This window comes from Citrobacter sp. Cb080 (assembly GCF_030334745.1).
In the GTDB taxonomy this organism is placed as follows: domain Bacteria; phylum Pseudomonadota; class Gammaproteobacteria; order Enterobacterales; family Enterobacteriaceae; genus Citrobacter; species Citrobacter braakii.
Genome location: NZ_JAOWDG010000030.1, coordinates 173,015 through 288,313, shown reverse-complemented (window position 1 = coordinate 288,313; position 115,299 = coordinate 173,015). Strand labels below are relative to the sequence as shown.

At 52.4% G+C, this 115,299-nt stretch carries 100 protein-coding genes, 1 tRNA gene and 6 pseudogenes (1 of these 107 running past the window's edge); 45 read left to right on the top strand and 62 right to left on the bottom strand.

The genetic code is table 11. The annotated features are described in order from the left end of the window. The 8 genes and pseudogenes from OGV38_RS06420 to OGV38_RS06385 all read right to left on the bottom strand — a co-directional run. A pseudogene (locus OGV38_RS06420) lies at positions 1-335 on the bottom strand (IS1-like element IS1B family transposase); the annotation flags it as partial. 28 nt (positions 336-363) lie between these two features. Further along, a complete protein-coding gene (locus OGV38_RS06415) occupies positions 364-555 on the bottom strand; it encodes a hypothetical protein (protein WP_286473065.1) in 192 nt (63 codons plus the stop codon). 83 nt (positions 556-638) lie between these two features. Continuing rightward, positions 639-1,256 carry a DUF3164 family protein gene (locus OGV38_RS06410; RefSeq protein WP_023293659.1) on the bottom strand — a complete coding sequence of 206 codons (618 nt, stop codon included), beginning with the start codon at positions 1,254-1,256 and terminating at the stop codon, positions 639-641. A gap of 9 nt (positions 1,257-1,265) precedes the next feature. Then, positions 1,266-1,508, bottom strand: a complete 243-nt coding sequence (locus tag OGV38_RS06405; RefSeq protein ID WP_023293660.1) for a hypothetical protein — start codon at positions 1,506-1,508, stop codon at positions 1,266-1,268. A gap of 9 nt (positions 1,509-1,517) precedes the next feature. Beyond that, positions 1,518-1,757 carry a Kil protein family gene (locus OGV38_RS06400; RefSeq protein ID WP_023293661.1) on the bottom strand — a complete coding sequence of 80 codons (240 nt, stop codon included), beginning with the start codon at positions 1,755-1,757 and terminating at the stop codon, positions 1,518-1,520. Positions 1,758-1,761: 4 nt separating this feature from the next. Further along, complete coding sequence (locus OGV38_RS06395; RefSeq protein WP_222665320.1) at positions 1,762-2,700, bottom strand: AAA family ATPase; 939 nt, start codon at positions 2,698-2,700, stop codon at positions 1,762-1,764. A gap of 78 nt (positions 2,701-2,778) precedes the next feature. Further along, positions 2,779-4,761 (bottom strand): transposase domain-containing protein, encoded by a 1,983-nt coding sequence (locus tag OGV38_RS06390; protein WP_023293663.1) that lies wholly within the window; start codon positions 4,759-4,761, stop codon positions 2,779-2,781. 2 nt (positions 4,762-4,763) lie between these two features. Next, positions 4,764-5,009: a helix-turn-helix domain-containing protein gene (locus OGV38_RS06385; RefSeq protein ID WP_023293664.1), complete on the bottom strand. Its 246-nt coding sequence runs from the start codon at positions 5,007-5,009 to the stop codon at positions 4,764-4,766. 141 nt (positions 5,010-5,150) lie between these two features. Between OGV38_RS06385 and OGV38_RS06380 the strand changes: the two genes are divergently transcribed. Beyond that, a complete protein-coding gene (locus OGV38_RS06380) occupies positions 5,151-5,732 on the top strand; it encodes a hypothetical protein (protein ID WP_023293665.1) in 582 nt (193 codons plus the stop codon). Positions 5,733-6,098: 366 nt separating this feature from the next. Here OGV38_RS06380 and OGV38_RS06375 read toward each other — a convergent pair. The 5 genes and pseudogenes from OGV38_RS06375 to mhbT all read right to left on the bottom strand — a co-directional run. Next, positions 6,099-6,794 (bottom strand): annotated as a pseudogene (locus tag OGV38_RS06375) (FAD-dependent oxidoreductase); the annotation flags it as partial. Between the two features lie 14 nt (positions 6,795-6,808). After that, positions 6,809-7,453, bottom strand: a complete 645-nt coding sequence (maiA, locus tag OGV38_RS06370) for a maleylacetoacetate isomerase (RefSeq protein ID WP_075849054.1) — start codon at positions 7,451-7,453, stop codon at positions 6,809-6,811. A gap of 8 nt (positions 7,454-7,461) precedes the next feature. Beyond that, entirely contained in the window at positions 7,462-8,163 is a 702-nt protein-coding gene (locus OGV38_RS06365; protein ID WP_016153707.1) for a fumarylacetoacetate hydrolase family protein, read from the bottom strand. Between the two features lie 15 nt (positions 8,164-8,178). Beyond that, the gene (gene gtdA / locus OGV38_RS06360; RefSeq protein ID WP_019077221.1) at positions 8,179-9,216 is read right to left on the bottom strand and encodes a gentisate 1,2-dioxygenase; all 1,038 of its coding nucleotides are present in this window, start codon (positions 9,214-9,216) and stop codon (positions 8,179-8,181) included. Between the two features lie 11 nt (positions 9,217-9,227). Continuing rightward, entirely contained in the window at positions 9,228-10,586 is a 1,359-nt protein-coding gene (gene mhbT, locus OGV38_RS06355; protein ID WP_016153709.1) for a 3-hydroxybenzoate transporter MhbT, read from the bottom strand. A 126-nt stretch (positions 10,587-10,712) separates the two neighbouring features. Between mhbT and OGV38_RS06350 the strand changes: the two genes are divergently transcribed. From OGV38_RS06350 to cdd, 4 genes are all read left to right on the top strand, one after another. Next, the gene (locus OGV38_RS06350; protein WP_016153710.1) at positions 10,713-11,621 is read left to right on the top strand and encodes a LysR substrate-binding domain-containing protein; all 909 of its coding nucleotides are present in this window, start codon (positions 10,713-10,715) and stop codon (positions 11,619-11,621) included. Between the two features lie 131 nt (positions 11,622-11,752). Further along, complete coding sequence (locus OGV38_RS06345) at positions 11,753-12,151, top strand: CidA/LrgA family protein (protein WP_016153711.1); 399 nt, start codon at positions 11,753-11,755, stop codon at positions 12,149-12,151. Further along, positions 12,148-12,843 (top strand): CidB/LrgB family autolysis modulator, encoded by a 696-nt coding sequence (locus tag OGV38_RS06340; protein WP_016153712.1) that lies wholly within the window; start codon positions 12,148-12,150, stop codon positions 12,841-12,843. The genes OGV38_RS06345 and OGV38_RS06340 overlap by 4 nt, the downstream gene beginning before the upstream one ends. A 148-nt stretch (positions 12,844-12,991) precedes the next feature. Then, entirely contained in the window at positions 12,992-13,876 is an 885-nt protein-coding gene (gene cdd / locus OGV38_RS06335) for a cytidine deaminase (protein ID WP_016153713.1), read from the top strand. On the opposite strand, the gene OGV38_RS06330 is transcribed toward cdd, so the two are convergent. After that, positions 13,873-14,037 (bottom strand): hypothetical protein, encoded by a 165-nt coding sequence (locus OGV38_RS06330; RefSeq protein WP_181627211.1) that lies wholly within the window; start codon positions 14,035-14,037, stop codon positions 13,873-13,875. The genes cdd and OGV38_RS06330 overlap by 4 nt on opposite strands. Before the next feature lie 20 nt (positions 14,038-14,057). On the opposite strand from OGV38_RS06330, the gene sanA reads away from it, so the two are divergent. The 4 genes and pseudogenes from sanA (at position 14,058) to preA (ending at position 17,723) form a co-directional block, all read left to right on the top strand. Then, positions 14,058-14,777 (top strand): outer membrane permeability protein SanA, encoded by a 720-nt coding sequence (gene sanA / locus OGV38_RS06325; RefSeq protein ID WP_016153714.1) that lies wholly within the window; start codon positions 14,058-14,060, stop codon positions 14,775-14,777. A 2-nt stretch (positions 14,778-14,779) separates the two neighbouring features. Beyond that, positions 14,780-15,019, top strand: coding sequence for a DUF2542 family protein (locus OGV38_RS06320; RefSeq protein WP_016153715.1), 240 nt, complete (start codon positions 14,780-14,782; stop codon positions 15,017-15,019). Between the two features lie 232 nt (positions 15,020-15,251). Continuing rightward, positions 15,252-16,494, top strand: a pseudogene (locus OGV38_RS06315) (NAD(P)-dependent oxidoreductase). Then, entirely contained in the window at positions 16,488-17,723 is a 1,236-nt protein-coding gene (preA, locus tag OGV38_RS06310; RefSeq protein WP_016153717.1) for an NAD-dependent dihydropyrimidine dehydrogenase subunit PreA, read from the top strand. Before OGV38_RS06315 ends, preA begins: the two are co-directional and overlap by 7 nt. A 57-nt stretch (positions 17,724-17,780) precedes the next feature. Here the strand turns inward: preA and mglC are convergent, their stop codons facing one another. The 6 genes from mglC to folE form a co-directional block, all read right to left on the bottom strand. Continuing rightward, on the bottom strand, positions 17,781-18,791 hold the full coding sequence (gene mglC, locus OGV38_RS06305) for a galactose/methyl galactoside ABC transporter permease MglC (protein WP_003027393.1): 1,011 nt from the start codon (positions 18,789-18,791) through the stop codon (positions 17,781-17,783). A 15-nt stretch (positions 18,792-18,806) separates the two neighbouring features. Next, on the bottom strand, positions 18,807-20,327 hold the full coding sequence (gene mglA, locus OGV38_RS06300; protein WP_016153718.1) for a galactose/methyl galactoside ABC transporter ATP-binding protein MglA: 1,521 nt from the start codon (positions 20,325-20,327) through the stop codon (positions 18,807-18,809). A 71-nt stretch (positions 20,328-20,398) separates the two neighbouring features. Then, on the bottom strand, positions 20,399-21,397 hold the full coding sequence (gene mglB, locus OGV38_RS06295) for a galactose/glucose ABC transporter substrate-binding protein MglB (RefSeq protein WP_286473063.1): 999 nt from the start codon (positions 21,395-21,397) through the stop codon (positions 20,399-20,401). A 293-nt stretch (positions 21,398-21,690) separates the two neighbouring features. Beyond that, complete coding sequence (gene galS, locus OGV38_RS06290; RefSeq protein WP_269517346.1) at positions 21,691-22,716, bottom strand: HTH-type transcriptional regulator GalS; 1,026 nt, start codon at positions 22,714-22,716, stop codon at positions 21,691-21,693. A gap of 144 nt (positions 22,717-22,860) precedes the next feature. Continuing rightward, on the bottom strand, positions 22,861-24,018 hold the full coding sequence (gene yeiB, locus OGV38_RS06285; RefSeq protein ID WP_047500983.1) for a DUF418 domain-containing protein YeiB: 1,158 nt from the start codon (positions 24,016-24,018) through the stop codon (positions 22,861-22,863). A 14-nt stretch (positions 24,019-24,032) separates the two neighbouring features. Then, positions 24,033-24,701 (bottom strand): GTP cyclohydrolase I FolE, encoded by a 669-nt coding sequence (folE, locus tag OGV38_RS06280; protein WP_286473061.1) that lies wholly within the window; start codon positions 24,699-24,701, stop codon positions 24,033-24,035. 321 nt (positions 24,702-25,022) lie between these two features. On the opposite strand from folE, the gene fghA reads away from it, so the two are divergent. Together fghA and OGV38_RS06270 are read left to right on the top strand one after the other, a co-directional pair. Further along, positions 25,023-25,859: an S-formylglutathione hydrolase gene (gene fghA, locus OGV38_RS06275; RefSeq protein WP_269517347.1), complete on the top strand. Its 837-nt coding sequence runs from the start codon at positions 25,023-25,025 to the stop codon at positions 25,857-25,859. A 348-nt stretch (positions 25,860-26,207) separates the two neighbouring features. Then, positions 26,208-28,193: a ligand-gated channel protein gene (locus OGV38_RS06270; protein ID WP_016156980.1), complete on the top strand. Its 1,986-nt coding sequence runs from the start codon at positions 26,208-26,210 to the stop codon at positions 28,191-28,193. Positions 28,194-28,258: 65 nt separating this feature from the next. Here OGV38_RS06270 and lysP read toward each other — a convergent pair whose 3' ends face one another. Both lysP and yieE read right to left on the bottom strand, forming a co-directional pair. Next, positions 28,259-29,728 carry a lysine-specific permease gene (gene lysP, locus OGV38_RS06265; protein ID WP_016153724.1) on the bottom strand — a complete coding sequence of 490 codons (1,470 nt, stop codon included), beginning with the start codon at positions 29,726-29,728 and terminating at the stop codon, positions 28,259-28,261. Between the two features lie 203 nt (positions 29,729-29,931). After that, a complete protein-coding gene (yieE, locus tag OGV38_RS06260; protein WP_047500977.1) occupies positions 29,932-30,804 on the bottom strand; it encodes a DNA-binding transcriptional regulator YeiE in 873 nt (290 codons plus the stop codon). Positions 30,805-31,048: 244 nt separating this feature from the next. Here yieE and OGV38_RS06255 point away from each other — a divergent pair, with 244 nt between their 5' ends. From OGV38_RS06255 to OGV38_RS06245, 3 genes are all read left to right on the top strand, one after another. Further along, positions 31,049-32,098, top strand: a complete 1,050-nt coding sequence (locus OGV38_RS06255) for a YeiH family protein (RefSeq protein ID WP_016153726.1) — start codon at positions 31,049-31,051, stop codon at positions 32,096-32,098. Between the two features lie 71 nt (positions 32,099-32,169). Further along, positions 32,170-33,027 carry a deoxyribonuclease IV gene (gene nfo, locus OGV38_RS06250; protein ID WP_046275457.1) on the top strand — a complete coding sequence of 286 codons (858 nt, stop codon included), beginning with the start codon at positions 32,170-32,172 and terminating at the stop codon, positions 33,025-33,027. A gap of 2 nt (positions 33,028-33,029) precedes the next feature. Next, positions 33,030-34,118: a sugar kinase gene (locus OGV38_RS06245; protein WP_269517348.1), complete on the top strand. Its 1,089-nt coding sequence runs from the start codon at positions 33,030-33,032 to the stop codon at positions 34,116-34,118. Positions 34,119-34,161: 43 nt separating this feature from the next. On the opposite strand, the gene OGV38_RS06240 is transcribed toward OGV38_RS06245, so the two are convergent. The 4 genes from OGV38_RS06240 to hypT all read right to left on the bottom strand — a co-directional run bounded on the left by OGV38_RS06240 (position 34,162) and on the right by hypT (position 38,588). Further along, positions 34,162-35,412 carry a NupC/NupG family nucleoside CNT transporter gene (locus OGV38_RS06240; RefSeq protein WP_269517349.1) on the bottom strand — a complete coding sequence of 417 codons (1,251 nt, stop codon included), beginning with the start codon at positions 35,410-35,412 and terminating at the stop codon, positions 34,162-34,164. A 96-nt stretch (positions 35,413-35,508) separates the two neighbouring features. Then, positions 35,509-36,444 (bottom strand): pseudouridine-5'-phosphate glycosidase, encoded by a 936-nt coding sequence (locus OGV38_RS06235; protein WP_016156984.1) that lies wholly within the window; start codon positions 36,442-36,444, stop codon positions 35,509-35,511. Continuing rightward, positions 36,432-37,373 carry a pseudouridine kinase gene (locus OGV38_RS06230; RefSeq protein WP_016153731.1) on the bottom strand — a complete coding sequence of 314 codons (942 nt, stop codon included), beginning with the start codon at positions 37,371-37,373 and terminating at the stop codon, positions 36,432-36,434. The genes OGV38_RS06235 and OGV38_RS06230 overlap by 13 nt, the downstream gene beginning before the upstream one ends. Before the next feature lie 303 nt (positions 37,374-37,676). Continuing rightward, a complete protein-coding gene (gene hypT / locus OGV38_RS06225; protein WP_019077233.1) occupies positions 37,677-38,588 on the bottom strand; it encodes a hypochlorite stress DNA-binding transcriptional regulator HypT in 912 nt (303 codons plus the stop codon). A 353-nt stretch (positions 38,589-38,941) separates the two neighbouring features. On the opposite strand from hypT, the gene cuyB reads away from it, so the two are divergent. Further along, positions 38,942-39,661 (top strand): cysteate racemase, encoded by a 720-nt coding sequence (gene cuyB / locus OGV38_RS06220; protein WP_200047695.1) that lies wholly within the window; start codon positions 38,942-38,944, stop codon positions 39,659-39,661. Between the two features lie 76 nt (positions 39,662-39,737). Further along, a complete protein-coding gene (locus tag OGV38_RS06215; RefSeq protein ID WP_141875433.1) occupies positions 39,738-41,036 on the top strand; it encodes an anaerobic C4-dicarboxylate transporter in 1,299 nt (432 codons plus the stop codon). 79 nt (positions 41,037-41,115) lie between these two features. On the opposite strand, the gene fruA is transcribed toward OGV38_RS06215, so the two are convergent. From fruA to fruB, 3 genes are read right to left on the bottom strand one after another with little or no spacing between them, the layout of a single operon-like run. Then, a complete protein-coding gene (fruA, locus tag OGV38_RS06210; RefSeq protein ID WP_286473059.1) occupies positions 41,116-42,804 on the bottom strand; it encodes a PTS fructose transporter subunit IIBC in 1,689 nt (562 codons plus the stop codon). A gap of 16 nt (positions 42,805-42,820) precedes the next feature. Beyond that, the gene (gene fruK, locus OGV38_RS06205) at positions 42,821-43,759 is read right to left on the bottom strand and encodes a 1-phosphofructokinase (protein ID WP_003834544.1); all 939 of its coding nucleotides are present in this window, start codon (positions 43,757-43,759) and stop codon (positions 42,821-42,823) included. Continuing rightward, positions 43,759-44,889, bottom strand: coding sequence for a fused PTS fructose transporter subunit IIA/HPr protein (gene fruB, locus OGV38_RS06200; RefSeq protein ID WP_016156988.1), 1,131 nt, complete (start codon positions 44,887-44,889; stop codon positions 43,759-43,761). Before fruB ends, fruK begins: the two co-directional genes overlap by 1 nt. Before the next feature lie 368 nt (positions 44,890-45,257). Here fruB and setB point away from each other — a divergent pair, with 368 nt between their 5' ends. Beyond that, entirely contained in the window at positions 45,258-46,439 is a 1,182-nt protein-coding gene (gene setB / locus OGV38_RS06195; protein WP_016153738.1) for a sugar efflux transporter SetB, read from the top strand. On the opposite strand, the gene OGV38_RS06190 is transcribed toward setB, so the two are convergent. Beyond that, positions 46,436-46,690, bottom strand: coding sequence for a YkgJ family cysteine cluster protein (locus tag OGV38_RS06190; protein WP_016153739.1), 255 nt, complete (start codon positions 46,688-46,690; stop codon positions 46,436-46,438). The genes setB and OGV38_RS06190 overlap by 4 nt on opposite strands. 157 nt (positions 46,691-46,847) lie before the next feature. Here OGV38_RS06190 and yeiP point away from each other — a divergent pair, with 157 nt between their 5' ends. Beyond that, positions 46,848-47,420, top strand: coding sequence for an elongation factor P-like protein YeiP (gene yeiP / locus OGV38_RS06185; RefSeq protein WP_016153740.1), 573 nt, complete (start codon positions 46,848-46,850; stop codon positions 47,418-47,420). A 56-nt stretch (positions 47,421-47,476) separates the two neighbouring features. Here yeiP and torD read toward each other — a convergent pair whose 3' ends face one another. The 3 genes from torD to torC are packed head-to-tail and all read right to left on the bottom strand — an operon-like array spanning position 47,477 to position 51,740. Next, a complete protein-coding gene (gene torD / locus OGV38_RS06180) occupies positions 47,477-48,109 on the bottom strand; it encodes a molecular chaperone TorD (protein ID WP_016156990.1) in 633 nt (210 codons plus the stop codon). Beyond that, positions 48,099-50,597, bottom strand: a complete 2,499-nt coding sequence (gene torA / locus OGV38_RS06175; RefSeq protein WP_216425850.1) for a trimethylamine-N-oxide reductase TorA — start codon at positions 50,595-50,597, stop codon at positions 48,099-48,101. The genes torD and torA overlap by 11 nt, the downstream gene beginning before the upstream one ends. Before the next feature lie 3 nt (positions 50,598-50,600). Further along, positions 50,601-51,740 carry a pentaheme c-type cytochrome TorC gene (gene torC / locus OGV38_RS06170; RefSeq protein WP_269517352.1) on the bottom strand — a complete coding sequence of 380 codons (1,140 nt, stop codon included), beginning with the start codon at positions 51,738-51,740 and terminating at the stop codon, positions 50,601-50,603. A 165-nt stretch (positions 51,741-51,905) separates the two neighbouring features. On the opposite strand from torC, the gene pdxR reads away from it, so the two are divergent. Then, positions 51,906-53,378, top strand: coding sequence for a MocR-like pyridoxine biosynthesis transcription factor PdxR (gene pdxR, locus OGV38_RS06165; protein WP_046275464.1), 1,473 nt, complete (start codon positions 51,906-51,908; stop codon positions 53,376-53,378). A 45-nt stretch (positions 53,379-53,423) separates the two neighbouring features. On the opposite strand, the gene uxuA is transcribed toward pdxR, so the two are convergent. Continuing rightward, positions 53,424-54,614: a mannonate dehydratase gene (gene uxuA, locus OGV38_RS06160; RefSeq protein ID WP_286473057.1), complete on the bottom strand. Its 1,191-nt coding sequence runs from the start codon at positions 54,612-54,614 to the stop codon at positions 53,424-53,426. 202 nt (positions 54,615-54,816) lie between these two features. Here uxuA and OGV38_RS06155 point away from each other — a divergent pair. The 9 genes and pseudogenes from OGV38_RS06155 (at position 54,817) to yejF (ending at position 66,479) form a co-directional block, all read left to right on the top strand. Further along, positions 54,817-56,283, top strand: a pseudogene (locus tag OGV38_RS06155) (mannitol dehydrogenase family protein). A 119-nt stretch (positions 56,284-56,402) separates the two neighbouring features. Next, complete coding sequence (locus OGV38_RS06150; protein WP_269517354.1) at positions 56,403-57,389, top strand: CobW family GTP-binding protein; 987 nt, start codon at positions 56,403-56,405, stop codon at positions 57,387-57,389. A 35-nt stretch (positions 57,390-57,424) separates the two neighbouring features. Further along, positions 57,425-58,138: a phosphatase PAP2 family protein gene (locus OGV38_RS06145; protein WP_019077242.1), complete on the top strand. Its 714-nt coding sequence runs from the start codon at positions 57,425-57,427 to the stop codon at positions 58,136-58,138. 413 nt (positions 58,139-58,551) lie between these two features. Beyond that, positions 58,552-59,121 (top strand): bifunctional murein DD-endopeptidase/murein LD-carboxypeptidase, encoded by a 570-nt coding sequence (gene mepS, locus OGV38_RS06140; RefSeq protein WP_003027474.1) that lies wholly within the window; start codon positions 58,552-58,554, stop codon positions 59,119-59,121. A 173-nt stretch (positions 59,122-59,294) separates the two neighbouring features. Further along, positions 59,295-60,854, top strand: a complete 1,560-nt coding sequence (locus OGV38_RS06135; RefSeq protein ID WP_286473056.1) for a cyclic di-GMP phosphodiesterase — start codon at positions 59,295-59,297, stop codon at positions 60,852-60,854. 99 nt (positions 60,855-60,953) lie between these two features. Beyond that, on the top strand, positions 60,954-62,768 hold the full coding sequence (locus OGV38_RS06130; RefSeq protein WP_202195414.1) for an extracellular solute-binding protein: 1,815 nt from the start codon (positions 60,954-60,956) through the stop codon (positions 62,766-62,768). After that, positions 62,769-63,863 (top strand): microcin C ABC transporter permease YejB, encoded by a 1,095-nt coding sequence (locus OGV38_RS06125; protein WP_019077246.1) that lies wholly within the window; start codon positions 62,769-62,771, stop codon positions 63,861-63,863. After that, positions 63,863-64,888, top strand: a complete 1,026-nt coding sequence (locus OGV38_RS06120; protein WP_016153752.1) for an ABC transporter permease — start codon at positions 63,863-63,865, stop codon at positions 64,886-64,888. Before OGV38_RS06125 ends, OGV38_RS06120 begins: the two co-directional genes overlap by 1 nt. A 1-nt stretch (position 64,889) precedes the next feature. Beyond that, entirely contained in the window at positions 64,890-66,479 is a 1,590-nt protein-coding gene (gene yejF / locus OGV38_RS06115; protein WP_286473054.1) for a microcin C ABC transporter ATP-binding protein YejF, read from the top strand. 3 nt (positions 66,480-66,482) lie between these two features. On the opposite strand, the gene OGV38_RS06110 is transcribed toward yejF, so the two are convergent. From OGV38_RS06110 to rsuA, 3 genes are all read right to left on the bottom strand, one after another. Continuing rightward, on the bottom strand, positions 66,483-66,827 hold the full coding sequence (locus OGV38_RS06110; RefSeq protein ID WP_029139605.1) for a YejG family protein: 345 nt from the start codon (positions 66,825-66,827) through the stop codon (positions 66,483-66,485). Positions 66,828-67,160: 333 nt separating this feature from the next. Further along, complete coding sequence (locus OGV38_RS06105) at positions 67,161-68,351, bottom strand: Bcr/CflA family multidrug efflux MFS transporter (protein ID WP_269517355.1); 1,191 nt, start codon at positions 68,349-68,351, stop codon at positions 67,161-67,163. A gap of 15 nt (positions 68,352-68,366) precedes the next feature. After that, positions 68,367-69,074 (bottom strand): 16S rRNA pseudouridine(516) synthase RsuA, encoded by a 708-nt coding sequence (gene rsuA, locus OGV38_RS06100; protein WP_016153756.1) that lies wholly within the window; start codon positions 69,072-69,074, stop codon positions 68,367-68,369. A gap of 150 nt (positions 69,075-69,224) precedes the next feature. On the opposite strand from rsuA, the gene radD reads away from it, so the two are divergent. Together radD and rplY are read left to right on the top strand one after the other, a co-directional pair. Further along, positions 69,225-70,985, top strand: a complete 1,761-nt coding sequence (gene radD / locus OGV38_RS06095) for a DNA repair helicase RadD (protein WP_019077249.1) — start codon at positions 69,225-69,227, stop codon at positions 70,983-70,985. A 124-nt stretch (positions 70,986-71,109) separates the two neighbouring features. Further along, complete coding sequence (gene rplY, locus OGV38_RS06090) at positions 71,110-71,394, top strand: 50S ribosomal protein L25 (protein WP_016153758.1); 285 nt, start codon at positions 71,110-71,112, stop codon at positions 71,392-71,394. A 120-nt stretch (positions 71,395-71,514) separates the two neighbouring features. On the opposite strand, the gene yejK is transcribed toward rplY, so the two are convergent. Next, positions 71,515-72,522, bottom strand: a complete 1,008-nt coding sequence (gene yejK / locus OGV38_RS06085; RefSeq protein ID WP_016157002.1) for a nucleoid-associated protein YejK — start codon at positions 72,520-72,522, stop codon at positions 71,515-71,517. 134 nt (positions 72,523-72,656) lie between these two features. Here yejK and OGV38_RS06080 point away from each other — a divergent pair, with 134 nt between their 5' ends. The 4 genes from OGV38_RS06080 to narP all read left to right on the top strand — a co-directional run bounded on the left by OGV38_RS06080 (position 72,657) and on the right by narP (position 75,682). Further along, positions 72,657-72,884: a YejL family protein gene (locus tag OGV38_RS06080; RefSeq protein ID WP_003027506.1), complete on the top strand. Its 228-nt coding sequence runs from the start codon at positions 72,657-72,659 to the stop codon at positions 72,882-72,884. Between the two features lie 31 nt (positions 72,885-72,915). After that, positions 72,916-74,676, top strand: coding sequence for an LPS biosynthesis-modulating metalloenzyme YejM (yejM, locus tag OGV38_RS06075; protein WP_286473052.1), 1,761 nt, complete (start codon positions 72,916-72,918; stop codon positions 74,674-74,676). Between the two features lie 74 nt (positions 74,677-74,750). After that, positions 74,751-74,827, top strand: a tRNA-Pro gene (locus OGV38_RS06070). 207 nt (positions 74,828-75,034) lie between these two features. Then, complete coding sequence (gene narP / locus OGV38_RS06065; RefSeq protein WP_286473050.1) at positions 75,035-75,682, top strand: nitrate/nitrite response regulator protein NarP; 648 nt, start codon at positions 75,035-75,037, stop codon at positions 75,680-75,682. A gap of 59 nt (positions 75,683-75,741) precedes the next feature. Here narP and OGV38_RS06060 read toward each other — a convergent pair whose 3' ends face one another. The 15 genes and pseudogenes from OGV38_RS06060 to napF form a co-directional block, all read right to left on the bottom strand. After that, the gene (locus tag OGV38_RS06060) at positions 75,742-76,791 is read right to left on the bottom strand and encodes a cytochrome c-type biogenesis protein CcmH (RefSeq protein WP_269517356.1); all 1,050 of its coding nucleotides are present in this window, start codon (positions 76,789-76,791) and stop codon (positions 75,742-75,744) included. Further along, on the bottom strand, positions 76,788-77,345 hold the full coding sequence (gene dsbE, locus OGV38_RS06055) for a thiol:disulfide interchange protein DsbE (protein WP_003834613.1): 558 nt from the start codon (positions 77,343-77,345) through the stop codon (positions 76,788-76,790). The genes OGV38_RS06060 and dsbE overlap by 4 nt, the downstream gene beginning before the upstream one ends. Beyond that, positions 77,342-79,253 (bottom strand): annotated as a pseudogene (locus OGV38_RS06050) (heme lyase CcmF/NrfE family subunit). Before OGV38_RS06050 ends, dsbE begins: the two are co-directional and overlap by 4 nt. Then, a complete protein-coding gene (gene ccmE / locus OGV38_RS06045; protein WP_016153767.1) occupies positions 79,250-79,729 on the bottom strand; it encodes a cytochrome c maturation protein CcmE in 480 nt (159 codons plus the stop codon). Before ccmE ends, OGV38_RS06050 begins: the two are co-directional and overlap by 4 nt. Further along, positions 79,726-79,938 carry a heme exporter protein CcmD gene (ccmD, locus tag OGV38_RS06040; protein WP_016153768.1) on the bottom strand — a complete coding sequence of 71 codons (213 nt, stop codon included), beginning with the start codon at positions 79,936-79,938 and terminating at the stop codon, positions 79,726-79,728. Before ccmD ends, ccmE begins: the two co-directional genes overlap by 4 nt. Beyond that, positions 79,935-80,672, bottom strand: coding sequence for a heme ABC transporter permease (locus OGV38_RS06035; protein ID WP_016153769.1), 738 nt, complete (start codon positions 80,670-80,672; stop codon positions 79,935-79,937). Before OGV38_RS06035 ends, ccmD begins: the two co-directional genes overlap by 4 nt. 76 nt (positions 80,673-80,748) lie before the next feature. Continuing rightward, positions 80,749-81,408 (bottom strand): heme exporter protein CcmB, encoded by a 660-nt coding sequence (gene ccmB / locus OGV38_RS06030; protein ID WP_003027542.1) that lies wholly within the window; start codon positions 81,406-81,408, stop codon positions 80,749-80,751. Next, a complete protein-coding gene (gene ccmA / locus OGV38_RS06025; protein WP_016153771.1) occupies positions 81,405-82,025 on the bottom strand; it encodes a cytochrome c biogenesis heme-transporting ATPase CcmA in 621 nt (206 codons plus the stop codon). Before ccmA ends, ccmB begins: the two co-directional genes overlap by 4 nt. Before the next feature lie 20 nt (positions 82,026-82,045). After that, positions 82,046-82,648 carry a cytochrome c-type protein NapC gene (gene napC, locus OGV38_RS06020; protein ID WP_003027548.1) on the bottom strand — a complete coding sequence of 201 codons (603 nt, stop codon included), beginning with the start codon at positions 82,646-82,648 and terminating at the stop codon, positions 82,046-82,048. Positions 82,649-82,657: 9 nt separating this feature from the next. Next, positions 82,658-83,107, bottom strand: coding sequence for a nitrate reductase cytochrome c-type subunit (gene napB, locus OGV38_RS06015; protein WP_286473049.1), 450 nt, complete (start codon positions 83,105-83,107; stop codon positions 82,658-82,660). Beyond that, positions 83,104-83,967: a quinol dehydrogenase ferredoxin subunit NapH gene (gene napH / locus OGV38_RS06010; RefSeq protein WP_016153773.1), complete on the bottom strand. Its 864-nt coding sequence runs from the start codon at positions 83,965-83,967 to the stop codon at positions 83,104-83,106. Before napH ends, napB begins: the two co-directional genes overlap by 4 nt. Next, on the bottom strand, positions 83,954-84,649 hold the full coding sequence (gene napG, locus OGV38_RS06005) for a ferredoxin-type protein NapG (RefSeq protein WP_016153774.1): 696 nt from the start codon (positions 84,647-84,649) through the stop codon (positions 83,954-83,956). Before napG ends, napH begins: the two co-directional genes overlap by 14 nt. Before the next feature lie 6 nt (positions 84,650-84,655). Further along, positions 84,656-87,142: a nitrate reductase catalytic subunit NapA gene (gene napA / locus OGV38_RS06000; protein ID WP_016153775.1), complete on the bottom strand. Its 2,487-nt coding sequence runs from the start codon at positions 87,140-87,142 to the stop codon at positions 84,656-84,658. Next, positions 87,139-87,402 (bottom strand): chaperone NapD, encoded by a 264-nt coding sequence (napD, locus tag OGV38_RS05995; protein ID WP_016153776.1) that lies wholly within the window; start codon positions 87,400-87,402, stop codon positions 87,139-87,141. The genes napA and napD overlap by 4 nt, the downstream gene beginning before the upstream one ends. Further along, positions 87,392-87,883: a ferredoxin-type protein NapF gene (napF, locus tag OGV38_RS05990; RefSeq protein WP_016157008.1), complete on the bottom strand. Its 492-nt coding sequence runs from the start codon at positions 87,881-87,883 to the stop codon at positions 87,392-87,394. Before napF ends, napD begins: the two co-directional genes overlap by 11 nt. Before the next feature lie 413 nt (positions 87,884-88,296). On the opposite strand from napF, the gene eco reads away from it, so the two are divergent. Further along, positions 88,297-88,794 (top strand): serine protease inhibitor ecotin, encoded by a 498-nt coding sequence (gene eco / locus OGV38_RS05985; RefSeq protein WP_029139607.1) that lies wholly within the window; start codon positions 88,297-88,299, stop codon positions 88,792-88,794. 47 nt (positions 88,795-88,841) lie between these two features. On the opposite strand, the pseudogene mqo reads toward eco, so the two are convergent. Continuing rightward, positions 88,842-90,502, bottom strand: a pseudogene (gene mqo / locus OGV38_RS05980) (malate dehydrogenase (quinone)). Positions 90,503-90,779: 277 nt separating this feature from the next. Here mqo and OGV38_RS05975 point away from each other — a divergent pair. Next, positions 90,780-92,027, top strand: a complete 1,248-nt coding sequence (locus OGV38_RS05975) for a SulP family inorganic anion transporter (RefSeq protein ID WP_269517357.1) — start codon at positions 90,780-90,782, stop codon at positions 92,025-92,027. Here OGV38_RS05975 and mgtE read toward each other — a convergent pair. The 6 genes from mgtE to OGV38_RS05945 form a co-directional block, all read right to left on the bottom strand. Beyond that, entirely contained in the window at positions 91,990-93,426 is a 1,437-nt protein-coding gene (gene mgtE, locus OGV38_RS05970; protein ID WP_016153782.1) for a magnesium transporter, read from the bottom strand. The two genes, OGV38_RS05975 and mgtE, sit on opposite strands and share 38 nt — an antisense overlap. Positions 93,427-93,531: 105 nt before the next feature. Continuing rightward, entirely contained in the window at positions 93,532-95,175 is a 1,644-nt protein-coding gene (locus tag OGV38_RS05965; protein ID WP_269517358.1) for a multidrug ABC transporter permease/ATP-binding protein, read from the bottom strand. Between the two features lie 75 nt (positions 95,176-95,250). Next, the gene (alkB, locus tag OGV38_RS05960) at positions 95,251-95,901 is read right to left on the bottom strand and encodes a DNA oxidative demethylase AlkB (protein WP_016153784.1); all 651 of its coding nucleotides are present in this window, start codon (positions 95,899-95,901) and stop codon (positions 95,251-95,253) included. Next, positions 95,901-96,965 carry a bifunctional DNA-binding transcriptional regulator/O6-methylguanine-DNA methyltransferase Ada gene (gene ada / locus OGV38_RS05955; RefSeq protein ID WP_269517359.1) on the bottom strand — a complete coding sequence of 355 codons (1,065 nt, stop codon included), beginning with the start codon at positions 96,963-96,965 and terminating at the stop codon, positions 95,901-95,903. Before ada ends, alkB begins: the two co-directional genes overlap by 1 nt. Before the next feature lie 79 nt (positions 96,966-97,044). Further along, positions 97,045-98,097 carry an FAD:protein FMN transferase ApbE gene (gene apbE, locus OGV38_RS05950; RefSeq protein ID WP_286473048.1) on the bottom strand — a complete coding sequence of 351 codons (1,053 nt, stop codon included), beginning with the start codon at positions 98,095-98,097 and terminating at the stop codon, positions 97,045-97,047. 115 nt (positions 98,098-98,212) lie between these two features. Next, positions 98,213-99,313 (bottom strand): porin OmpC, encoded by a 1,101-nt coding sequence (locus OGV38_RS05945; RefSeq protein ID WP_016153787.1) that lies wholly within the window; start codon positions 99,311-99,313, stop codon positions 98,213-98,215. 738 nt (positions 99,314-100,051) lie between these two features. On the opposite strand from OGV38_RS05945, the gene rcsD reads away from it, so the two are divergent. Both rcsD and rcsB read left to right on the top strand, forming a co-directional pair. After that, on the top strand, positions 100,052-102,721 hold the full coding sequence (gene rcsD, locus OGV38_RS05940) for a phosphotransferase RcsD (RefSeq protein WP_016157016.1): 2,670 nt from the start codon (positions 100,052-100,054) through the stop codon (positions 102,719-102,721). Positions 102,722-102,737: 16 nt separating this feature from the next. After that, on the top strand, positions 102,738-103,388 hold the full coding sequence (gene rcsB, locus OGV38_RS05935) for a response regulator transcription factor RcsB (RefSeq protein WP_003027592.1): 651 nt from the start codon (positions 102,738-102,740) through the stop codon (positions 103,386-103,388). A 111-nt stretch (positions 103,389-103,499) separates the two neighbouring features. Here the strand turns inward: rcsB and rcsC are convergent, their stop codons facing one another. After that, positions 103,500-106,346 (bottom strand): two-component system sensor histidine kinase RcsC, encoded by a 2,847-nt coding sequence (rcsC, locus tag OGV38_RS05930; RefSeq protein WP_103928396.1) that lies wholly within the window; start codon positions 106,344-106,346, stop codon positions 103,500-103,502. Between the two features lie 168 nt (positions 106,347-106,514). On the opposite strand from rcsC, the gene atoS reads away from it, so the two are divergent. The 7 genes from atoS to OGV38_RS05895 all read left to right on the top strand — a co-directional run bounded on the left by atoS (position 106,515) and on the right by OGV38_RS05895 (position 114,840). Then, on the top strand, positions 106,515-108,353 hold the full coding sequence (atoS, locus tag OGV38_RS05925) for a two-component system sensor histidine kinase AtoS (protein WP_137351858.1): 1,839 nt from the start codon (positions 106,515-106,517) through the stop codon (positions 108,351-108,353). Further along, positions 108,350-109,735, top strand: a complete 1,386-nt coding sequence (atoC, locus tag OGV38_RS05920; protein ID WP_286473047.1) for an acetoacetate metabolism transcriptional regulator AtoC — start codon at positions 108,350-108,352, stop codon at positions 109,733-109,735. The genes atoS and atoC overlap by 4 nt, the downstream gene beginning before the upstream one ends. Before the next feature lie 199 nt (positions 109,736-109,934). Next, on the top strand, positions 109,935-110,594 hold the full coding sequence (gene atoD / locus OGV38_RS05915) for an acetate CoA-transferase subunit alpha (RefSeq protein ID WP_016153792.1): 660 nt from the start codon (positions 109,935-109,937) through the stop codon (positions 110,592-110,594). Between the two features lie 2 nt (positions 110,595-110,596). Continuing rightward, positions 110,597-111,247, top strand: coding sequence for a 3-oxoacid CoA-transferase subunit B (locus OGV38_RS05910; protein ID WP_016157021.1), 651 nt, complete (start codon positions 110,597-110,599; stop codon positions 111,245-111,247). Next, the gene (locus tag OGV38_RS05905) at positions 111,244-112,566 is read left to right on the top strand and encodes a TIGR00366 family protein (protein WP_016153794.1); all 1,323 of its coding nucleotides are present in this window, start codon (positions 111,244-111,246) and stop codon (positions 112,564-112,566) included. The genes OGV38_RS05910 and OGV38_RS05905 overlap by 4 nt, the downstream gene beginning before the upstream one ends. A gap of 30 nt (positions 112,567-112,596) precedes the next feature. Beyond that, positions 112,597-113,781, top strand: coding sequence for an acetyl-CoA C-acetyltransferase (locus tag OGV38_RS05900; protein ID WP_286473045.1), 1,185 nt, complete (start codon positions 112,597-112,599; stop codon positions 113,779-113,781). A 303-nt stretch (positions 113,782-114,084) separates the two neighbouring features. Continuing rightward, positions 114,085-114,840, top strand: coding sequence for a MurR/RpiR family transcriptional regulator (locus OGV38_RS05895; RefSeq protein ID WP_019077265.1), 756 nt, complete (start codon positions 114,085-114,087; stop codon positions 114,838-114,840). Positions 114,841-115,059: 219 nt separating this feature from the next. Here the strand turns inward: OGV38_RS05895 and OGV38_RS05890 are convergent, their stop codons facing one another. After that, on the bottom strand, positions 115,060-115,299 hold the final stretch of the coding sequence (locus tag OGV38_RS05890) for a Gfo/Idh/MocA family protein (protein ID WP_049268988.1). It continues 780 nt past the right edge of the window; the window shows 240 of its 1,020 coding nt (coding positions 781-1,020); its start codon lies off the right edge, out of view — the gene reads right to left on this strand; the stop codon is at positions 115,060-115,062.

Below are 115,299 nucleotides of genomic sequence, written 5' to 3'. Positions count from 1 at the left end.
CCACTGTTCGTCCATTTCCGCGCAGACGATGACGTCACTGCCCGGCTGTATGCGCGAGGTTACCGACTGCGGCCTGAGTTTTTTAAATGGCGGAAAATCGTGTTGAGGCCAACGCCCATAATGCGGGCGGTTGCCCGGCATCCAACGCCATTCATGGCCATATCAATGATTTTCTGGTGCGTACCGGGTTGAGAAGCGGTGTAAGTGAACTGCAGTTGCCATGTTTTACGGCAGTGAGAGCAGAGATAGCGCTGATGTCCGGCAGTGCTTTTGCCGTTACGCACCACCCCGTCAGTAGCTGAACAGGAGGGACAGCTGATAGAAACAGAAGCCACTGGAGCACCTCAAAAACACCATCATACACTAAATCAGTAAGTTGGCAGCATCACCGCAAGCCTGAACTGAATGTGCAGGAAAATCTCTAACCTCCCCATTACCCATATCCATGCGAATATCAGCATCCTTGTTATCAATAACCATCTGGCATTTATCAACGCGATTTTGATGCCAGGATTTCAGGTCGATAATCATCGAAATTAATTGTTGTTCGGTCATAAAATATTCCTTTTGCTGAATTCGGCGCGAACGAATCCCTGACGCAAGCGCCGTTTTCAATTCGAAGTTTTATTTAAAAGTATTTAAAGCTTGGCTAAATCCAGCGAAATTTGCTGATAGTTACCATCCGCCTGACGCTCATAAATGCGCAAATACTGACTGGTGCCGGAAACCTGAATTGCATCAGCAACAGCATCCATCGCCTCATTCCATTTCGGATCATTGATATCGAGCTGACGGAGGCCCAGAACCTGGTTGATGTCGATACGACCTTGCTTGTTAACTCGGAAAGCATGATCAACCAGGGCCATAATGCGTTCATCCGCACCGCCAGACCATTCGCTGATGCAGGTATCAATCAGCGCTTTGGCCGCCTGGATACGTTCATCAAATACGCGATGTTCACCGACTGCACGAATGAGCTTGTAACGGCCATCAAAACTGACCAGAGTCACATTGCCTTTTGTGCCGCCGTACTCCACGCCATACTCAGATGCCGAAAGGTCTGTGAAGTCGGCGATTTTCTGCATCGACTCCAGTTTGAACGCAGCCAGCGCCTGACGTTGCTGACGTGCTGCCGCGACGATCATCATTACAACTTCATCACGCAGTTTATCCACTGGCTTAACCTGGGATTCAGGGATCAAATGTCCCTGGGCGTTAGTGCGGTAACCCGCTGGTACAGTATTTGAATTATTCATCTATTCGCCTTAATGAGTAGTATTTGATTCTGTATTCCCGGAACGCGCGTTCCATTCATTCACATAATGGAAATTTGCGGCCTTAATAATTCGTGGTGCCATTTGCTTAATAATCTCGGCTATGCGGTCAGAAGCAGAAGGATGCTCATGATTGACTCCTTCAATCACAGCATTAACATCGACAAGTTCCTTAACTTGACCACTATCGGTGAACACATCCTTAGTGGTTACTGTGAAAATAACTTTTGCCATTTTGACTCCTCAGCGCCAGATAATCCGGCAACCATTGAAACTGGTTACCCACACGGAGCGGGAACCTGAATTGTTACGTTCAACAATACGCACAGCGCTGTTGAGCAGGTCAACCGGAGGGCATGACACCTCCAGAACGGGACGTGAACGGGTCTGGCGAAACTCCGTAACCAGACAGCCTTTTTTGTTCAACAACGCCTCAGTGGCCATCGCTTGCTGAATATGAGAAGAGATCAGTTCACTAATCACGGCGTTATTCCTCCACAATTTCAGCATGCCCCAGTTCAAGCATTGCTGAATGAATATGGCCAGAGTTAACCGGCTCGCTTTTACCGCTGGCGTAAATATGGGCCAGCGGCAGAATGTGGGAGAGAGAGCGCAGAGCACCGGGGCGCTTTGCAATCGCACGTAATAGCTTGCGTTCGTCGCGACCTTCAACCTTCCATGCGTCGCAGAACGCATCAACATCAGCGGCCAGCACGTTGTTAATGACAATTTTCTTTGCCACGCGAGAGAACAGACGAGCAAAGTCTACGGTGCGACTACCACCGGTCAGGCGGTCATAGACTTTATGGTTACCGATAAACGCCAGCCCGATGCCGCATTCCTCCTGGAGGATGCGCAGCTCTTCGATGGCGTCATAGTTCAGCCAGTCAGCTTCATCAATGATGACTAAGGCATTAGTGTCACGCAGCCGGCGTCGCAGCAGGCGGGATAATGCGCCGCGCTGATAAGGCGCATCTGAAATGCCCATATCCAGCGCCAGTTCGTACATGGTTTCCAGCTCGTTCGTGCGGGATTTACTGGCGGTAAGACGCCAGACGTTATTACCGGTACGCGCGTATTGTTTCAGCGCTTCCGTTTTACCTACACCAGGATGGCCATAAATCAGCGCAATGGTGTGAGTCAGCTGCGCATACGTTAGCGCCGCAGTGATTTTTTCAGAGGTCGGCGTCACGACATAGTCAGGGATTTCGGGCAACGCACTCTGGGCCGTTTTACGGGATTCAAGCCACGTGCTGATTGATGCCGCCACGGCATCATTATCGCCCTTGTATTTACCGTTAATAAATTGAGAAAGGGCAGACGAAGACACCCCGGTTTCACGCGACAGAGCAGCACCAGAAATGGTTTTGTCATCAATCAGACCTTTTACGGTATTACGGATTACATCATGGTTAATTTGCGTCATCGTTTTTAATCCTGTATTTTTCCATTGTTAATACGTTTTTAAACACTTCTCAAAAGCGGCGGCTCAAACGTCGCTTTTTTATTTCTTCGATTTACTGACACTTTTCATCAGCGTCTGGAAAATCACATCGTTCTCGTGCTGATGCTCCTGGACTTCCTGAACTTTTTTCAGTGCATTACCCTGGGCAAAGACACGTTCAACAACATGCCGCTGCGGTGGTTCTGGCGGCGCGACTTTTGGCAGCAGATCGTTCACCTCGATTGCTGTCATGCGGCGCTGAGCTTTGGCTGCGCGTTTGGTATGGGTCATCATCTGCTTACGCTGGCGGCTATGTTCGCGGCCTGTTTCGGTATCGCCGAACGCAACAGCTGAGCGGCACTCAGCCATGCAGAGGAAGCGGCCATCAAGGTCATAACACGCCACCTCGCTGTGAAGATCGCGAGGGTCGAAACGCACGGTAATCTTGCGCTGGCGGATATTGGCCAGAACCGGATTCCAGTAACTGTTTTTACGCCCGAACAGAGAGCCGCCACACTGGAGGAAGAATTCTCCGGTGGTTTTCACCGTTACGGCTTCCGCTGGAAGCATGAGCTGGCGGATTTGTTCATCGCTGAGGCGAGTGACAATGGCGTTACTGAAACTACGCTCAAATGCCTGGTCAAATGACAGCTCGCCCTGGCACATTTCGGTTTCACGACCAAGACGGGCGTTGTACATGGCGATCCCCTCATTGACTGCAGAAAGAAACGTCTCAACATCAACGACCCGGTCACCGTAATTATCAGGTTTATTCTGCGTATTTGGCCCGGTATATGCGCCAGCCAGTGAAGGATGCTTATCGATATAATCCCCCAGGCCACCAATACCGAACGCACGTTCAACTGGTTTAGCCTGACCCCATCCCTTACCACCTATCACGCTGGTCCAGTGAACCTGAATCCCCAGCATTGGCAGAATCCCCATCGGGTCATCTGGTTTAACCTTGAAGCGATAGCGATTAGGAACACCACCAGAGAGCCATTTATTCGCTGCTGCACGGGTGTTATCGATGGTGACGTGTTCAGGTTTGCCGAACTCGGAGATAGCATCCATCAATGACAGACGGATGCTGTCGCTGTTTTCAGAGACATCAGTACGCCAGCCAATAACTTTACGACTGTGAACGTCCTGCCAGACCCATGTTTTTGGGCGAAGAACTTCGCCGTTATACCAGCGAACGAAGACGTTATGCTGGTAACCATCACCGTTGATCCATTCCATTGCATGCAGCTGCGCGACAGTACGCTGTTGACTTGGGAACATACGCGCCAGCGCGTTATCACCCTTGCGGGTGGCCACAATGACCCGAGCATCAATTTCACGGTCTACACGACGACGCAGGGTGCGCTCAGATGGGATTTCCCAGCCATATTCCCTCGCTGCAATCTGGAGCAGTTCATACGACTTTGTGAAGCAAGGCTCTTCCGGACGGAGATAATCGCCAAGGAAGAACTGCCAGGCATCCTCACTGATTGGCGCTTCACGGTTGGTTTTGCACTTCTCACGCAGCCGACGATCAAGCAAAACAGGTGCCCAGACATCACGGCTACGGTTCTGCACCCTGTAATACAGGTTACGCAGTGAACCTTCGCTCATATGCAGTTTTATTGCTGCCGTTCTCAGAGCCAGACGCAGCGTTAAACCTGAATCAACCAGTTCAGCGACAAGAGAAACCGCATTAGTACGCTGCTCAGCACGTTGGCGCTGTTCGTTGGTGGCACTTTCCCAGTGTTTCCACAGCTGCTGACGTTCAAAACTGGTGGCTGAGTCAGCGTTAACCTGCGTACGTTCTGGCAGGGAGATGACACCAGAGGATGTTTCTACCAGGCCTTTTGAAGTCAGCAATTCAGCACGTACTTCAGGAGGAAGCACGGAGATGTGGTATTCAAAAGCTTTACCGCCAGCGCGTTTACGGACTTTATCCTCAGCACCAGCCGAATAACGCGATAACGCTTCACGAATCCCTTTTACGGTTTTAGGTAAACCAGGTACACCGACCAATTCCTTAGCAACGACAAACATAGTTAAACCGCCTTATTCATGTAGCTATGAACGCTGTATCGGCTCGGCCAGATGGTTTCAGGGGGAACGCCGAGAGCATCAGCAACAATTTGCTGATACGGGCGGCATGGAGTGCGCAAAACACTCTTTAAAGAGTCTTTTTTATAGCCAGCCTGAACCGATAAAGAACGGAAAGATAAACCACGCTTGTGGATTTCCGCCTTAATCGTCTCAGGGTGCCAATCAGTCAGATCTTCATTTCGGTTCATGATTCATCTATCCTAAAAAGTTATCCGCGCGGATAACTGCGCGGGTATCTGTCTGGATAAATCATAAGACACCGAATTGAACCTTTTCAAGGTGTTTTTTCGGGTTCTTTGGGTTTAATTTTAATGTTTAGGAATTTCAATATGTTAGACAAGAAAGAATTAGAAGAGACAAAAGAAACCGCTGGTGCTTTTGGGGTAACTCGAAAAGAACGCATTATGGAGAGAATTTTTAAGCTAGCTGAACGCTATCCTTCACGTAATGCTGCAGCCCGGGCCTGGAGGATGAACGAGAATACACTGAAGAACTACTATCGCCGCCAAAAGAATCAGTCTATCCCTAGAGAATCCCTATTGAGGCAAATCGCTGAGGCTGAAGGTGTCAGTTTTAAATGGTTGATGACTGGTGACAATGAACCCGAAAATAACACCACAAAAACACCATCGGTTTCACAACTATCTTTTGATGCGAGTGATGACCAGCTACTTAACATGCTCTCGTTCTTAACGGCTCAGGAGCGCCAGCAGCTGACAGAGATACTCGCAAGGAAGGGCGTTGAAACGATTTTATGTTTACTTAATGACATTAACCTTCAGCTCATGAGGTTAGATGCAGCAGATAAAATCAAAGCATTGGAGATGATTACTGGCAAAAAAGGGCCATCTGAGACTGGTGAGCATGTAGCCCAGCCAGACCTTTTGAGTGGTAGCAAAAAGGCCGGTTAAGATATCCATCTGGACAACTTAACCGGCCAACGGTCTGTTACAAGTTGACACGAATCAAACTGTGATTCAACTCGATCAAAGCAGTACTAAACGATTACAAAAAAAGCTTCAGAACGATTTAGAACACGCTATTTAAACGCAATGTAAAAGTATTAAATGCAGTGGAACGCCGTTACAAGTTTATCTGTCAGAAGCATACAAACACCCGGTGGTGATCTAATTTTAACGCTGACCCCATCGCCACTGCCCACGAGCTAGCAGATTGCCGCCAAGCCTTAATCTGCCTGACTTTATCCCATCTGATCCCGCTTTCTTTCACTTGTTCCCGGATTCGTTCCGATGTTCACTACATAACTGTCACCTTACACTGTGGAAGGTCACCACCAGGTTATACTGCTTGCCGCCACGCAATGGATAGTGCACCAGGTGGCAGTGCGGTCCGGCCCACAGCACCGGCGCGTTAATGCGCAAATCTTCCGGCATATCATCGCAATCAATCACCGCGCGATAGACCACGTGCCCGGTCACGCGTGGCGCATCGCCAATCAGAGACTGACGCACAACCGACTTCACACCGTCACAGCCCACCAAAATATCCGCTGTCCAGCTGTTACCGTGCTCATCAAAGACCGTCACATCATCTTCTGTCTGGCGAATATCAACCACGTTAGTTGAAGTGCGATACTCAACGTTGGGATGAACCAGTGCCGCTTCCCAGACAGAAGCATGAATATCAACCCGATGGATAACCGCATAAGGACCGCCAAAGTGATCGCGGAACGCCTGCCCGGTTTCAATGCGTACAACCTCTTTCGCGTTTACCGCATCCATCATGGTGATGTGATCGGTAAAAACGGCGCGCTTGCGAGCGACGTCACCCACACCAAGGCTATCCAGAGCAGAAAACGCGTTCGGCCCGAGCTGAATGCCCGCACCAATCTCACCAATCTCGTGCGCTTTCTCCAGCAACATCACTTTAATGCCTTGACGGGCCAGCGACAGCGCGGTCGCCGCGCCGCCAATCCCGCCACCCACGATAATTGCGCGTGTCACTTTAGCCATTGTCGTTCTCCTTATCAGGCTGGAATTTTGTCTTGTTGATTCTCGGGCGCGGCGGCGATAAACGCCGGAAGCTGGGTACAGGCATCATATACCGCCTTACAGCGCGGATACCCGCTCAGATCACAGCCCATACGTAACGCGTTCGCCCACTGCGGGATCAGACAGCAATCCGCCAGCGTCGGCGCATCCCCCACGCAGAACGTCCCCGACTGACTCTGGCGCAGCATCTGTTCAACCGCGCTTAACCCTTGCTGGATCCAGTGCGCATACCAGCGTTTTTTATCCTCTTCACTGACCTTTAGCTCTTCGCTCAGGTAGCGCAGTACCCGCATGTTATTCACGGGATGGATATCACAAGCGATGGCATAAACAATTTCCAGCACCCGGCTGCGCGCCGGGAAGTCGGCTGGCAGCAGCGGCGACTGCGGAAAGTGACCATCCAGCCAGTCGGTTATCGCCAGCGACTGCCCGAGTGATTCTCCCTCATCAGTGACCAGCGTCGGTACAAGCCCTACCGGGTTCATCCGCCGGTAGGCCAGCTCGTTCTGCTGACCGATGCGAATGTTGACACCCACCGTCTGGTAATCAAGCCCCTTCAGCGCCAGCGCAATGCGTACGCGATATGACGCGGAGCTGTTAAAGAAACTGTACAGCTTCATCATCCACCTCAGACAATCTTCACAGCGATGGGGGTTAAACCGTCTACATTGCCGGTGATCACATCTCCTTTCACCACTGCGCCCACGCCCTCTGGCGTGCCTGTGTAGATCAAATCACCCGGCTGTAGTTCGAAAAAGCCGGACAGATAGCTAATCGTTTCATTAACGGACCAGATGAGGTGGCGAATATCGCTACGCTGATGATCGTCGCCGTTGACCTGCAACCAGATAGGCGCGTTGTTAACATCCGCACTTTCGCTGGCTTTATGCAGTGGCGCGATGGGGGCTGAGAGATCAAATGCTTTGCCGATTTCCCACGGACGCCCCATCTGGCGCATCTCCATCTGCCTGTCGCGGCGGGTCATATCCAGACCAGTGGCATAGCCCCAGATATATTCGTGCGCTTTTTCCAGCGGTATATCGCTGCCCTTTTTACCGATCGCCACCACCAGCTCTATCTCATAGTGATAGTTATCGGTCTGCGACGGGTATGGCAGCTCGAGGGTTTGACCGGCCGCCACCGGAACCACCGCATCGGCAGGTTTACAGAAGAAGAACGGCGGTTCGCGATCCGGATCAAAACCCATTTCACGCGCATGAGCGGCATAGTTGCGGCCCACGCAGTAAACGCGACGCACGGGAAACTGTTCATTACTGCCAACGACCGGAACGGTAACAGGCGCTTGTGGTTCGAATACGTATTGCGTCATTTTCTCTCTCCCAAATTAATAACGTGCTTCACGGAACAACCCCAGCGCTTCCTGAACCGGTCTGTCCGAAAAACTAAATAAGACGGCATCTTCGTGGGCCTGGAATGACACGCCGTGCCAGGTTGGCACCACGAAGATATCTTTTGGCGAAAAATTGAAGATCTCGGTGCCGATGGTGACCTGCCCGCTTCCTTCCACCACGTGATAGATAGTGCTGTCGGTGGTACGCGCCATCCGCGAGGAAAAGCCCTTCGGCAACAGTTGTAAAAAGGTCCCCATTGAAGGCATGGGATAACCACCGGTTACCGGGTTGACGTAACGCATCTTGTAACCGTCCCACTCATCGGCGTCGCCCATGCGGGTCAGGTCATGCAGCGCTTCACGGCTGCGATCGTAGCGATAGTTGAAAATTGGCGATGAGTTACCCTTCTGATGACGCAGCGGCAGCATATTGGCCGCGTAGCGTGGTAAGTAATCCCCTTCCTTGCGCGTGACTGGTTGCTGATCCTCCGGGTAATCTTCCGCAAAGCCGCAACCCAGCAGATTCACCAGTGGCAGATCCAGACCGTCCAGCCACACCACCGGTTCACTGCCTGGGTTGCCGTGGTCGTGCCAGCGCCACTGTGGCGTCAGAATAAAATCGCCTTCATGCATTTGGGTGCGCTCGCCATCCACCGCGGTAAATGCCCCTTTCCCTTCGACAATAAAGCGCAGCGCAGACTGATTATGCCGGTGACTCGGCGCAACCTCGCCCGGCATGATTAACTGCAATCCGGCGTACAGCGTTGGGGTGATTGAAGACTGTCCGCGCAGCATGGGGTTTTCCAGCACCAGTACGCGACGAATCGCCTCTTTCGCGCCAATCAGATCGCCGCTTTCCAGCAGCAACGGGCGGATCTCCTGATAGTTCCAGTACGCAGGAGCACAATGTGCGTTCGGCGTTGGCGGTACCAGGCGGTGCAGAGACTCCCACAGAGGGGTCAGATTCTGCCCGGAAATATGCTGGTAAAACTGCTGACGGCTGTTCTTAACATCCTGATTAAGTTCTGACATAGAGATTCTCCTTATTTGTTCACGATGCCTACGCGTGACAACGCGTCAGGGACAGAGGCCGACTGGCGGATAACAACCGTCAGCAGCATAAGCATCACCGCGCTGATGGCCGCCGGAACGGCAATAATGAAAAACAGGTTATCGAATGAGAAATTCATCGCCATCATCACGCCGCCGGAGAGCGAGCCGACAATCGCGCCGCAGCGGCCAATCGCATTAGACCAGCTGACGCCCGTGGCCCGGCTCTGCGTCGGATAAAGCGTGGCGGTTAAAGCATTCAGGCCCACCTGCGAACCGCTGATGCCGATGCCGGTGCCAAAAATGGCCAGCGCCATCAGCCACAGGCCGTTCTCGCTCAGGCCAATCATGACAATACACACCGCACCCAACGCATAGCTCACTGCCAGCACGCGAAAAGGATTGTATTTATCCATCAGCACTCCCAGCACCAGCGCACCGAGCGTACCGCCAATCTGAAAGGCGGCGGTCACCCATGAGGCATGCTGCAGGTCAATTCCGCGATGGTTAAGCAGCGTTGGCATCCAGCTGGAGAGCAGATAAATAATCAGCAGGCTCATAAAGAACACCACCCATAACATCAGGGTAATGGGCAACTGTTGCCCGACGAACAGCTGGCGAATGCTGCCTTTGGCAATCGCGGCGCCCTCGTTGAGATAAAATTGGGTATTGTCATAACGTTCCCGGGTGATGGCGCTGACGGTTCTGGCAATCACGTTTTGCGGCAACTGACGACGAACCTGCCAGCGCGGGGATTCCGGCAGCGCAAACAGCAGAGCCACAAACAGCATCAGCGGTAGCACGCCTCCCAGCACCAGGATGCCGTGCCAGCCAATAACCGGCACCAGCTGTGCGCTGACAATCCCACCCATCGCCGAGCCCAGGGTAAAACCGCAGAACATCATGGTGACCAGTGCGCCACGCCGACGCGCTGGCAGGTATTCTGAGGTCATAGTGATAGTATTTGGCATCGCGCCGCCCAGGCCTAACCCGGTAAGGAAGCGCAAAAAAACCAGCGTTTGCAGATCGGGGGAAAAAGCCGAAATCAGGCTCAGTGCGCCGAACAGCGCCACGCAGAGTTCAATCACCCGTTTGCGGCCAAAACGATCCGATAGCGGACCGCAGAGCAGTGCGCCAGCGGTCAGACCCAGCAGGCCTGCGCCAAACAGCGGCGCCAGATCTCCGGCCGTCAGTTGCCAGTGGGTGCGAATGTCGGGCGCGATAAAACCAATAGCTGCGGTATCAAAACCGTCGAGCATGACGACCAAAAAACAGCAAATGATAACGCGCCACTGGGTCTTACCGACGGGGGCGGAATCGATCAGTGCTTGTAGATCACGTTGTTGAGTCATAGTGAATGCCTCAGTGCAGGTAGAGTAGATGTCTGTTTTGTTTTAGGTATGTTGCGACTTTGTATGTTTGGAGATGAAATGTACAATGGCTTTTCATGCAGAGGCATAACCTGGAGGTTATAGCAAATGGCTAACTGGGCGCAGAAACTTAAGTTACACCACCTGCAAACGCTTATTGCGCTGGGCGAACAGGGGAATTTGACTCACGTCGCCCGAATGATGAATATCACCCAGCCAGCGTTGTCAAAATGGTTATCACAGCTCGAAGATGAGATGGGTATCACACTCTTTGAACGTCATAGCAAAGGCTTACGCCCTTCAGAAGGCGGCAAGCTGCTACTGCAGCATGCCCAACGCCTGATCAATGATATGGAACGTTCACAGTATGAAATCGCCCGTTTTAAGCAGGGAGGCCTGGTAGGGAGTCTGAAGATTGGCTGCTCGCCGGTGGCGACGGACTGCGTTTCACAGGCGATACTGGGTTTGCTCACAGAGCTGCCGACCTTGCATCTTAATATTGAAGAGAAGGTGATGACCCCGCTGCTGCACGATCTGCTCGCGGGTTCGGTGGATGTGGTGGTCGGACGCGTCGGTGGCCGGGCGCTTCAGTTGCCGCTCAATTACCAGGTGCTGTATACCGAGCCGGTCTGTTTCGTCGCGCGCCCCGACCATCCGCTGGCAAAATATCCCCTGCTCACCTGGCATGATCTGGCTAACTGGCGCTGGATTGTCTGGCCGACGGGAACGCCCATCCGGATAAGCATTGACAACGCGCTGGTAGATAACGGCGTCATGCTACCGGAAAACATCATTGAATCGGCATCGATAAACGTCAGCACCAACCTGCTGCAAAGTAGCGACATGATCTCTATTCTTTCTCTACGCCTGGCGCAGCGTTATGCCGCCCAGGGACAGCTGGCTATTCTGAATCTGCCGAAGATTGAACAAAAAGGCAGCGTAGGCGTGTTCTGGCGCAACAATGAAACGCCCACGACCGCCCTGAATCGTTTTCTGTATTACCTGGCACAGGTTTAACGTGAACAGTTAGGGCCATCGCCCGATGTTCCAGATATCTATTTCTTCTATGCTTAGAATTCATGATGTGATCGGTAGCACGTTTTGAAGTTTAATTGTATGATGAATCAGTCTCGTCAAGGGTTTCAACTATGAGCAAAGCACTGAACATTATCTGGCAATATTTGCGCGCATTCGTCCTGATTTATGCCTGCCTCTATGCAGGTATTTTTCTTGCATCGCTACTCCCCATCACCATTCCGGGCAGCATTATCGGCATGCTGATTCTGTTTGTCTTACTGGCTTTGCAGGTGTTACCAGCAAAATGGGTTAACCCCGGCTGCTATGTGCTGATTCGCTATATGGCCCTGTTGTTTGTCCCGATTGGCGTGGGGATCATGCAGTACTTTGATCTGCTCCGTGCGCAATTTGGTCCGGTGGTGGTGTCCTGTACCATCAGTACGCTGGTCGTTTTCCTGGTGGTGAGCTGGAGTTCTCACATTGTGCACGGTGAGCGCAAAATCGTTGGGCAAAAAGGGTCTAAAGAATGATGTCGTATATCTGGTGGTCGTTACCCCTTACGCTGGCGGTATTTTTTGGCGCACGTAAGCTGGCTGCACGATTTAAAATGCCGCTATTGAACCCGCTACTGGTCGCCATGGTGGTGATCATTCCCATTCTGATGCTGACCGGAATTCCCTACGATCACTATTTCAAAGGCAGTGAGGTGCTGAACGATTTACTCCAACCTGCCGTGGTCGCGCTGGCCTATCCGTTATACGAACAGCTGCACCAGATTCGCGCTCGCTGGAAATCAATTATTGCCATCTGCTTTGCGGGGAGCGTTGTGGCGATGGTTACAGGTACAACAATCGCCTTGTTGATGGGCGCATCGCCGCAAATTGCTGCGTCAATCATGCCGAAATCGGTAACCACGCCTATCGCTATGGCAGTGGGAGGCAGTATTGGTGGTATTCCGGCCATCAGCGCCGTGTGCGTCATTTTTGTTGGTATCCTCGGGGCTGTGTTTGGTCATACTTTGCTCAATGCGATGCGTATTCGCACCAAAGCCGCACGTGGACTGGCCATGGGTACCGCGTCGCACGCCCTGGGTACCGCACGCTGTGCAGAGCTGGACTATCAGGAAGGCGCGTTTAGCTCTCTGGCGCTGGTTATTTGCGGCATTATCACCTCGTTGGTCGCCCCATTCCTGTTCCCGATTATTCTGGCCCTGGTCGGTTAACCTTCAATTTTTGGCTAATTATTTGCGATGCGTTGCACATTTTTAATTTAAGTTTCATAAGTTGCATACACAATGAGATTTGGATCACATATAAAGCCGTAACAGGCCCGTAAACTACGATTCCATTACATTGTTATGAGGCATCGCCATGCATCCACGTTTTCAAACTGCTTTTGCCCAACTCGCGGATAACTTGCAATCAGCCCTGGCGCCTGTTCTGGCGGATGCGCATTTCCCCGCCATGCTGACTGCTGAGCAGGTCTCTTTGCTGAAACGCGAATCGGGACTGGACGAAGACGCGCTGGCATTCGCTCTATTGCCGCTGGCTGCGGCCTGCGCGCGTACTCCGCTGTCCAACTTCAACGTTGGGGCAATTTCTCGCGGTATCAGCGGCACCTGGTACTTCGGTGGCAACATGGAGTTCCTGGGGGCGACCATGCAGCAAACCGTTCATGCCGAGCAAAGCGCCATCAGCCATGCCTGGCTGCGCGGTGAAAAAGGGCTCGCCGCCATCACCGTCAACTACACGCCGTGCGGCCACTGTCGCCAGTTTATGAACGAACTGAACAGTGGACTGGATTTACGTATTCATCTGCCGGGACGTGCGCCACACGTGCTGCGCGATTACCTGCCAGACGCCTTCGGACCGAAAGATCTGGAGATTAAAACGCTGCTGATGGACGATCAGGATCACGGCTTCGCGCTGCAGGGCGATGCGTTGACCCAAGCGGCTATCACCGCCGCCAACAGATGTCATATGCCGTACAGCAACTCCCCAAGCGGCGTGGCGCTGGAATGTAAAGATGGTCGAATTTTTAGCGGTAGCTATGCGGAAAATGCCGCCTTCAACCCGACCCTGCCGCCGCTGCAAGGCGCGTTAAACCTGTTGAACCTTAACGGTTATGACTACCCGGATATCCAGCGTGCTGTGCTGGCTGAAAAAGCCGATGCGCCGTTGATTCAGTGGGATGCGACCTCCGCTACCCTGAAAGCGCTGGGCTGCAATAATATTGAGCGCGTGCTGCTCGGTTAATTGCCTGGCGCTACGCTTATCTGGCCTGCAATCGCTCCAGGTTGTCGGCCAGATTTGCTGTTGCTACCATCCAACAGGGCCGTTTTGCTGAAAATCCCCTCAATCAGATTGCTGTTTCTTGCGCTACGTCTTCCGGTACAGTAGCCTGATTGAAATTCCATCCAAATAACGAGTTTTCTGCATGTTAAAGCGCGTGTTTTACAGCCTGTTAGTCCTGGTAGGCTTGCTGCTTTTGACTGTGCTTGGGCTCGACAGGTGGATGAGCTGGAAGACCGCTCCCTACATCTACGACGAATTGCAGGATTTACCCTACCGCCAGGTCGGTGTGGTCCTGGGCACGGCGAAATACTATCGCACCGGCGTCATCAACCAGTATTACCGCTACCGCATTCAGGGCGCATTGAACGCCTATAACAGTGGAAAGGTAAACTATCTGCTGCTGAGCGGCGACAACGCACAACAAAGCTACAACGAACCCATGACGATGCGTAAGGATCTGATTGCCGCAGGTGTCGATCCCGCTGACATCGTGCTTGATTACGCCGGGTTCCGGACGCTCGATTCGATTGTACGAACCCGCAAGGTGTTCGATACCAACGATTTCATCATTATTACTCAGCGATTCCACTGTGAGCGCGCCTTGTTTATTGCGCTGCATATGGGCATCCAGGCCCAGTGCTATGCGGTGCCCTCACCAAAAGATATGCTCACCGTGCGGGTACGTGAATTTGGCGCCCGCTTTGGCGCACTGGCCGATCTCTATATTTTCAAACGTGAACCCCGCTTTTTAGGCCCGCTGGTGCCCATCCCTACCATGCATCAGGTACCGGACGATGCACAGGGATATCCGGCGGTCACGCCTGAACAACTACTCGAATTACAAAAGAAACAAGGAAAATAAGCATGGATGTACAAACCCTTTTCGTCGTGTTGGCCTTTCTGCTCATTCCCGTATTTTGTTTTCGCGAAGCATGGAAAGGCTGGCGCTCTGGGGCCGTAGATAAAATTAAAAAGAATGCGCGCGAACCGGTTTACGCTTATCGCAATCAAGAGCCCCTGCAATTTTGGTCTTATGTGCTGGTTTATGCCGGGTGCGGATGTTTATCCTTCGGGATGGTTATTTACTTAGTCTTTTATCGCTAAAGAATTTTCCTTTATATTAGCATTTGAGAATAGCTAATATTTTGATAATAGTTACCATTTCAATGTAAGGGATTAATGCTGCCCGCCAGCATTTCCCTCAGACTATCTTCTATTTGTGAATCCTTTCACAGAATACTCTTCCTGCAGTGCTTAGCCTTAAGAATAGCCTTCACTTTTTATATTTTGTTATTAACGGTTTGCCTTAATTTACTCAAGCATTAAGGAAGAAAATATGCCACAACAAAATTATCTGGATGAGCTCACGCCTGCTTTTACCCCATTATTAGCAATAAAAGAGGCTTCCCGCTGTTTATTATGTCACGACGCCCCCCTGTAGTCATGATTGCCCGGCGCAAACAGACCCAGGGAAATTTATTCGTTCTATTTATTTTCGTAATTTTAAAGGCGCGGCCGAAACTATCCGCGAAAATAATGCGCTCGGTGCGGTGTGCGCCCGGGTTTGCCCAACCGAAAAATTATGCCAGCGCGGATGTACGCGCTCAGGAATTGATAAACCTATCGATATTGCACGTCTGCAGCGCTTTATTACCGATTTTGAACAGCAGACCGCAATGAAAATCTATCAGCCAGCAACAAAAACGCTCGGCAAGGTAGCTATCATCGGGGCGGGTCCGGCAGGGTTACAGGCCAGCGTAACGCTAAGTAATCTTGGTTATGATGTGACAATCTTCGAAAAACAGGCCCAGCCAGGTGGCTGGTTGCGTTATGGCATTCCAGAGTTTCGTCTGCCGCAAGCAGTTTTGGATCTTGAAACTGCCCGTATCGTTGAAATGGGCGTGACCATCAAGTGCAATTGTGAAGTCGGCAATGCCCTTTCCGTTGAGCAACTCAAAGCAGAATACCGCGCCGTACTGGTTACCGTAGGGATGTCTTACGGTTCAACGTTATCTCTGTTTGAGAGGGCGAATCACGTCGAAATCGCCGTCGATTTTCTGCAACGAGCCCGGCAATCCAACGGCGATATTACCGTCGCACAAAGTGCATTAATCATCGGCGGTGGCGACGTGGCGATGGATGTCGCCAGTACGTTGAAACTGCTGGGCTGCCCGTCAGTCACCTGTGTCGCGCGTGAAGAACTCGCCGACTTCCCGGCCAGCGACAAAGAATTCAGCAGTACACAGGCTTTAGGGGTGTCGATAATTGACGGCTTCACGCCCGTGGCGGTTAGCGGAAATCGAGTCACCTTTAAGCACGTACGTCAGCCTGGAGAACTCACGCTTGAAGCCGAACAGATTATTCTCGCCGTCGGCCAACATGCTCAGCTTGATAATTTCGCCGCGTTAAAGCCACAGCGCAATCTTATCGATACGCACAATTATCAAACCGCCGATCCGGCTCTGTTTGCTGCGGGCGATATTGTTAAAGGTGATAAAACCGTTGTTTACGCCGTGAAAACGGGAAAAGAAGCCGCTCAGGCCATTCATCACTATTTAGAGGGAGCTTGCTCATGTTAACGAAAGATCTTTCTATTACTTTTTGCGGCGTCAAATTCCCCAACCCGTTCTGCCTCTCTTCCTCTCCGGTGGGCAACTGCTATGAAATGTGCGCCAAAGCCTATGATAGCGGCTGGGGTGGCATTGTTTTTAAAACGATCGGGTTCTTTATTGCTAATGAAGTCTCCCCACGTTTTGACCATCTCACCAAAGAAGATACCGGCTTTATTGGCTTCAAAAACATGGAACAAATTGCCGAGCATCCGCTGGAGGAGAATCTGGCCGCAATTCGTCGACTGAAACAGGACTACCCGGACAAAGTCCTGATTGCGTCGATTATGGGGGAAAATGAGCAGCAATGGCAGGAACTGGCCCGCCTGGTTGAAGACGCGGGTGCCGACATGATCGAGTGTAACTTCTCGTGCCCGCAAATGACCTCACATGCCATGGGTAGCGATGTCGGGCAAAGCCCTGAGCTGGTTGAAAAGTATTGTCGGGCCGTTAAACGCGGCTCGTCCCTGCCGATGCTGGCGAAAATGACACCGAACATTGGTGATATGTGTGAGGTGGCTCTGGCAGCAAAACACGGAGGTGCCGACGGTATCGCGACCATCAATACGGTTAAATCCATCACGAATATCGACCTGAACCGAAAAATCGGGATGCCGGTCGTCAACGGTAAATCCAGTATTTCCGGCTACTCCGGCAAGGCCGTTAAACCTATTGCTTTGCGATTTATCCAACAACTGCGCATGCACCCTGAACTGCGCGATTTCCCGATCAGCGGCATCGGGGGAATTGAGACCTGGGAAGATGCCGCCGAGTTTTTACTGTTAGGCGCGGCCACGCTGCAGGTGACCACCGGGATCATGCAGTATGGCTACCGGATTGTGGAGGACATGACCAGCGGGCTGTCACATTACCTCGCCGATCAAGGGTTTGACTCACTGGAGGAGATGGTTGGTCTTGCCAATGCCAATATCATCCCCGCGGAGGATCTTGACCGTAGCTACATCGTCTACCCGAACATTCATCTTGATAAATGCGTTGGCTGTGGCCGCTGCTACATCTCCTGTTATGACGGCGGACATCAGGCGATGGAATGGAATGAGGAAACCCGCACACCGCATTGCAACACAGAAAAATGTGTGGGATGCCTGTTGTGTGGTCACGTTTGTCCGGTAGCCTGTATTGAGCTGGGTGAAGTGAAATTTAAACCCGGTGAGAAAGAGCATGCGTTAACGTTGTAACGCTGACAAAAAAGCCCGGTACAGATTACGCTGCACCGGGCTTTTTGCGGTATACGATTACTTCTTACGCGCGTACTTCAGTGAGTCCAGCGCGACCGCAAAGATGATAATGCCGCCCTTGATAATGTACTGCCAGTATGGGTTCACGCCAATGTAAGTCAGACCGTAGTTGATGACGGTGAAGATAATCACACCGGTCACCACGCCAAACACGGTCCCGACCCCGCCGCTGAACGACACGCCGCCAACCACGCACGCCGCAATCGCATCCAGCTCATACATAAAGCCGAGGTTGTTAGTCGCCGAGCCGATACGCCCGGCTTCGAGCAAACCACCGAAGGCATAAAACACGCCAGACAACGCATAGATGATCAGCAGGTTCAGCGCAACGTTGACCCCGGACACTTTCGCGGCTTCAGGGTTTCCGCCGATGGCGAAAATGTTTTTACCGAAGCGGGTCTTGTTCCACAGCACCCAGACAAACGCCACCGCAATCAGCGCATAGAAGGTGATGTAGGAGAGGCGGAAACTACCCAGCGCAATAAAGCCCTGCGCGAAGGTGGAGAATCCGCTGTCAAAGCCAGAAATTGGTGATGCGCCGACAAAGTCGTAGTACAGGGAGTTAATCCCGTAAACGATGATCATCGTACCCAGGGTAGTAATAAACGGCGTCACATTCAGATAAGCAATGATAATACCGTTCACCAGACCGATAATGGCGCCAATCACGCAAACAATCAGCACCACTACGATGATTGGCATTGTAGCCATTTCCGGGAACACCTTGTTGGCGTTCTCCATCGACTGTAGCAAGGTTGCCGCCACGACTGCCGCCAGGCCGACCTGACGTCCTGCCGACAGGTCTGTCCCTTGGGTAACAATCAGCCCGGCCACGCCCAATGCGATAATAATACGCACCGAGGATTGCGTCAGAATATTACTCAGGTTCAGTAAGCTTAAGAAAGTGGGATCCTGGAAAATAATAATCGCCAGCAAAACCAAAAGAACAACGTAAATTCCGCCTTCTTTCAGATAAGTAAGAAAACTTTTCTTATTTAACGCACTCATGAGGAGCCCCTAATCTTAAAGGTGCAAAGACGCAAGACGGAGGATTTCGTTTTGCGTTGTTGTTTTAGTGTCAACAATTCCGGCAACGAGACCATTGCTCATCACCAGAATACGATCGGTAATACCTAGCAGCTCCGGCATTTCAGAGGAAATAATAATAATCCCCTTATCCTTTTTCGCGAGTTCGGCAATCAACTGATAAATTTCAAATTTCGCGCCAACATCGATACCACGCGTGGGTTCATCTAACATCAGGATTTCTGGCTGCGTTAATAACCAGCGACCAATAACCACCTTTTGCTGATTACCACCGGACAGTGAACCGATTTGTGTACGATGGCCCGGCGTTTTCACCCTCATTGAGTCAATTACCCACTGGGTATCACTCTTCATGCGGGAATTATCCAGCAGACCAACTTTGTTTTTATAGTTTTGGATATTGGAGATTAACGAGTTAAAACCAATATCCAGATACGCGTAAATACCGGTTGAGCGGCGCTCTTCCGTGACCAGTGCAAAACCATGGTTAATGGCCTCATTTGCGCTGTGGTTATTAATCTTTTTGCCGTGTAGCGTAATCGTACCCGATGATTTCTCACGAATACCAAAAAGCGTTTCAACGATATCAGTACGTTTTGCGCCGACCAGCCCGGCAATCCCGAGAATTTCCCCTTTGTGCAAATCAAACGAGATATCACGAATCGACGGCTGACGCAGCGAGGTCAGGTTACGTACTTGCAGAATGACTTCACCGGGTTTGTTTTCTTTATCCGGAAAACGTTGGTTCAGTGAACGGCCGACCATCATGGAGATGATCTTATCCATATCCAGCCCTTCCAGCGGCTGGGTCGCAATCCACTGGCCATCGCGCAGCACGGTAATTTCATCGCATAGCTGGAAGATTTCTTCCATCTTGTGAGAAATATAAACAATACCGCATCCACGCTCTTTCAGCTTACGGATAATGGTAAACAGATGATTAACTTCTTTCTCGGTTAACGATGACGTTGGCTCATCCATGATGACGATTTTTGCGTCATAGGAGAACGCTTTTGCAATTTCAATCATCTGCATTTGAGAAACGGATAATGTACCAACGCGCGCACGCGGATCGATATCAATATCCAGCTCATCAAATATCGCTTTGGTATCGCGGTACATTTTGTCCTGATCGACAAACATGCCTTTGGTGGGATAGCGTCCCAGCCACATGTTATCCATCACAGAACGTTGTAATACCAGGTTTAATTCCTGGTGTACCATCGAAATACCATTTTCAAGCGCTTCTTTAGCAGAATGAAAATCGATTTCTTTACCCTGAAATAAAATACTACCGGAATCTTTTTGATAGATACCGAAAAGACATTTCAATAATGTTGATTTCCCCGCGCCATTCTCCCCCATTAAGGCATGAATGGAATGTGGGCGGACTTTTAAATTGACATTATCAAGAGCCTTAACGCCGGGGAAGGACTTGTTGATGCCGGTCATTTCCAACAAGTATTCGCCTGACGACTGAGTATGTGTGCTGACCATAATTATACCTTGTTGGCCTTGCAGAGTGCGTTATTAAGGGCGCAATGACATTGCGCCCAAAGACGGAGTATTTACTTATTGGTAAACTCTGCCAGATTATCTTTATCGACACCTACATACGGAACGCGAACAATTTTGTTCTCAATTTTCCAGTTAGTGCCATCTGCCGCACCTTTGCCGTCAGCCAGGTTTTTCGCCAGATCGAAGGTGGCTTTCGCCTGGTTGTTGGCGTCGTTCAGCACGGTACCAGCCATTGCGCCAGATTTCACCAGAGCCAGCGCTTCAGGCAGCGCATCCACACCAAATACCGGTACGCTGGTTTTGTTGTGCGCTTTCAGCGCTTCAACTGCGCCCATTGCCATCGCATCGTTGTTTGCGATAACCACTTCGATTTTGTTGGCGTTCGGACCGGACATCCACGCATCCATTTTATCTTTTGCCTGGGCGGTATCCCACATTGCAGTATCTAACTGCAGTTGCTCAGTTTTAATGCCTTTATCGTTCAGCTCTTTAATCACGTAAGTGGTACGTGCTTCAGCGTCCGGGTGTCCCGGTTCGCCTTTCAGCAGAACAAACTGAATTTTGCCGTCTTTGTTCAGGTCCCAGTTCGGGTTCGCTGCCCAGTGTTTGGCGATCAAATCACCCTGAATAATACCGGACTCTTTAGAGTCGGTACCGACGTAAAACGCTTTGTCATAGCTGTCCAGCGCCTTATGAGAAGGTTCTTTGTTAAAGAACACGATCGGTACGTTCTGCCCGCGTGCCTTTTCAATGACCGTGCCTGCCGCTGCCGGGTCAACCAAGTTAATCGCCAGTGCCTTAACGCCTTTTGCCAGCAGCACGTCGATCTGGTCGTTTTGTTTGGACTGGTCGTTTTGCGAGTCATTCATTAGCAGCTGTACATCTGGCGCCGCTTTGGCATCTTTTTCAATAGCCTTACGTACTACAGACATAAAGTTATCGTCATACTTATAGATAGTCACACCAATGCGGGTATCAGCAGCGTGCGCAGCCGCGCCGAATAACATGCTTGCCATTACAGCAGACAGGGTCAACACCTTCTTATTCATGGTATCTCCGGTTTTATTATGCAGGGTAGTACTTGAGATAAATGCTCGGCAGGCAGAACGTTACTGAAGTGTTACTGAACGCCGAAGCTCACTTTTAAAAAATATTTCTTCCGTGTCTGGCAACGCTCCAAAAACAGGCTTTAATTTTTGTTTAAGGCACCTTTACCTCGGTGAAAGTGATTATTCACCGTTACATAGTAGTTACAGCGCAACAAACAGTGTCATCATAGCTATCGCATTGTTAATATACTGTGAATTTACTCACATATTGAAAGCGGTTACATCGCGCAACGTTATGAGTTAGTGATCGGTGCCGCATTCTGCCGAAGCGCCACTGAATGACGACGCACCAGCGTCGGCATAAAGCAATGCGTCGCCTCCGGGTCTAACGTGCCTGCAGCCCCCTGTAGCGCAAGCTCCGTCGCCATTTTTGCCATGGAGGCAATGGGATAGCGTACGGTGGTCAGTTGCGGATCGGTGTAACGCGCGATAGGAATATCATCAAAGCCAATGATAGAAAGGTGTAATGGAATAGCGATGCCGTTGTCTTTTAGCGCGGTCAGCGCGCCGGCAGCCATATTGTCGTTATAGGCGAAAACTGCCGTCAGTTGTAAGTTACGTCCCAGCAGTTCTACCATCGCAGACTCTCCGCCCTGCATATCGGGCGAACCGGTGCCGACCCAACTTTCTGCCGCAACAATCCCCTGCTCTTTCAGGGCTGTTAACCACCCTTCTTTGCGCATGGTGTCATCTTCAATGCGATGGCTTGACGCCAGATAACCGATGCGTTGATGACCATTATTCAGCAGCATTCGGGTCGCCATTTTGGCACCGCTGATGTTATCCAGACAGACGCAGCGGTGGGCGTAACCCGGCACCAGACGGTTGATCAGCACCATGCCGGGGGTCTGATCCATAAACTCGGCGAGTTCCCGATCGCTCAGTGCTTTAGAGTGTACAATCAGTGCGTTACAGCGCTGACGAATCAACACCTCAATGGCATGACGTTCTTTTTCAGCCTCATGGTAGCTGTTGCCAATCAGGACATATTTCTGATGCTGCTGGGCAACCATATCCACGGCTTTTACCAGCGCGCCAAAAAAGGCGTCTGATACATCCATGACCACAACACCAATCGTGTCGCTCACCTGCGTCGCCAGCGCTTGCGCGTTGGCATTAGGTCGATAGCCCAGCAGAGTAACTGCCTTCATTACCGCTTCACGCGTATCGGGACTCACCAGCGCACTGTTGTTCAGTACGCGGGAAACGGTCGCTACAGAAACGCCAGACTGTCGTGCCACATCACGTATGGTGATCATATTCACTGCCCTGTTTTAGATTGCGGTTGCCCGCAGATACCCCAGGCTGGGTATTTTGTCAGCACAATGAAACGCACTGCGTGAGAGATGTCACAGGAATGAAAGCGCTTACATCCGTTTTGTTAATGAATGTGATCCAGATCGTTATCTGGATGTACGCGGCAATGATGTCCCCGCAGCACGCAGGGTTAATTGACGCCACAGCCATTCCACCGGGCCCTGGCGGTAAAAACGTAGCCATATGACGGAGAAAAGTAGGTTAACGGCCCAAACCGGAATGACGAAATACAGCAGCTCCAGTCGGTCAAATTTCATAAATAAGCCGACCTGGTAAAACAGCGTGGTGCAGATTAAGGTTTGTAACAGATAGTTAGTTAATGCCATGCGCCCCACACAGGCGATGGCAATGACCCATTTTAAGCGGCTAAGCTGCGGCCAGAAGCCGAACATCAGCGCGGCGTAACCGATGGTTTGCAACGGCGCGCCCAGCTCTCGCGGGGCTTGTAGCAAGAAGGCACACCAGCGATATGCCCAGTCCAGATGCCACTGTGCGACGATAGCAGGCAGGTTAATCGCCATCCCGAGAATGACCAGCAGTACACCGGTGCGTCGGTAATGCTGTAAGCTGTACTGCCCTTTTAACCAACCGCTGCGCATCAATGCCGCGCCGAGCAGCATCATCCCCGCCAGTTGCCAGCCGTACTGTGCGCCCAGAGCCAGCAAGCTATTGGACATCATATCCACGCGATTGCTGACGGCTTCCATTCCACCGTTTATTTTCCAGTATTTTTCATACAGCAACGCTGAGGCATCCGGCGTCCAGGCACGACTGGTTTCACTCCCGGAGATTACCCCCAGCAGCAGCAATACGCCAACGCCCACCAGATAAAGCAGTACGCCGGTGTTAAATAAGCTTTTTACCGACGGCGCATCACGGATCAACCGCCAACAAATCAGGCCGATTAAGCCATATGCCAGCAGGATATCGCCATCCCAGAAGAGCAAACCGTGAATAAAACCCAATAGAACCAGCAGCGTAAGCCGCGACTGGATCCAGCGTTTACCGCGCGGGAGCAGCATTTGCAGACCGGCACCGAACAGCAGCGCAAACAGCGTGAGGAATTTTACCTGCGCAAAGAGATCGAGCAGCGCCCAGGTCCAGGCGTCGGATAAGGTGATGTTGCCATACCACGCGGGATTGAGGTATGCCGCCTTTGGCAAGCCAAAGGCGCTAATATTGAGAAGCAGGATACCAAGAATGGCGACGCCACGAATAAAATCCAGCGTGACATTACGCTCCATGGTCCCTGCCCTAATCAGTTGTGATGACGTACTGCGCGCAGGAATTCCTGACGCGTATTCTGGCTGGACTTAAACAATCCGCCAAGAGAAGTGGTCGTCGTCGCACTGGTCGCATCGCGAATGCCACGCGCTTTCACACAGTAATGTACCGCATCAATCGACACCGCCACATTATTCGTCCCGAGCAGCGTTTGCAGCGCGGTGAGAATTTGCTGGGTGAGACGTTCCTGTACCTGCGGACGCTGTGCGAAAAACTGCACAATGCGGTTAATCTTCGACAGACCAATAACCGAATCTTTTGGGATATACGCCACCGTCGCTTTGCCATCGATAGTAACAAAGTGGTGTTCGCAGGTGCTGGTCAGCGTGATATCGCGGACCGTGACCATCTCGTCCACCTTCATTTTGTTTTCAATGACGGTAATTTTCGGGAAGTTGGCGTAGTCGAGGCCGGAGAAAATCTCATCGACATACATTTTCGCAATGCGATGCGGAGTTTCCATCAAACTGTCATCGCTCAAATCGAGATTGAGCAACTGCATAATCTCGGTCATATGGCCCGAGATAAGACGTTTGCGCGTTTCGCTATCCATCTCTTGCACGGGCGGGCGTAGTGGCGTTTCAAGACCACGCGCGACCAGCGCTTCATGAACCAGGGCCGCTTCTTTACTGAGTGATGACATTTCTTCTTCTCCTGCAGGTGGGGCGCCTCTGCCCTGCATGGGGCAAAGTTTTTAGGCTGTATCACAGCCAGAACATTGTGCGTGAGGCGGCGCACATAATCCAGTATTCACCGCGATAATTATTGAAATTGGCACAGCCTTTCAGCGTAGCGATTTCACTTGTCGTTCTACCCGGCGACGTCGAGTGTTAATGTAAAGTTATATAGATGATGAAGTATGTTTGCTCAATGCGGAAGTGAAAGTTGCTCACAGTGCCATGAATAATCTGTATTATGGTGAGTTCGCAAACATATTCAGGTTCAACACAACAAGGAGCCCCGCATGGAAATGCTTGAAGAGCACCGCTGTTTTGAAGGCTGGCAGCAACGCTGGCGTCACGACTCCGCCACGTTAAATTGCACCATGACCTTCAGTATTTTTCTTCCTCCCCCGCGCGATAACACCCCGCCTCCGGTGCTGTACTGGCTGTCGGGTCTGACATGCAATGATGAAAACTTCACGACTAAAGCCGGCGCACAACGCATCGCGGCTGAGCTGGGCATTGTACTGGTGATGCCGGACACCAGTCCGCGCGGCGAACTGGTTGCCAATGATGATGGCTACGATTTAGGCCAGGGGGCGGGATTTTACCTCAATGCCACCCAACAGCCATGGGCAACGCATTTTCGCATGTATGACTATCTGCGTGATGAGCTGCCGGCACTGATTCAATCGCAGTTTAACGTCAGCGATCGCTGCGCCATCAGTGGACACTCCATGGGCGGTCACGGCGCATTGATTATGGCGCTGAAAAATCCCGGGAAATACACCAGCATTTCCGCCTTTGCACCGATCGTAAATCCTTGCCGCGTTCCGTGGGGGGAGAAGGCTTTTAGCGCATATCTGGGTGATGATAAATCACGGTGGGCCGCGTGGGACAGCTGCGAGTTAATGTTGGCCAGCAAGCCCGCAGACGCGATTCCGACGCTTATTGATCAGGGAGACAGCGATCAGTTTCTCGCCGATCAGCTGCAACCCGCGGTGCTGGCCGAAACGGCCCGTCAAACCGCATGGCCAATGACGCTACGCATCCAGCCAGGTTACGACCATAGCTATTACTTTATTGCGTCGTTTATTGAGGATCACCTGCGCTTCCACGCCCAGTATTTGTTGAAGTAACGCCTGAGTGAGGGCGCCAGCCCTCTTCATTTCTCCATCATTCCTTCACTTTTTCTCCTTTTTTCTTTCTCCACTATCCTATTGATTTAAAAAGCATTACCCTCAAAACAAGATCAAACACAAATGATTTCGATTATCATTTGTGTTTACAAACATTCATACTTTTGTACAATCCATTCGCTTCTTTACTGAAAAGAGTCCTTAAAAGACAAATACATACAATTGTCATGGCCTTTCACATGACGCGCTGATCGTTACCCTAAATAATTCGAGTTGTATGAACGCGCGTAGCCACGCATCTGCAACTTGAAGTATGCCGGGTAAATTCATTTAAATGGAATGATACAAATGACTATACCTCACGTTAAGGCTGTAGCTGCCGCAGTATGCGTCGCCAGTCTCCCATCACTCGGGCATGCCGCTGAACAAGACACCGTGGTAGTTACCGCCACCGGCTTCGAACAGAAAATTCAGGACGCTCCCGCTTCGATATCTGTTATTACCAAGCAGCAGATTGAGGACAAAGCCTATCGCGATGTTACCGATGCGCTAAAAGACGTCCCTGGCGTCGTCGTCACCGGCGGGGGTAGCAGCAGCGATATCAGTATTCGTGGTATGGCTTCGCAATACACGCTCTTCCTGGTCAACGGTAAACGCATCAGCACACGCGGCACACGTCCTAACAGCGACAACTCAGGTATTGAGCAAGGTTGGCTGCCGCCGCTGGAATCCATCGAGCGTATCGAGGTAATCCGTGGCCCAATGTCATCTCTGTACGGCTCCGATGCGATGGGCGGCGTCATCAACGTCATCACCAAGAAAGTGTCGAATACCAAAGCCTGGACCGGCTCTCTGCACGGCGATGCCACTTTCCAGGAAGACAGAGACTCCGGCGATATTTATCAGACCAACGCCTATGCGTCTGGGCCACTGATTGACGGATTACTCGGCGCAAAAGTGACCGGATTATTCTCTCATCGGGCAGAGGACAAAATCCTCAATGGCTACAATGAACAGCGTATGCGTAACGGGGGCTTAACCCTGAACTTTACGCCAGATGATAAAAATGACATCGACTTCGATTACGCACGTGAACTGCAGGATCGCGACAGTACGCCAGGCAAATCCATGGCCGAGGAAAGCTGCCGCAACGGAAGCTGCAAGCCCAACAGTAAAAGCGAAAACAAGTATGTGCACACAACGTATTCACTAACCCACAGCGGTTATTACGACGACTTCAACTCCACCAGCTATGTCCAGCAGGAAGAGACCGAAAACCCAGGTCGCCAGATGAAGTCCTACAACACGATTTTCAATAACCAGAACCAGGTCTTCCTTGGGGCGCACACCCTGACGTTGGGCGGGCAATACCGTTATGAAAAACTGAGTGATAACGGCAACCAGCTGCAAGCTGCTGATGGACTGAACAAACTGACCCGCTGGAGCTGGGCGCTGTTTGCTGAAGATGAGTGGGCCGTTACCGATACCTTCACGCTGACTGGCGGTCTGCGTATGGATAAAGATGAAAACTACGGCGACAACTGGACGCCGCGCGGTTATGGCGTATGGCATCTGAGCGATCAATGGACCTTAAAAGGCGGCGTTTCAGCGGGCTATCGCGCACCGGATCTGCGCCAGTCGTCTGCCAGTTGGGGACAGGTCACCGGCGGCGGTAGACTGAACGGAATCATTGTCGGCAACCCGGACCTGAAGCCGGAGAAAAGCCTCAGCGAAGAGATCGGTTTACTGTGGGATAACGGCAACGATCTCAACGCGGGCGTCACGCTGTTCAATACTGACTTCAAAGACAAAATCACCGAAGTGCGCCGCTGTAACAGCAGCTCCGATCCGGCCTGTACCATCGGCAATACCCACTATGACTTCGTCAGCGATCGCGTTAACGTCGATAAAGCCAATATGCGCGGCGTAGAATCCACTTTCGGCTGGAAGATGACTTCCGACATCAACTGGACGGCGAACTACACTTACACGGAATCTGAACAGAAAAGCGGTCAGTTCTCCGGTCAGCCATTGAACAAAATGCCAAAGCATATGTTCAACACCACGCTGGACTGGCAGGCCACGCAGGATCTCGGTTTCTGGAGCCGTCTGAATCTGCGCGGGAAAACGTCTGAATACCTGAGCCGTACCTCCATGGCGCAGGGCACCCCGTCCTATACTCAGGTCGATGTTGGTTTACGCTATTATGCTAACAAAGATCTGCTGATGACCGCTGGCGTGTATAACGTGCTGGATAAGCAAATCGATTACGATACCTACGACACTGTTCTCGATGGTCGTCGTTACACGGTTGGCCTGACTTACAGTTTCTAAGTCTGGCGCAATAAAAAAACCCCGGCACTCATCATGCCGGGGTTTTTGTTATGCTTTTTATACTGTTATTTCTTCACGCGATCCGGGAATTTCATTTCGCTGTAGCGAACAAAATGAGTTCCTTTCGCCAGCTTATAGCCAAACCAGATAATCAGGAACAGCGGGATACCGATATAGGTTGCCATCACGCCGCCCCAGTCAATGCTATCTTTCAGGAACGCTTCGTAGTTCTGGCCCAGAGTGATAATCAGGCACAGCACAAAGGCGAAGATCGGACCCAGTGGGAAGAAGCCAGAACGGTACGGCAGATCCTTCACATCGTGACCCTGCAACACATAACCGCGACGGAAACGATAGTGGCTAATAGCGATCCCCAGCCAGGCGATAAAGCCCGTCATCCCGGAGGTGTTCAGCAGCCAGAGGTACACGGTCTGGTTACCAAACATCGAGGTCAGGAAACACAGCCCCGCCACCACAGTCGTCGCATACAGCGCGTTACGCGGAACACCGCCACGAGACAGTTTGCCGAAAATACGCGGTGCTTTACCGTCGCATGCCAGGGTGTAAAGCATACGCGTGGAGGCATACATCCCGGAGTTACCCGCTGACAGTACCGCCGTCAGGATAACCGCGTTCATTACTGCAGCGGCTGACAGCAGACCCGCATGCTGGAATACCAACGTGAACGGGCTAACGCTGATGTCTTTCACATCGTTGCGCAGCAGGCTCGGATCGGTGTACGGGATAATCAGGCTGATAATCAAAATCGCGAACACATAGAACAGCAGGATTCGCCAAAACACCTGACGCACCGCACGTGGAATGTTCTTTTCAGGATCTTCAGATTCGCCTGCCGCGATACCGATCAGCTCAGTTCCCTGGAAGGAGAAGCCGACGATCATCGCCACGCCAATCATAGCGGCAAAACCCCCGGCAAACGGTGCATCACCGGTCGTCCAGTTGCTCCAGCCCACTGGCTGAGTGCCTTTGAAGATACCGAAAATCATCATCACGCCAACCACGATGAAGATAATTACAGTGGTGACTTTGATCAGCGAGAACCAGTATTCCGCTTCACCAAATCCGCGAACGGAAATGTAGTTCAGCAGGAAGATAACGCCGAGGAACAGTGCGCTCCAGATCCAGCCCGGCGTGTCCGGGAACCACCAACTCATCACCAGCTGTGCGGCCACCAGGTCAACGGCAATCGTTACCGCCCAGTTGTACCAGTAGTTCCAGCCCAGCGCGAAGCCAAAGCCTTCTTCTACGTAGTTTTGACCGTAAGTGGAGAACGAGCCGGAAACCGGCATATAGGCAGCCAGTTCACCGAGGCTGGTCATCAGGAAGTACACCATCAGACCGATCAGTATATAAGAGAACAACGCGCCGCCAGGACCCGCCGCAGAAATAGTTGCACCAGATGCAACGAAAAGACCTGTACCGATGGAACCTCCAATGGCAATCATCGTCAGGTGACGCGCCTTCAGTTCACGACGTAGCGTGGGCGCTTCTGTGGTTTTAGTTTCGGAAACCATGTGAAAATGCTATCCATCCAAAAAATGAGGCGCGATTGTAGCAGACGAAATGGCATTCTTCCGGCACAAATGCGCTGTTATAAGAGACCTTCATGACTGGCCGCGGATTATAAGTAAAGCAGAAAACGGGCGGCACAAGGCGGTTAAGACGTAACAGCCATTATGGATAGGGTGACCTGACGAGAGTTAGCGCGCTATTCGCCCTACTCAACCTGGTCGCTGTAATATAAAAAACGCGTAATGGCATTGGAGATATGTTTTTGCCGGTGATGAACGCGCCAGAGAGTGCGCACTAAACGCGGCAGTGGCACGGTAACTTCGCTCAGCGTCCCTGCCTGTAACTGCTCCGCAATGACCCGACGCGACAAACAGCTGATCCCGAGACCATGGCGCACCGCATGCTTAATGGCCTCGGAGTTCCCCAACTCCATCGCCATCTGAAATCTTGGCAGATGAGACAACAGCAGGTAATCCACCAGTTCACGCGTACCCGATCCTCGCTCACGCAGGATCCACGGCGAAGCAGCCAGCTGTTCCAGCGTAATGGGCCCCTTTGTGAGCGGTGACGACGGTGCGGCAAACACCACCAGTTCGTCCTCCAGCCACGGTTCAGAGATGATTTCCGTACTGTGACACGGCCCTTCTATCAGCCCGATGTCTACCCGAAAATCCAGCACCGCATTGATCACGTCCTGGCTGTTGCCCACGCTAAGCTCCAGCGGTAAATCGGGGAAGTCCTGGCGATAACGGGCGATCATGGCGGGCAGAATATAATTACCGATGGTGCTACTGGCATAGACCCGAATGGCGCCATTATCTTTGCGAAAAAGCTGTTCGATTTCGGTGGTTTGCTCAAGTAACGCCAGCGCGCGCGGATAAAGCAAGCGTCCGTGTTCGTTAACCACCAGCCGTTTGCCGACACGGTCAAACAGTTGCACGCCAAGTTGCCCTTCCAGATCGGTAAGCGCCGCACTCACCGCCGACTGCGACAATGCCAGCATGACAGATGCCTGGGTCGTTGAGCCGCTTTTTAGTACCTCAGCAAACACTTCAAGTTGTCGCAGGGTGATATGCATAGTCGTTTTCCACCGGATAGCCGTTACTTATACCCTAAATAATTCGAGTTGCAGGAAGGCGGCAAGAGAGAGCATCCCCCGGAGCGTACTTAAGTACGTGACTGGGGTGAACGAGCGCAGCCAACGCACATGCAACTTGAAGTATGACGGGTATACCACTTATATAGATTAATTATAAATATATAATCAATTTTATTTTTAAACCACTTCGCCTTACTCTTTTACCCAGATAAAGGAGAAGGATATGACAGAACTCACCTTACAGACTCATCGTCGTACAGCGTGGCATTTTATTCCGGGGCTTGCCCTGAGTGCAGTTATCACTGGGGTCGCCTTATGGGGAGGATCCATTCCCGCCGTCGCAGGTGCCGGGTTCAGCGCCCTCACCTTAGCCATCTTATTGGGGATGATTCTCGGCAACACCGTCTATCCGCACATCTGGAAAAGCTGTGACGGCGGCGTGCTGTTCGCGAAACAACATTTATTACGTCTGGGGATTATCCTCTACGGTTTCCGCCTCACCTTCGCGCAAATTGCTGACGTCGGCGTCAGCGGTATCGTGATTGATGTGTTAACGCTAAGCAGTACCTTTATGATTGCCTGTTTCCTGGGGCAGAAAGTATTTGGTCTGGACCGTCACACCAGCTGGCTGATTGGCGCGGGTAGCAGCATTTGTGGTGCCGCCGCCGTGCTGGCAACCGAACCAGTGGTGAAAGCAGAAGCCAGTAAAGTGACCGTCGCTGTCGCCACCGTGGTTATCTTCGGTACTATCGCTATCTTCCTGTATCCGGCGATGTATCCGTTGCTTTCACACTGGTTTAGCCCAGAAACCTACGGCATTTACATTGGCTCCACCATGCATGAAGTTGCACAGGTTGTGGCTGCCGGGCACGCCATTAGCCCGGATGCGGAAAACGCCGCGGTTATTGCCAAAATGCTGCGCGTCATGATGCTGGCACCGTTCCTTATCCTCCTGGCCGCACGCGTTAAACAACTGTCTCCGGCCACGGGCGGTGAGAAGAGCAAAATAACCATTCCATGGTTTGCCATCCTGTTCATTGTGGTCGCAATTTTTAACTCGTTCCACCTGCTGCCACAGTCAGTAGTGAACATGCTGGTAACGCTGGACACCATTTTGCTGGCAATGGCGATGGCTGCCCTGGGGCTGACCACGCACGTTAGCGCGCTGAAAAAAGCCGGTGCCAAACCGTTACTGATGGCCCTGCTGCTGTTTGTCTGGCTGATTGTGGGTGGCGGTGCGATTAACGTCGCTATCCACGCGCTGATGGCATAAACGATCACGACTCACCTCTATTAACCCGCTATACTCTCCCTTTTTGTATTTGAGTATGGCGGGTTAAATTTATGAAATATATCGGAGCGCACGTAAGCGCCGCTGGCGGTCTGGCTAACGCCGCTATTCGAGCCGCAGAAATCGAAGCGACCGCATTCGCCCTGTTCACCAAAAATCAGCGCCAGTGGCGTGCCGCGCCGCTGACCACCGAAATCATTGATGATTTTAAATCTGCCTGCGAGAAGTATCACTATACCGCCGCCCAGATCCTGCCTCACGACAGTTACCTGATTAACCTCGGTCATCCGGTTAGCGATGCGCTGGAAAAATCACGTGATGCGTTTATAGATGAAATGCAGCGCTGTGAACTGCTGGGCTTATCCTTGCTGAACTTTCACCCGGGCAGCCATTTGATGCAGATCCCGGAAGATGAGTGTCTGGCGCGCATTGCCGAATCCATCAACATCGCCCTTGCTCAGACCCAGGGCGTTACGGCAGTTATCGAAAATACCGCCGGACAAGGCAGCAACCTTGGATTTAAGTTTGAGCACCTTGCCGCCATTATCGACGGCGTTGAAGATAAGTCCCGCGTCGGCGTCTGTATTGATACCTGCCATGCCTTCGCGGCCGGTTACGATTTGCGCTCCGTCGAGGAATGCGAAAAGACGTTTGCGGAATTTGAACGTATTGTCGGCTTCAGGTACCTACGCGGTATGCACCTGAACGACGCCAAGAGCGCATTTGGCAGTCGCGTTGACCGTCACCACAGCTTAGGTGAAGGCAATATTGGCCACGATGCCTTCCGTTGGATCATGCAGGACAATCGTTTTGACGGCATTCCGCTGGTGCTGGAAACGATTAATCCTGATATCTGGGCAGAAGAGATTGCCTGGCTGAAAGCCCAGCAAACAGAAAAAGCGGTGGCATAATCATGAACGACAGGGAAAAGCAGATCCTTAAGATCCTGCGTCGCAATCCGTTGATTCAGCAGAATGAAATCGCCGATATTTTGCAGATCAGCCGTTCACGCGTTGCTGCGCATATTATGGATTTGATGCGTAAAGGCATGATCAAAGGTAAAGGTTATATCCTTACCGAACAGGATTATTGCGTGGTTGTCGGGGCGATCAATATGGATATTCGCGGTGTTGCTGACATCCACTATCCTCAGGCTGCCTCTAACCCTGGTAGCATTCACTGCTCGGCAGGCGGCGTGGGACGCAACATCGCCCACAACCTGGCGCTACTGGGCCGTGACGTCCACTTAATTTCCGCTGTTGGCAGTGATTTCTATGGCGAAACATTGCTGGAACAAACGCGTCAGGCCGGTGTTAACGTTTCCAGTTGCATACGCCTGCATGGACATAACACCTCAACTTACCTGTCGATCGCTAATCAGCAGGAAGAGACCGTACTGGCAATTAACGATACCCATATCCTGCAACAATTGACGCCGCAGTTACTGAACAGTTCGCGAGATTTGATCCGCCATTCCGGTGTCGTACTGGCAGATTGCAATCTGACTGCCGAAGCCATTGAGTGGGTCTTTACTATTGCTGATGATATTCCGGTATTCATTGACACCGTTTCAGAGTTCAAAGCGGCAAAAATGAAGACCTGGTTTACGCGTATTCATACGCTAAAACCAACGCAGAAAGAGCTGGCGATTTTGTGGGGTCAACCTATTCATTCAGATGCCGATCGCGTACTGGCCATCAATAGTCTCCATCAGCAAGGGGTAAAACGAATCTTTGTTTGCCTGGAAGATGAATCCGTTTTTTGCAGCGAAAAGGACGGAGAACAGTTTTTACTGACGCCTCCTGAGCATACGGTTGTAGACAGTTTTGGCGCCGACGATGCTTTTATGGCGGGATTGCTGTACAGCTTTCTGGAAGGTAGTGAATTTCGTGAAAGCGCTCACTTTGCTATGGCCTGCGCGGCATTATCGCGAGCCAGCGTCAGCATCAACAACCCAACCCTCTCAGCAGATAACGCCTTGTATTTGCTGCAAACTGCTTAAATGTAATGCCGGATGGCGCTACGCGTATCCGGCATTATTTTCGCTATGCCAGCCCGATAAAGAAACCGGCTATAGTGGCGCTCATCAGGTTTGACAGCGTTGCTGCTGCCAGCGCGCGCATGCCAAGCTGCGCGATTTCCGGGGCACGCTGTGGCGCTATCGCCGAAAATGCCCCGACGACAACGCCAATCGAACCAAAGTTAGCGAAACCGCACAGCGCAAACGAGATAATCGCAATGGTCTTCACATCCAGCGTGCCGCCCGTCTGTAAATAGGGTGAGAAGTTGAGATAAGCCACAAACTCGTTAATCGCCAGCTTCTGCCCTATCAGGCTGCCTGCCAGCGTTGCATCGCTCCAGTCCACGCCCATAATCCACGCCAGCGGCGCCAGAACCCAGCCAAAGATCCCTTCGAGCGTGGCGTGACCATAGCCAAACCAGCCGCCAATCCCGCCGATAATCCCGTTGATCATTGCGATAATGGCGACAAACGCCATCACCACCGTCGCCACGCCGGCGGCGATTTTCAGGCCAGTCATCGCGCCACTGGCTGCCGCTTCAATGATGCTTTTTGGCGGCGTTTCGGTAAATGACAGGTTCTCGAAAGTGACTTTTGACGCTTCCGTCGCCGGACTCAGCATACGGGCAAACAGAATACCGCCGGGGATCGCCATTAAGGATGCGGCCAGCAGATAATCAATCGGTACCCCCATCCCCGCGTAACCAATCATCATTGAGCCGGCAATAGAAGCCATTCCACTACAGATAGCGGTAAACAGCTCATTGCGATTCAGGCGGTCAATAAACGGCTTCACGATCGCCGGGATCTCGTTTTGCCCGAGGAAAATCGTCGTTACGGCGACAAATGACTCGATCTTACTGATGTTCAGCGCTTTCTGGAAAATACCGCCGAGGATGCGGATCAACAGCCCCATCACGCCAATGTAGTAGAGAAGACTGATCAGTGCGGTCACAAAAATGATGGCCGGAAGCACCCGAAAAGCGAAGATAAACCCGGCTCCGTCAAACAGCACATCCATTTTTGGCCCCACCAGCGAGCCAAAGATAAATGCGCTTCCCGCGTCACTGTATGACATCACCTTGTGGACACCGAGCGCAGCCTGTTCAACCAGCCATTTTCCTGGCGGGAAGTACAGCATAATGCCGCCGATTGCGATTTGCAGTACCAGTGCAGCCCCGACCGTGCGCAGACTTATACGTTTTTTATTTACTGACAGCAGAAACGCGATGGCCAGTAATACCACCATACCCACAACACTTCTCATTATATCCATAATGAAATTCCCTTCATGCCAGGAAACCCGGCGTTATCGCCAGGTTTTGGTAGGTTTGATATTCGCGGGCGACCGCATTCTGCCCGGGAAATTCTGTCAGACGAGGCGCTGATACTCCTTCGCAATTTCACAGGCCAGTACCGCATTGTTGAACACCAGCTGAATATTTGATTTCAGGCTGTCACCACCGGTCAGCTCTGCAACCCGTGCTAACAGGAACGGCGTACTCTCTTTGCCCACAACGCCCTGATCTTCCGCTTCTTTTACCGCCCGATCGATTGCCGCATTAATTTTCTCTTCAGCCATCGCAAACTGCTCTGGGATGGGGTTCGCAACAACCAGACCACCGTCGAGACCCGTTTGCCATTTCACCGCCATGGCACGGGCAATCTCTTGCGCGCTGTCCAGACGGATACTGACCTCAAACGGACTGGTACGGCAGAAAAATGCTGGCAACGCGTTGGTTTGATAACCAATTAACGGCACACCAAAGGTTTCTAAATATTCAGTAGTTAAGCCGAGATCAAGAATAGATTTCGCCCCGGCACAAATTACCGTGACATTGGTATGCGCCAGTTCTTGCAGATCCGCGGAAATATCAAAGGTATGTTCAGCACCACGATGAACCCCACCTATTCCCCCTGTCGCAAATACTTTAATTCCCGCCAGGGCGGCAATAATCATGGTTGAGGCAACCGTCGTTGCACCATTTTTTCCTGCCGCGACCACAAACGGCAAATCACGACGACTTACTTTCGTAACGCTATGACCTTCTCGCCCAAGCAGCTCAATTTCATCTTTGCTTAAACCAACTTTCATTATTCCGCCAATAATGGCAATGGTCGCAGGAACCGCACCGTGTTTACGAATAGTTTCTTCTACTTCAATCGCTGTCTGGGCATTCTGCGGAAATGGCATTCCATGAGAAATAATGGTTGATTCAAGTGCAACAATCGGCTTCTTACTGTTTAATGCTTCCTGTACTTCTGGAGATATTTGTAATAATTCAGAGGAAAGAGTTAATTCAGACATTCTGTGTTCTCCACTAATGAGCTTACATTCGCAACAGACAAATCAGGGTTATTGGTATATTCACAGGCTAACGCCATTGATGAACAACCCTGCGCAAATCGAACCGAATCAATAAAGGGCATGCCGTCTACCCAGCAGGAAGCCAGTCCAGCCATCATCGCATCGCCAGCCCCGGTAACATTAATGACGTGAGTTTTAATCGGCAGCGACCAACCACGACTCCCCGCAATATCACTGTAATAAACACCGTCGCCGCCCATGCTGAGCACCAGCCTATTTAAGCCGCGATCATGAAACCAGGCGGCGACTTTACCCACGTCATCACGCCCGGATAGCGCAATACCGCTTAGCGTTTCGGCTTCAAGCCGGTTGGGTTTAAGAGTGTGAATTTGTCCAAGCCGCTCGCGAATTTTGACGCATTTCCATGCCGATACCGGGTCAACAAACACCGGAACCTCTCCGGCATTTTCCAGCACCCATGCCAGGGCATCTTCGCTGATATTGCAATCGGCGACGATGACTTTCGCCTGCCGAATAAAATCATGATGCTGTGATAAAAAATCTGCTGAAATATGTTCGGTAATGCTCATATCATTAATGGCAACCAACATTTCACCGGTGTTATCAAGCAATGATAAATAACTGGACGTATTCTCTCCGGGAACGATAAGACACTTATCAACATGAACTCCGGATTGATTGGTTTGCGCCAATAACGATTGTCCATAAAAATCATTACCAACCGCCGTCAGTAACCATGAATTTTTCCCCAGCAGCGCGAGATTATGTGCAATGTTACGTCCAACTCCGCCGGGGGTGAATTTTATCTTTCCTGGATTCGAATCCGCATAATTTAGAGAAGCATGCGAATACCCAGCAACATCCATATTGGCCGAGCCAATAGTTACTATGTATTCCTTTTCACGCATAGCACGTCCCCTGGCAATTAACTTGCCACAAATGAGTTCGTTAAAAATAACCAACGCCACACATCAGGTTATTAGAGCACATGTTCACTATCAAACATATGTTCATAGTAAGCGTGTTTTTGACAAAGTAAATCCATATTCAAGATCTAAACTCAATAGATATGAACAGAATCACAATTTTTTATAGATACAGTCTGTAAAGGAAAGAGAAAATGAGAGGTAGTACACAATTCAAGCAGTCTAAAGAGTTTAACTCCGGCATAACCGGAGATTTTTCAGATGCGCCAGACGATCCGGTTCGTATCAACTGAGCGAAACAAGGTCCTCTGGCATATGGTTGTACAAAATCCGCCAGAAGTGCTCAGCCGTTTTATTCAACCGGGTATCCATTCGGTAAATATAAGCCTGAATAGGCACCATCAGTTCCGGCGTCTGCAGACAAACCAGCCGCTTTTCGCGCAGTTCGTTTACGATTGTCCACGCCGGCAGCCAGGCGATACCATGCCCATCCAATGCCATATTTTTTAATAACTCACTCATCGAAGACATAAACAGCGTACGGGCTGAAATGCCGCCTACTTCCGCCAGATGACGGTTTACCAATCTTCCCATGTAGGATGTGCTGGTATAGTTCAGAATTGGTGCCTGCGACTGATAGATATCAAACAACGCCTTACCCTGCGCATCAGCAGCACACACGGGGTACAGTTCAGACTCAAAAACCTTCAAGCCGCAGAAAGGTGACTGCATTAAATCTTCATCCCGAAAGGAGATAATAAAATCGCTTTTCCCCTCGCGCAGAGTATTCACCGCCTGAACAACATCAATAGCTTCAACGTGATAGACAAACTCCTCACCCCAGGCCGCCATTGAGTGCACCAATCTGGGCAACATCGTCAGCGACAGAGAATGTGCCGCCGCTATTTTGATATTGGGTACACCCAGTAAATTGTGGCCGCTTAGCTCATCCAGATTACATTCCAGCTGTTGCAACAAACTACGGGTTTGCGAATGAAATAGCTTGCCCTCCTCCGTGAGTTGCAGTGGGCTCGTTGTGCGATCAAAAAGCAGCACACCCACGGCTGATTCGAGCGCCTTGATCCGCCGACTAAACGCCGGTTGGGATATGTTACGCTCCTCAGCCGCCTGGGAAAAATGACGGCATGCCTCCAACGTCAGAAAGTCATATAACCATTTTGTCTCAATATTTTTCATGCTTATCACGCGGATATTTAAATATGCCTATTAGCCTTAAAGCATCATGCCTGAATAGTTCCGGAGATGACATTCATCATTAGCGCCTGGTGATTCGTTTTTTGCATCAAGGCTTCATTTTTAACATTAACATACTTCTCTCCCTATCGGTTACGACCGCTTGCCCGCCGCGTAACGCGTAGCCTCTGGCCGAATACCGGCCTGCTGAGGTTACACAATAAACAACAGTCATGCGGTTTTTGCATTGAACCATACATTATTGCATTTCTCCTCACGTCTCACTGCTGTTAAACATTATCAGCAGACACAACCCGGCTCTGAATATTAATTATCGGTGAATTGAGGTATATATCGTGAAAGGTTTAATTGGCGTGCTTGGTGGTATGGGACCTGCTGCAACGGTCGATCTGTTTAATAAATTCGTCACTTTTACCGCTGCGCAACGTGACCAGGAACATATCCCCTTAATTATTTCATCTATTCCTGACATTCCTGACCGAACCGACGCGTTAATGCATCATGGTCATTCCCCACTTCCGGCAATGCGCGATTATATGCATAAACTCGAAGATGCTGGCGCCGAGTGTATTGTGATCCCCTGTAACACCGCCCACTTTTGGTTTAATGAATTAAAAGCGTGCTGCCATACAGAGCTGCTCAGTATCGTTGAAACGACCATCAATGAGGTTAAAAACTGCGGGAAATCGCAAATCGGATTACTCGCCACCAACGCCACTTTATACATGGGTCTCTATCAAAAAGGCATAGAATCTCTTGGGTTAACCTGCATCAGCCCTGACTCATCCAGTCAGGAAAAAGTGATGGAAAGTATCTATTGCTTAAAAGCTGGTGAGGCTAAGCGGGCGCAAACGCTGATGAATGAACAGGCTGAAGCACTCTTCTCACGCGGGGCACAAGTCATCGTACTCGGATGTACTGAAGTTCCTGTCATTCTTGCTGAAGCCGTCAAAAAGTCACCTGAAAAATATATTGATTCAACCGGTTCGTTGGTTCGTGCCGGTATTAAATGGTACGAGAAACGCGTGGGTAAAAATCACCTTTTGGCACAATGAATGTCCCTACCTGTTTAATTGTTGCATTAAATAAAAATCCATTTTAATTACAAATTACTCTCTGGCGGAGGCCATTATGATTTGGCTAGAAATTATCGTAGTGTTGGGCGCAATATTTTTCGGTATCCGCCTTGGCGGAATTGGTATTGGTTTATGCGGCGGGCTGGGGCTGGCTATTTTAACGCTAGGATTTGGGCTGCAAATTGGTTCACCACCCGTTGACGTTATTCTTATTATTATGACGGTGGTGGTGGCGGCATCGGCGCTACAGGCCGCCGGAGGCATGGATTATCTGGTTCGTATTGCCGGTAATTTTATGCGCCGTAACCCTAAATATATCAATATTATTGCGCCGATTATCACCTGGTCGATGACGATTATGGCGGGAACAGGGTTCATCGTCTTTTCTACTCTGCCAGTGATTGCCGAAGTTGCCAAAGAGTCAGGTATTCGCCCTTCCCGTACGCTCGCAGGCTCCGTAGTCGCTTCTCAGGTGGCGATATCCGGTTCGCCGATCAGTGCCGCAATGGCCGCTATGTTGACTATTATGGAAGGCAACGGTATCAGCTTTATTCAGGTCATGGCGGTATGTCTGCCTGCCTCATTTGTCGCCGCGATGGTCGCCGCTTTTATCGCCTCACGTCAGGGATGTGAGCTACAGGATGATGAAGTCTATCTGGAACGCCTGCAAAAAGGACTGGTGCGTAAATATGCAGGGCAAAACAGCACAACGCCAGGTGCCAGACTGTCAGTTGCCCTGTTTATGCTGGCAACGGTGGTCATCGTTATTCTTGCCGCATGCCCTCAATTGCGCCCTGGATTCGATGCAGGTAACCCCATGAATACCCGGGATATTATCATTATCTGCATGCTAGCTGCCGCGTGTCTGATGGTGGTGCTATGCAAAACATCAACAGACGCGATTGTCCTGACATCCACGTTTCGGGCGGGTATGAGTTCGTTGGCAGTTATTCTGGGGATTGTTACGCTGGGCACAACTTTCATTGATGCCCACTTAACGGAGATAAAGGATATCGCGGGCGATATTCTACGGGCTTATCCGATGCTGTTGGCGCTGGTGCTGTTTGGTACCTGCGCGCTTCTCTATTCGCAGGGAGCCACCACGCCACTGATTATCCCTCTTGCCGTCGCGCTCGGCGTACCCACATGGGCCATTCTGGCTTCCTATGTCGCAGTGACCGGCGTGTTTGTTCTGCCAACTTATCCGACTTCGCTGGCGGCAATGGAGTTCGACACCACCGGGACAACGCGCGTGGGTAAGTATGTCTTAAACCATCCGTTTATGTTGCCAGGGCTTGGCGGGATCATTGCTGGCGTTGCCTTTGGTTTTATCATCGCGCCAATGATTGCCTGAACCGGTTTAACACTACCAGGCAGATCTTATGGATAGAAAAAGGGGCAGAGAAATCTCTGCCCCGGATGTCAGCGTTAAATCAGGCCGCCTTTGCCACAACCTCTGCTTCCGGGCGTTTCAGCACCGCGTAGGAGAGACCGGCTACCAGCGTACCGGCAATAATGGCCAGCAGGTATCCAACCACCGGAGTGATTGCGCCAGGGATTAACAGCACGAACAGACCGCCGTGCGGCGCCATCAGCTTAGCCCCCACCGCCATCGAGATAGCCCCGGTAATCGCGCCGCCAACGATACAGCAAGGCAGAACGCGCATCGGGTCACGGGCAGCGAATGGGATAGCCCCTTCGGTAATAAAGCACAGGCCCAGTACCAGCGCAGCTTTACCGCCTTCCTGCTGCGCTTTGTCGAACTTACGACGCGCCACCAGCGTTGCCAGGCCCAGGGCCAGCGGAGGCACCATACCCGCCGCCATAATGGCCGCCATCGGCGCATAGGTTTGCGTACTAAGCAGGCCCACACCGAAAGCATACGCCGCTTTGTTAACCGGACCGCCCATATCGGTACACATCATGCCGCCCAGAATCGCTCCAAGCAGCACCGCGTTCGCGGTTCCCATGGTTTGCAGCCAGTGGGTCAGACCTTCCAGAATGCCCGCCACTGGTTTACCGATCAGGTAGATCATGGCCAGACCAACCACCAGGCTTGAGAGCAGCGGAATGATCAGGATCGGTTTCAGCGCTTCCATACTCTGCGGAAGTTTCAGCTTCGTGCTGATGAGCTTCGCCACATAACCGGCAAGGAAACCGGCAATAATCCCGCCAATAAAGCCGGAACCGGTGCTCACCGCCAGCATACCGCCGATAAGACCAGGCGTCAGACCCGGACGGTCAGCGATGGAAAACGCGATGTAGCCCGCCAGAACCGGCACCATCAGCGCGAAAGCTGAACCACCGCCAATCTGCATCAGCGCCGCCGCCAGCGTACCCTGTTCCTTGAACGCTTCGATACCAAAAGCGAATGAGAGTGCAATACACAGACCGCCAGCAACCACCATCGGCAGCATGTAGGATACGCCCGTCAGCAGGTGACGATACGCGCCAGCGCTCTCTTTCTTACCTTCAGTGGTTGCAGACTGCGCTTTGCCGACAGGCTGGTACGGCGTTGCTTCTTCCAGCGCTTTATCCAGCTCCTGCTTTGTTTTCTTCAGCGCAAGGCCTGTAGAAGTACGGTACATTGGTTTTCCGGCAAACTTCGCCAGATCAACTTCAATGTCAGACGCCACAATCACCAGATCCGCCTGAGCCACCTCTTCCGGCGTAATGGCATTGCCTGCGCCAACAGAACCACGGGTTTCAACCTTCACCCACCAGCCACGTTTTTTCGCTTCCGTTTCAATAGCTTCAGCGGCCATAAACGTATGGGCTACGCCAGTTGGACAAGCCGTCACCGCCACCACGCGTTTTGGACCACTACTGGCCACGGACGCTGTCGCAACCGGAGCGCTATAAGGTTTTGCGTGGCCTTTCGCTTCACTGAGGAAAAGTTCAGGATGCGCAACCGCACGACCAATATCGCCCAGCCAGACTTTTTTGCCGTTCAGCGAACTGTCGGCAGGAAGCGTGTCGCCCAGAACAATTGCCAGTTCGGCATCATTAGGATTATCAATAATTTCCAGATGTGCTTTCTGCGCCGCCGCTCCAAGCAGGGTTTTCGCCATATAAGCGCGAGCCTGGCCGAGATTAGCGTCAATAATCAGCAGCGTTTTCATTATGCCTCTCCTGCTGTCAGTTAAACGGTTTTAAGTCGACACGCGCCATCATTGCGGCCAACTGAGGACGATCGGTAATGCCCACATTGCTTTGGCTTACCGCCAGGGCGGCAACAGCGGTTGCCAGACGCAGGGTGTGTTCACTGGATTCACGCATCAGCAGGCCGTAAATCAGGCCGCCAACCATTGAATCACCCGCGCCTACGGTGCTTACCACCTCGACTGACGGCGGTTTAGCAATCCACTCACCCGAAGCGTTAACCCACAGCGCACCTTCCGCGCCAAGTGAAATCACCACGTGAGCAATACCCTGCTCGCGCAACGCATGTGCAGCTTCAATCACATCTTTCATTTCTGGCAGCTTACGGCCTGCCCAGATTTCCAGTTCACGACGGTTTGGTTTTACCAGCCACGGTGCCGCTTTCAGACCGGCCACCAGTGCTTCACGACTACTATCAAAGATAATGCAAGGACACTGACTGCGCAGGCGCGTCATCCAGTCGGTGAATGCTTCCGGGCTAACGCCGGTCGGCAAACTGCCGCTGACGCACACCATGTCGAACTGGCCCAGCCAGCTCAGCGAGTCATTCACAAAGCGTTCCCAGTCAGCCGGGGTAACTTCAAAGCCGGAGAAATTGAAATCGGATACTTCGCCGTCTTTTTCGGTCAGCTTGACGTTGATACGCGTACGCCCCTGTACAACCTGAAAACGGTTGGCGATACCCAGCTCGCTGAACAACTGCTGAAAACCATCCTGGTTGTCTTTACCGAGGAAACCACCCACCGTTACATCGATACCTAAATCTTTCAAAACCTTAGCGACGTTAATCCCTTTCCCTGCCGCGTGCAGACCGGTCGTTTTAACCAGGTTCACTTCACCGCGTTCAATTTCCGGGCAGAAACCCACCAGATCGTAGGCTGGGTTAAGGGTGATAGTAGCAACACGTCTGCTCATTACGCGCCCTCCCCAAGACCCGCCGCGATGGCTTCGCCAATCGCTTTCAGCGCCTGTTCAGCATCTTCACCCTGGGCGGTAAAGCGCAGGTGATGTCCTTTCTTCACGCCTAATGCCACAACTTTCATCAGACTGCGTCCATTCGCCGGCTTGCCGGTTCCATCAAGATTTGTCACGGTAATTTCACTGTTAAATTGTTTAATCGTATTCACCAGCATGGTGCCCGGGCGGGCGTGTAAACCATGCTCATTGCGCACAATAAATTCGGCGCTCAGTACATCATCAGTTAAGGCATCATCGCTGGTCAGCAGCGCCAACACCGTTGCCGCATCGGCTTTCAACAAACGGTCAGCTTTATTATTCAGCAGCAGATCGCCAAGGCGCTTCAGCACCGCAACCGGTTGTTCGTCATTCATGGCGACGGTCACCAGTAGGGCTGCCGCTTCACCTTGTACATCGAACGCTGTTGCTGCGCGGCTGACCGCAACGGCGCTGCGCACATTGCCTTCAGCACAGTCATTCAGCCAGATCCCCTGACCGAGATTCATCGGTTGCTCATTAATGGCTCTGGCCACAAAGGTGGCGTCAACCGCGCCGACCTCTTTCAGCCGTGCGGCGTTGAGCGCCTGCAGCGTGACCAGCGAGTTGGCAACGACGTCCAGCGACAGCGTTTCGTTATCAAGCTTCAGCTGTTCGCTTTGCTTTTCCCCCATCAGCAACGCGCGCAACTCTTCCGCCGTGGTCGCAGATTTCAGCTGTTCAGCGACGGAGTCATCGCTCAGCACGTGCGTCAGCTGACGCAGTAAACCGAGGTGCTCATCAGAGCTGGCGGCGATGCCGATTGCCACATAAGCAACCTGCCCTTCACCCCAGATCACACCCTGCGGAAACTGAAACACCTGCACGCCGGTTTTCAGCACCCGATCGCGCGTGTCCGTCGTACCGTGAGGAATAGCAATACCGTTGCCGAGGAACGTGGACGTCTGTTGTTCACGCGCCAGCATGCCATCGACGTAGCCTTCCGCTACGTTACCTGCCAGCACTAAGGCAGCGGCAACCTGGCGAATAGCCTCTTCTTTATTCCCGGCCTGTTCGCCCGGGTGAATATCCTGAACAGATAACTGGAACATGGTTCTCCTCTCCCGCTGATTTGAAACGATTCAGCTAACATGAGAAAAAAGGCGTCACCTGACTCCATCAGTTATGGCAAGATGACGCTGAAACGTTTCAAGAAGTCTTGCTCTTTTTTCTTCAGCACACAAGTAAAGTTGACAAATTACTTGCTGAATTTAGAGATAACGCACATTTTCTCCGCGGAGGAGAAAAAATTGCTGACGCAAAAACGGCGTCAGCTTGTCAGATTCAGCAGCGTCAGCAAGCAGCATTCTCTGACTGAAATGCTATTTTGATTTTTGATGCCGATTTTGATTTGGCTCCCTGTTTATTTTCTGACAAGCAGCGTAAACTCCGCGTCTCTTCACATTATTGATATCAAAACATGCACAACACCCCCGTAGCCGCCACACCCAAGGCGTTTGATTTAACGTCTTCGGCGTTCCTGCTTGTCGCATTTCTGACGGGTATCGCCGGTGCGTTGCAGACGCCAACGCTCAGCCTTTTTCTGACGGATGAAGTCCATGCCCGTCCCGGCATGGTCGGGTTCTTTTTTACCGGTAGCGCCGTAATCGGCATTTTGGTGAGTCAGTTTCTGGCCGGACGTTCGGATAAAAAAGGCGATCGCAAAAACCTGATTGTGTTTTGCTGCGTGCTGGGGATGTTGGCCTGCGTGCTGTTCGCCTGGAACCGTAACTATTTTATTCTGCTGTTTGTCGGGGTATTCCTCAGCAGTTTTGGTTCGACCGCCAACCCGCAAATGTTTGCTCTCGCCCGCGAGCACGCCGACCGTACGGGTCGGGAAGCCGTCATGTTCAGTTCAATATTACGTGCGCAGGTTTCGCTGGCTTGGGTGATTGGCCCGCCGCTGGCCTACGCGCTGGCCATGGGGTTTAGCTTTACGGTGATGTACCTCAGCGCGGCGGTGGCGTTTGTTGTCTGCGGCGTAATGGTCTGGCTGTTCTTACCCTCGATGAGTAAAAATGTGCCTCTCGCGACAGGCGCGGTAGAAGCCCCGCGCCGCAATCGACGCGACACGCTGCTGCTGTTTGTTATCTGCACATTAATGTGGGGGACTAACAGTCTCTATATCATTAATATGCCGTTGTTTATTATCAACGAACTGCATCTGCCGGAAAAGCTGGCGGGCATCATGATGGGAACTGCCGCGGGGTTGGAAATCCCAACCATGTTGATTGCCGGATACTTCGCGAAGCGTCTGGGCAAACGCCTGTTGATGAGAATCGCCGTTGTCGCCGGATTTTTCTTTTATGCCGGCATGCTGTTGGCCCACTCTCCGGCGATATTGCTTGGCTTACAGCTGCTGAACGCGATTTACATCGGCATCCTCGGCGGGATTGGCATGCTCTATTTCCAGGATCTGATGCCGGGACAAGCGGGTTCAGCCACAACTCTCTATACAAATACCATTCGCGTGGGCTGGATTATTGCCGGATCGTTGGCGGGTATTGCCGCTGAAATCTGGAACTATCACGCGGTATTCTGGTTTGCGCTGGTGATGATCGTCGCCACCGTCGCGTGCCTGACGCGCATCAAAGACGTTTAAGGTGCGGTCAGCGCCTCGAGCTCGATGAGATAGACCATGGCCTGGTGTGTCGTCTGTCCGCACATTTCCGCACTGGGCTGTAAACCGGCGCACACTTTTGGCCGCAGAGGCGAAGCAAAAATTTTACAACGCAGGGATTCATCCAGCTGAACGCATGGTGTATTAGCGGGCTTGCCATCAGGCATGCCGGGGATGGGACTGGAAATTGAAGGCGCGGTGCAACATGCACCACAATCCGGACGGCATTCCATACAGTACTCTCTTTATCGTAAACCATCGGATTGTGCAGGAAGCGCACAGTAACACCTTTTGGGCACCAGCAAAAGCATCAATTCCGCTTGCCTGAATGCCCCGGCGCGAGTAGTTTTACGCGATATTTTAGACACTCCTCATTACAGGATTTTTTCGATGCCAAGAGCGAACGAAATTAAAAAAGGTATGGTACTGAATTACAACGGCAAGCTGCTGATTGTAAAAGATATTGATATTCAATCACCAACCGCACGTGGCGCCGCCACGCTGTACAAAATGCGTTTTTCTGATGTTCGTACCGGTCTGAAAGTTGAAGAGCGCTTCAAAGGTGATGACATCGTTGATACCGTCACCCTGAGCCGTCGTGGCGTTGATTTCTCCTATGTCGATGGCAACGAATACGTCTTCATGGATAAAGAAGACTATACCCCGTATACCTTCACCAAAGACCAGATCGAAGAAGAATTGCTGTTCATCCCGGAAGGCGGAATGCCGGATATGCAGGTACTGACCTGGGACGGTCAGTTGCTGGCGCTTGAACTGCCGCAAACGGTAGACCTGGAAATCGTTGAAACGGCACCGGGCATTAAAGGCGCGTCAGCAAGTGCGCGTAACAAACCAGCGACCATGAGCACCGGTCTGGTTATCCTGGTTCCTGAATATCTGAGTGCAGGTGAAAAAATCCGTATTCATATCGAAGAACGTCGCTATATGGGCCGCGCAGACTAACTTTTCTGCTGCGACACCGGCGAAAAGGGACAGCATTTGCTGTCCCTTTGTTCTTTTCAGCCCTGGCTGCTGAGGTAAAAATCATCCACCAACAGAGATTCCAGATACAGCTCATCCTCACGCATAAAATGCGTTATGACGTTAACCGCCTGAGGATAAACCCCCTCTTCGTCCCGGTGTAAACAACTTTCCCGTAGCAGGGGTGCCCAGCACATAATGTGATGATGCAAAAAGTAATATTGCGCCGATAACGTCTCCTTTTTGGTAACCATTCTCGCCATCAGTGCCAGCTGTACAGCAATATGGTCGGCAGGCTCGTTGTCCTGCGGGGTCAGCCCATACTCGACTAACAGCACATTCATTTCCTTGCGTTCATCAGGCGCGGTCGTATGCGGATAATGCCCCGCATAGGGAGAAACGCCGCCGGGAGGTGCCAGCAAAAACAACGAGGCATAGTCCGCCGCCAGCTCCAGCTGTCGGCTTTCCCGGCGCAGCGCCCGAACGAGACTACGTTCCAGGTTTTTAACATCAACGGATAACCCAGGGATAGCCGTCAACGACGCCAGCCACTTTCGGCTTTCCCCACTTTCCAGGCGGATGAGTTGCTCCTCGTCCAGCTCGCGGAACAGCAGTTGCGAAAACCACTGGTACACCGCCGCCCGCTGTCGATGAATATGATTATGCTGCACTTGCCCCCTCCTCTTTCACAACCTCCGGCCCGCCGAAGCCTGTGACCTGCGGGGCATTCTCCTGGTACCGCTCCACCTCGACCAGCACCGTATGCGCCGAAGGCCCCTGCGCCAGTTGTGATGTACCGATATCCGCACTCAGCACATTCGGATCGCCATAAGTGCATAGTGTGCCCGCTTTCCCGCCTTCCTGCGGCGAATACCACGCGCCTTCATGAATCCGGACGACGCCAGGCGCGTAATCCGGGCTGATCACCACCCCGGCCAGCACCTGGCCTCTGGCGTTAAACACGCGCGCAATATCCCCGGCTTTCAGGCCACGTGCGCGGGCATCCGACTCGCTCATGTACAGCGGCTCTCTTCCTGCCACCGCATAGGTGTTACGAAACGCCTCGCTTGAGCACAGCTGGGAGTGCAGACGTTTATCCGGATGGCAGGACTGCAGATGCAGCGGATATTTATCTGTTTTGCTGCCATGGGTACGCTCAAAGGGTTCCATCCACACCGGATGCCCCGGGCAGTCATCGTAGGCAAAGCCCGCGATGGTTTTGCTGTAAATTTCAATCAGACCAGAGGGTGTTCCTAACGGGTTGATATCCGGCTGTTCGCGAAATTCTCCGTGACGCACCCACGGCTTCCCGGCAGGATATTCAATGTATCCTTCGCCCTGCCAGAAGCTCTCGAAGTTCGGCATACTCACGCCAAGGGACGCTCCCGTTTTCGCGCCCTCATCATAAATGGCTTTTATCCACTGCATTTCATCCCGCTTTTCGCGGTATGTCTCTTCCTGACCAAAGCGTTTGCACAGACCGGCAAAGACATCAAAGTCATGTCGCGCTTCAAACTGCGGTTTAACCACCTGATGTATCGCCATCAGCCCTTTATTCGAGTGTGTACCGAACTGCTCAATGTCATTACGCTCAAAGCGCGTGGTCACCGGCAGGACGATATCGGCAAAACGACAGGATGCTGTCCACTGATGATCCAGAACGACCACGGTTTCCAGCTTCTTCCACGCCTCGATCATGCGGTTACGATCCTGCTGCGCATGGAACGGATTGGCGGCGCTGAAAATCGCCATTTTGATATCAGGGAAAGTTAATGTTTCACCATTGAAAGCGATCTTTTTGCCTGGCGCCAGCAGACAATCGATCATTCGCGAGGTAGGAATATGCTCTGAAGCGCCGCGGAAATCCGCTTTGTATTTCGCGGCCGGGGGATTGTTGATGCTCCCGAGGCCGGACAGGACGGGACCGGCAGAAGTGACCGTCCCGCCGCCGTTATAGTGCCAGCCAAACCCTACTCCGCCGCCCGGCAAGCCAATTTGACCAACCATGCTGGCCAGCACCACCAGCATCCACGGATACTGCTCGCCATGGTGCATACGCTGCACGCACCAGCCGCCCATAAACTGTGTCCGGCCTTTGACCAGCAGGCGGGCGAAGTCGCGGATGTGCTCCGCCGTCAGGCCGCATATTTCCGCCGCCCATTCGGCGTTTTTCGGCTGCTTGTCGCTTTCCCCAAGCAGATACGGCAAGAACTGTTCAAAGCCCACGGTATAATCGTTAATGAACGCCACGTCATACAGTTTTTCTTCGTACAGGGTATGCGCCAGCGCCAGCAATAACGCAACATCCGTTTGCGGTCGCAGCGCCAGCTGCTCACAGCCAAGATAGTTTTGCGACTTGCTACGCACCGGATCAACGCTGATAACGCGCATCTTACCCTGCGCAACCGCTTCTTTAATCTGCTGCCAATAGCCAAACGCATCGTGATCGGGAACCAGGAACTCGATCTGCAGATTCTTGATAGGATCGCAGCCCCACAGCACGATGGTTTGGGTATTTTCGATAACCAGCGGGAGTGACGTTTGCTGCTCATAAACTTCCAGCGAACCAATCACATGCGGCAAAATCACCTGCGCTGCGGCTGCCGAGTAGTCGCCGACGGTCGTTACATAGCTACCGTGTAAGCCGAGTCCCCGATCCATCGCGCCGCCGGCCTTATGAAATTTGCCAACAATTTGCCAGTCCGCCAGCCCGGTAAAGACACCAGAAGATCCGTAGGTCTTTTGTACTCGTTCAAGCTCTTCATAAACCAGATCCAACGCCTGATCCCAGCTCACACGGACAAAGCGATTATCGCCGCGCTGGTTGCGATCTGACTTTTCACGCTTGCGCAGCCAGTCCAGCCGCACCATCGGGTAGCGCACACGCGATGGGTTGTAGACCACCTCCCGAACGGCATTGAGCATATCGCAGGGGTATTTGTCATGTTTGAAGGGGCGGGTATCGACCCATTCACCGTTCACGACTTTGGCTTCAAAAGCGCCAAAGTGCGAGCCAGACTGGATCCATTGCTCCGGGTTTTCACCCGCTGCCCAGACCTTTGAGATCAGTGGATTTGGCCCTAAAGCGCTGACGGCACCGACTGCCAGCATTCCACTTAAAAACCGTCGACGTGACGGATTAAAATCATGAATATCCATAAATTATCCTTTTGAATTGTTAGGTTGAGGTATATCGCTGGCGTGAGTCTGGAGATATTTCAACAACGTACGGTCTTCCACCGGATTAAGCCGGTAGTAGGTGGACATGGATTTCAGTCCGGCGATCCAGCCATTCGCGGAATAACGGGTCGGCGGCGGCGTGCTGTGGCAAGCGCTACAGGTGGATTGCAACATCTGATCGGCGTATTGCCAGAGGGGGTCAATATTGTCGGTAAAACCCTCCGCCGAACTCCAGGCCATCACGCTTACCTGCTGCCACTCCTGATGTGACTCCGGATCAACCTGTGTTTGCTCAACCTTCACATTGCTCATCAGCGAGGCATCTAATACGGCAGCAAAAACGCGTTTACCCATATACTGGGTAATCACCCGTCCACGTCCTTTGCTTTCCCGCCAGCCGGTCAGCTCTATCTGAACGTTTTTTCCTTCTCTTTTCAGCACACGCACTTGCGTTGCCGGGTACAGCATGGCTTTACCTGCCGGGCTCTCTGCTGTCGCAGTCAGTGATTTTTCGCCTAACGAATACAGCGTCGTCGCCGTGGGTAACTGCTCTCCCTGACGCTGCAACTGCTTGTAACGATCGCGAAAACCGCTGCTCATATCGGGTTTGTGATGGGCAATGCCTTTGTGACAATCGATACAGTTACTGTCTTTTGCCGCCGCCGCGGTCATTTGCGCCGCTGCATTTGCCGATTGCTTGCCGTGATCCATCGCCTCATAGCTATGGCAGGATTTACACGCCGCAGAATTATTCGCGCTCATGCGCGCCCATTCTCGCTGGGCCAACTCCGCCCGCTTTGCGGCAAATTTTTCCGGGGTATCGATCGAAGGAGAGATAAAGGTGTGGTAGAGGTCGTTTAAGGCTTGCGTTTTACGAACCAGCGTTGGGACGATGCCTGGCGGAATATGACAATCCTTACACTCCGCACGCACACCTGAAGCATTACGAAAATGCACGCTGGTTTTATACTCCTCGCCAGATATGCGCATCGAGTGACACGATAAACAAAACTCGGTAGAACTGGTGTAATGAACGCCTTGCCACGTTCCCCAAATAGCCAGGGCCATTGCTACCGCCCCGGCGAATGCGCACCATAGTGCGTTTTTTCTTATCCACGACATGCTTGCCTCCATTTTTTTAATAGCGACACGCTAAGGGATAATAAAAATCAAAAATAGAGACAGCGAAGGCAGATTATAGGAACAGCATCCACTCTATGAGGTTCGTCAAATAGTAAAGAGCAGAAGTCCGTAATATAATTACCATCTATAAATAAGGAATTTATCATGCTCAAACTGACTCTCGATAGAGAAAGCCGGACTCCGCTGCAGTTGCAGATATTTCAATTTTATTTACAGGCCATTCAGCGGGGTGATTTGCTGTGTGGAGATAAACTCCCCTCTATTCGCGAGCAGGCTCAGGCATTGAACATTGCCAAAATAACGGTAGTGATGGCCTATGATAAGCTGGTGGCGGCTGGATTAATTAAGAGCCGACACGGCATTGGCTATGAGGTGATATTCACCACGCCTGTACGTGTAACCCCAGCGCATGTGTCCGTACCCCAGGGCTCTCCGCCAGTAACACCAAAAGCGGCCGGGGTCTCTACCGATGTTTATGCAGAGCCTGGGCGGGAGTGCTACTGCCGGATGGGCGTCCCCGATCCCAATGCTTTTCCCTGGGCAAGCTGGCGAAAATGGAATAACGCGCCAAGCGTGCTTAAAGAACAATTGTTTACCCGATATCATTCATCAAATGGATTATTTTCACTGCGTGAGCAACTAGCCAGGTACCTTAATTTATCTCGCGGCATTAATACCCGGGCGGAGAACATCATCATTACCAATGGGATTCAGGAAGGATTGTCGCTGCTCAGTCAAATATTTATTGTTCATCATGCCGTCAGTCAGCAAAAAAAGTGCCACGTTGTGGCCGAATCCCCTTGCTATTCTGGCGCATGGCATCTGTTTAATTATTACGGTGCAGACATTACGTCAATTGCTGTAGATAACCACGGGCTGCAAACAGATAAATTACCCGAATATGAAACCCAGCTTTGCTATGTGACTCCGGCTCACCAGTATCCAATGGGAAGCGTCCTTTCGCTGGAGCGCCGTCAGTCATTATTGACGTGGGCGCAGCGCGTCGGCGCTTATATCCTTGAAGACGACTACGATGCTGTTTTTACCTATGGCGAGAACCCCCTTCCTGCACTGAAAGCTATGGATTATCACAACCGGGTTATCTACATGGGGACATTTTCCAAAACGCTGGGGCCGGGAACGCGTCTTGGCTATCTCATTTGTCCTGATGAACTGCTCCCGGCAGTAAAGAATATGAAAGCACTCAATAACAATGGCAGTCAGTGGTTATTGCAGCAATTTTTAGCCGAATTAATGCAAAATCAGGTGTTTTACTCGCACATCAGCAAGCTGGCCTGCAACTATGCGGCGCGCCTCAATCTGTTACGTGATGGCCTTTCTGTTCTGTTTCCGTCAGGGAAAATCGCTGGCGCAACGGCGGGTCTGCACCTCTCATTACGCGTTGACAGGCACCCAGATATGATAGCCAGGCTGCAACAGCGCTGCCTGCTGGCAGGGATCCGCTTTGACACTCTGCCAGATATTGAAAATGGCTCAGGAGCCGCATGGCGTAGGGAGAATAGCGATGCTGTTATGTTTTTCGGGTTTGGCGGATTGCAGATACAGCAGATCAAAAAGGTGCTGTCGGTACTGGAGCAGGCGCTAGCGCAGCCTTGATGAATTTCAGGGATCGCGCCTGCGGCACAATCCCTGTTGTTAACCTTACAGCAGATCGCGGAACTGCGTTTGTTTTAACGCCAGCTCAACGCCGCGAACTTCCGCCAGTCCTTTCAGGCGACCAATCGCGGAGTAGCCTGGGTTGGTTTTCTTGTGCAGGTCGTCAAGCATCTGGTGTCCGTGATCCGGACGCATCGGGATAGGACGCAAATCGCCCGCCTTTTTACGGCGCTGTTCTTCGCTCAGGATGGCAGCAACCACCGATACCATATCCACATCGCCTTGCAGGTGCGCACCTTCGTGGAAGGTTTTCGGGTTATCTTCACGGCAGGTGGAGCGCAGATGCGTGAAGTGGATTCGATCGCCAAAGGTTTCGATCATTTTCACCAGATCGTTATCGGCGCGCACGCCGTAGGAACCGGTGCACATGGTGAAACCGTTATTGATGCTGTCGACGGTTTCTTTCAGCCACTGCATATCTTCGATAGTCGAAACAATGCGCGGCAGGCCGAGGATCGGACGCGGCGGATCGTCAGGGTGGACAGCCAGACGCACGCCGACTTCTTCCGCCACAGGCACAATCGCCCGCAGGAATACCGCCATATTATCGCGCAGATCGTCTTTGCTGATGCCGTCATATTCAGCGAGACGCGCACGGAACTGATCCAGCGTATAGCCCTCTTCCGCACCGGGCAGGCCGGCAATGATATTGCGGGTCAGCTTTTCGATATCGGCATCGCTCATAGCATTGAAGTAATTCAGCGCCTGGCGTTGTTCTTCTGGGGTGTAATCCGCTGCGGCGCCAGGGCGCTGAAGAATATGCAGTTCGAAGGCTGCAAAAGCAATCTGGTCAAAACGTAGCGCTTTGGAGCCGTCCGGCAGCTGATATTCGAGATCGGTACGCGTCCAGTCGAGGATCGGCATGAAGTTATAGCACACGGTATCGATGCCGCAGGTCGCCAGATTACGGATACTCTGCTGATAATTGGCAATCCACGTTTGGTACTGGCCTGAACGCGTTTTGATATCTTCGTGGACAGGAATACTTTCCACCACCGACCAGGTCAGCCCTTTTTCAGCCAGAATAGCCTGACGCTGTTGAATCTCTTCTACCGGCCACACTTCACCGTTGGGAATGTGGTGCAAGGCGGTCACAACACCCGTTGCGCCAGCCTGACGCACATCATCAAGCAATACCGGATCGTTAGGTCCGTACCAACGCCAGGTTTGTTCCATTGTTTCACCTCACAAGTTGTTATACCAAATTAAACTACCTGAATGACGACTACCATACAGCCATCCCGGAGATGTTCAACAGATGGCCTATCATTGATTGATCCAGCTCACATTCCCCGGATAAATGAGGCACACCAATTCAATTTGCTGTCATATAACTTTATACTGCCATTGTTAATTAATGGTTAATCAGGTGTATTTAATGAAAACTATTGCCTCAGCGCCTCTGGCGGAAAATGTCATGATGCCGCAGTACGACCGCCAACAATTAAAAACGCGGATTGTACATTTTGGTTTCGGTGCTTTTCACCGCGCCCATCAGGCGTTATTAACCGACAGGGTGCTGAATGCGCAGGGCGGAGACTGGGGAATTTGCGAGATCAGCCTGTTCAGTGGCGATCGGCTGATGCGTCAGCTTCGCGAACAGGATCATTTATTTACCGTGTTAGAAAAAGGGGCTAACGGCAACCAGCCTATTGTTATCGGTGCCGTTAACGAATGCCTGAACGCCACACTGGATTCGCTGGCGGCCATTATTGAAAAATTCTGCGAGCCTCAGGTCGCGATTGTCTCGTTAACCATCACGGAAAAAGGCTACTGCATCGATCCGGCGACGGGTTCGTTAGATCTCTCTAATGCGCGTATTATTCACGATCTGCAGACACCGGCTGAACCGCACTCCGCCCCCGGTATAATCGTAGAAGCGCTGCACCGCCGACGTGAACGTGGACTGCAGCCGTTTACCGTCCTCTCCTGCGATAACATCCCGGACAATGGTCATGTGGTAAAAAATGCCGTACTGGGGATGGCGGAAAAACGCTCTCCTGAGCTGGCGCACTGGATCCAGGAGCACGTCAGTTTCCCGGGTACTATGGTGGATCGCATTGTTCCCGCCGCCACCGAAGAGTCGCTGGCTGAAATCGCCCACGAGCTGGGCGTTGCCGATCCTTGCGCAATCAGCTGCGAGCCGTTTATTCAGTGGGTGATTGAAGACAACTTTGTCTGTGGCCGTCCGCAATAGGAAACCGCGGGTGTCCAGATGGTTGAAAACGTCTTGCCGTGGGAACAAATGAAACTGCGGATGCTGAACGGCAGCCATTCGTTTCTCGCTTATCTCGGCTATCTGGCCGGATTCCAGCACATCAGCGACTGTATGCAGGATAGCGCATTTCGTGAAGCCGCTTACCGGCTGATGCTCACCGAACAGGCCCCCACGCTGCAAATTACTGATGTTGATTTAAACCAGTATGCCTTAAGCCTACTGGACCGCTTTGCCAACCCGGCGCTGAAACACAAAACCTGGCAAATCGCGATGGATGGTAGCCAGAAATTACCCCAGCGAATGCTGGAAGGGATACGCGTTCATTTATCACGTCAAAGCGAGTGGCCGCTGTTGGCGCTCGGCATCGCAGGCTGGATGCGCTACGTGAGCGGTGTGGATGATTCAGGCGCTACGATTGATATTCGTGACCCGCTCAGTGAGAAAATTGCCGCTCTGGTGGCACAGAGCACTGAATCAGAACGCGTCAGCGCCCTGCTTTCGCTGCATGAGATTTTCGCCGCCGATCTCGTACAGAATCCGCAGTTTGTCGCGGCCATTCAACAGGCCTGGCAACGTATTGCCCAATACGGTGCGCATCAGGCTGTCATTGAAACGTTAAAAAATTAACGATTTCTGCCATTAAACAGGACGAAGCACGTCTTCGTCCCCTCACCCCTTCTCTTTTTCCCCATTTTTCGCCAGGATTGTTAAATGCCATTACGGTAATTTATGATTCTGGAGTAATTGTGACTAAAACCAATCTCATCACTGGTTTTCTCGGCAGTGGCAAAACCACCTCTATTCTTCATCTATTGGCGAACAAGGATCCCGCAGAGAAGTGGGCCGTGCTGGTCAATGAGTTTGGTGAAGTAGGTATTGATGGCGCCCTGTTAGCCGACAGCGGCGCATTGCTAAAAGAGATCCCCGGCGGCTGTATGTGCTGCGTTAACGGTCTACCGATGCAGGTTGGCCTCAATACGCTGCTGCGTCAGGGAAAACCCGATCGATTGCTGATTGAACCCACTGGCCTCGGACACCCTAAACAAATTCTGGATTTACTCACCGCACCGGTTTACGAACCGTGGATCGATCTGCGCGCGACCCTCTGTATTATTGACCCCCGGCTGTTACTGGATGAAAAAAGCGTCGCCAATGACAATTTCCGCGATCAGCTGGCCGCCGCAGATATCATTGTTGCCAATAAAGCCGACCGCGCCACAGCGGAAAGCGAAAACGCCTTGCAAACCTGGTGGCAACACTACGGCGGCAATCGCCAGTTGGTTCATGCCGACCATGGGCAAATTGACGGGCAGTTACTGGATTTACCCCGACTAAACCTGGCAGAGCTTCCTGCAAGCACAGAGCACGCCCATAGCCATGCAGACAAAAAGGGACTGGCGGCATTGAGTCTGCCGTCACAGCAGCGCTGGCGGCGCAGCCTGAACAGCGGCCAGGGCCATCAGGCCTGCGGTTGGATTTTTGACGCCGATACGGTGTTCGATACCATCGGTCTGCTGGAATGGTCCCGTCTTGCCCCCGTGGGGCGCGTGAAAGGTGTCATGCGTATAAAGGAAGGGCTGGTGCGCATTAACCGCCAGGGAGACGACTGGCATATTGAGACGCAAAACGTCGCGCCACCGGATAGCCGTATTGAACTCATCGCCGATACTGAGACCGACTGGAATACGCTACAGAGTGCATTGTTGAGACTTCGTTTAGACGCTAACGCGTAAGGTTGCCTTCGTTTTTATAGCAATGGTAAACGATGATGAAAACCCGATACCCTCTTATTCTCCTACTCAATATTGCGGGGCTGGCGCTGTTTCTGTCCTGGTATCTTCCTGCCGGACATGGGATCTGGTCTTCATTGGATACGGGCGTTTTCCGCTTCTTTAACCAGAAACTGGTGGAAAGCCCGCAGTTCTTGTGGATTGTTGCTATTACCAATAACCGGGCATTTGATGGTTGCTCATTGCTGGCAATGGGAGCCTTGATGCTGCATTTTTGGCTGAAAGAGACGTCGGAAGGTCGCCGACGCATTGTCGCTATTGGCCTGGTTATGCTGCTCACCGCAGTGGTATTAAATCAGTTAGGCCAGGCGCTTATTCCCGTTAAACGCGCCAGCCCTACTCTGATGCTGGATAATATTTATCGCGTCAGTGAACTGCTGCATATTCCGACTAAAGATGCGTCCAGAGACAGTTTCCCCGGCGATCACGGTATGATGCTGCTTATTTTTTCCGCATTTATGCTGCGTTATTTCGGAAAAGTCGCCGGAATAATCGGCCTTATTATCGCTGTGGTTTTTGCCTTTCCACGCATAATGATTGGCGCTCACTGGCTCACCGATATCGTGATCGGTTCCATGACTGTCGTCTTGATTGGTCTTCCCTGGTGGCTAATGACACCGTTAAGCGACCGATTAGTCACTCTGTTTGCGAATTATCTGCCCGGTAAAAACAAACATTTTTTAAACAAATAACGCACAGTAATTAACATCATCAGGGAAAACTCTGATTCCCTGATGATGCTTGTCGATATTTCATCATTCTGGCTGTCATTCTCCCGTCATCTTATTCATCTTTAAAATGATTGGGTTGCATCTTTTTTATCCCGATTGTTCTTAATTTAGGCAATGCCGGTTATTCACTTTCTGTATCAATTTTTCTTATAAGAAATCACGTAAATTCACTCGCAATGACCGGACCGATCGGGTAATCTCGAACTCGTTTTGCCTCGCGGGATAATTATTCTCTTCAGGAATAAATTTGTGCGTTCTGCCACAGATTTGACCTTAAAGAATTGTCTCATCGTGCGATGGTAATTAGTCTCGTCACGTTTGGCATTTTTTATAACGATATTTATCGTTAAGGACTTCAAGGGAAAACAAACAAAATGGTCAAATCTCAACCGATTTTGAGATATATCTTGCGGGGCATACCCGCGATAGCAGTTGCGGTTCTGCTTTCTGCATGTAGCACAACGAACACCGCCAGGAATATGCATTCTGAGACGCATGCTGTGGGCAATGGAGATAACTCTTCACTGCAAGCCTCTCAGGATGAATTTGAAAATATGGTCCGTAATATCGATGTTAAATCACGTATTATGGACCAGTATGCTGACTGGAAAGGCGTGCGTTACCGCCTTGGCGGCAGCACCAAAAAAGGTATTGATTGTTCAAGCTTCGTACAACGTACGTTCCGCGAGCAATTTGGTTTAGAGCTTCCTCGCTCAACCTACGAACAACAGGAAACGGGTAAATCCGTTTCGCGCACTAACCTGCGCACAGGCGATCTGGTTCTGTTCCGTGCTGGCTCCACTGGCCGTCACGTCGGTATTTATATCGGCAACAACCAGTTCGTACACGCCTCGACCAGCAGCGGCGTTATCATTTCCAGCATGAACGAACCTTACTGGAAAAAACGTTACAACGAAGCTCGCCGGGTCCTGAGCCGCAGTTAATTTCGTTTGGCAGCTATCCCTTGGCTATCCTGATGAGACATTTTGAAAAGCACTGCTTCGGCGGTGCTTTTTTTTTTGCTTTGTCTTGTGACTAAGAAAAATCTCACAAGGTGAGTCATTTCAGGTTATATTCATACAGAATAAGCGGTTAACTCAGGTAAACATAAGGAACTATGTTTAAACGCTCCTCTTCATCCAATCAGAAAATCCTGCTTTCCTGTATGTTAACGGGGCTTATCGTCGCGCTCCTGGTGAGTACCCTGCAATTTTTCGTGACCTGGCATAAACGAGACATTAAGTACGACACGCTCCTTTCCGATATCCAGAATTATGTCAGCAGCTACTTCGCCGATCTCAAATCCACCACAGATGACCTTCAGCCACTGGTCGCCAACAGTTGCCAACAAGTCGCTGCCCAACTGACCTCCAGCGCGGCCTTTAGCCTCAACGTTCGCGCATTTTTACTGGTCAAAAACGGCATTGCTTTCTGCTCCTCCGCAACGGGCGCAATGTTCACCCCGATTTTAGATCTGGTCCCAAGCCTCGATATCAGCAGAAATATTGATGTGGAATTACTCCCCGGTACGCCCATGATGCCGAACAAGCCGGCGATAATGATTTGGCACCGGAACCCATCGTTCACTGATAGCGGCGTGTTTACCTCACTGAATATTAATCTGGCCCCTTATCTGCTTTATACCGCCCGACAGGATGATTTTAACGGTATTGCCATAGTCGTCGGTGATAACGCGATTTCAACATTTTCATCACGGATTATTGATGCCTCCGCTCTGCCCCACTCTCACTGGCGGCAGGCGACCGTGGAAGGTATTCCGCTACAGATTCGTTTATATGCCGATGAGTGGACCTATACCGACATCTGGTATTCGATTATGTTGGGATGCATGGCGGGGATTATTGCCGCGCTTCTTCTCTGGTACTACATCTACACCATCCGTTTACGTCCGGGCAAAGATATACTCAACGCAATCAAACATAACCAGTTTTATGTGGTGTCCCAGCCCGTGGTAGAGGTGCAGACACTGGAGGTGAAAGGTGTAGAGGTGTTATTACGCTGGAATCATCCGACAACGGGTGAGATCCCACCGGATGCTTTTATTCACTACGCCGAATCCCAGAAAATGATTGTCCCGCTGACCCAGCATCTCTTTAAGTTGATAGCCCAGGACGCACCGATGCTGCAAAAAGTGTTACCCGCTGGTGCAAAATTGGGGATCAATATCGCGCCAACGCATCTGCACGGCGAGACGTTTAAAGACGACATTCATCACCTGCAGGCCTCGCTTCCCGCAAACCATTTCCAGATGGTGCTGGAAATCACCGAACGGGATATGCTTAATCAACACGAGGCCACAAAGCTTTTTGAATGGCTTCATTCAGCAGGTTTTGAAATTGCCATTGATGATTTTGGCACCGGTCATAGCGCGCTGATTTATCTGGAACGCTTTACCGTTGACTACCTGAAAATCGATCGCGGCTTTATTAACGCCATTGGAACAGAGACCCTGACCTCTCCGGTTCTGGACGCCGTGTTGACACTCTCTAAGCGTCTTAATATGCTGACGGTGGCTGAAGGGGTTGAAACGCCTGAGCAAGCCCGTTGGCTACGCGATCGTGGAGTGCATTTTTTCCAGGGATACTGGATTAGCCGACCATTAAAACTTGCTGATTTCGTGCGTTGGATGGCGCAGCCCAATAAGCCGACGTGGTGATCGCAGTATGCGAATCATATACTCTCACTCGCCGCCACATCCCTTATCTTTCAGGCATGATGCCCGTCGAGTTGTGGCAAGAAAAGGAAATCGCATTTAATGATCCCTCGCGTATTGCTGCTGTTTATCGCCCTCATCGGGTTTAGCGCCGAGGCGCAGTCCATCAAAGAAAGCTATGCTTTTGCCGTACTGGGCGAACCGAAGTACGCGTTTAACTTTAATCACTTTGATTACGTCAACCCTGCGGCCCCCAAAGGCGGGCAAATCACCCTCTCCGCCATCGGCACATTCGATAACTTCAACCGCTATGCGATGCGCGGTAATCCCGGAGCACGTACCGAAACGCTTTACGATACGCTGTTTACTACCTCTGACGATGAACCTGGCAGCTATTATCCGCTCATCGCCGACAGCGCACGCTATGCTGATGACTATTCCTGGGTAGAAATCGCCATCAATCCGCGAGCGCGTTTTCACGATGGCTCCCCCATTACCGCCAGCGATGTCGCATTCACCTTCCACAAATTTATGACTGAAGGCGTGCCGCAATTTCGCCTGGTCTACAAGGGAACAACGGTAAAAGCGATCGCGCCATTAACCGTACGTATTGAATTAGCCAAACCGGGTAAAGAGGACATGCTCAGCCTGTTTTCATTACCCGTGATGCCAGAGAAGTACTGGAAAGATCATAAGCTCAGCGATCCCTTATCATCGCCTCCGCTCGCCAGCGGTCCTTATCGCATCACGAAATGGAAGATGGGTCAGTACATTGTCTATTCGCGCATCAACGATTATTGGGCCGCTAATCTGCCCGTCAACCGTGGCCGCTGGAACTTTGATACCATCCGCTACGACTACTATCTGGATGACAACGTCGCCTTTGAAGCGTTTAAGGCCGGAGCGTTTGACCTGCGTCTTGAAAACGATGCCAAAAACTGGGCGACACGTTATACCGGTAAAAATTTCGCGAATCATTACATCATCAAAGATGAGCAAAAAAACGAATCCGCCCAGGATACGCGTTGGCTGGCGTTTAATATTCAGCGCCCGGTGTTCAGCGACCGACGGGTGCGAGAAGCCATCACCCTGGCATTTGATTTTGAATGGATGAATAAAGCTCTGTTCTATAACGCCTGGAGCCGGACCAACAGCTATTTTCAGAATACCGAGTATGCCGCTAAAAATTACCCCGATGCGGATGAACTGGTAATACTTGCGCCCTTGAAAAAAGATCTCCCCCCTGAGGTCTTCAGCCAAATTTATCAGCCGCCGAAATCAAAAGGCGATGGCTACGATCGTGACAACCTGTTGAAAGCCGATGCCTTACTGGAGCAGGCCGGATGGGTACTTAAGGGACAACAGCGCGTAAACAGCGCCAACGGTAAACCTCTGAGCTTTGAACTGTTGCTCCCGGCGGGCAGTAACAGCCAGTGGGTGCTGCCGTTCCAGCACAACCTGCAGCGCTTAGGCATTACAATGAACATCCGCCAGGTTGATAACTCACAAATCACAAACCGGCTGCGCAGTCGTGACTATGACATGATGCCGAGATTGTATCGCGCAATGCCGTGGCCAAGTTCGGACCTGCAAATTCTCTGGGCCTCTGAATATATTGACTCCAGCTATAACGCCCCGGGCGTGCAAAGCCCGGTGATTGATAAACTGATCAACCAAATCATCGCGGCGCAGGGTGATAAAGCCAAACTAATCCCACTCGGTCGGGCACTGGACAGGGTATTAACCTGGAACTACTACATGTTGCCGATGTGGTTTATGGCAGAGGATCGCATCGCCTGGTGGGATAAGTTTTCGCATCCAGCTATTCGCCCCATTTATACCATTGGTCTCGACAACTGGTGGTACGACGTTAACAAAGCGGCGAAACTGCCAGCAGCCAGACGGCAGGGAGAATAAATGGGCGCTTATCTGATTCGACGTCTGCTACTGGTGATCCCAACGCTTTGGGCCATCATCACCATCAACTTTTTTATCGTGCAGATTGCCCCCGGTGGTCCGGTTGAGCAGGCCGTCGCCGCTATTGAGTTCGGACAAAGCGGGGCATTACCCGGCGCGGGTAGTGAAGGCATTCGCGCCAGCCACGCGCAAACCGGCGTAGGCAATATCAGCGACAGTAATTACCGAGGTGGCCGTGGTCTTGACCCGGAAGTGATCGCCGAAATCACTCGCCGTTACGGGTTCGATAAGCCCATTCATGAGCGTTATTTCAAAATGCTCTGGGACTATATTCGTTTCGATTTCGGCGACAGCCTGTTTCGTAGCGCCTCAGTGCTGACGCTTATCAAAGACAGCCTGCCTGTTTCCGTCACGCTGGGGCTATGGAGTACGCTCATTATCTATCTGGTGTCGATACCGCTTGGGATCCGCAAAGCCGTTCACAACGGCAGCCGATTTGATGTCTGGAGCAGCGCATTCATTATTATTGGCTATGCCATACCGGCCTTTTTGTTTGCGATTTTACTGATCGTCTTTTTTGCCGGGGGCAGCTATTACGACCTGTTCCCGCTTCGCGGACTGGTTTCCGCCAATTTTGATTCCCTGCCCTGGTATCAGAAAATGACCGACTACCTTTGGCATATTACCCTGCCAGTGCTGGCGACGGTGGTTGGGGGTTTTGCCGCGCTAACCATGCTGACCAAAAACTCATTTCTGGATGAGGTACGCAAACAGTATGTCGTCACCGCGCGCGCCAAAGGGGTCAGCGAGAAAAACATTCTGTGGAAACATGTGTTTCGCAATGCCATGTTGCTGGTAATCGCTGGCTTCCCGGCAACGTTTATCAGCATGTTTTTTACCGGTTCGCTGCTGATTGAAGTGATGTTTTCGCTTAACGGTCTGGGACTACTGGGTTATGAATCCACCGTATCACGTGACTACCCGGTAATGTTTGGCACGCTCTATATCTTCACCCTGATCGGTCTGCTGCTGAATATCCTCAGCGACATCAGCTATACGCTGGTCGATCCCCGTATTGATTTTGAGGGACGCTAATGTCGCGATTAAGCCCCGTCAATCAGGCCCGCTGGGCGCGTTTTCGCCATAACCGTCGCGGCTATTGGTCGCTGTGGATCTTTCTACTGCTCTTCGGCCTTAGCCTGTGTTCAGAACTGATTGCCAATGATAAGCCGCTACTGGTGCGCTACGACAGTAGCTGGTATTTCCCCCTGTTCAAAAACTACAGTGAAAGCGACTTCGGCGGACCATTGGCGACCCAGGCTGATTATCAGGATCCGTGGTTACAGCAGCGCCTGGAAAACCGGGGCTGGATCCTGTGGGCGCCGATACGCTTTGGAGCCACCAGCATTAACTTTGCCACTGATAAGCCCTTCCCTTCCCCGCCTTCTGCACAAAACTGGCTGGGAACGGACGCCAACGGTGGTGATGTGCTGGCACGGATCCTCTACGGCACACGTATTTCTGTCCTGTTCGGATTAATGCTAACCCTGTGCTCCAGCGTGATGGGGATCATGGCTGGCGCAATCCAGGGCTATTATGGCGGCAAGGTGGATTTGTGGGGGCAACGATTCATTGAGGTTTGGTCAGGTATGCCAACGCTGTTTTTGATCATACTGCTGTCGAGCGTGGTCCAGCCAAACTTCTGGTGGCTACTGGGCATTACCGTGCTGTTTGGCTGGATGAGCCTGGTTGGCGTGGTACGCGCGGAATTTTTACGTACCCGAAACTTTGATTACATTCGTGCCGCTCAGGCGCTCGGCGTGAGCGATCGCAGTATTATTCTGCGCCATATGCTGCCCAATGCGATGGTCGCCGCCCTGACCTTTTTACCGTTTATATTATGCGCCTCGATCACCACTCTGACCTCGCTGGATTTTCTTGGCTTCGGCTTACCGCTTGGCTCGCCATCGCTGGGAGAACTCCTGTTACAGGGTAAAAACAACCTGCAGGCACCGTGGCTTGGCATCACCGCGTTTATCTCCGTTGCCCTGCTATTATCGCTACTGATATTTATTGGTGAAGCGGTACGCGACGCGTTCGATCCCAACAAGGCGATTTAAGATGACACAACCGCTGTTAGCTATTGAAAATTTATCGGTAGGTTTTCGCCAACAGGAGACCGTGCGCACCGTGGTCAATACCCTCTCACTGAGGGTTGAAGCCGGGCAAACTCTGGCGCTGGTGGGCGAGTCCGGTTCGGGTAAAAGCGTGACCGCACTTTCTATTCTACGGTTATTACCGACCCCTCCCGCAGTCTACCTTTCCGGCGACATCCGTTTTCATGGCGAATCATTGCTTCATGCCGATGAGCAGACGCTTCGCGGCGTTCGCGGGAATAAAATCGCCATGATTTTCCAGGAACCAATGGTGTCGCTAAACCCGCTTCACAACCTTGAAAAACAGCTGTATGAAGTGCTATCGCTGCATCGGGGAATGCGTCGGGAGGCCGCGCGGGCAGAAATACTGACCTGTCTGGATCGGGTCGGCATCCGTCAGGCGGCCAAACGTCTCGCAGACTATCCGCACCAGCTATCCGGCGGCGAACGCCAGCGCGTGATGATCGCCATGGCGCTGCTTACGCGACCGGAGCTGCTTATTGCCGATGAACCGACCACCGCGCTGGATGTCTCCGTACAGGCGCAAATCCTACAGCTGCTGCGGGAGCTACAGCGCGAGCTGAACATGGGATTACTGTTTATCACCCACAACCTCAGCATTGTGAAAAAACTCGCCGATACCGTTGCGGTGATGCAAAACGGCCAGTGCGTTGAGCAAAATCGAGCAGCACAGCTTCTCACTGCGCCAACGCACCCCTACACGCAGAAATTGTTAAACAGCGAACCTTCCGGCGCTCCGGTGCCTGTACCTGCCGGGCAAGCGCCATTGCTGGAAGTGGAAAAACTCTGCGTTGCCTTCCCCATCCGTAAAGGTATCCTGAAGCGCGTGGTGGACCATAACGTTGTGGTTAACAACGTCAGTTTTTCCCTCCGGCCCGGTGAAACGCTGGGGCTGGTCGGGGAGTCAGGATCGGGGAAAAGCACTACCGGGCTGGCGCTACTGAGGTTAATCACCTCACAGGGAAGCATTGTGTTCGATGGCCTGGCGCTGCATACCTTAAATCGCCGCCAGCTGTTACCGGCACGTCACCGCATTCAGGTTGTTTTTCAGGATCCCAACTCCTCGCTGAACCCGCGCCTGAGCGTGCTACAGATTATTGAGGAGGGACTGCGCGTTCATCAGCCAACCCTGTCAGCCGAACAGCGCGAAGCGCAGGTGAAAGCGGTAATGGCGGAAGTGGGACTGGATAGCGAAACGCGGCATCGTTACCCGGCGGAGTTTTCCGGCGGTCAACGTCAACGCATAGCCATTGCCAGAGCCTTGATTCTCAAGCCTTCCCTGATCATTCTGGATGAACCAACATCGTCGCTCGACAGAACCGTACAGGCGCAAATCCTGACGTTATTAAAGTCTTTACAGGAAAAGCATCGCCTGGCTTATATCTTTATCAGCCATGATTTGCACGTAGTACGCGCGTTATGCCATCAGGTTATTGTGCTAAGGCAGGGAGAGGTCGTGGAGCAAGGACAATGCGAGCACGTATTTAACGCGCCACAGCAGGCATATACGCGTCAGCTGCTCGCGCTAAGCTGACGCTCAAAACGGATTGTTATTTGAAAACGGCTCTGCGATGGCCACGCCGAAATTTTTCAGTCTGCAGGTCGCGGCAAATTCATCCTGGCGATTAACAAACAGGCACGGCTCTCCTTCGCATTCCAACACGGAACAAGGTACCTCAATGTCGCTGAGGGCCTGGCTGAGTTTATGCATGACTGACCACGCGCTGTCACCATCAGGGCTAAGCAATTTGAGCGCCACCAGGCTGTTCTCATTGCTCTGACCGTTTTGCGGAATCGGTTCAACCTTTGAACCTGCGAAACCCACCGACCAACGATAGCACTGTGGCAGACGATGAACGATTGAGAGTTGTAATGTCATCACTTTCTTTCCCTGGAAGTACAATCACTTCACAATTATTTTACATCAATATTAACACATCATTGACAATACGTCTTTAAACAGTTCGTAAACGTTTACACCCTGACTTTATGCTGCTTTCCGAACCAAATATTTAAATTTATTCAACGGTTCTGGCATATTTCCGCGCTATATGTACTCGTTTCTGCGATCTAACTCAACCTTTTTAACTACAATGATGTGACTTTTTACATAAATTGATTTTACATAAAATAAACATAAGCGGGGAAATTGATAGATTTTCGGTTGATGTACATCAACTCTGGAGGCCCTATCGCCCCCAGGTTGTGTAATAGATCACCGTTTTTTGGCGCGGCTGGCGTAGAGATAGAAGAGAATTGAGCAGGTAGCGCAAAACGCTATCGACCAGATCATCGGCCAGGCCGAGTTAAAGGTCGCCAGTGACAGCAGCGCCCCAACGATGGCGCCAATGCCAAAACGGAACGTCCCTGCCAGCGATGACGCCGTTCCCGCCATATGCGGAAATTCATCCAGAATGACTGCCATGGCGTTGGAAGACACCATCGACACGCAGCCAACAAACGCCGCAACGCCCACCACCAGCGCCCAGAAACCAACCTCGAACAGCGCGCTAAAGACCATCCAGCCCGCCATCACGAATTGGATCCACAGGCCAGTACGGAACATATTCAATGCCCCAACCCGACGAACAAAGCGGCTGTTGATGATGGTCATCACGAACAGGAAAACAATGTTCAGCGCGAAGTAATAGCCGAAATGCTGCGGTGAAACGTGGTTGATCTCAATGTAGACAAAAGGTCCGGCGCTCAGGAACGAGAACATCCCGGCAAAACTAAACCCACTGGCCAGCATATAGCTCAGTACACGCTTGTGGCGAAACAGCGAGGCAAAGTTGCCGAGAGTAGTACGCAAGCGAAACGGCTGGCGGCGCTCAACTGGCAAGGTCTCTTTGATAAGCGTAAAGATCATCACCGACGCCAGAATAGCCGCCACGGCGAGGATCCAAAAGATGTAGTGCCAGCTCAGCCATACCAATACCCAGCCGCCCACGATGGGTGCCAGTAAGGGTGCAATTGTCGTGACCAGCATGACAAATGACATCATGCGCGAAAACTCTTCCTTCGGATAGATATCGCGCATCAGGGCGTTGATAACCACGCTCGCCGCAGCCGCAGCCAGACCATGGAAGAAACGCATCACGATCAGTTGATCGATAGTTTGTGCCAGTGCACAGGCAACTGCCGCCGCCGCAAACACCAGCGTCCCGCCCAGAATCACCGGCTTGCGCCCAATGCTGTCAGCCATTGGACCATAGAGTAACTGCCCCACCGCGAACCCAAGAATATAGGTACTGAGGGTCATCTGCGCGCTACCTGCAGGCACACCAAACTGTTCAGAGATAACAGGTAGTGCCGGAAGATACATATCAATCGACAACGGCATCAGCATGGCTAACAAGCCAAGGATAAAGACAATGGCAATTGACGAGTTCTGCCGGGTGGTCACATTTAGCTCCTGAAATTAACGCGGGGTTAAGTTAACGCTGGCGATTTCTTCTTCGGTCAATGGACGGTATTCACCCGGCTCCAGATCCTCATCAAGCTTGATGTCACCAATCCGTTCACGGTGCAGTTCCACAACGTGGTTACCGACGGCGGCAAACATACGTTTAACCTGATGATAGCGCCCTTCGCTGATGGTCAATCGCACCTGAGTTGGCGTAATAACCTCCAGCACGGCCGGTTTGGTCAGGTCTTTCTCATTATGCAGTTGTACGCCATGGGCAAACTGTTCGGCGGTGTCATCTGCCACCGGCGACTCCAGCGTCACCAGATAGGTTTTCTCACAATGGTGACGTGGCGAAGTGATGCGATGCGACCACTGTCCGTCATCGGTCATCAGCACCAGTCCGGTAGTGTCGATATCCAGGCGCCCTGCCGCATGCAGTTTGTAGGCAACCGGCTCATCAAGGAAATAGAGCACTGTCGGGTGATCCGGGTCATCCGTTGAGCAAACATAACCCTGAGGTTTATTCAGCATAAAATAGCGCGGGCCATTTTGTTGAATCAGGGAATTACCGTCATATTCTACGTCGTGTTCTGGCAGCAGCTTAAAGGCACTGTTTTTGACGATTTCACCGTCGACGGTAACGCGGTTAGCACGGATCTCACGCCCGGCAATAGCGCGGCTGACGCCGAGTTGCTGAGCGATAAATTTATCAAGTCGCATGAGTGTGATTTTTGCCTGTAAAAAACAAGAAGCGGGATTGCGCCCGAAAAGTGGGACGATTATCCGCCCAGTATAGCGGCGTTACACCATCCCTCAAGGGAAATGATTCATGGCATACTATACATTGTTGCTGCTTACCTTAATGAGCCCATGATTTTTACTCTTCGCCCGTACCAAAAAGAAGCCGTGGATGCCACGCTCAACCATTTCCGCCACCATCGCACGCCAGCGGTTATCGTCCTGCCAACCGGTGCGGGAAAAAGCCTGGTGATTGCTGAACTGGCCCGCGTGGCGCGTGGTCGCGTACTGATACTGGCGCACGTTAAAGAACTGGTCGCGCAAAACCATGCCAAATATCGCGCGCTGGGGCTGGAAGCCGATATTTTTGCCGCAGGGCTGAAGCGTAAAGAGAGCCACGGGAAAGTGGTATTTGGCAGCGTACAGTCGGTGGCGCGTAATCTTGACGCCTTTCAGGGAGAATTCTCGCTGCTTATCGTCGATGAATGTCACCGTATTGGTGATGATGACGAGAGTCAATATCAGCAAATCCTCACTCACCTGACCAAAGTAAATCCCCACTTACGCCTGCTCGGGCTTACTGCCACTCCTTTTCGTTTGGGCAAAGGCTGGATTTATCACTTTCATTATCACGGTATGGTGCGCGGCGATGAAAAAGCGCTGTTTCGTGACTGCATTTATGAATTACCGTTGCGTTACATGATTAAACACGGCTACCTGACGCCGCCAGAACGCCTCGACATGCCGGTAGTGCAGTATGACTTCAGCCGCCTGCAGGCACAGAGTAACGGCCTGTTTAGCGAAACGGATCTCAATCAGGAACTGAAAAAGCAGCAGCGAATAACGCCGCATATCATCAGCCAGATTGTCGAGTTTGCCCAGACGCGCAAAGGGGTGATGATTTTCGCCGCCACAGTGGAGCACGCCAAAGAAATTCTGGGCCTGCTGCCTGCTGACGATGCCGCGCTAATCACCGGAGACACGCCTGGCGCTGAGCGTGATGTGCTGATTGAAAAGTTCAAAGCCCAGCGCTTTCGCTATCTGGTGAATGTGTCGGTCCTGACCACTGGCTTCGATGCCCCGCACGTTGACCTTATCGCCATTCTGCGCCCGACGGAGTCAGTTAGCCTTTACCAACAAATTGTCGGTCGCGGCCTGCGCCTGGCGCCGGGTAAAACCGACTGTCTGATCCTCGATTATGCCGGTAACCCACACGATCTTTACGCGCCGGAAGTGGGGGCACCGAAAGGGAAAAGCGATAACGTTCCGGTGCAGGTGTTCTGTCCCGCCTGCGGGTTTGCAAACACCTTCTGGGGCAAAACAACGGCAGACGGCACGCTGATTGAACACTTTGGCCGCCGCTGTCAGGGGTGGTTTGAAGATGATGACGGCCATCGCGAACAGTGCGATTTTCGTTTTCGTTTTAAAAACTGCCCACAATGCAACGCGGAAAATGATATCGCCGCCCGCCGTTGTCGGGAGTGCGACACGGTGCTGGTTGACCCGGATGACATGCTGAAAGCCGCGCTCAGGCTCAAAGATGCGCTGGTCCTGCGCTGTAGCGGCATGGTGTTACAAAACGGCCAGGATGAAAAAGGCGAATGGCTAAAAATCACCTATTACGATGAAGATGGTGCCGACGTTAGCGAACGCTTTCGCCTGCATACTCCCGCGCAGCGTACGGCTTTCGAGCAACTGTTTATTCGCCCGCACACCCGAACGCCCGGCATTCCCTTACGCTGGATAACCGCCGCCGATATCCTCGCCCAGCAGGCGCTGTTACGTCATCCTGATTTCGTGGTGGCGCGCATGAAAGGTCAGTACTGGCAGGTCCGTGAAAAGGTCTTCGATTATGAAGGACGCTATCGTCGGGCACATGAATTACGCGGTTAATCGTACTTTTGATTGATGTACCAGCCGTTTAAGTATAGAATCTCGCCCGCTTTTGCATACGCAAAGCAGATCACTTACCTGTTGCTGGGTCGCCTGTAGCAGGAATTATTAAAGAGAGATTTAAATGTTTACTATCAACGCTGAAGTACGTAAAGAGCAGGGTAAGGGTGCGAGCCGCCGCCTGCGTGCCGCTAACAAGTTCCCGGCAATCATCTATGGTGGCGCAGAAGCCCCGGTTGCTATCGAACTGGATCACGATGCAGTTATGAACATGCAAGCTAAAGCTGAATTCTACAGCGAAGTTCTGACCATCGTTGTTGACGGTAAAGAAGTGAAAGTTAAAGCTCAGGCAGTACAGCGTCACCCGTTCAAGCCGAAGCTGGCACACATCGACTTCGTTCGCGCGTAATCGCTTACAAGTTGAAGAAAAACCCCGCCTCGGCGGGGTTTTTTTATGGGATTTTGTTGGCGGTAAAGATGAATCACGCAAGCCGGATAAGGCGTTAACGCCCCCATCCGGCAAACGGCTTTATTTCCCGCCCGAGGTACGACGCTGTAGCTGATCGCGCAGGTTCGGCGGCGTACCTTTGATGGTCAAAGTATCTGTGGCTGGATCCCAGAAAATACGCTCACCCAGTAACATGGCGTCGAAGTTGATGGTTAACCCGCCGCCGCTTCCGGCAAATTTGGTTAACTGACGCAGCGTGCTGCGATCCGCCGGGAAGCTCTCTTCCAGCTCGTAGCCTTTGTCAGCGGTAAATTCGCTGAAGCTGACTTCACTGACGCCGGAAAGCTCTTTGGACAGCGACTCCAACTCGATCTCTTCACCGGCCTGCAATTGCTCGTTGCAGTAGCTGTACACCTGCTGACGCACGTTCTGGCGTTCAGCTTTATCGAGTTGCGCCTCGGCGGTAAAGTCATCGACCGCCTGCAACAGGCCGCGGTTTTGCGCTTTGGCGTTAAGCCCCTCGCTGGCGCCCAGGAAGTCCATAAAGAAATCGGCGACTTTGCGCCCTACCCGCCCTTTCAGGAACGTCAGATAGCGCGTGGACTCCGGGTTGGTTTCCCACTCGGTTAAATCAATACGCGCCACGATATCCGCATGATTGATATCCAGATAGTGCGTCGGGTTGATATCCAGATTTTCATTGACGCGCATACTGCTTAAATTGTTCAGCACGGCGACCAGCAGATACTCTACCGCCAGATAGCGGTAATGGCAGAACAGGACAATGCCGCCATCAGCAAAAGGATATTTCGCCAGTTCGTCTCGCAAGCGCCCAGTCGCTGCACGACTAAAGGCCAGAAAATCCTCTTCGCCCTGACGCTGTAAACGCAGCGTTTGCGCCAGTTCACTCTCTGCGCTAAACAGGCCATAAGCTTTATTCTTGGCGCTGTACACCCGATGCAACTCAGCCATCATATCGACAACGGTCGCTGTCGGTTCCAGTAATGAATCGCGCAAGACCAGCTCAAGGTTCTGCTCGTCACGTTTGATAAGCTGGTGCAGGGCAATCTGGTTGATATCCAGACTCATGATAAACTCTCCTTTTAGACCGGGCGGTATTCAACCACCTGCCGGGCAGTGACGCAATAGAAGATAAAAAAGCAGAAAAAAAACTGTCTGTACGGTAATATGTTGCCCTTTCATGAACAGACTGATTTCGATTTATGCCACAAATTTCCCGCTATAGTGACGAACACGTTGAACAACTGCTGAATGAGATGCTCAACGTACTGGAAAAACATAAGGCGCCGACCGACCTTTCCCTGATGGTACTGGGAAATATGGTGACTAACCTTATCAATACAAGCATCGCACCGGCCCAGCGCCAGGCGATTGCCAACTCTTTTGCCCGCGCATTGCAGTCTTCGGTAAACGACGACCAAGCGCATTAAGAGCCTGCTCCGGGGAAACGAACAACAGTTTATGGTAACTCATCGTCAACGCTACCGTGAGAAAGTCTCCCAGATGGTTAGCTGGGGGCACTGGTTTGCCTTGTTCAACATTCTGTTGGCCATGGTGCTCGGTAGCCGTTACCTGTTTGTCGCCGACTGGCCGACAACCCTTGCAGGTCGTGTTTATTCCTACCTGAGCGTTGTCGGGCATTTTAGCTTTCTGGTGTTCGCCACCTATCTGCTGATCCTGTTTCCCCTGACGTTTATCGTCATGTCCCAGAGGCTGATGCGATTCTTATCAGCTATTCTGGCGACGGCTGGCATGACGCTGTTGCTAATCGACAGCGAAGTTTTCACCCGCTTCCACCTGCATCTCAATCCGATCGTCTGGGAACTGGTCATCAACCCAGACCAGAATGAAGCGGCGCGTGACTGGCAGCTGATGTTTATCAGCGTACCGGTTATTCTGTTAATTGAAATGCTGTTTGCGACCTGGAGTTGGCAAAAGCTGCGCAGCCTGACGCGTCGTCGCCATTTTGCCAAACCGTTAGCAGCATTCTTCTTCGTTTCCTTTATCGCCTCGCACGTGGTGTATATCTGGGCGGATGCCAATTTTTATCGCCCGATTACCATGCAGCGTGCGAATCTGCCGCTCTCCTACCCGATGACGGCACGTAAATTCCTGGAAAAACATGGCCTGCTGGATGCGCAAGAGTATCAGCGACGCCTGATCGAACAGGGCAATCCAGAAGCGGTTTCCGTGCAGTACCCGCTCAGCGAACTGCGCTATCGCGATATGGGCACCGGTCAGAACGTGCTGCTGATTACCGTCGACGGTCTGAACTACTCACGCTTTGAAAAACAGATGCCTGCGCTGGCTGAATTTGCCGGGCAGAATATCTCGTTTACGCGTCACATGAGCTCAGGCAACACCACGGATAACGGCATCTTTGGCCTGTTCTATGGCGTTTCGCCAAGCTACATGGACGGCATTTTGTCGACCCGTACGCCTGCGGCGCTGATTACTGCACTGAACCAGCAGGGTTACCAGTTAGGGCCATTCTCCTCGGATGGCTTTACCAGCCCGCTGTATCGCCAGGCGCTGCTGTCAGACTTCTCCATGCCAAGCGTACAAACGCAATCTGACGAACAAACCGCAAGCCAGTGGATTAACTGGCTGGGACGCTACGCGCAGGAAGATAACCGCTGGTTCTCGTGGGTCTCCTTTAACGGGACGAACCTTGATAACAGCAACCAGAAGAACTTTGCCAAACGCTATGCCAGCGCCGCTCAGGATGTGGATGCCAATATTAACCGTATTCTTAGTGCCCTGCGCGACTCCGGTAAACTGAACAACACGGTGGTGATTATTACCGCAGGTCGGGGCGTGCCGCTGACTCAGGAAGAGAACAATTTTGCCTGGTCACGTGGCCATCTGCAGGTTCCACTGGTTATTCACTGGCCGGGAACGCCTGCCCAACGCATCAATAGCCTGACCGATCATACAGACCTGATGACAACGCTCATGCAGCGCCTGCTGCACGTCAGCACGCCTGCTAACGAATACTCGCAGGGGCAGGATCTGTTCAATGCAAACCGCCGCCATTACTGGGTTACCGCCGCCGACGGCAGCACGATGGCCGTTACCACACCAGAGATGACGCTGGTGCTGAACAACAACGGTAATTATCAGACCTATGATTTACGCGGCGAAAAAATAAAAGATCAGAAACCGCAGCTAAGCCTGCTGCTACAGGTTCTGACGGATGAGAAACGATTTATTGCTAACTGATTAATTATAAATCACTTAGCGATGCTTCCCCTTGCATTCGCAGCGGAAAGCAGTAGTATTAGCAGCCATAGCGTCGGCACGTAGCGCAGCCTGGTAGCGCACCGTCATGGGGTGTCGGGGGTCGGAGGTTCAAATCCTCTCGTGCCGACCAAAAATCCCAGAAAAACCAACCTTCATGGTTGGTTTTTTTATACCCGCGATTCCACGTTTCTTATTATTACCCCGGCCTTTGGCACAGGTTTTACTACTTACCCATGCACAAACTAGGGTAAAATTTACCCTCTCATCAGCGCGATGAAACTAGACGAGTGATGCGCTGAAAACAATAATGATACTAATAAAAACTCAGGAGAATAGTATGCCTGAAGCAACGCCTTTTCGGGTGCTGATTGTCGACGACCACCCACTAATGCGGCGAGGAATTAGTCAATTATTGCAACTGGATCCCGCATTTAACGTAGTCGCGGAAGCAGGTGACGGTGCCAGCGCAATCGATCTGGCTAACCGTCTGGACCTGGATGTGATCCTGCTGGATCTCAATACGAAAGGCATGAGCGGACTGGACACCCTGAATGCGCTGCGCCGGGATGGCGTCACCGCGCAAATTATTATTCTTACCGTCTCGGATGCCGCCAGCGATGTGTACGCCTTAATTGATGCCGGCGCGGATGGTTATTTACTCAAAGACAGCGATCCTGAAGTCTTGCTGGAGGCCATTCGCAGTGGCGCCAAAGGCGGTAAAGCTTTTAGCACACGCGTCAGCGAATATCTGCGCGAACGCGATCTGTTCGGCGCACAAGAAGATCCCTTCAGCATTCTCACCGAACGTGAACTGGATGTATTGCATGAACTGGCCCAGGGGCTGTCGAACAAACAGATTGCGTCAGTGCTGAATATTTCCGAACAGACCGTGAAAGTGCATATTCGCAACCTGCTGCGCAAACTCAATGTGCGCTCTCGCGTTGCTGCCACTATCCTGTTTTTACAAACGCGTGGAATGCAGTAATCCATGAAGAGGCCGGATAGCCCCGATATGCGAAGCGCTATCGGGGCTATTCTGGATACTTATTTCTCCTGCGGCGTTAGCTGCTCCATTGCCTGCTTAATGCTTCGTTCTATTACCGCCCGACGGGTATCGTTGGCAGGTAATAGTTTCAGCATCATCTCCCACGCCGCAACCGCCTCGCCGAAGCGCTGCTGTTCAAAGGCGTTGAAAGCGTACATGCTGAGAACCCGCACATTGGCATGTTCGCCACGCACCAGTTGGCGTAGCAGCTCCCCTCCCCGACGGTTATCATCAGGATCGGAAGAACGGGTCAGCGCCTCCGCATAGCCCAGCGCCGCATCGCTGTTTTTAGGCTCCAGTCGATAGGCATTGGCATAGGCTTCAGTGGCCGTACTGGCGTTACCGAGAACCATGCCAATGCGTCCAAGCATGATCCAGCCTTCAACATTTGCGGGATCGGCTTGTAAACGCGTGCGCAGCCCCAGCGCCAGACGCGCCATATCTTCTTCATTGAGCGGTTCCGCTTTCGGATCCAACGCTCGCTCCAGCAGCGCCGGAGCCTGAGCGGTGGCATGCTGCCAAACCTGAACCTGCTTATAGCTGCCGGTTTGGTAATAGCTTACTGCGCCAACCACCAGCGCCACCACGATACCTGGCACAAACAACCCGAATCCACCGCGCTTGCCATTCGGAATAACATCGTCAGGAAACGCTTCCTGTTTCACCCGAACGCGTCGGCGAGTACGGGCGAAAATAATCCAGCCCCCCAGACCAATCGCTACCACCGGCATCACCCACAGCAGCACGGTGAGCGGCGTTAACGGCGGATCGTACGTGACGAAGTTGCCGTAGCGCGCCACCATGTAATCGACAATTTCTTTCTGGCTTTTTCCTTCCTGCATCAGTTCGTACACTTTCTGACGCAGGTCGGTGGCAATCATCGAGTTAGAATCGGCAATGCTGTTGTTCTGGCATTTAGGACAACGCAGTTGTTCAGTAAGCTGGCGGAACTGCTGCTCCTGCGCTTCGTCCTTAAACTGCATCACGTCGATAGTCGCAAGCGCGGATCCCGAGATAACCAGCATTAGCAGGCCCAGTAAAAATCTCATTGCGCAGCCTCCTTACTGTACTTGTCCCATAACGGTTTGATCTCGCTCTCCCACACCCGGGCGTTCAGATCGCCGGCATGGCGATAGCGAATAATGCCTTTGCCGTCGATCAGGAACGTCTCCGGTGCACCGTACACGCCAAGATCCAGACCGAGCATACCGTCGCCGTCAAACAGACTTAATGAGTAAGGATTACCCAGCTCTTTCAGCCAGACAATCGCTTTCTGACGATCATCTTTATAGTTCAGACCCACTACCCGCACGCCTTGCGCAGACAGCTGATTCAGATACTGATGCTCGGCGCGACAGGTCGGGCACCAGGTCGCCCAGACGTTCAGCAATACCGGTTTGCCCTGCGTCAGCACATCGGCCTGATAGTGCTGACCCGGATTTTCCAGTGACTCCAGGCGGAATGTCGGAACAGGTTTGCCGATCAGCGCCGATTCCAGATTAGTGGGATCGTCCCCCTGAGCGTTACGCGCGAGCTGCCACAGCAGCGCCGCCGCAATGATGAGAAAAATAATAAACGGAATTAACAGTGCGTTGCGCTTCATACAGCCTCCGACGCATTTTTTTGCACCGCGGCGCGAGGACGCGTCCGCTGGCGATAGCGTGGATCAAACAGGCAGAACAACCCGCCCAGCGCCATCAGCAATCCTCCGGCCCAAATCCAGCGAATAAACGGTTTGTAGTACAGGCGTACAGCCCATGCGCCATTATCCAGTTCTTCACCCAGCGCAGCGTACAGATCGCGCGTGAATCCGCCGTCAATTGCCGCTTCGGTCATCATCGAACTGGTGCTGTTATAGAAGCGTTTTTCCGCATGCAGCGTGGCTTCCGGCTTACCGTCTCGGGTAACGCCAATAATGGCAACGCCGCCCCGGTAGTTTGGCCCGGTAATATCTTTCACTTCGCGGAAAGTGAACTGATAGTTATGGATACTAACGCTATCACCCGCTTTCATGCGCACATCGCGTTCAACGCTGTAGTTCTGGCTAAAGGCAATACCAACAATGGTAATCGCCAGCCCGACGTGACCCGATACCATGCCCCAGTAGCTTGGCGTCAGCTTTGTCCCACGGGAAATACGCAGGAACGCTTCGGACATCGCCAGCACGAATATCCAGCACGCCATCGCCAGCCCCACCACTGTCATGGCGGCAATGCGATCCTCAAGCAGCCACGGCAGCAGCAGCGACAGAACAAGGGTGGTGACAAACGCGATAAGCAATAACGTTTTCAGTTTACGCGGTCGGTCACGGCCCCAGCGCACTAATGGCCCAATCCCCAACAACAGTGCGAACGGCGCCATCAGCCAGGTGAACATGGTGTTGAAAAACGGCTCGCCAATCGAAATGCTGCCCAACCCCAGCTGTTTGTGCACCAGCGGCAGCAGCGTGCCCAGTAGCACCACCAGCATGGCGGCAATCAGCAGGACGTTATTCCCCAGCAGCAGTGATTCACGCGACCACAGCGCGTTGTTCACCCGTGAGCGAACCTTGTGACCGCGCACCGCAAACAGCAGCAGGGAGCCGCCAATTACCAGCACCATAAAGGCCAGAATAAACATTCCGCGCGACGGATCGGAGGCGAAAGCATGCACCGACACCAGTACGCCGGAGCGCACCAGGAAAGTACCTAACAGACAAAGTGAGAATGCGCAGATTGACAGCAGCAGCGTCCAGGCTTTAAAGCTGGCGCGCTGTTCGGTTACCGACAACGAGTGCATCAGCGCCGTTCCCACCAGCCATGGCATAAACGAGGCGTTTTCAACCGGATCCCAGAACCACCAGCCGCCCCAGCCCAGCTCGTAATAGGCCCAGGCCGAACCGAGCACAATGCCCAGCGTCAGAAACACCCACGCCGCCAGCGTCCACGGACGCGAAAAACGGGCGAATGTGCTGTCCAGTCGTCCGCTCATCAGCGCAGCAATCGCAAACGCAAAGGCAACCGAGAAGCCGACATACCCCATGTACAGCAGCGGCGGATGGAAAATCAGCCCCGGATCCTGCAACAGCGGGTTCAGGTCACGTCCTTCAATCGGGAAGTTCGGCAACGTGCGGGCAAACGGGTTGGAGGTAAACAGAATAAACAGCAGGAAACCGACGCTGACCATTCCCATGACTGCCAGCACGCGGGCGACGATATCCAGCGGCATGCGCTGGCTGAACGCAGCAACGAGCCTTCATGCGCCCCCCACGTCGCCGCCACCCGATACCAGACCGGAAGCTGGGTGTTGGAGTTGCTGGCGACGTAGGTCACGGTAAAGTCATTAACCACGAAGGCGTTGACCAGAATCAGGAACGCCCCATCACACAGATAAACAGTACCCAGGCAAAGGGACGCGCGGAGGCCATCATCCGCACGTCGCCGCGCGCTACGCCCCACAGCGGATAGACCGACAGCAGTAATGCAACGCCAAGCGCAAGGCACAACAGCGCATTGCCAATTTCAGGCATCATGACGTTTTATCCTTATAAACACTTTCCGGGCGACGGTGGTTTTCCTGCATCGCTTTTTCGACTTCCGGCGGAGTGTAATTTTCATCATGTTTAGCAAGCACTTCTTTGGCCTGCACATGATTTCCCCCGTCCAGTTCGCCCTGAACGACGACGCCCTGCCCTTCGCGGAACAGATCCGGCAGAATGCCTTCATAGGTGACATCCACCACACCTTCGGCGTCATAGATGCTGAAATTCACCTTCAGCGACTGCGGATCGCGCTTTACGCTGCCAGGCATAACCATACCGCCCACGCGCAGGCGCTGGCCGACTTCAGGCATTTGCTGCGTTTCGCGCTTACCGTAGAGTATCTCTCCCGGCGTATAGAACAGGTCGATATTGGAACGCAGCGCGTAGAGCACCAGCGAAATGGTCAAAGCCAGACCTGCCAGGACCGCACAGGCTATCCATAACCGATTTTTACGTCGAATGTTCACGCCGCCTCCCGTTGCACTTGCGCCGCGCGCATGCGCGCTTCTCTCGCCCGCTGCTGCGCGACACCGCGTAAGATTGCACGATGCTGTAACGCAGAATGCAGCACCAGCGCCACCAGCGGGACAATGCTCATCGCCACAGCCAGCCAGACATACAAGGCGTAACCGCCCATCGCGAAAAAATCACTCCATGATGCAAATGCAGGGGTCATTGGCGGCCTCTTTTTAAGATCAGTTCGCTCACCCACGGGCGGCGTTTTTCCATCATCAAAATCAGGTTACGCATGCGCATCAGCGCCAGCGTGACAAAAAGTAACAGGTAGCCGACGATCGCCAGACGCAGCGGCGCACGCATTGCCGGATCGATACTCTGCTGCATACGGGTCGACCCCTGATGCAGCGTATTCCACCACTCGACCGAGTAGTGAATAATCGGCAAGTTGACCACGCCAATCAGCACCAGAATGCCGGCAGCGCGACCAGCCAGACGGCGGTCGTCAAAGGCATGCCACAGCGCAATGGCGCCGACGTAGAGAAACAGCAATACCAGTTCAGAGGTGAGTCGGGCATCCCAGACCCACCAGGTGCCCCACATCGGTTTGCCCCATGCAGAGCCCGTCACCAGCGCAATAAAGGTAAACACGGCACCAATGGGCGCCATCGCGGCCAGCGCCAGATTGGCCATTTTCATCTGCCAGACCAGGCCAATAAACGCGGCAACGGCCATCGATGCATAAATACCCATCGACCAGATTGCCGCCGGAACGTGCAGATAAATAATGCGATAGCTCTGCCCCTGCTGATAATCCGCAGGCGCGAAGCCAAAGCCCCAGATCAACCCGGTTATCAGTACCACCGCGCTGGCAATCGCCAGCCACGGGATAAACCAGCCGCAGATCTGATAGAGCCGAGGAGGCATCGCCAATTGATGAAGTGTTTTCCACATAGTTCAGTCACCAGACTCCGTAAATTAATATCCATTGTGCCGGAGCACCTTGCCCGGCCTGCATATCTCAACTGCGCTACTGCACGCTGATCCGTAACGCCGCAGCTGTGGCAAACGGGCTTAGCGTGGCGCTGCCGACCAGCAACGCGCCCAGAATCGCCATGTACCCTTCAACCGGTAAGTGCATGGAAGCCGCATCCATCGCCGCGGTCGCAAAAATCAGTAAGGGTATGGTGAGCGGAAGTACCAGCACGCTTAACAGCACGCCGCCGCGCTTTAAGCCCACCGTCAACCCCACGCCCGGCGCGCCGAGGAAGCCCAGCGTCGGCGTCCCGAGTAACAAGGTCAGCGCCATAATTTTCCAGCCGTACATATCCATGCCCAGCAGCAACGCCACCAGCGGCGAGAGGATCAGCAGCGGCAGGCCGGTCACGACCCAGTGCGCCATCACTTTCGCCAGCACCACTGCCGGCAGCGGCAGCGGCAGCAGCATCAGTTGCTCAAGGCTGCCGTCCTGCAGATCATCACGAAACAGGCGCTCCAGCGCCAGCAACGACGCCAGCAGCGCCGCAACCCAGATGATGCCCGGCGCAATACGCGCCAGCAGTTGCGGCTCCGGCCCAATGCTCAGCGGGAACAGCGTAATAACAATCAGGAAGAACCATAAAGGATTGGCGATTTCCGCACTATGACGAAACGCAACTCGTAGTTCTAAACGGAAGATTCGCCACATCATTGCGTTGCCCTCTCGCTGGTCAGCGCAATACGTCGCACTTTATCGGTCTCTACATTGAGTGGTTGGTGGGTGGTGAGAATAACAATACCGCCCTGCTCCGTATGCTGCGCCATACGCTGAGTCAGTCGCTCAACGCCGTTCACATCAATGGCGGTAAAGGGTTCGTCGAGGATCCACAGCCGGGCGCGGGTCAGCCACAAACGGGCCAGCGCCACGCGCCGCTGTTGTCCGGCGGAGAGTTGATTCACCGGGATATCTTCATATCCGGCAAGCCCCGCCTGCGCCAGCGCAGCCAGACACTGTGCGACGTCGCCGTCATGGTGGAAGAAACGCAGGTTTTCCAACGCCGAAAGCCGGGTTTTTATCCCCGGCTGATGTCCGATCCACAGCAGTTGTTGATGGTAGCTGTCCCGCACGTGATGCAGCGGTTGCTCTTGCCAGCAAACCTCCCCTGCGTCGGGACGCGCCAGCCCGGTAAGTAACCGCAGCAAAGTGGTTTTCCCTGCGCCGTTGCTGCCGGTAATTTGTACCCATTCCCCTGCGTTGACGCGAAATGACAAATCGCTGAACAGTATTCTGTCATCCCGCTCGCAAAGTAATTCTCTGGCTTCAAGCATACCTGGTTATCTACATCCTGTTAAAATCCCGGTTTGACTTCGCGCATATCAGGCAGTTTGTGCGCTATCCCTTTATGACAGTCAATACAGGTTTGCCCGTCTTTCACGGCCTGGTCGTGCATTTTGGCCGCAACGCCTTTCTGGGCGGTTAAATCCATAAACTCGAAGTTGTGACAGTTTCGACACTCTTGCGAATTGTTATCTTTCATACGCCGCCACTCATTTTGCGCCATCGTTAAACGATGGTCTTCAAATTTCTGCGGTGTATCTATCAGCCCCAGTGCTTTCGCGTACAGCTCTTTACTGGCCTTGATCTTACGAATCATTTTCGGACCCCACTCATGTGGGACGTGGCAATCAGGGCAAGTCGCTCGCACACCACTACGGTTGTTGTAGTGTACGGTTTCCATGTATTCCTGGTACACCGTATTGCGCATTTCGTGACAGCTAATGCAGAACTCTTCTGTATTGGCCTTTTCCATACCGGTATTAAAGCCGCCCCAGAAAATAATGCCGCCCACAAAGCCGATTAACAACAGCGTGCCGAGCGCCAGACGGCTGGGGCGACGCCACCATTGCCAGACGCGCTTAATCCAGCCTGGTTTACGGTTAGAATTTTCCATAATGACCTCTTATTTCCCGTAACCTTTCGAGGGGGTGAAGGTATTTTCAACAATCGGCGCGGCGTCAGCCTGCGGCACGTGACATTGCAGGCAGAAATAACGACGCGGCGCGACTTCAGCCAATACCTTACCGTCGCTGTCCATAAAGTGCGTCGGACTGATACGTGGCGCACCGGTGGTGCGATAGCTTTCCACACCGTGACATTGCAGGCAGCGGTTAGTGTTAGTCGTCACCTGATACCCTTCAACGCTGTGCGGAACCATCGGCGGCTGATTCACATAGTTCAGCGGCATACGCACTTGCTCTTTCGGCATGCGAATCGCCCCTTCTTGTGTCCCTGAGACTTCCGGTGACTGGCTCAGATCCACTCCGTTTGCAGCCCAAACGGCCACACTGACTACCAGGGCCAGCGCAGCCGTCCATTGACTCAGCGCTTTAATCAGGTCATGGCTTTTCATGATTTCGCTCCCGAACTCCATCGTGTTGTTATTGTAAAAACATCCTCAGAACAGACATCCACACAGCGACCGCAGGCCATGCAATCGCGGCTGGTTACCTGCACCGGACTTTGCTCATCCAGCACCGGCGCACGTAGCACATGCGGTTCCGGGCAAACATGAAAACAATCCATACAGCGGTTACATCTGTTACGTTCTTTTGCCGAAACGGTTAATGCACCTTTACTCCCCACCACGCTATACAGCGCACCCAGTGGGCAAAGATGCCCGCACCAGCCATGCTCAACGACCAGTAGATCAAATAAAAACAGCGCGAGGATCAGCAGCGCCCCGCTGCCAAATCCCATGACCAGGCTCCGTCCGAGCAGAGAGACTGGATTTATCCACTCCCACAGCAGCGTACCGGTCACGGCGGAACCGACCAGGATAACCACCAGCAGGACGTACCGTATATGGCGCGGCAGGGTTGCAGACTGATTCAGGTCAAACCTTCTGCGCAACCAACTGGCTAAATCGGTGACAGGGTTCATGGGACAAACCCAACTGCAAAACAGTCGCTTACCCGCCAGGGCATACAGCACCGTGATGATGACCGCCCCCGTTAACGCAACCGTCGCCGGCAGGTGTCCGCTGGCCAGGCTTTGCAGGGTAATCAGCGGATCGGTGAACGGGATGGAGTCCAGCAACAGGCTGCTACTGTAATTGCCATGCAGGATCCAGACGCCAAGCCACGGGCCGCTAAGGAACATCGCCAGTATCAGAAACTGGCTCAGACGACGCAGCACCAGCCAGCGATGACTCTTCCACCATCCTTTTTTTGCCTGCGCTTCACGCCCGGCGTCACGTTTACGATTTGCCATTGTTCCCCTCCAGCCAACCGAAGCGGTAATGGTGTCCTAACTCCCCTTTCGCCAACGACAGGGGCAGCACTTTTATTGCTGGCTGCTCCAGGACGCAGACTTTTTCGCATTTCCCGCAGCCGGTACAGGCATCGCTGTGTACGGTCGGAATAAACCGCGCATGCTTGCCGGTACGCATGTTGCGGTCCAGCTCAAGGGTGATAGCCTCATCGATTTTCGGGCACTCGCGATAGCAAACGTCGCAGCGTAATCCCTGATAGTTGAGGCAGTTTTCGTGATCCAGCAGTACCGCCAGCCCCATGCGTGAATCGTCAATAGATTCAATGTCCCTGTCCAACGCGCCGCTGGGGCAAACTTTGGCGCACGGAATGTCTTCACACATTTCGCAGGGAATATCACGCGCGACAAAATACGGCGTACCGGCAGCCAGCCCTGAGGCCAGCGTCGCCAGCTTCAGCGTGTCATACGGGCAGGCCTGAACGCACTGACCACAGCGCACGCAGGCACTGGCGAATGCCTCCTCGCTCAGTGCGCCTGGCGGGCGCAGCCGCACGCCGGTTGCACGTGCGGTTTGCTGTTGCAACCCCAGCGCCACGCCAACGACGGCCAGTCCGCCCGCTGCGCGAACCATATCGCGCAGAAAGCGGCGGCGGCCATTTTGGGGTTTTGCTGACCGGGACATAACGCGTTACACCTTCGCCAGTTTCACAGCGCACTTCTTGAAATCCGTCTCTTTGGAGAGCGGATCCGTCGCATCCAGCGTCAGGTTGTTCACCAGCTGTGCGGCGTCGAAGAACGGCATGTAGACCAGCCCCTGCGGTGGACGGTTACGCCCGCGCGTTTCAACTATCGAGATAACTTCACCACGACGGGAAACCACTTTGACTTTGTCGCCACGGCGCAGATCGCGTGCTTTTGCATCCAGCGGATGGATAAACAGCACAGCTTCCGGGAAAGCACGGTGCAGCTCAGGTACGCGACGCGTCATGCTGCCGGTATGCCAGTGCTCCAGCACTCGTCCGGTAGACAGCCACAGGTCGTACTCTTTATCCGGCGCTTCTGCGGCAGGTTCAAATGGCAGCGCGAAGATGACCGCTTTGCCGTCCGGCTTACCGTAGAACTTGTAGCTTTCACCCGCTTTCACGTAAGGGTCGTTGCCTTCGCTGTAGCGCCACTGGGTCTCTTTGCCCTCAACGACCGGCCAGCGTAAACCGCGCGCTTTGTGGTAATCGTCAAATGGCGCAAGATCATGCCCGTGACCGCGGCCAAACCAGGCGTACTCTTCGAACAGCCCTTTTTGCAGATAGAAACCCAGCTCGCGGGATTCATCGTTCAGTTGATCTTCAGCCAGTTCAGCCACCGGGAATTTCGTCACTGCAGGCGTGGCAAACAGGACGTCATACAGCGTTTTTCCGCGCAGTTCCGGTTTCTGTGCCAACAGCGCTTCCGGCCACACTTCTTCTGTTTTGAAGCGACGAGAGAACTGCACCAGTTGCCACAGATCCGATTTCGATTCACCCGGCGCTTTAATCTGCTGACGCCAGAACTGTGTACGGCGTTCCGCGTTACCGTAAGCACCTTCTTTCTCTACCCACATCGCGGTCGGCAGGATCAGGTCGGCCGACAGAGCGCTGACCGTCGGGTACGGATCGGAGACGATGATGAAGTTGCGCGGATCACGCCAGCCCGGCATACGCTCTTCGTTGATGTTCGGACCGGCCTGCATGTTGTTGGTACACATCGCCCAGTAGACATTGAGCTTGCCATCTTTCAGCGCACGGTCTTGTGCCACGGCATGCAGACCGATTTTTGCCGGAATGGTCCCCGCCGGAATATTCCAGTGCTTCTCGCAGATATCGCGGTGTTTTTCGTTCGTAACCACCATGTCCGCAGGCAGACGGTGGGAGAACGTACCGACTTCACGCGCGGTACCGCAGGCGGAAGGCTGACCGGTCAAAGAGAACGGACCACAGCCTGGCTGGGAGATTTTACCGGTCAACAGGTGCAGGTTATAGACCAGGTTGTTGGCCCACACGCCGCGGGTATGCTGGTTGAAGCCCATCGTCCAGTAGGAGATGACTTTTTTCTTCGGATCGGCATACAGCTGCGCCAGCTGTTCCAGCTGATCTTTCGGTACGCCGGTCATTTCGGCGGTTTTATCCAGCGTGTACTCGGCAACAAAGGCTTTGTAATCCTCAAAGCTCATCGGCTCAGAGGCATCGGATCCCGGGTTTTTCGCCGCTTTTTCCAGCGGATGGGTTGGACGCAGACCGTAGCCAATGTCCGTCACGCCTTTACGCAGATTAACGTGCTTGCTAAAGAAATCCTGGTTGATCGCATTGTTTTGAATGATGTAGTTAGCGATGTAGTTGAGGATCACCAGATCGGTTTGCGGCGTGAAGACCATGCCGTTATCCGCCAGCTCAAAGCTGCGGTGCTGGAAGGTGGAGAGCACCGCGACATTAACATTGGGATCGGACAGACGACGGTTGGTGATGCGCGACCACAGGATCGGGTGCATCTCCGCCATATTCGCGCCCCACAGGACGAAAGCATCTGCATGCTCGATATCGTCATAGCAGCCCATCGGTTCATCCATACCGAAGGTACGCATAAAGCCGACTACCGCTGACGCCATGCAGTGACGCGCGTTCGGGTCGATGTTATTCGAACGGAAACCCGCTTTAAACAATTTGGCAGCGGCATAACCTTCCCAAATCGTCCACTGACCCGAGCCGAACATACCGATAGACTCCGGGCCTTTCTCTTTCAGGGACGTTTTGAATTTCTCTTCCATCACGTCAAAGGCCTGGTCCCAGCTAATCGGGGTGAACTCGCCTTCTTTGTGATACTTACCGTCCTTCATGCGCAGCATCGGCTGCGTTAAACGGTCTTTTCCGTACATGATTTTCGGCAGGAAGTAACCTTTGATGCAGTTAAGCCCACGGTTAACCGGCGCATCCGGATCGCCCTGGCATGCCACAACACGCCCTTGCTGCGTCCCGACCAATACGCCACAGCCCGTCCCGCAAAAACGGCACGGGGCTTTGTCCCATTTGATGGCTTCTTGCTGACCGACTACCGCACGGGCTACGCCCGGCACGCTTAACCCGGCAGCCGCCGCAGCGGCCGCAACGGCGTTAGCTTTCATAAAGCTACGACGACTGAGTTTCATGGTGTTTCCTCACCTTGCTCATCCTGCTGGTGATAAACCAGCGACACCGCCAGCACGCCCGCAACGTTGCGCACTGACTCAATAGTTTTCATTAACGTTTCGCTGTGCTCAGCTTCCACCACCACGATCAGTTGACCGCTTTCCACATCGCTGAGTGCAACTTCGCAACCTGGGAACGAACGCAACTGCGTGGCGATATCATTGATATGCTGACTTTTGGCCTGAACGACCAGGCTGCAGACCTGCCAGTTATTGTCCATGGTTGTACTCCGCGTTAATGGCTGATACCGGGCAGATAGCGACACATGCGCCACATCCGTTACAGTCCTGATTGTCGAGCTGCGGCTGATAAATGCCGGACAGCGTGGGACGAAAGGTTATGGCCATGGGTTCACAGCTATCCTGACAGCGATGACATTCAACGGACTGATGTGCGAGACAGTTTTCCCCAATCGTAAAATTCAGATCCCATGCCCTGGTGTGGCGCGGAAGAAAAAGGGATTCAGAACAGGCCTCTGCGCAGGCATAGCAAAAGCTACACTCGCCGTGTTTGAAATTTACGCTCGGGTAACCGCCCTGGCCTCGCTGCAGGATGTCGGTTTCACACGCCTGGATGCAGGCGTCACAACGAAGGCAATGGGCCAGAAAGTGAGAGTCTTCCTTGCTCCAGGGCGGACGGATCCCTGAGTTGGCGTTTCGCCAACTGCCTGTCAACATGCCTCGACGGGATAAATCAACCATGACATTGTCCTTCCATAATGACGCCCTCCGCTGGTGGGGTGAACGCCATAAAAAACTGCACTATTTATGAGTAGTTATTTTTAGTCGTAAGATATTTCAGGATGTGTTAGAGGTGCATACCCCAATCGGGGTAAATGCTGTTGCCGGATCAAAGGAGTGTTGAGTTGGCGGGAAAAAATGCGCTTTTGCTCACATTTCAATGAGTTATATAACACTGTATATAACGAACCACTCAAAAAGAGAATGATTTTATAATTAAGATTATTCTTAGAATATATCGCTAGTCTGAAAGCAGACCTCTACCAAATACACTTAAAATATAAGTAAATACAGATTAATCGATTATGTAAATATGTTAACCTGCCCCAGACTCGTTCATAAGACAGAAGAAAGGAAACACTGTGAACAATAAGATGAAAACAATTGTCCCTGCCGTACTTTTCGCCGCCTTTGCCAGCGCCTCTGCATGGGCTGCCAGTAACGATGCCGGCGCTCAGCCGCTGGAAAAAGTCGCCCCTTATCCTAAGGCGGAAAAGGGTATGAAGCGCCAGGTTATCCAGCTTACTCCTGAGAAAGATGAATCTACTCTGAAAGTAGAACTGCTTATCGGACAAACGCTGGAAGTTGACTGCAACCAACACCGCCTGGGCGGAGAACTGGACAGCAAAACGCTGGAAGGTTGGGGATATGACTACTATGTCTTCGACAAAGTGACGTCTCCGGTTTCAACCATGATGGCCTGCCCGGACGGTAAGAAAGAGAAGAAATTTATTACCGCGTATCTGGGTGATGACGGCATGCTGCGCTACAACAGCAAGTTACCGATTGTGGTCTATACGCCGGAGAACGTGGAAGTGAAATACCGTATCTGGAAAGCGGAAGAGAAGATTCAGGACGCAGTCGCGCGATAAGTAAGAATGTGCCGGAGGGCGGCGTACCGCCTTATCCGGCATTTTATTTACAGTGCGATATCCGCTACAGCTTTCTGCTCAGGCTGCGGTTGTGCCTGAGGTTTCAGCTGAGGTTTCGGCGCTTCATCAGCAGCCTGCGGCTTGTCATATTTCAGCCCCAGAACGTCACTGGTGTATTGCAGCTCTTGTTCCGTAGCTTCAACGTTACCGTTCAGCTTGGTACCATAAGACGGAATAATGGTTTTCAGTTTCGCCTGCCATTCAGGGCTGGCCACTTTATCTTTAAACACTTTTTCCATCAGATGCAGCATTATCGGCGCCGCAGTTGATGCCCCCGGAGAAGCGCCCAGCAGCGCGGCAATGGTGCCCTCTTTATCGCTGACGACTTCGGTACCCAGACGCAGCACACCGCCCTTCTCCGCATCACTTTTAATGATCTGCACACGCTGGCCCGCCTGCCATAAACGCCAGTCTTCTTTTTTCGCCTGCGGATAGTACTCTTGCAGCGCGGCAAAACGGTCGTCATCGCTGAGCATCACCTGGCTTACCAGATATTTCACCAGATCGAAGTTATCCAGACCCACGTTGACCATCGGCATAAAGTTCGAGGTGGTGGTCGAGCTGAGCAGATCCCACAATGAACCGTTTTTCAGGAACTTGGTGGAGAATGTCGCGAATGGCCCAAACAGCACGACGCGTTTGCCATCAAGGATACGGGTATCGATGTGCGGCACGGACATCGGCGGCGCGCCAACGGAGGCCTGACCGTACACTTTCGCCAGGTGGCGATTCACCACGTCCGGATTATCCGCAACCAGGAACTGCCCGCCAACCGGGAATCCGGCATAACCTTTCGCTTCCGGAATGTCGGTTTCCTGCAACAGCTTCAGCGCAGCGCCACCGGCACCGATAAAGACAAACTTCGCCTTGATATCGTGTTCCGCTTCGTTATTTTTCAGATCGGCGACCGTGACGGTCCAGCTATTGTCGGCATTGCGTTTAAAGCCACGCACTTCGGTACTCAGCTGCAGCGCAAAGTTGGGCTTTTTCTGCAACGAGGCAATCAGTTGGCGCGTGATTTCGCCGTAGTTTACGTCAGTACCAATCTCGGTACGCGTTGCCGCGACTTTCTGCTTCGGATCGCGGCCTCCATGACCAGCGGCGCCCACTCTTTAATCTGCGCGTGATCTTCGGAATAACGCATGCCACGGAATAACGTGCTCTGCTGCAGTGCGGTGTAACGGGCACGCAGGAAGTTCATGTTCTCGTCACCCCAGACAAAACTCATGTGCGGAACGGTGGTGATAAATGAGCGTGGTTCATGCATTACGCCATTATTGACCTGATAGGCCCAAAACTGGCGGGAGATCTGGAAGGCTTCGTTGATTTCGACTGCCTTTTCAATGCTGATGCTACCGTCGGCCTTTTTAGGCGTGTAGTTCAGCTCCATCAGTGCGGAGTGGCCTGTTCCGGCGTTATTCCAGCCGTTAGAGCTTTCCTGCGCTACACCATCCAGTCGCTCAACCATGGTCATTGACCATTGCGGTTCCAGCTCCTGTAAATAGGTTCCCAGCGTGGCGCTCATGATGCCGCCGCCAATCAACAGTACATCCGTTTCCTGCTCTTCCGCCGCTTTCGCTTTTGCCGCCATCGAGACAACATTCAGCCCAACGGCCATGGTGAAGAGCATGGCAGTCACTTTTTTCATAATGTTAATGCCTTACTTTTAGTATCGCTTTTTGCTTTTAATGCAGGTGAAAATCGAGCGGTATCAACGGTAACACTTAAGTAAAAATATTTAAATATTGTTTATAAATTATATTTAATTTTTAAAAATGTTATTAATACGTTGATAGTTTATACGGTTATTGACAATCATTTCTGGAAACCGATCCGTCAGACAGGTACTATGCTGCGCTTTGCTATTCACCGCACGGATGCCTGTCGGTCTGCTGTACCGGGCCATTTTTGACCTAAGAGTAACGATGTCTGCCACTCAACCCTCCTCTGTCGCAGTAGCGGAGCACGCGACGCGCGCAGTGCTGCGCCAACCCCGTTTACTGGTTCGCGAAACGCTGGCCGGTGTGGTAACCGCCCTGGCGCTGATCCCGGAAGTGATCTCTTTTTCCGTTATCGCCGGCGTCGATCCTAAAGTCAGCCTGATAGCCTCAGTCGTACTGTGCCTGGCAATGTCATTTTTAGGTGGCCGTCCGGCAATGGTTACCGCAGCGGCAGGATCGGTCGCGCTGGTGATTGGCCCGATGGTGCATCAACACGGCGTCCAGTACATCCTGCCTGCGGTGGTGCTGGCCGGGATTATTCAGATCCTGTTTGGCATATTGGGGATGGCGCGTCTGATGCGATTCATTCCCACAGCCGTCATGACCGGTTTTGTGAACGCGCTGGGTATTTTGATTTTCTTTGCCCAGGTCCCGCATTTCTGGGGTAAAAGCCCGCTAATCTGGGGGCTGTTTGTCCTGACCCTGCTGATTGTGCTGTGGGTTCCGCGGTTTATTAAAGCGATCCCCGCGCCGCTTATCGCCATCGTGCTGCTGACGGTGTTCACTGTCACCAGCGGACAACTATTACCGACCGTCGGTGACGAAGGTTCAATGCGCGGCGGCCTGCCGGGATTCACGCAGTTATTGGTACCGCTCAACCTGCAAACGCTGGCGATTATCTGGCCCTGCGCGCTGAGCATCGCTTTTGTCGGATTAATGGAGTCGCTGTTAACCGCCCGTCTGGTGGATGACCTGACGGTTACGCCGTCGAATAAGAATCGCGAGAGTGCCGGGCTGGGGATAGCCAATATTCTGGCCGGTTTTTATGGCGGCATCGCCGGGTGTGCGATGATTGGTCAAACCATCGTTAACGTCGAGATGGGCAAAGGACGCAGCCGCGTCTCGACGGTCGCCGCCGGGCTGGTGCTGATGTTGCTGGTCACTGCGTTAAGCGAAGTAATGGCGAAAATCCCCATGTCAGTGCTGGCGGGAATTATGGTGATTGTGGCGGTGAAAACCTTCAGTTGGCACAGCATCCAGCCCGCTACGCTGCGGCAACTCCCCGTTACTGAAACGCTGGTGATGCTGATGACCGTCGCGGCAACGGTGTCAACCGGCAACCTGGCGCTTGGCGTGGTTGCCGGGGTGATGACGATGCTCATTCTGCCGCGTATCGTCAGAGGCAAACGTGCGGCTACATCAGAAACAGCGTTGCCAGACCGAGAAAAATAAAGAAACCACCGGTGTCGGTGATTGCCGTAATCATGACGCTCGAGCCGACCGCCGGGTCGCGCCCGAGCTTCACCATCGTCATCGGAATAATAACGCCCATCAACGCCGCCATCAGCAAATTGAGCATCATCGCCAGGGTCATTACGCCGCCGAGCGCCATGTCATCGTACAGCCACCAGGTAATGCCGCCCATAATTCCGCCCCACACGAGGCCATTAATCAACGCCACGCCCATTTCGCGCAGGATCAAAAACGTCAGGTTTCCCGGCTGAATATTTTGTAGCGCCAGCGCGCGAACAATCATGGTGATGGTTTGATTCCCGGTGTTGCCGCCGATCCCCGCCACAATCGGCATCAGCGAGGCCAGCGCGACCAGTTGCGAAATTGTATGTTCAAAGCCGTCGATCACTCGCGAAGCAATAAAGGCGGTACAAAGGTTAACGGCCAACCACGCCCAGCGGGTTTTTACCGCTTTCGTGACGGGGGCAAACACATCCTCTCCGGCGCTTAAGCCGCCCATTCGACGCAGATCGGTATCAGTTTCTTCATAGACCACATCGACGATCTCATCGATGGTTAAACGGCCCATCAGTTTTCCTGAAGAGTCAACGACCGCGGCACTGACCAGGTCGTCACGTTCAAAGGTTCGCGCGGCGTGTTCGGCGATATCTTCCGGAGAAAAGGTGAGTGGATCATCTTCCATCACCTCGCTGACTTTTCGCTGCACATCATTGAGCAGAATACAGGTGAGCGTCAGTTCCCCGACCAGCACTTTATTGCGGTCGGTCACGAAGAGTTTATCGGTGTTCTCCGGCATTTTACCCAGCCGCCGCAGGTAGCGTTGCACCACTTCCAGCGTCACGTCCGGACGCACGGTGATAACTTCGAACTCCATAATCGCACCGACGCGATTCTTCTCGTAGTGCAGCACCTGGCGGACGCGCGCCCGCTCCTCGGCCGGTAACGTCGCCAGCAGTCGACCCGTGAGGTTACGAGGGAGGTGCTGAACCAGATAAATCTGTTCGTCGATATCAAGGTATTGCAACGCATCCAGCAGCTCACGGTCGCTCATCTCATCGATCAGGTCGTCCCAGACGTTTTCTGACGCCTCAAGCAGGACGTTACCGCGCTTTTCACTTTCGACCAGCCGCCACAGGGCGTGACGCTCTTCAGAAGGTAATGCTTCGAGGGTATCCGCCAAATCGGGCGGCGGCAGGTGGGCGACCAGCGCCCCTACCTCAGCAATATCGTCGGCTAACGTACCGACGTCATATTGCTCAGCCAGGGTAAGCTTGCCCAATAACGTTGAAACAACGGCTTTATCAGTGGTCAGCAGCCAGATAAGACGCGCACGCTCTTCATCACGCAGTCTGGCGCTGTTTTTGTTTGTTACAGGCATTAATCATAAATCCATGATATGAAATATCATTAATCATGATGCCGATTTATGTAAATAACAATAAACAGTGCCGCCGGGTGGATAAAAAACCGGTGGCATGTGGGATCATGCGGTGCGAGCCACCGCGTCACGCGAGGCGGCATCACGCTCATCGCCCAGCAGTTCACTCAACTGTCCGTTACGCATTTCCAGCAGACGATCGGCGTGAATAAAATAGTGATCGTCATGGCTAATGGCGAAGATAGTTTTACCCATTTCTTGCATCAGCGGTAACAGGACCTGATAGAACTCACGACGGAAATGGGGATCCTGATCGGCAGCCCATTCATCCAGCAGAATGATGTCGCGCTCCTCCGCCAGAGCCAGCAGCAGCGCCACGCGTTTCTTCTGCCCTTTCGACAGCTTCAGATTGAGGATGCGACCATCATTCATCTCCAGCTTGTGACCCATCTTCAGATGTTCCAGCCACTTCGCTACCAGCTGCGGATTGGCTTCTTTACCTTCCGGCCCCAGCAGTTTGTCGAACAGCCAGACGTCGGTAAACACGGCGGAGAACAGCTTGCGATAATCTTCCGGCTTGTCAACGGCCACGGCCTTACCATCAAGCAAAATTTCACCTGACTGCGGCTGGTATAGCCCGGTCAGTAACATCGCCAGCGTAGATTTCCCGCTGCCGTTGCCGCCAATCAGGAAGATCAGTTCACCGCGATGAATCGTCAGATTGACCGGCCCTACGGAAAAGGCATTATCCTGATAGTGGAAAACCACGTTACGCAGTTCCAGCGTTTGCCAGTTTGGAAAAGCGGTTGGCCGCGGGAATTCGGCCTTAAAAGGTGCCAGTGCGAATTTATTCAGCTTGTTGAAAGCCACCTGCGCAGTGAGCAGGGTCGGTAGCGCGCCAACGGCAGAGAGCAGCGGCGTACGCAGGAATAACAGCGTCAGTGAGTAAGTCGCCGCCACGGCGGTATCAGCCCAGCCCAGACTATTCGCCATCCAGAACACCAGACCAATGGCGCCCAGCATCATAATGTTTGACCAGTTGACCGCGCTCAGGTGGAAGGTATCGGCGCGAATAATATGGTGACGGTACTCTTTGGCATCCGGGACGTACATCTGATTAAAGATATGCTCGGCGCGCTCGCGGTTGAGCGTCAGCTCTTTGCGCCCTTCCAGCACCGTCTGATAATCGTTGTACAACTTGTCTTCGGTTTCGCGCAGGGTAGCCATGTGCTTATACACCCGCGCCACCAGTACAAATCCCCCCCAGATGGTGATTGCCATCCAGATAGCCGTCACCAGCAGCATTTTGGTCGACAGCATCGCCAGATACGCCGCCGATCCGATGGTCAGGATAATCCCCTGCACCAGCTCAGGCAGACGAACAAAGGCGATGGTGATGTTGCGAATATCGCTGGTTAAACCAGCCAGCAACGAGGCGCTGCCAAGCTGTTCAATACGCTCGACGTGGGTATCCAGAATACGTTTGATAAATTCGCTACGCAGGCGGTAGACAAAGTGGTGGCCGAGCGTGGTCAACGCCAGCTGAGAGCCGAGAGTGACAACCATCAATAGCAGCAACAGGCCAAGAAACTCCGGCAGCACCATCAGCGTGGTGTCGACTGTTTCAATCAGACGCTGGTTGATAAACGCAATCAGCCCAATCCCCAACGCAGCGCTGGCGAGGCTGAGCGCCATGACGCTGATAAATGGCCAGCGATACTGCCGCCAGACAAGAAGTAAAAGTTCCATGCGAACAACCCGGACAAGTAATAACAGCCCGCAGTTTAAACATCTCTTCGCTGACAGCAATAATAATTCTTATTTTTATTCTTTTTTACCCGCCTGACGAAACGTCAGATTGTAGCGACAGTCTCCGGTCAACGGATGATACCCCGTCTTAAGCGGCTGGATCCCATGATAAAACAGCCGCGAAGTACCGCCCCACACCACCACATCGCCATGTTCCAGCAGCAAACGCTTTAAGGGGTCATTACGGCGCAAGCCGCCAAATTGAAAGATGGCCGGCAATCCTAGCGACACCGAGACAATCGGCGCCCGCAGGTCGGGTTCGTCTTTATCCTGATGTAAGGACAGTTTTGCCCCTGGCGTGTAGCGGTTAATCAGACAGGCATCGGGTTGAAAATCAGCATAGCCCGCCGCCGTCGCTGCCTGTTGGCACAGGTCAGCGAATGCATCCGGCAGCGGCGGCCAGTGCGCGCCGGTTAGCGGATCAAAAGGAGAATAAAGGTAACCATGTTGATCCGTCGTCCAACCCAGACGACCGCAGTTGGTCATTGCCACCGACATCGTGTAGCCGCCGGGCGTCACCATCTGGCGAAACGGCGACTGTCTGGCGATAGCGGCTATCGCCTGCAGCAGAGACGGTGCGCAGTCAAAAGCGAAGCGTCGCAGAATAACCGCGCCTGACGCCAGCGGCTCCTGCCAGGGTTTCGCATCCGCAAAGAGATCGAGCATTATGTTTCCTCGCCAGTCGTTTCACGTTGCAGTAACTGTGCTTTGCGCGCAATGCCCCACCGGTAGCCCGAAAGCGCGCCATCGCCGCGGATCACCCGGTGACACGGGATGACGATTGCCAGTTTATTCGCCCCACAGGCGCTGGCCACCGCACGCACCGCCTTCGGTTTGCCGATGGCGCTGGCCAGTTGCTGGTAGCTCATCGTTTCGCCGCACGGAATTGCGCGCAACGCCTGCCACACCTGCTGCTGAAATGCGGTTCCGCGGATATCCAGCGGCAGCGATAACGGCGCGTCACGCGCATTGATTGCGGCGATCACTTCGCGCACGCGCTGCTGAAAATCGGTATCTGCTGGCACATCCTGAGCGGCCGGAAACAGCCCATGCAGATCCGCAACCAACGTAGCGTCATCATCACCAAGTAAGATCGCGCAGATACCGCGTTCGCTTTCCGCCACCAGACAGCGACCCAGAGAGCAATCTGCCAGGGTATAGCGTACAGAAACGTTGTCGCCACCTTTACGAAATTGCTTTGCGGTCATGCCTAACGTCTGATCCGCTTTTCGGTAGTAGCTGCTGCTGTCGGGAAATCCGGCGTTGAGAATTGCCTGCGTTACCGGAACGCCTTTCGCGAGGGCATCGCGCAGACGGCGGGCTCGCCAGGACTGCTGCCACGCTTTGGGGGTCATGCCCGTTGTGGCTTTGAACAGGCGATGTAAGTGATACGGGCTCATCGCCACCTGCTGCGCCAGCTCGTCCAGCGTGAGGGGAGATTCCTGCTCCAGCAACTGGCAGGCGTGGGCTATTTTCTCCAGCCGATGCTGGTGGGCGCTGTCTTTATCCGGCTGACAACGTTTACAGGGACGAAAACCGGCGGCCAGCGCCTGCCGGGCATCGGCAAAGAAACTGACATTTTTGCGCAGGGCATGTTTCGCCCGACAGGACGGACGGCAGAAAATACCGGTAGTCTGGACGGCGAAAACAAACTGACCGTCAGCGTCGGCGTCACGATCCACAACGGACTGCCAGCGGTCATCATCAGTTATGTGTAAACGATTTTTCATTATGGACTCCTTTGTTAAGCATAGCGCTTAGCCTTAGTGTGTCCCCATAGCCGGATACAAAAACCCGCAATCTTGCTTTTTAATTTTTTTCGCTGAGCAGGAAGCTTTTAAACTGCGGCGACATCCAGGTTTTAAACCCCTCGCCCTCTTTTATAATCATATAGACCGCGAGTCCTTCACGACGCACCACCTCTTTGGCCTTTTCCGGGCCGAGAACCATCAATCCGGTATCCCAGCCGTCAGCCTCCAGCGCCGTTGGTGCGATTACCGTTACAGATACCAGGTTGTGTTCAATCGGACGACCGGTTTGCGGATCAATAACATGGGAAAGGCGCTTACCATCCAGCTCATAATAGTTACGGTAGCTGCCGGAGGTGCTAATGCCATGCCCGTTAATGTCGACAATTGCCTGCACCGCGTTTTCGCGATCGGTCGGTTTCTGAATCGCGACTCGCCACGAAAGCCCATCTGCATTCATACCGCGGCTGTTCAATGCTCCACCAACGGATACCAGATAACGGGCGATCCCTTCCTGCTCCATTAATCGTGCCAGATGATCGGCGGCATAACCTTCGCCAACGGTCGAGAGATCCACGTACAGCTCGGGCAAATCTTTTTGCAGGTAGTTCCGATGCGCCTCATTAACAACCTTCAGATGTGAAAGCCCGGTTTGCGCTTTTGCGGCGTCAATTTGCGCCTGCGTAGGAATATGCACCGGTTGCTGATCCGGGCCAAAGCCCCACAGATTGACCAACGGACCCACGGTAATATCCATGGCCCCACCGGTTTTTGCGCCAATGCGTAGCGCCGAAGTCACGATATCGGCCATAGCATCATTAACCGGCCATGGCGACAGGCTTTTCGACAGGTTAAAACGCATTAACGCAGAATCATTTTTATAGGTAGAGAGAAGCTGATCGTCGGCATCCAGCTGAGCCTGGATCTTCACCTGCAGTTCCCCGGCGCGTTTGGCATCTACGCCCACCGCACTGACCCGCCAGAAAGTGCCCATGGTTTTACCTTCCAGAACGGTGGCAGGTTGTGTGGTCTGGGCAGGTTTCGGGGCTTCATCGCACCCGACAAAAAAGATCGTCACAGCCAGTAGTGCTGCGCGATAGAAATTCACTTCCATACGTAATTATCCTCATGCGAACGGGCGCAAGAGTACACCAAAAATCGTTGTTTGTACGACGAAAAAACGGCATTAAAAAAGGCCCCGCAGGGCCTTTTAACGACATGAGCGCAGATTAGAACTGGTAAACCAGACCCAGCGCTACGATATCATCGGTAGAGATGCGAGCATCACGGGTGAACTGGTTGTCATCCAGCAGGTTGATTTTGTAATCAACATAGGTAGACATGTTTTTGTTGAAGTAGTAGGTCGCGCCAACATCAACATATTTCAGGATATCCTGGTCGCCGTAACCATTGTTCAGGTCTTTACCTTTGGACTGCAGGTAAGCCACGGACGGACGCAGACCGAAGTCGAACTGGTACTGCGCAACAGCTTCAAAGTTCTGTGCTTTGTTAGCCCAGCCCAGGTTGCCCGCACGCGTTGCGTTGTAGGTCTGGGTGTACTGTGCTGCCAGGTAAACGTTATTCGCGTCGTATTTCAGACCGCCAGTGTAGGTTTCAGCACGGTCACCGGTACCGAAGTTCAGACGGTTCTGCTCGTCAGTACGTTTGGAGCTGGTGACTGCAGTACCCAGCGCGAAGCCTTCACCGATATCATAAGTGATAGATCCGCCAACGCCGTCGCCGTTCTGACTCAGCGCATCACGACCGTTGCCGGTCACACCAGTCATACCTTCGCCTTCCGGGCTACCGTTTTTACCCTGGTACTGCAGGGCAAAGTTCAGGCCATCAACCAGACCGAAGAAGTCGGTGTTACGATAGGTCGCGAAGCCGTTACCACGCTGCTGCATGAAGTTGTCAGAACCGTAGGTGTCGCCGCCGAATTCCGGCAGAACGTCGGTCCAGGACGTTACGTCGTAAACTACGCCATAGTTACGACCATAGTCGAAAGATCCTACGTCAGCGAATTTCAGACCAGCAAACGCCACACGGGTCCAGGAGTTGTTTTCGTTTTCAGAGGAGTTACCCTGAATCTGGTATTCCCACTGGCCGTAACCGGTCAGTTGGTCGTTAACCTGGGTTTCGCCTTTGAAGCCGATACGCATATAGGTCTGATCGCCATCTTTAGTGGAGTCATCAGAGAAATAGTGCAGACCGTCGACTTTGCCGTACAGGTCTAATTTGTTGCCGTCTTTGTTATAAATTTCAGCCGCATTTGCTGCGCCTGCTACCAGCAGTGCTGGTACCAGGAGGGACAGTACTTTAACTTTCATGTTATTAACCCTCTGTTATATGCCTTTATTGCTTTTTTATGCCACTGCATACTGATTAAGGTCATTAACCAGTCGGCAACTTCATTCTCCGCAAAAACACAGAATAATCCAACACGAATATGATACTAAAACTTTTAAGGTGTTTCATTTATCGACATAGATGTTTCAAAATATTAATAAGAGGGAACTTTTTTAAAATCAAAAAACAGGCAAAATAAGCACAAATAATCAAGAACTGTTTTAATTAAATTTAAAATCAATAAGTTACATTGAAAATAGTTATAGCACTGAATGACAAAACAAAATCTTCACTCGCAACTAAAATAGACCCGCTATCATCATTAACTTTATTTATTACCGTCATTCATTCATGAATGTCTGTTTACCCCTATTTCAACCGAATGCTTCGCGTTCGGTTTTTTTTTACCCTTCTTTACACAAAACTTACCGTTCTGTGCTACCGATGCAAAACTATAACAACTATTAACTATCTCATTGCGTCGTATTCAGATATAAATCTGATTAATAATTTCTTGTTATTTAATGCTAAATGTATACATTCCGTATAAATATTTGTACCCGCCTTTATCCACTGTACACCTTTGGATAGTGATGGCTGCAACAGAATGGAGCGTAAAAAATGCGGGCCATCCGGCGTGGTGTAAGTGTGGCAATTCATATATTACCCTTTATACTGCCCCATCATCTTTCGCGTCGTTTAACAGGTCATAAACACGAATGAGTCAGTCTGACACAACGGCTTCTACCCGATTCTCCCTGCTACCGGGAAGTATTACCCGTTTCTTCTTATTACTGATCGTTGTGCTGTTGGTGATGATGGGCGTTATGGTCCAGAGCGCCGTCAACACCTGGTTAAAGGATAAGAGCTATCAGATTGTCGATATCACCCATGCCATTCATAAAAGGGTCGATACCTGGCGATACGTGACCTGGCAAATCTATGACAATATTGCCGCTACGGCCAGTTCACCTGGTGCAGAAGGACTGCAGGAAACGCGTCTGAAACAAGACGTCTATTATCTTGAGAAACCGCGCAGAAAGACCGAGGCGCTGATTTTCGGTTCCCATGACAGTTCTACGCTGGAGATGACCCAACGCATCTCAACCTATCTTGATACGCTGTGGGGCGCGGAAAATGTTCCGTGGTCTATGTATTACCTGAATGGTCAGGACAATAGCCTGATCCTTATCTCAACGCTGCCGCTAAAAGATCTGACTTCCGGTTTTAAAGAGTCGACGATTGGTAATATTGTCGATTCACGGCGCGCGGAAATGTTACAACAGGCCAATGCGCTGGATGAACGTGAAAGCTTCTCTTCACTGCGCCGTCTGGCGTGGCAGAACGGGCATTACTTCACGCTACGCACGACCTTTAATCAGCCTGGACATCTGGCAACGGTTGTCGCCTTTGACCTGCCGATTAATGACTTGATCCCACCCGGCATGCCGCTGGACAGCTTCCATCTGGTTCCAGATGCCACGTCAACAACCGAGCATCTGAATGAAAAAGAGTCGCCTGACAGTGTCAGCATTAATTTCAACAACAGTAAAATTGAGATCTCTTCGGCGCTAAACTCAACGGATATGCGGCTGGTGTGGCAGGTTCCGTTTGGCTCATTGCTGCTCGACACCTTACAAAGCATTCTGCTGCCGCTGTTACTCAACATTGCTTTGTTGGCCCTGGCGCTGTTTGGCTATACCACCTTTCGCCACCTCCCTGCCCGTTCCACCGAAGTGGCACCAAACCTTGCGGCAAATAATGAACTGCGTGTTCTGCGCGCCATCAATGAAGAGATTGTGTCCCTGCTGCCTCTGGGCTTGCTGGTGCACGATCAAGAAGCAAACCGCACGGTTATCAGCAATAAAATTGCCGACCACCTGTTACCGCATTTAAATTTGCAAAACATTACCAGTATGGCGGAGCAGCATCAGGGGGTGATTCAGGCCACCATCAATAATGAGCTGTATGAAATCCGGCTGTTCCGCAGCCAGATCTCCTCGAGAACGCAGATCTTTATTATTCGTGACCAGGACCGCGAAGTGCTGGTTAATAAGAAGCTGAAACAAGCGCAGCGACTGTATGAGAAAAACCAGCAGGCCCGGGCGGCCTTTATGCAGAATATCGGCAGCGCACTGAAAGACCCGGCGAAAACACTTGCCGCTAATGCTGCCGCACTGAATAGCCCGGACAGCCAGAAACTGGCCAATCAGGCAGACGTTCTGGTGCGTATGGTAGATGAAATCCAGTTGGCCAACCTGCTGGAAAGCGACGCCTGGAAAAGTGAATCGACGCTGTTTTCCGTGCAGTCGTTAATTGATGACGTGGTTCCGGAGGTTCTGCCAGCCATTAAACGTAAAGGGCTGCAGCTACTGATTAAAAATCACCTTAGCGCCCATGATGAACGCCGCGGCGACCGCGATGCCCTGCGCCGTATTTTGCTGTTGCTGATCCAATATGCGGTAACCACCACGCAAATTGGCAAAATCACGCTGGAAGTCGACCAGGATGAATCGGAGACTGAACGCCTGACCTTCCGCATTCTGGATACCGGGCAAGGTGTCACGTTGAATGAAGTTGATAACCTGCACTTCCCGTTCATCAATGACACCCAGGGCGATCGGTATAGCAAGGCCAACCCGCTGACGTTCTGGTTATGCGATCAGCTCGCCCGCAAGCTAGGTGGACACCTGAACATTAAAGCGCGGGAAGAACTTGGAACACGTTATATAGTCCATGTTAAAATGCCGCTGCACGATCAACATGCTGAAAGTGAAGAGCGTTTGTTAGATGACGTCTGCATAATGGTTGATGTCACCTCTAATGACGTACGCAGCATCGTATTACGCCAACTGGAGAACTGGGGAGCAACCTGCATCACGCCTGATGAGCGGTTGAATAGTCAAGAATATGATCTCTTTTTAACAGATAATCCGTCTAATCTTACTGCCTCAGGCCTTCTTTTAAGCGATGATGAGTCTGGCGTGCGGAAAATTGGCCCTGGTCAGCTGCGCGTCAACTTTAATATGAGCAATGCTATGCAGGAAGCTGTCCTCGAGCTGATAGAAGAGCAGCTGGCACAAGAAGAGATCCAGGAACTCCCCCTCGGCGGAGATGAAAACGCCGAACTTCATGCCAGTGGTTACTATGCACTCTTTGTAGACACAGTACCGGATGATGTTAAGAGGTTGTATACTGAGGCAGCAACCAGCGATTTCGCTGCGTTAGCCCAAACGGCCCATCGCCTGAAAGGCGTGTTTGCCATGCTTAATCTGGTACCCGGCAAGCAGTTATGTGAAGCGCTGGAACATCTTATTCAAGAGAAAGATGCTCCAGGTATAGAAAAATACATCAGCGACATTGACGATTACGTCAAGAGCTTGCTGTAGCAAGGTAGCCCAATACATGAACACTATGAACGTAATTATTGCCGATGACCACCCGATTGTACTGTTCGGTATTCGTAAATCACTTGAGCAAATCGAGTGGGTAAACGTTGTCGGCGAATTTGAAGACTCCACTGCACTGATCAACAATTTGCCTAAGTTAGATGCTCATGTGTTGATTACCGACCTCTCCATGCCGGGAGATAAATACGGTGACGGGATCACGTTAATTAAGTATATCAAGCGCCATTTCCCGAGCCTGTCGATTATTGTTCTCACCATGAACAACAACCCGGCAATCCTGAGCGCGGTACTGGATCTCGATATTGAAGGAATTGTCCTGAAGCAAGGCGCGCCAACAGATCTGCCGAAAGCGCTTGCCGCGCTGCAGAAGGGTAAGAAATTCACCCCGGAAAGCGTTTCTCGTCTGCTGGAAAAAATCAGCGCCAGCGGCTACGGCGACAAACGTCTGTCACCGAAAGAGAGCGAAGTTCTACGCCTGTTTGCCGAAGGTTTCCTGGTTACTGAAATCGCGAAAAAACTCAACCGCAGTATTAAAACCATCAGCAGCCAGAAAAAGTCGGCAATGATGAAACTCGGTGTGGAAAACGATATCGCCCTGTTGAATTACCTTTCTTCCGTCACGCTGAGTCCGTCAGACAAAGAGTAATTCTTTTAACATCGACGTGCCTGATGGCACGGCGTTTATCAGGCCTACGAATGACACGATGTTGTACGTGTTCCGTAGGCCAGATAAGGCAAACGCCCCATCCGGCCTCTTTTATTCCCGCGCCTTTCTCACTCTTTCCGCATAGACCATCAGCGTTTGCTTCAATACATCTAACGTCACCGGCTTAGACAAACAGCTATCCATACCTGACTCCAGACAACGCTGCTTCTCTTCAGCCAGCGCGTTGGCCGTCACGCCGACAACCGGCAGGGTTAATCCTAACTGGCGAATACGCTGGGTCAGACGATAACCATCCATGTTCGGCATGTTAACGTCGCTCAGCACGATGTCGATATGGTTTTTACTCAGTACATTGAGTGCGTCCACGCCGTCATTCGCGGTTTTACACTGATATCCCAACGATCCCAACTGATCGGCCAGTAAACGCCTGTTGATAGGATGATCGTCGACCACCAGAATCATCATGTCATCGTTAGTTGCAGCAACTTTATCCGGGGCTGGCAACGCCGTTGAAAGCTCTTCACTGCTCAGCTCAAGGCTGTAGATATGCGCCAACAGCGCGGGCAATTCGTGAGGCGATGCCACGCTGTGCACCCACTCCCCGGGCACCCTTTCCAGCGGAATACCGATATGACGACGGCAGAAAATCACCGCGGCGCGTCCCTGCCACGCCTGCTCCAGCACATCGTCGGCAATCAGCAGGTCATCCGCATCCGGTTGCTGTCCCTCATAGCACTGCACCGTCATCCCGTTACGCGCCAGACTGGATTCAATAAACTGGTACAGCGACGCGTTACGCACCGCCAGCCAGCAACGTTTACCGACAAGCCCTTCGATACCTTTTTTCAGCGGGTACTGCGCGCCATAAAGCGGAATACGCAGCATAAACTGGCTACCCATTCCCGGTTCAGAATCGACGGAAATATCCCCATCCATCATGCTGATCAGTTTTTCACAGATAGCCAAACCAAGCCCGGTTCCCTGGAAATTACGCTGTACGCCGGTTCCCACCTGGAAGAAAGGATCGAACAAGCGGACGACCTCTTTGGCAGGGATCCCAACCCCGGTATCACGCACGCGAATACTGAGATAGTCTTCGTTACACTGCACGTGCAGCACAATGCAGCCGGTATCGGTAAACTTGATAGCATTACTCAGCAGATTGGAAATCACCTGCTGTAAACGCATCGGGTCACCATTGAGCGCCACCGGTACATTCGGGTCGATAAAGCAGTACAACCCCAGCTGTTTGCGAACCACCAGCGGCAGATAGTTAGCCGTAATATGATTCATTACTTCGCGCGGTGAAAACTCGCGCGGTTCAATCTTCAGCTGTTCAGATTCAATTTTCGAGAAATCGAGAATATCGCTGATAATTTTCAACAGCAGGCTGGAAGAGTTGTTCATCGCCGTCACCAGGCGATCCACTCCGTTGGGTAACTCTTTGGTTTGCAACAAATCAAGGTTACCGATAATGCCATACAGCGGCGTACGCAGCTCGTGGCTTACCGTCGCAAGGAACATCGATTTGGACTGGCTCGCCTGCTCCGCCGCCTGCGCCATCTCCTGCAACGACTCTTCCATTTTAACGCGCGCGCTGATGTCAACCAGCACACAAATTGCCACGTTTTCATTACGATAGCGCGAGTGCACAAAGCTGATTTGCAGATTGGTATTGTTGCTGGTCAGCACATCAACAAAATTGACCTGCTGGCCGCAGATAATTTGCGTTAACCGTTGCCGGTCTTCATGCGTCAGCATGTTGAGATAGGTGTGCGCCAGCTCATTACTCAGGATGTTAATGCCATCTATCGTACGCAGAATACAAATCCCAACCGGCGCGGAAGCCACGATTTTACGGTTAAACTGCTCGTGCTCTTCCAGACGCTGGGCATCGCTTTCCGCAGGAATAAAAATGCGCCGCTCATACATGCGCGTGAGCATAAATAACGCCGCGCCAACCAGCACATTCAGCAGAATCGCGTTCAGGATCATCATGCGGATCCGCTCCAGCACCAGGTCGACCGGTACTGAATAAACAATGCTTAGCGATGACGGGGGCAGGTTTTTCTTCAGCACCAGTTCGTGAAAACCCGACGTATAGCCAAACCAGGAGCGCTCCTGCATCCAGCGAGGTTCAGCCTTAATATTCCCCTCGGGGCCTGTGAGCGAAATCAGCGCATGGCCATTTTCATCAAGGATGGTCACTCCCATCGGCAAACTGCCCGGCGTGAAAAAGTTCTCCATGCGGATAGGCTGTTCCACACCCAACAGCGCCTGCAGGCGATTAGCGAGATAAACCGGCGTCAGCGCATAGAAATAGCCTATCCCCGGCCGCGGCCCCTGGCTAATCCAGAACAGGTTATTACCGTTTTCGTCCTGCGGTGCATTGCGATACTTAATAATGCGCTCATGCAGCGCCTTCAACGCCCCGTCACGTTCGACAGGCATATCACGCAGACCGAAATTGGCCATGCAAAGGTTGTCGCTGCCGATCAGGAACACACGATTCAAATCATAGGCCGCGGAAAAGTTATCCCGCCAGTAGCGCATAAACCACGCCAGCGATTCCAACGAACCTCGCCAGGCGTTGCCCATCACCGAGCAGTCGGAGTCGGCAAACAGCGGCTCGAAGTTTGGCACGGCGGTTTTATCATCCCGCGCGCGCAACGACATCACGCCGTTTTCCGCCGTTAAGCGATTCTCCGCGATATATTTCAGCTCTTTAATCACATCAGAGGTGCGCTGAATGTAACGTTGGGCCTGATCGGAACTGAGGTTAAGCTCCTGGTGAATCTCGGACTCTCTCTGGTGCAGCGCATTCACGATGTAGAAAACGGAGGCAAATGCGATTAGCCCCCATATCAGGAGCGCCAACGCCCTGAACAGATAGCGTGAGACTTTTAGCGTTGAATGAACGGAAGCAAGGTATTTCAAAGGGGCGAAGCTCCGCCTCAGGGCATTAATAGAGTGTGGTTAAGGTAGCGGTAAATGTCCGGCGTCGCAATGTCCTCTCTTTACGGGAATATGATACACCGCTCTGAAACCATTGTCTTAACCCGTGATAATCGTCGTTTGCCTGAAAAACACTGCACGGATGTCAGAATGCGCGACCTGAGATGGCTGGCTCGTCGGTTATACCCACGACGATTACGCAACCAAATGATCATGATGGCCATCCTGATGGTCATCATTCCGACGATATCTATAGGTTATATCGTAGAAACTGAAGGCCGTTCAGCAGTCTTATCTGAAAAAGAGAAAAAACTGTCATCGGTGATAACCCTGCTAAACGATGCGCTGGGCGACCGCTTTAGTCACTACCCAAATTTGCCGCGTGAAGCACGCATTCGCGCGCTTAATCAAGAGTTGGCCCCCATCACCGAGCGCATTACGCAAGCGTTTCCCGGCATTGGCGCCGGGTATTATCACAAAGCGCTGGATGCCATTATCACCTACGCCCCCTCCGCGCTTTACCAAGGCAACGTAGGTATCACCATCACCGAGGATCATCCCGGACGCGAAGTGATGAGTAGCAACGCGCCTGTGGTCTATTCCGGGCGACAGGTTCGCGGCGACATACTCAACTCGATGATCCCAATAGCGCGCCAGGGAGAGGTTATTGGGTATATCTGGGCCAATGAGCTCACCGAAGATATCCGCCAGCAGGCCTGGAGAATGGATGTCAGGATTATTGCCGTACTGGTTGCCGGGCTCATCTGTAGTCTGCTGCTCATCGTGCACTTCTCACGCCGACTCAGTGCGAATATCGACATCATCACCGATGGGCTTTCCACGCTGGCACAAAAAACCCCTACCAGATTGCCTGAACTCCCCGGCGAGTTAGGACAAATCAGCCGTAGCGTCAATGCGCTGGCACAAACGCTACGGGAAACCAAAACCCTTAACGATCTGATCATTGAAAATGCCGCAGATGGCGTGATCGCCATCGACAGGCAAGGCGACGTTACCACCATGAACCCGGCGGCAGAACAGATAACAGGCTACACGCTGCATGAGCTGGTCGGACAGCCCTATGCGACGCTCTTTGCCAATACGCAGTTTTATAGCCCGGTACTGGACACCCTTGAGCACGGTACTGAACATGTGGCCCAGGAGATTAGCTTTCCAGGACGAGAACGCACCATTGAGATCAGTGTAACCACCAGTCGGATCCATAACGCACACGGCGAGCTGATTGGCGCGCTGGTTATTTTCTCCGATTTAACCGCCCGTAAAGAGACCCAGCGTCGACTGGCGCAAACCGAAAGGCTTGCCACCCTGGGTGAGCTGATGGCCGGCGTCGCGCATGAAGTGCGAAACCCGCTGACCGCAATTCGTGGGTACGTCCAGATCATCCGCCAGCAAACCTCGCTGCCGGAACATCAGGAATATTTATCTGTTGTGCTGAATGAAATTGATTCCATCAATAAAGTTATTCAACAACTGTTAGATTTCTCTCGCCCACGACAAAGCCAGTGGCAACAGATTCGGCTCAATGCGCTCATTGAAGAGACGCTAATCCTGGTGCAAACCGCTGGCCTGCAGGCACGGATCGCCTTTACAACGGAATTAGATCCCAGCCTGCCGCCGATCGTCGCCGATCGCGAACTCATCAAACAGGTGATCCTCAATATTTTAATCAATGCGGTACAGGCGATCGCTGCGCGAGGCGAAATTCGCATCCGTACCTGGCAATACTCGGCCTCGCAACAGGCCGTGATGATTGAAGATAATGGCAACGGTATCGATCTCGCCATACAGAAGAAAATATTCGATCCCTTTTTTACGACAAAAGCATCAGGCACCGGTCTTGGACTGGCGCTGAGCCAGCGCATCATCAACGCGCATCAGGGGGATATCCACGTAACCAGCCAGCCTGGCTGCGGGGCGATATTCACTCTGATTTTACCTCTTAACCCGCAGGGAAATCCGTCAGAATGAAAACGACCTATCGTATTCTCATCGTTGATGATGAAGAAAATGTTCGCCGTATGCTTGCCACCGCATTTTCCCTGCAAGGGCATGAGACACATTGCGCCAGCGACGGGAAAGCCGCGCTGAGACTGTTTAGCGAAACGCAGCCAGACGTGGTGCTGATGGACATTCGCATGCCGGAGATGGACGGTATCGACGCGCTGAAAGTTATGCGCACGCAGCAACCACGGATCCCCGTCATTCTGATGACCGCTTACGCTGAAGTAGAAACCGCAGTAGAAGCTTTACGTAGCGGCGCATTCGACTACGTGATTAAGCCCTTTGATCTCGACGAGCTAAGCATGGTGATTCAACGCGCATTGCAACTGCAGGAGATGAAACAGGAAATCCGCAATCTGCATAAAGCGTTGACCACCAGCTGGCAGTGGGGACATATTCTGACCACCAGCCCGCGTATGATGGATATCTGTAAAGACACGGCGAAAATCGCCCTCTCCCAGGCAAACGTGTTGATTAGCGGTGAAAGCGGCACAGGAAAGGAGCTGATCGCCCGCGCCATTCACTACAACAGCAAACGCGCCAATGGCCCCTTTATCAAAATTAACTGCGCGGCCCTGCCGGAGTCGTTGTTGGAAAGCGAGCTATTTGGTCACGAAAAAGGCGCGTTTACCGGGGCACAGACATTACGCCAGGGATTGTTCGAACGCGCTCATCAGGGAACTTTATTGCTTGATGAAATTGGCGAGATGCCGCTGGGGCTGCAGGCCAAGCTGCTGCGCATTTTGCAGGAGAGGGAGTTTGAACGCATCGGCGGGCACCAGACCATTCGCGTTGACATTCGAATCGTCGCCGCCACCAACCGCTGTCTGCAAACGATGGTGAAGGAAGGAACGTTTCGCGAAGACCTGTTTTACCGTCTCAACGTTATCCATCTGACTTTGCCGCCCTTACGCGAGCGTCGTGAAGATATTGCCTTATTAGCAAACCACTTTTTACAAAAATTCAGCTCTGAAAATCAGCGAGATATTATCGAGATCGACCCGACGGCGATGTCGATCCTCACCGCCTGGCCCTGGCCCGGTAACATTCGCGAACTGTCAAACGTCATCGAACGTGCAGTCGTTATGAATACCGGTGCGGTGATCTTTGTCGACGATCTCCCCGACCCGTTGCGCAACCCGGTTAGCGCCACAACAGAAACAAAACCGACTTACTCCGGGGAACGCAATCTGAAAGAAGAGATTAAACGTGAGGAAAAACGAATTATCCTCGAAGTCCTCGACAATCAGGACGGCAATCGCACCCGCACGGCGCTGATGCTGGGAATTAGCCGTCGCGCTTTAATGTATAAATTACAAGAGTACGGCATCGACCCATCGGGTTCCTGATACGCAAGTTTGCTATGCAGAATTTTGCACACTGCGCAAAATTCTGCATAACCCCTCGTGGTCTCCTTTCACCAAGACCACAAAAATAAACCAATAAATTCAATCAACTAAACATTAATACGTTTCTTTAGTCATTCTGGCACCCTGCTTGCAATTCCCTGAACGTACCCAAAATGGAGTATGCAAAAAGGGAAACATAATGAAAACAAAACTGATTACCTTACAAGACGCTGCGGGCTTCTTTCGTGACGGCATGACCATCATGGTCGGTGGTTTTATGGGCGTTGGCACACCACCTCGTCTGGTTGAAGCCCTGCTGGAGTCCGGCGTCAGAGATCTGACGCTGATTGCTAACGATACCGCCTTTGTCGATACCGGTATCGGCCCCCTGATCGTCAATGGGCGGGTGAGCAAAGTGATTGCCTCGCACATTGGTACAAACCCGGAAACAGGTCGTCGTATGATTGCCGGCGAGATGGATGTACAGCTGGTTCCGCAAGGTACCCTGATCGAGCAGATTCGTTGCGGCGGCGCGGGTCTTGGCGGCTTTCTGACCCCCACTGGCGTTGGCACCATCGTGGAAGAAGGCAAGCAAACCATGACGCTTGAGGGTAAAACCTGGCTGCTTGAACGCCCATTACGCGCCGATTTAGCGCTTATTCGCGCCCACCGCTCTGACATGCTTGGCAACCTCACCTACCAGCTCAGCGCCCGTAACTTTAACCCTCTGATTGCCCTCGCCGCTGATATCACGCTGGTCGAACCGGACGAAATGGTTGAAACAGGGGAGCTGCAGCCTGACCAGATTGTGACCCCCGCCGCCGTTATCGACCATATCGTCATTCCACAGGAGAGCTAATCATGGATGCTAAACAACGTATTGCGCGCCGGGTGGCGCAAGAACTTCGCGATGGCGATATCGTCAACTTAGGTATCGGCCTGCCAACGATGGTAGCCAACTACTTACCTGCTGATATTCACATTACGCTGCAATCTGAGAACGGCTTTCTGGGGCTGGGCCCAGTCACCACCGCCCATCCTGACCTGGTGAACGCGGGCGGCCAACCGTGCGGTATTTTGCCGGGCGCGGCGATGTTTGATAGCGCCATGTCGTTCGCGTTGATTCGCGGCGGTCATGTTGATGCCTGTGTGCTTGGCGGGTTGCAGGTCGATGAGCAGGCAAACCTCGCCAACTGGGTGGTTCCCGGCAAGATGGTGCCCGGCATGGGTGGCGCAATGGATCTGGTGACCGGTGCGCGTAAAGTCATTATCGCCATGGAGCATTGCGCAAAAGACGGCTCCGCAAAAATCCTGCGTCAATGCACCATGCCGCTCACTGCACAGCATGCTGTGCATATGCTGGTCACCGAGCTGGCTGTATTCCGCTTTATAGATGGCAAGATGTGGCTGACTGAAATCGTCGAAGGATGCGACATCGCCACGCTATGTGAAAAAACCGAAGCACAGTTTGAAATTGCCGACGATCTGCGCATCCTGCGAGGTGACGCATGATTGGCCGCATCGCTCGCTTTATGACACGGGTAGTCAGCCGCTGGCTGCCCGACCCACTGATTTTCGCCATGTTATTAACGTTGCTGACCTTTGGCATCGCGCTGTGGTTAACGCCGCAGACCCCCATCAGCATGGTGAAATTCTGGGGTGACGGTTTCTGGAACCTGCTGGCGTTTGGTATGCAGATGGCGCTGATCATCGTAACCGGCCATGCGTTAGCCAGTTCCGGGCCGGTGAAAAGCCTGCTGCGTACGGCGGCATCCGCCGCCAAAACCCCCGCTCAGGGCGTCATGCTGGTGACTTTTTTTGGTTCAGTTGCCTGCGTTATTAACTGGGGATTTGGTCTGGTGGTCGGGGCGATGTTCGCCCGCGAAGTTGCTCGTCGGGTACCGGGTTCCGATTATCCGTTACTGATTGCCTGCGCCTATATCGGGTTCCTGACCTGGGGCGGCGGCTTCTCCGGCTCAATGCCTTTGCTGGCGGCAACGCCTGGCAACCCGGTCGAGCACGTAGCGGGCCTCATTCCTGTCGCGGATACCCTGTTCACCGGCTTCAATATTTTCATCACGCTCGGCCTGATTGTGGTGATGCCGTTTATCACCCGGATGATGACGCCAAAACCTTCAGATGTGGTGAGCATCGATCCGAAACTGTTACTGGAAGAAGCTGATTTTCAGAAGAAACTGCCGCCAGATGCGCCGCCATCTGAAAAACTGGAAGAGAGCCGCATTCTGGCACTGATCATCGGTGCATTAGGGATTGCCTATCTGGGTATCTACTTTGCCGAGAAAGGTTTCAACATCACCATCAACACCGTCAACCTGATGTTTATGATTGCCGGTCTGCTGCTGCACAAAACGCCGATGGCCTATATGCGTGCCGTTAGTGCTGCCGCACGGAGTACCGCCGGGATTCTGGTGCAATTCCCCTTCTATGCCGGCATTCAGTTGATGATGGAGCACTCCGGCCTCGGTGGGCTCATTACTGAATTTTTCATCAACGTTGCCAACAAAGATACCTTCCCACTGATGACTTTCTTCAGTTCAGCACTGATTAACTTTGCCGTGCCATCCGGCGGTGGCCATTGGGTTATTCAGGGACCGTTCGTCATGCCTGCCGCTCAGGCGCTGGGTGCCGATCTTGGCAAATCAGTCATGGCCATCGCCTACGGTGAGCAGTGGATGAACATGGCACAACCGTTCTGGGCGCTACCCGCGCTAGCCATCGCCGGTCTCGGAGTACGCGACATTATGGGCTACTGCATCACCGCCCTGCTCTTCTCCGGCGTCATTTTTGTTATTGGATTGACCTTGTTCTGACGGCAACAACTTAATTAAAGGAACTGAAAAATGAAAAACTGTGTCATCGTCAGCGCGGCACGTACCGCAATCGGCAGTTTTAACGGCGCACTGGCAACTACGGGTGCCGTCGAGCTTGGATCAACCGTCATTAGAGCCGCTCTTGAACGCGCGCACCTTGACCCACAGCGCGTGGACGAGGTGATTATGGGCAACGTGCTGCAGTCAGGACTCGGGCAAAACCCAGCGCGTCAGGCATTATTAAAAAGCGGCCTGTCCGACACCGTTTGCGGCTTTACCGTCAACAAAGTGTGCGGCTCTGGCCTGAAAAGCGTGGCGCTTGCCGCTCTCGCTATCAAGGCCGGACAAGCCCAGGCGATCGTCGCGGGAGGGATGGAAAACATGAGCCTGGCCCCCTACCTGTTAGACGCAAAAGCCCGCTGGGGCTATCGCCTCGGTGACGGGCAATTGTCCGACGTTATTCTGCGCGACGGCCTGATCTGCGCCGAGCATGGTTACCACATGGGGATCACTGCAGAAAATGTTGCCAAAGAGTATGGCATCAGCCGCGAAATGCAGGATGAACTGGCTCTGCAGTCACAGCGTAAAGCCGTTGCCGCAATCGAGTCTGGCGCATTTGAGGCTGAAATCGTGCCCGTCAGCGTGTCATCACGGAAGAAAACCATCATCATTGAGCGTGACGAATTCCCCAAAGCTGACTCGACGGCAGAAGGCCTCGCCGCATTGCGTCCAGCCTTTGATAAAGCAGGAACCGTCACCGCAGGTAACGCCTCGGGGATCAACGACGGTGCAGCGGCATTAGTGATAATGGAAGAGTCCGCAGCACTGGAGGCTGGGCTGAAGCCACTCTCGCGAATCAAAGCCTGGGCCAGTGGCGGCGTAGCTCCGGCTATGATGGGCATGGGGCCGGTTCCCGCCACGCTGAAGGCACTACAACTGAGCGGCTTACAGCTTTCTGATATCGATCTGATCGAAGCCAACGAGGCATTTGCTGCTCAGTTTCTTGCCGTTGGTAAAACGCTGGGATTTGATCCGCAAAAGGTTAACGTCAACGGTGGGGCAATTGCGTTGGGACACCCTATTGGCGCCAGCGGCGCGCGAATACTGGTGACGCTGCTGCATGCGCTACAGGCACGGGATCAAACGCTTGGACTGGCCACGCTGTGCATCGGCGGCGGTCAGGGCATTGCGATGATAGTAGAGCGAATGAATTAAACTCTGCGGTCCCTTCGGTTAAACACAAAATCATTCGGATGCATCTGTCGGGTAAGAAAGGCGAGTCTCAGGGATGAGACGAGTCATTCACCAGCCAGCACAGAGGCCGCCTGAAGGATGAAGTGTATACTCACCATCTTTCATGTTGCTGCTGTGTTGGCTTTGTTACCCGGCCTGTCCCCGGGCCTAGCCTCTTCGGGGCCAGCACAAGCGCTGTTCAAAACGACAGCGCCGTTTTATCCCGCAACTCGAATTATTTAGAGTATGTATGTCATAATGAACAAAACCGACCGAGAGACCTTAATGAACATTATCGAACAACTTCAGTTATTGGTAAAAACAGGTTCGCATACCGAACAAACTATTAGCCGTTACATTCTTGCTACATTATCGGCTGCGGAAAAACTGACGTCTACGGCAATTTCTAAAAAGGCCCATACCAGCCAACCTTCTATCGTACGTTTTGCGCAGGCTCTCGGTTATACCGGATTTACATCATTTAAATATGATCTCATTAAATGTCTGCGTAGTCAGCCAGAAGTACTTCTGCCGGCTCAGGCGAATAAAAACAACGCCATTCCTGGCGAGTTTATTAATAATAATAATCCTGCGGCACTCAATACATTTTTTGAAATTATTAATTCCAGCCGTCATCTTTATTTCTGTCATCCACGGGAACTGAGTTCTTTACTCAGTGAGATCATTCAGGATTATAGTGATATTGGTAAGGTTTGTATCCCCGTGGAGTATAAAAACGCCCATTTGCTGCTGGCAAATAGCCTGACAGATTGTGATTCGGTGATCCTGTTGCCGGGACTCAAAGAGGAGCCGGATAATCAGTTGATTACATTGATTCGCGAGCACGAAGCGGCTTCGCTGGCTGTCGCCTGCCATCAAAGCGGAACATCACTGGCCGATGTGACGCTGTACACCCCGCAGTCCAGCGCCAGTCCACTTAGCTTCGCCGCACTGAAAGTGTCATTACACACGCTTTTTTTCCATGCGCTGCAATACTGCTACCTGAATATGAATAATGAAAAAACGTCCCATAAGCGATGATAATTGGCCAGGGTCAGGGGGAATATAAAACCCGGCCTTAATCAGAGAAGTTAACGTCAAAAAAATGCTTATGAGACGTATACCCAATGGATTTCGGGTTGCATCAAGGCGGCAACGCAACGAGTCCCCCGGAACGTACATGAGTACGTGACTGGGATAGGCCGGGTAACAAAACCAACGCATCTGCAACCTAAAGTATGACGAGTACAAAAATTAAATTTATTGCAGACGAATAACCGTTCCAGTTGATAATGAGTGATGCACCGCTTCACAAATTAATGTGGCCTGCAACCCGTCATCTGCGGTCGCCAGATAAGGTGTATCAAATAATATATGCTCTACAAAATCATGGATTGGCTGAATACCGTATCCACTGGCCCTGTTATTAACGTAATTTATAAAGTTATAATTTGGCGTAGCGCTACGTTGTGGTGTAAACATTTCATAGCCGCGCAACTG

Excerpts from the sequence above, each read along its gene's own strand:
- OGV38_RS06415 (WP_286473065.1), bottom strand. The coding sequence starts at position 555 with ATGACCGAACAACAATTAATTTCGATGATTATCGACCTGAAATCCTGG.
- OGV38_RS06410 (WP_023293659.1), bottom strand. The coding sequence starts at position 1,256 with ATGAATAATTCAAATACTGTACCAGCGGGTTACCGCACTAACGCCCAG.
- OGV38_RS06405 (WP_023293660.1), bottom strand. The coding sequence starts at position 1,508 with ATGGCAAAAGTTATTTTCACAGTAACCACTAAGGATGTGTTCACCGAT.
- OGV38_RS06395 (WP_222665320.1), bottom strand. The coding sequence starts at position 2,700 with ATGACGCAAATTAACCATGATGTAATCCGTAATACCGTAAAAGGTCTG.
- OGV38_RS06390 (WP_023293663.1), bottom strand. The coding sequence starts at position 4,761 with ATGTTTGTCGTTGCTAAGGAATTGGTCGGTGTACCTGGTTTACCTAAA.
- OGV38_RS06385 (WP_023293664.1), bottom strand. The coding sequence starts at position 5,009 with ATGAACCGAAATGAAGATCTGACTGATTGGCACCCTGAGACGATTAAG.
- OGV38_RS06380 (WP_023293665.1), top strand. The coding sequence starts at position 5,151 with ATGTTAGACAAGAAAGAATTAGAAGAGACAAAAGAAACCGCTGGTGCT.
- maiA (WP_075849054.1), bottom strand. The coding sequence starts at position 7,453 with ATGAAGCTGTACAGTTTCTTTAACAGCTCCGCGTCATATCGCGTACGC.
- OGV38_RS06365 (WP_016153707.1), bottom strand. The coding sequence starts at position 8,163 with ATGACGCAATACGTATTCGAACCACAAGCGCCTGTTACCGTTCCGGTC.
- gtdA (WP_019077221.1), bottom strand. The coding sequence starts at position 9,216 with ATGTCAGAACTTAATCAGGATGTTAAGAACAGCCGTCAGCAGTTTTAC.
- mhbT (WP_016153709.1), bottom strand. The coding sequence starts at position 10,586 with ATGACTCAACAACGTGATCTACAAGCACTGATCGATTCCGCCCCCGTC.
- OGV38_RS06350 (WP_016153710.1), top strand. The coding sequence starts at position 10,713 with ATGGCTAACTGGGCGCAGAAACTTAAGTTACACCACCTGCAAACGCTT.
- OGV38_RS06345 (WP_016153711.1), top strand. The coding sequence starts at position 11,753 with ATGAGCAAAGCACTGAACATTATCTGGCAATATTTGCGCGCATTCGTC.
- OGV38_RS06340 (WP_016153712.1), top strand. The coding sequence starts at position 12,148 with ATGATGTCGTATATCTGGTGGTCGTTACCCCTTACGCTGGCGGTATTT.
- cdd (WP_016153713.1), top strand. The coding sequence starts at position 12,992 with ATGCATCCACGTTTTCAAACTGCTTTTGCCCAACTCGCGGATAACTTG.
- OGV38_RS06330 (WP_181627211.1), bottom strand. The coding sequence starts at position 14,037 with ATGGAATTTCAATCAGGCTACTGTACCGGAAGACGTAGCGCAAGAAAC.
- sanA (WP_016153714.1), top strand. The coding sequence starts at position 14,058 with ATGTTAAAGCGCGTGTTTTACAGCCTGTTAGTCCTGGTAGGCTTGCTG.
- OGV38_RS06320 (WP_016153715.1), top strand. The coding sequence starts at position 14,780 with ATGGATGTACAAACCCTTTTCGTCGTGTTGGCCTTTCTGCTCATTCCC.
- preA (WP_016153717.1), top strand. The coding sequence starts at position 16,488 with ATGTTAACGAAAGATCTTTCTATTACTTTTTGCGGCGTCAAATTCCCC.
- mglC (WP_003027393.1), bottom strand. The coding sequence starts at position 18,791 with ATGAGTGCGTTAAATAAGAAAAGTTTTCTTACTTATCTGAAAGAAGGC.
- mglA (WP_016153718.1), bottom strand. The coding sequence starts at position 20,327 with ATGGTCAGCACACATACTCAGTCGTCAGGCGAATACTTGTTGGAAATG.
- mglB (WP_286473063.1), bottom strand. The coding sequence starts at position 21,397 with ATGAATAAGAAGGTGTTGACCCTGTCTGCTGTAATGGCAAGCATGTTA.
- galS (WP_269517346.1), bottom strand. The coding sequence starts at position 22,716 with ATGATCACCATACGTGATGTGGCACGACAGTCTGGCGTTTCTGTAGCG.
- yeiB (WP_047500983.1), bottom strand. The coding sequence starts at position 24,018 with ATGGAGCGTAATGTCACGCTGGATTTTATTCGTGGCGTCGCCATTCTT.
- folE (WP_286473061.1), bottom strand. The coding sequence starts at position 24,701 with ATGTCATCACTCAGTAAAGAAGCGGCCCTGGTTCATGAAGCGCTGGTC.
- fghA (WP_269517347.1), top strand. The coding sequence starts at position 25,023 with ATGGAAATGCTTGAAGAGCACCGCTGTTTTGAAGGCTGGCAGCAACGC.
- OGV38_RS06270 (WP_016156980.1), top strand. The coding sequence starts at position 26,208 with ATGACTATACCTCACGTTAAGGCTGTAGCTGCCGCAGTATGCGTCGCC.
- lysP (WP_016153724.1), bottom strand. The coding sequence starts at position 29,728 with ATGGTTTCCGAAACTAAAACCACAGAAGCGCCCACGCTACGTCGTGAA.
- yieE (WP_047500977.1), bottom strand. The coding sequence starts at position 30,804 with ATGCATATCACCCTGCGACAACTTGAAGTGTTTGCTGAGGTACTAAAA.
- OGV38_RS06255 (WP_016153726.1), top strand. The coding sequence starts at position 31,049 with ATGACAGAACTCACCTTACAGACTCATCGTCGTACAGCGTGGCATTTT.
- nfo (WP_046275457.1), top strand. The coding sequence starts at position 32,170 with ATGAAATATATCGGAGCGCACGTAAGCGCCGCTGGCGGTCTGGCTAAC.
- OGV38_RS06245 (WP_269517348.1), top strand. The coding sequence starts at position 33,030 with ATGAACGACAGGGAAAAGCAGATCCTTAAGATCCTGCGTCGCAATCCG.
- OGV38_RS06240 (WP_269517349.1), bottom strand. The coding sequence starts at position 35,412 with ATGGATATAATGAGAAGTGTTGTGGGTATGGTGGTATTACTGGCCATC.
- OGV38_RS06235 (WP_016156984.1), bottom strand. The coding sequence starts at position 36,444 with ATGTCTGAATTAACTCTTTCCTCTGAATTATTACAAATATCTCCAGAA.
- OGV38_RS06230 (WP_016153731.1), bottom strand. The coding sequence starts at position 37,373 with ATGCGTGAAAAGGAATACATAGTAACTATTGGCTCGGCCAATATGGAT.
- hypT (WP_019077233.1), bottom strand. The coding sequence starts at position 38,588 with ATGAAAAATATTGAGACAAAATGGTTATATGACTTTCTGACGTTGGAG.
- OGV38_RS06215 (WP_141875433.1), top strand. The coding sequence starts at position 39,738 with ATGATTTGGCTAGAAATTATCGTAGTGTTGGGCGCAATATTTTTCGGT.
- fruA (WP_286473059.1), bottom strand. The coding sequence starts at position 42,804 with ATGAAAACGCTGCTGATTATTGACGCTAATCTCGGCCAGGCTCGCGCT.
- fruK (WP_003834544.1), bottom strand. The coding sequence starts at position 43,759 with ATGAGCAGACGTGTTGCTACTATCACCCTTAACCCAGCCTACGATCTG.
- fruB (WP_016156988.1), bottom strand. The coding sequence starts at position 44,889 with ATGTTCCAGTTATCTGTTCAGGATATTCACCCGGGCGAACAGGCCGGG.
- setB (WP_016153738.1), top strand. The coding sequence starts at position 45,258 with ATGCACAACACCCCCGTAGCCGCCACACCCAAGGCGTTTGATTTAACG.
- OGV38_RS06190 (WP_016153739.1), bottom strand. The coding sequence starts at position 46,690 with ATGGAATGCCGTCCGGATTGTGGTGCATGTTGCACCGCGCCTTCAATT.
- yeiP (WP_016153740.1), top strand. The coding sequence starts at position 46,848 with ATGCCAAGAGCGAACGAAATTAAAAAAGGTATGGTACTGAATTACAAC.
- torA (WP_216425850.1), bottom strand. The coding sequence starts at position 50,597 with ATGGATATTCATGATTTTAATCCGTCACGTCGACGGTTTTTAAGTGGA.
- torC (WP_269517352.1), bottom strand. The coding sequence starts at position 51,740 with ATGTCGTGGATAAGAAAAAACGCACTATGGTGCGCATTCGCCGGGGCG.
- pdxR (WP_046275464.1), top strand. The coding sequence starts at position 51,906 with ATGCTCAAACTGACTCTCGATAGAGAAAGCCGGACTCCGCTGCAGTTG.
- uxuA (WP_286473057.1), bottom strand. The coding sequence starts at position 54,614 with ATGGAACAAACCTGGCGTTGGTACGGACCTAACGATCCGGTATTGCTT.
- OGV38_RS06145 (WP_019077242.1), top strand. The coding sequence starts at position 57,425 with ATGAAAACCCGATACCCTCTTATTCTCCTACTCAATATTGCGGGGCTG.
- mepS (WP_003027474.1), top strand. The coding sequence starts at position 58,552 with ATGGTCAAATCTCAACCGATTTTGAGATATATCTTGCGGGGCATACCC.
- OGV38_RS06135 (WP_286473056.1), top strand. The coding sequence starts at position 59,295 with ATGTTTAAACGCTCCTCTTCATCCAATCAGAAAATCCTGCTTTCCTGT.
- OGV38_RS06130 (WP_202195414.1), top strand. The coding sequence starts at position 60,954 with ATGATCCCTCGCGTATTGCTGCTGTTTATCGCCCTCATCGGGTTTAGC.
- OGV38_RS06125 (WP_019077246.1), top strand. The coding sequence starts at position 62,769 with ATGGGCGCTTATCTGATTCGACGTCTGCTACTGGTGATCCCAACGCTT.
- OGV38_RS06120 (WP_016153752.1), top strand. The coding sequence starts at position 63,863 with ATGTCGCGATTAAGCCCCGTCAATCAGGCCCGCTGGGCGCGTTTTCGC.
- yejF (WP_286473054.1), top strand. The coding sequence starts at position 64,890 with ATGACACAACCGCTGTTAGCTATTGAAAATTTATCGGTAGGTTTTCGC.
- rsuA (WP_016153756.1), bottom strand. The coding sequence starts at position 69,074 with ATGCGACTTGATAAATTTATCGCTCAGCAACTCGGCGTCAGCCGCGCT.
- radD (WP_019077249.1), top strand. The coding sequence starts at position 69,225 with ATGATTTTTACTCTTCGCCCGTACCAAAAAGAAGCCGTGGATGCCACG.
- rplY (WP_016153758.1), top strand. The coding sequence starts at position 71,110 with ATGTTTACTATCAACGCTGAAGTACGTAAAGAGCAGGGTAAGGGTGCG.
- yejK (WP_016157002.1), bottom strand. The coding sequence starts at position 72,522 with ATGAGTCTGGATATCAACCAGATTGCCCTGCACCAGCTTATCAAACGT.
- OGV38_RS06080 (WP_003027506.1), top strand. The coding sequence starts at position 72,657 with ATGCCACAAATTTCCCGCTATAGTGACGAACACGTTGAACAACTGCTG.
- yejM (WP_286473052.1), top strand. The coding sequence starts at position 72,916 with ATGGTAACTCATCGTCAACGCTACCGTGAGAAAGTCTCCCAGATGGTT.
- narP (WP_286473050.1), top strand. The coding sequence starts at position 75,035 with ATGCCTGAAGCAACGCCTTTTCGGGTGCTGATTGTCGACGACCACCCA.
- OGV38_RS06060 (WP_269517356.1), bottom strand. The coding sequence starts at position 76,791 with ATGAGATTTTTACTGGGCCTGCTAATGCTGGTTATCTCGGGATCCGCG.
- dsbE (WP_003834613.1), bottom strand. The coding sequence starts at position 77,345 with ATGAAGCGCAACGCACTGTTAATTCCGTTTATTATTTTTCTCATCATT.
- ccmD (WP_016153768.1), bottom strand. The coding sequence starts at position 79,938 with ATGACCCCTGCATTTGCATCATGGAGTGATTTTTTCGCGATGGGCGGT.
- OGV38_RS06035 (WP_016153769.1), bottom strand. The coding sequence starts at position 80,672 with ATGTGGAAAACACTTCATCAATTGGCGATGCCTCCTCGGCTCTATCAG.
- ccmB (WP_003027542.1), bottom strand. The coding sequence starts at position 81,408 with ATGATGTGGCGAATCTTCCGTTTAGAACTACGAGTTGCGTTTCGTCAT.
- ccmA (WP_016153771.1), bottom strand. The coding sequence starts at position 82,025 with ATGCTTGAAGCCAGAGAATTACTTTGCGAGCGGGATGACAGAATACTG.
- napC (WP_003027548.1), bottom strand. The coding sequence starts at position 82,648 with ATGGAAAATTCTAACCGTAAACCAGGCTGGATTAAGCGCGTCTGGCAA.
- napB (WP_286473049.1), bottom strand. The coding sequence starts at position 83,107 with ATGAAAAGCCATGACCTGATTAAAGCGCTGAGTCAATGGACGGCTGCG.
- napH (WP_016153773.1), bottom strand. The coding sequence starts at position 83,967 with ATGGCAAATCGTAAACGTGACGCCGGGCGTGAAGCGCAGGCAAAAAAA.
- napG (WP_016153774.1), bottom strand. The coding sequence starts at position 84,649 with ATGTCCCGGTCAGCAAAACCCCAAAATGGCCGCCGCCGCTTTCTGCGC.
- napA (WP_016153775.1), bottom strand. The coding sequence starts at position 87,142 with ATGAAACTCAGTCGTCGTAGCTTTATGAAAGCTAACGCCGTTGCGGCC.
- napD (WP_016153776.1), bottom strand. The coding sequence starts at position 87,402 with ATGGACAATAACTGGCAGGTCTGCAGCCTGGTCGTTCAGGCCAAAAGT.
- napF (WP_016157008.1), bottom strand. The coding sequence starts at position 87,883 with ATGGTTGATTTATCCCGTCGAGGCATGTTGACAGGCAGTTGGCGAAAC.
- eco (WP_029139607.1), top strand. The coding sequence starts at position 88,297 with ATGAAAACAATTGTCCCTGCCGTACTTTTCGCCGCCTTTGCCAGCGCC.
- OGV38_RS05975 (WP_269517357.1), top strand. The coding sequence starts at position 90,780 with ATGTCTGCCACTCAACCCTCCTCTGTCGCAGTAGCGGAGCACGCGACG.
- mgtE (WP_016153782.1), bottom strand. The coding sequence starts at position 93,426 with ATGCCTGTAACAAACAAAAACAGCGCCAGACTGCGTGATGAAGAGCGT.
- OGV38_RS05965 (WP_269517358.1), bottom strand. The coding sequence starts at position 95,175 with ATGGAACTTTTACTTCTTGTCTGGCGGCAGTATCGCTGGCCATTTATC.
- alkB (WP_016153784.1), bottom strand. The coding sequence starts at position 95,901 with ATGCTCGATCTCTTTGCGGATGCGAAACCCTGGCAGGAGCCGCTGGCG.
- ada (WP_269517359.1), bottom strand. The coding sequence starts at position 96,965 with ATGAAAAATCGTTTACACATAACTGATGATGACCGCTGGCAGTCCGTT.
- apbE (WP_286473048.1), bottom strand. The coding sequence starts at position 98,097 with ATGGAAGTGAATTTCTATCGCGCAGCACTACTGGCTGTGACGATCTTT.
- OGV38_RS05945 (WP_016153787.1), bottom strand. The coding sequence starts at position 99,313 with ATGAAAGTTAAAGTACTGTCCCTCCTGGTACCAGCACTGCTGGTAGCA.
- rcsD (WP_016157016.1), top strand. The coding sequence starts at position 100,052 with ATGAGTCAGTCTGACACAACGGCTTCTACCCGATTCTCCCTGCTACCG.
- rcsB (WP_003027592.1), top strand. The coding sequence starts at position 102,738 with ATGAACACTATGAACGTAATTATTGCCGATGACCACCCGATTGTACTG.
- atoS (WP_137351858.1), top strand. The coding sequence starts at position 106,515 with ATGCGCGACCTGAGATGGCTGGCTCGTCGGTTATACCCACGACGATTA.
- atoC (WP_286473047.1), top strand. The coding sequence starts at position 108,350 with ATGAAAACGACCTATCGTATTCTCATCGTTGATGATGAAGAAAATGTT.
- atoD (WP_016153792.1), top strand. The coding sequence starts at position 109,935 with ATGAAAACAAAACTGATTACCTTACAAGACGCTGCGGGCTTCTTTCGT.
- OGV38_RS05910 (WP_016157021.1), top strand. The coding sequence starts at position 110,597 with ATGGATGCTAAACAACGTATTGCGCGCCGGGTGGCGCAAGAACTTCGC.
- OGV38_RS05905 (WP_016153794.1), top strand. The coding sequence starts at position 111,244 with ATGATTGGCCGCATCGCTCGCTTTATGACACGGGTAGTCAGCCGCTGG.
- OGV38_RS05900 (WP_286473045.1), top strand. The coding sequence starts at position 112,597 with ATGAAAAACTGTGTCATCGTCAGCGCGGCACGTACCGCAATCGGCAGT.
- OGV38_RS05895 (WP_019077265.1), top strand. The coding sequence starts at position 114,085 with ATGAACATTATCGAACAACTTCAGTTATTGGTAAAAACAGGTTCGCAT.